We start from the raw sequence: 115,343 nt of genomic DNA, 5'->3' as shown, positions 1-115,343 counted from the left end.
AACTCACCCGCAACACCCACAGGAACGGGACGCATCATCGCATCGAGCACGACGACGGCAAAGCCGCGGACCGGTGAACCGATGTCGATGGCCACTCCAGGGGTCATCGGCGCACTCACCGAAGAGAACACGGTCGCCTCGGTAGGACCGTACGCGTTGAACATCGACCGACCGACAGCCCACCGCTCCACCAACTCCGAACCGGCAGCGTCACCACCGGTCACCACCACCCGAAGCGAATCAAGACCCGACGGGTCCACCGACGCCAACGCAGCAGGCGTCACGAACGCATGCGACACCGACTCCCGTGCCAACACCCCAGCCAACTCGACCCCACCGAACACATCCGTCGGCGCGATCACCATCGTCGCCCCACCACAGAACGCCAACACCAATTCCAACACCGACGCATCGAAACTCGTCGACGCGAACGACAGAACGCGCGAGTCGGTCGTGATGCCGAACCGAGTCCGTTCGTCCTCGGCGAAGTTCGCGATACCGCGATGAGTTACGACGACGCCCTTGGGCACACCGGTCGAACCCGAGGTGTAGATCAAGTAGGCCGCATCGTCGAGACTCGGAACCGGAAGTGTGACAACCTCTTCACGCGTCGAGACCAGGTCGACGCTGTCTAGTTCGACCCAATCGACCGACGGGCCTGCGTCCGCCAGAACCGACGCGTACTCCGACACCGTCACACCCACCACAGCACCTGAATCGGAGACCATGTGCGCGATTCGGTCCGACGGGTACGACGGATCGACGGGCAGGAACGCCGCACCGGCCTTCGCCACCGCCCACACCGCCACCACGTACTCCACCGAACGCCGCAGTCCTACTGCCACGTAGGAGCCGACGCCGACACCCCGGGAGATCAGCACAGTTGCCAGACCTGTCGATCGTGCATCGAGCTCGCCGTACGTCATCGAGACCGCACCGGATTCGGCGTGTGCCAATTCGGGCGCGACGAGCGCAATACCATCGGTGCCTGCGACGGACACAGCGGAGGCGAATATGTCCGACAACAACGAACCGTCCACCGATACGCCACCGCGCACCGGCATCAAGGCATTCCGCTCGGACTCCGAGAGTAGTTGCAGGCGAGCGACTTCGAGCTCAGGTCGAGTTGCAAATGCCTCGAGCACCCGAACGATCCGAGCCAGGATCCCATCTATCGTCTCGGCGTCGAACAGTTCGGGCAGGTACTTGGCCTCGAGATGCAGACGGTCGTCGACCATCGCGACAAGTGTCAGTGGGTACTGCGCGGTGTCGCTGCCGTCGACGATGCCGGACACGCGAAGCCCCGCAATGTCCGTCTCGTCGGACAATCCCGCCCGATCGACGGGATAGGACTCGAAGACCGTCAGCGTGTCGAACGCCACGACCGGGCCCACGGCCCGCTGTATTTCCGTCAGACCGAGGTAATGGTGGTCGAGAAGTCCCGCCTGCTCGGACTGAAGACGGCCGATGAACTCGCCCAGCGTCTCGTTCGGGTCCAGGGTCACCCGAACCGGCAACGTATTGATGAAGAGCCCGATCATCGACTCGATGTCGTTGATCTCAGGAGGGCGCCCCGATACCGTCGCGCCGAACAACACGTCGGTGCGGCCGGTCAGGGTGGCCAGGACCGTTCCCCATGCAGCCTGCACGAGCGTATTGACCGTGACTCCCCGGTCGCGCGCGACAGCCTTGAGACGGTCGGTGTCCCGTGCGTCGAGGAAGGTCAAGCCGCGACCAGCGCGCGTGGACTCCTGCCGACGGCTCTCGATCGGTGTCAGCAATGTCGGTTCGGACAACCCCGTCAGGGCTGCCGTCCATGCAGCACGCGCGCTCGCACCGTCGCGCCTGTTCATCCACGCGAGATAGTCGCGATACGCAGGAACACGCGGCAGAACCGAGTCGTCGGCGTCGGTCGCATACAAGGTCAACAGTTCGCGAATGATCAACGGCGTCGACCAGCCGTCGATCAGAATGTGATGATTTGTCAGCACGAGACGCCAGTGCGAGTCCCCCGTTCGGATGAACGTGAAGCGCAACAGCGGAGCCTCGGCCATGTTGAACCGCGTCGACCGGTCCGCCGCGAGGATCCGATCCAGCTCGGCCGCCCCGGCCGACTCGCCCCGGCCGCTGAGGTCGACATCGGTCCAGGGAACCTCGACGCCACGTGCGACTACCTGGATTGCTTCGCCTTCCAGATCGTGCACGAACGCCGTACGTAGATTCGAGTGTCGATTCAGCAGGACCTGGGCAGCACGTCGCAGCCGCTGTCCGTCCACCGTCCCGGTGAGTTCGAGAACCAATTGAACGATGTATGCATCGACTGTCTGATCCGACAGTTCCGCGTGAAAAAGCATGCCCGATTGCAGAGGCGACATGGACCAGATGTCGACCAGATTCGGGTACCGACGCTCGACGTCGGTAATCGACTTCTGATCGAGCGCAACAAGTTCCAGGTCCGACGGAGTGAAGCCGCCGGCATTGTCACTGCCCGAGTGACGGGCGAGCGCAGTCAAAGCCTTCACCCAGAGGGAAGCCAACAACTCGACGTCCGAGCGTTCCAGAACACCCGAGGGGTAAGCGAACGACGCCTCGAGCGAATCACCTTCGCGACCGCTGACGGTGACGGCATTGATGTCCAGGACAGCCGACACCGGCAGGTCCTGGTTCTGCACATCGCCGATGCCGTCGTCATCGACCGGCAACCAGCCGACGCCCCTGAGGTTTTCGGGCACGCCCGCGCTGTAGCGTCCGAGATAATTGAAACTGATCTGAGGGGAACCGTACTGCGACAGGCGATCACGTGAGTCATCGTCGAGGTACCGCAGCATTCCGAACCCGATGCCGTGGTCGGGCACCGCAAGCAGCCGCTCCTTGACCGACTTGATCAACTCGCCTGCTGCAGGGCCTCCGGCGAGCGCGTCGTCGAGATCGATTCCCAAGAGGTCGATCCGGACGGGATAGATCGTCGTGAACCATCCGATCGTCCGCGAGAGATCAGCGCCCGGAACCACATGGTCTTCACGGCCGTGAGCTTCGAGGCTGACGAGTGCATCCGTGCTGTCGATTCCGTTGGCACGTCGCCAGGCACCGACTGCAAGAGCGAGTCCTGCCATCAGGCCGTCGTTGACGCTCCCGTGGAATACCTCCGGGACGGTGGTGAGCAGCGCCTCGGTCACATCCGAGGGAAGCGCGATCTCGACCTTCGAGGTCGTCGAATAGACATCGATCGACGAATCGAGTCGACGTGTTCCTACCATGGGATCGGACCCGGCCAAGGTCTGCTCCCACAACGGCAGCTCAGCGCGGCGAGAATCGACCGTCTCGAGCAACCCGTGCGACCAACGACGCATCGAAGTTCCCACCGGAAGCAACGATGGCTGTTCGCCGGCGTTGATCTGTGACCACGCCGTAGCGAGGTCGGGAACGAGCACGCGCCAGGACACACCGTCGACGACGAGGTGGTGCGCGACGATCAACAGACGCCCAGAATCGGCGTCGGTTGCGAACCAGACGAATTGCATCATCGAACCCGTTGCGGGGTCGAGTCGTCCAGCTGCTCTGTCGAGCTCGGCGGCTGCCAGTGAGGAGAACTCTTCCCCGGTGGCGGCGTCGACGGTCACCCGGTGCAGCACGGCTGCCGCCGCGACGGATCCGACCGGCTGGACATCCATCGTCCACTCGTCGTGTTCGTGACGCAGGCGGGCGCGGAGCATGTCGTGGTGATCGAGGACCGTCTGGATCGTGCCTTCCAGAACGTTCCGTTCGATTCCGGTGGGAAGTGTCAACAGCGCTGTCTGCGTGTGCCGATCGAATACGTGAGTGCGCTCGATCATCCACCGAATGATGGGGGTCAACGGAACGTCACCCACTGCACCACCGGGCAATTCGTCGAGGACTGCCACCGACGCGCTGTCGGTCGCAAGTGCCACTTCGGCCAATGCGGCGACGGTCTTGCGTTCGAACACATCCCGTGGCGTCAGGACGAGACCCGCCGCCTTGGCCCGCGATACCAGCTGAATCGACATGATGCTGTCGCCGCCCAGCGCGAAGAACGAGTCGTCTATCCCGACGCTGTCGAGGCGGAGTACTTCTGCGAACAGGCCGGCCAGGAGCTTCTCCACCTGTGTATCGGCATCTCTCGACGTCTCCGAACGCAACTCGAAGGTCGGCTCGGGAAGTGCGCGACGGTCGAGCTTGCCCGCGGGCGTGAGAGGAATGGACGCCATGGGAACGAACGCAGTGGGAACCATGTGGGCGGGAAGCGATGCCGCGACATGCTCGCGCAGTGCATCCCCATCCACAGCTGATCCTGATTTGGGCACGAACCACGCGACCAGAATGGTGTTACCGGCCGGTCCCTTCACCCCCGCAGTCGTCACGAAGTCGATGGCGGGGTGTGCCGCGAGCACGCTGTCGATTTCACCCAGTTCGATTCGGAACCCTCGAACCTTGACCTGCGAGTCGCTACGACCGACGAATTCCAGTGCCCCCGAAGCGTTCCATCGCACCACGTCACCGGTGCGGTACATCCGCGACCCGGTGCTGCCGAACGGGTTCGCGACGAATCGCTCCGCTGTGAGGGAAAGTCGACCATGGTAACCGCGTGCCAGCGCCGGGCCGGCCAGGTACAGCTCACCAGGTACTCCGACCGGAACGGGCTTCATGCGGCTGTCGAGTACGACCTCGGCGAATCCGATTGTCGGAGCGCCGATGTCGACAGGCGTACCCGGCTTCAACTCGTCGCTGATCGAGGAGAAGATGGTCGCCTCGGTGGGTCCGTACGCGTTGAACATCTTTCGTCCGGGTGCCCACTTCGACACCAGATCCGGCGGGCATGCGTCGCCACCCGTCGCGATGATCCGGAGGGCTGAAAGCCCGGCGGGGTCGACCGACGCGAGGGCCGCAGGCGTCACGAACGCGTGAGTGACTTCCTGGTCTTTCAACAGACGAGCCAGGTCAGGGCCGCCGTACATCGCCGGCGGTGCGATGACCATCGTCGCGCCGGCACCGAACGCCAAGATGAATTCGAGAATGGAGGCGTCGAAGCTCGGCGAGGCGAACGCAAGGGTTCTCGAACCCGGCGAAACCTCGAATCGCTGCCGCTCTTCGGCGGCCAAGTTGGCCAAACCTCGGTGCGTGACGACGACGCCCTTCGGAACACCGGTGGACCCGGAGGTGTAAATCAGGTATGCCGCGTCGTCGGACCGCAACGGTTCCACTCGATCGGCGTCCGTGATCGGGTCCGCGGAGAACTCAGCGGTGACCGAGCAGAACCGGGGATCGTCGAGAACGACCCACACGATCGAATCCGACAGCGCAGCGAGCTGTGCGTTGTCGGCCATCGACGTAAGACCCAGTGCTGCACCCGAATCAGTGATCATGTGGGTGATTCGATCCGTGGGGTAGGTCGGGTCGACCGGTAGGAATGCTGCGCCGGCCTTCGCGGTCGCCCAGACTGCGACGATCGCGTCCGCTCCACGCGGAAGTGCAAGTGCCACGACGTCGCCCGGACCGACGCCGTGGTCGATGATCATGCGTGCCAGCTGAGACGAGCGAAAGTCGAGCTCGCCGTACGTCATGTCGCCGCCGTCGAATACCAACGCCAAGGCAGAAGGTCCCGCCGACTGGACCGCGTCGGCCAGTATCTCGGGCAGGAGCTGCTCCGCGCCCGGTTCGGGGCCTCGGACCGGCGTCAGCGCGGAGTATTCCTCGGGCGAAAGTAGATCGACGTCGCCGACAGCTCCGCTGGGATCGGCAGTAACGGTATCGAGAATCGATTGGAACCGCGCAGCGAACTGCTCGACGGTGGATCGATCGAAAAGGTCTGTCGCGTAACGGAACGAGGCGTCGATCCCTACGGGTGCGCCCTCGGCGTCGAACGATTCGGAGACGGTCAACTGCAGGTCGAAATTGGCGATGTCGTCGGCCAGCTCCATCGCCTGGACATTGAGACCGGGAAGCTCGATGTTCGGCCGATCGGTGTGCTGGAACTCGAGCATCACCTGGAACAGTGGTGTGTGCGCGGTGGACCGAACGGGATCGAGCGCGTCGACGATGCGCTCGAAGGGAATGTCCGCGTGGGTGAAGGCCGCCAGGTCCGCAGATCGAACTTGGGTGAGCAGATCCTCGAATGTGGCGGCTGGATCGACCTCGGTCCGAAGCACGAGCGTGTTGACGAACATGCCGACGAGGTCGTCGAGTGCTGCGTCGCCGCGACCGGAGATCGGAGTGCCGACGGAAATGTCGGTCGAAGCCGACAGCGTCGACAACAGAACGGTCAACGAGGCGTGCACGATCATGAAGACGCTGGAGTCGTGGCTCGACGCCACCGCTGCCATCCGCTGGTGGACATCGGCACCGATGTGGAACTCCACCACGGCGCCACTGAACGACGACTCGGTGGGACGTGGACGGTCCGCGGGCAGTTCGATGACCTCGGGTGCACCCGACAACGCCTCGACCCAGAACGCGAGCTGCGAAGACATAAGCGACGACGGATCCGATTCGGACCCGAGGAACGAACGCTGCCACAGGGAGTAGTCCGCGTACTGCACCGGGAGCGGAGCCGCGGTCGGAACTTCGCCAAGAGTTCGGGCGCTGTACGCCACGATCAGATCGCGGGCAAGCGGAGCCGTCGAGAAGCCGTCGGACGAGATGTGGTGGACCACGAACGCAAGGACGTGCTCGTTCTCGGCGACCTCGATGAGGCGGGCTCGAACAGGGACGCTGCTCGAGACATCGAAACCGGTGGTGACCACCTCGGCGACCAACTCGGCGACCTGCTCTTCGGACTCCGCCCGCACAGCCGTGAGATCGGGTAGCGCCTGGTGCGACTCGAGTATCGACTGGACCGGACCGTCGTCGGTGAGGGGGAAGACAGTACGCAGCGATTCATGCCGATCGATGACATCACCCACAGCACTCTGCAGTGCATCGAGGTCGAGTCGGCCGGTCATCCGCATCGCGAAGGCGACGTTGTACGCAGCGGAGGAGGTGTCGAACTGATTGATGAACCACATGCGCTGCTGTGCAAGTGACACCGGCACAGCCGAAGGGCGCTCGATCGGGACGAGCGCCGGTTTCGGGTCGGTTCGGTACCCCTGCGACTCGACGGTCGATGCCAGCGCGCGCACGGTCGGCGCATCGAACAGGTCACGCACAGTCAGTGTCGAACCGAGCGCGGAGTTGATTCTGGCGACCAACCTCATCGCAACGAGCGAGTTGCCGCCGACCGCGAAGAAGTTCTGGGTCACGCCGACCGGATCGCCACCGAGCAGGTCGACGAACTCCGAGGCAATGATCTCCTCGATGGGGTTCGACGGCGCGATGATCTCGTCGTCCGACAGTCCGAACACCGGTTCCGGCAGCAGCTTTCGGTCGAGCTTGCCGCTTGCATTGAGGGGAAACTCCGACAACTCCACCAGGAGCGAAGGCACCATGTAGGACGGGAGCGATGCTGCCACGGAGTCGATTACGGCGGCCGACTCGAACTCGACGTCCCTGGCCGGCACCACGTAGGCGACAAGGATCTCACCTGTCGAGACAGTGCGGTGCACGATCGCGACAGCCTGTCCGACGGACGGCTGCCGAAGGAGCGCAGCTTCGATCTCCGACAACTCGATCCGTAGCCCGCGCAGCTTGACCTGGAAATCGGTCCTACCGATGTATTCGATGTTGCCGTCCGCGCGCCATCGAACGAGGTCTCCCGTTCGATACATGCGGGAACCCGACTCGCCGTAAGGATCTGCGACGAACCGATCCGACGTGAGGTCGCCGCGTCCCACGTACCCGCGGGCCAGTTGCACGCCCGCTAGGTACAGCTCGCCCGGTGCCCCGATGGGTGCAGGCTTCAGTGACGCGTCCAGCACGAACACGCGCGTGTTCCATACCGGCGCACCGATGGGGATCGATGTCGAATCGGTTGTTGCGCAGTGGTAGTAAGTGACATCCACGGCGGCTTCGGTCGGCCCGTACAGGTTGTGCAGAGCCGCGTCGGAGAAGTTCGAGAAGGCATCGACGGCCGCAGGTGGCAATGCCTCACCGCTGCAGAAGACCAACCGCAACGATTCGCAGTCCTCCGGGTGCGCGCCGTCGACGAAGACCGACAGCATCGACGGCACGAAGTGCAGCGTCGTGATCCGCTCGCGAAGTATCAACCGCGACAGGTACTCCGGGTCACGATGACCGTCCGGTGCGGCGATGACCAGCTTCGCGCCGACCTGCAGTGCCCAGAAGAACTCCCACACCGACACGTCGAACGTGGCCGGAGTCTTCTGGAGGACATTGTCCGACGGTTCCAGCTTGTACTGGTCTTGCATCCACAGCAACCTGTTGACGATCGCCTCGTGCGTGACGGCGACCCCCTTCGGGCGCCCGGTCGATCCTGAGGTGTAGATGACGTACGCAGTGTTGCGCCCGGTGACGACTCCGAGACGATCGCGCGCACTCAGCGGCGCCGTCGGTCGATCCGAGACGTCGATCAGGTCGATCGCCAGTACGGGCGTCGCAACCGAGACGTCGATCCAGTCACGACTGGTGGTCAGGATGCACACGGGCTTGGCGCTGTCGAGGACGTACGAGGACCGGTCCACCGGATGGTCGGGATCGATCGGAACGTACGCGCCACCGGCCTTGACGATCGCGTACATACCGATCAGCAGGTCCGTCGAACGGCGGATTGCCAATCCGACGTGGGATTCAGGCCCCACTCCCAGGGAGACGAGGTGCCGTGCGAGTTGATTGGCCCGCTCGTCGAGTTCACGGTAGGTGACATGCTCGTCGTCGAAAACGAGTGCGATGGAGTACGGGCTTCGCGCTACCTGCAGGTCGAACAGCGAACCTAGTGTGGGATCGTCGCCGACCACCGACGGAAGCGCATGTTCAGTCGAGTTCCATTCCTGGAGAACGGTTTCACGCTCGGCTACCGACAGGATCTCGATGTCACGCAGCGGTGCTGCCGGCGACTCGGTGACCGACCTCAGCAACCGCAGGAACCGGCCGACGAAGTTGTCGATGGTCGACGCATCGAACAGCGCGGTCGAGTACGTGAATGCAGCCGTGGACGCGCCCGTGGCCGATACCTGCTCGTCGACACGGAGCTGCAAATCGAACTTGGTTGTCCCCGTGTCGAGTTCGCTGAAGTCGACCGCCAATCCGGCCAGTTCGAGATGTACGGTCTCGTTGTTCTGGAATTCGAGCAGAACCTGGAACAGAGGCGAGTGATCGGTCGAACGTGACGGCGCCAGTTCTTCGACGAGACGCTCGAACGGAACGTCGGTGTTGTCGAATGCCGCCAGATCGCGAGCGCGTGTCGCAGCGAGCAAGTCGGTGAAAGATACGTGGGGAGAAACCGTGGAACGCAGCACGATCGTCCCGACGAACATTCCTACGAGATTGTCCAAGCCTGCTTCGCCGCGGCCGGCGATCGGCGTGCCGACGACAATGTCCTCGGTACCGCTGAGCCGCGCGAGAAGTAGTGCCAGCGCCGAATGTACGACCATGAACAAAGTGGCGTCGTTGTCCGCGCCGAGGCGAGCGAGATCTGCACGCAGATCCGCGGGAATCTCGAAGTGTCGTGTACTTCCGGCGATCGACTGCTGCGGCGGGCGAGGCCGGTCGATCGGCAGCGGCAACACGTCAGGGACATCGGCGAGTGTCTGCGACCAAAATGCGAGCTGCCGCGACACCAGCGATTCCGGATCGGATTCATCGCCCATCAGCGAGTGCTGCCACACGGCATAGTCGGCGTACTGAACCGTGAGCGGCGCCCAGGTCGGCGCATTTCCGTCTACCCGTGCGGAGTAGGCCGTCATGACATCGACGGCCAGTGGAGCCATCGATGCGCCGTCGGCGGCGATGTGATGGACGACGATCGTCAGGACGAACCGATTCGATGTGCCGTCGTCGGTGATCAGGTTGTAGAGGCGGGCACGAAACGGTCGATCCACCGTGACGTCGAACCCATGCAATGCGTCTGCCGCTATCCGGGCAGACATGTCCCCTTCGGGGAGTGAAACAACGTCGAACGTGAATGCGGACCGATCGACGTCGTGGATGTTCTGGCGCGGCAACTCCCCCACCGTGGGGAACGTCGTGCGCAGACTCTCGTGGCGGGCGACGACATCGTCGACGGCAGCGCCCAACGCCGAGATGTCGAGCTCACCGGTCAGCTGTACCGCCAGGGGAATGTTGTAGGCGGGCGACGATGTGTCGAACTGGTTGATGAACCACATTCGCTGCTGCGCTTGCGACAGGGGCAGGACCTCTGGTCTCACCCCTGCAACCAGTGGAGGCCTCGTCGACGATCCCGCAGTCTGCTCCGCGCGGACGGACAGTGCCTCGACGGTCGGAGCCTCGAACAGATCCAGAACTCGAAGCCCGGTTCCGAGGTCGGCATTGACCCGAGCGATCAGACGCGTTGCCACGAGTGAGTTTCCGCCGAGATCGAAGAAGCTGTCGTCGATTCCGACCCTGGCATTGCCGAGGAGATCGGCGAACACCTCTGCGATTCGACGTTCACGATCGGTGCGAGGAGCACGGAACTCAGACGTACGTTCGAGGTCCGGTGCGGGCAGAGCTCTCCTGTCGAGCTTGCCTGCAGGCGTCAGCGGAATCGACTCGAGCACGACGAAGGCCGAGGGAATCATGTGAGACGGAAGTGCCGCGGTCGCATGCTCCCGCAGCGCCTCGACGTCGATGACACTGCCTGTCACCGGCAGCACGTATGCCACGAGAACCGTGTTGCCTGCAGGTCCGTCGACACCGAGCGTCGTGACGAAGTCGACCTCGGAACGCGCGGCGAGAACCGAATCGATCTCCCCCAACTCGATACGGAACCCACGCACCTTGACCTGGAAATCGCTACGACCCACGTACTCGAGGGCACCGGAGCCGTTCCACCGCACCACATCTCCAGTGCGGTACATACGCTCACCCACACCGAACGGTGCGGCAACGAAACGCTCCGCCGTCAACCCGAACCGCGCGTGATACCCACGAGCAACACCTGGACCCGACAGATACAACTCACCCGCAACACCCACAGGAACGGGCCGTAGTCGTGAGTCGAGGACCAGCTGCTGCGAACCGGTGATCGGTGAGCCGATGTCGATGGCCACTGCAGGGGTCATCGGTGCACTCACCGAAGAGAACACGGTCGCCTCGGTAGGACCGTACGCGTTGAACATCGACCGACCGACAGCCCACCGCTCCACCAACTCCGAACCAGCAGCGTCACCGCCGGTCACCACCACCCGAAGCGAATCGAGACCCGACGGGTCCACCGACGCCAACGCAGCAGGCGTCACGAACGCATGCGACACCGACTCCCGTGCCAACACCTCCGCCAACTCGACCCCACCGAACACATCCGTCGGCGCGATCACCATCGTCGCCCCACCACAGAACGCCAACACCAATTCCAACACCGACGCATCGAAACTCGTCGACGCGAACGACAGCGTTCTCGAACCGACCTCGACCCCGAACTTCGTTCGCTCCAGTTCCGCCATGTCGGCCAGACCCCGATGCGTGACGACGACGCCCTTGGGCACACCGGTCGAACCCGAGGTGTAGATCAAGTAGGCCGCATCGTCGAGACTCGGAACCGGAAGTGTGACAACCTCTTCACGCGTCGAGACCAGGTCGACGCTGTCTAGTTCGACCCAACCGACCGACGGGCCTGCGTCCGCCAGAACCGACGCGTACTCCGACACCGTCACACCCACCACAGCGCCCGAGTCCGACAACATGTGACTCACGCGGTCCACCGGATACGACGGATCGACGGGCAGGAACGCCGCACCGGCCTTCGCCACCGCCCACACCGCCACGACATATTCCACCGAACGCCTCAGGCCCAACGCAACGAACGAGCCGACACCGACCCCACGAGCCACCAGCAACTCGGCCAACATCGAGGATCGAGCGTCGAGTTCGCCGTACGACATCGATTGAGTTCCGCGCGCGGACCCGCCGCTCGCATCGGCGTCGGCGACAACGAGCGCCAGGGAATCCACGCCGGCCAGACCTACCGCATCGGCGAACACGTCCGACAACAACAGCCCACCCACCGACGCACCGCCGCGCACCGGCACCAGCACCTCGCGCTCGGACTCTGTGATGATATCGACGTCGCCGACGGTCACCGCTGCATCCGTGGCAACTGCTGTGAGTACGGCCGTCAGTCGATCGCTGTGAGCACGGACCGTGTGCTCGTCCGCGGACGACGAGTCGTAGGTGAATCCGACGGACAAGCCTGCCGGGACTCCGAGTGCGTCGAAGGTTTCCTCGACCTTCACCACGACATCGATGTCGTCCAGATCCGCCGAAGGAGATTCGACCCCGAACGACAACAGCACGCGGACGAGACCGGACCGAGTGGGGTAGACCTCGTTCACGCTGTCCGAAACCGACTCCAACGACGTACCCGCGTGCGCAAGCGCAATCGAGTCGACATCTCGCAGGCGTCCGACGAGACTTGTGAACGACTCCGCAGCATCCACCGATGCGCGGAGAACGACCACGTTTCCGCCCGTGGACCGCGTTCGGACGCCGATCGACACGTCCGATTCGCTCGACAAACGTGAGAGCAGAACAGCAAGCGCGGAGTGCACTGCCACCAACACGCTCGAATTTTGCCGATGCGCTGCTGTGAGCAGATCGCGGTGCACCGCACCGTCGATTGTGCTGACAACAGTGCGCAGGTCGCGCGCACGCGAGTTTTCGGGTTGCCTCGTGATTCCCGGAAACGCAACAGGGTCGGGAGCGTCGGCCAAAATGGACGTCCAGTAAGCCAATTCGGCACGCTCAGCGCGCCGCCTTACTCCCACCGCGGAACTGGGGCCATGAACTTCGTCGACTGCATCGTGCGGGCTCGCCTCGACGAAGGCCTGCACAACCTCGATGAAACTGCCATGGTGCGACGCGAGATCGTCGTTGGTGTAGCGATTCGGATTTCCCCGAAAGTCCACGAATGTCTTTGCGGGCGTACCGCTCTGGTAGATGTTTACCAGTAGATCCTCGACCGGGCCCGACGTGACAATGTTGAATTCGCCGGCAATCGGACCCAGGTTGATTTCCTGGTGGAACAACATGACGTTCACCATCGGGCCGATCAACGCACTACCGAGACCTCGGCTCGCCAGGTCTCGGCGAATGTCTTCGATACTGAATCGCTGGTGTCTCAGCGCCCCCATCAGCTCGAGCTGGACCTGCTGAATCAATTCCCCGACGGTGCCCTGCGGGTCGACTCGAATCGACAGCGGTGCGACGTTGACCAGCATGCCACCCGAGCGACGCAGTAGCGCGGTTGTCCGGGCCGACACCGGAATGTTGACCAGGACCTCGTCCTGACCTGTCATACGTGAGAGGTAACACGCGAACGCGGCGATGACGACGGCGGCGGCGGTCGCGCTCTTGGTGGCGTCCGAATCCTGCAACGCGTCGACTACATCGTCGGCGAGGGCTGCGCTTTCGAGCTTGCTCGCCGCGACCGTCGGTCCCGGGTTCGAAGCCAACGTGCCACCGCTGACTGCGTTGCCGACGTGCTCGGCCCAGTACTCGCGGTCGGTTTCGAATCGACTGGATGATCGATATTCCTGGTCCAGGTCGTACAGCTTCTTCAGATCCGCCGCTTTGGCGGGAAGCGCGTCGCGTCCCTCGAGCTCGGCCGTGTAGAGCTCGGCGGTGCGATTGACCATCGTCATGGCTCCGTAGCCGTCCAGCGCGACGTGGTGAATCTTGCTATACCACAGGTACCGATCGTCCTCGACGTGGATGATCCATACGCTGACCAGCCGGTCTTTTGTGAGATCTACTGGCAGAGTGTAGTTTTCATCGATCCATGCCTTTGCTGCAGCCATCGGCTCGGGCTCGGAGCGCAGATCCATGTAATCCACGGAGTCGTCGATGCTGTGATCGACGACCTGAACCGGTTCGCCGTCGACCTCGGACAGTCGGATGAACGCGGACTGGAATTCGTGACCCGCCTGCCGAGTCGACTTACGTAGAAGTTCGACATCCAGGTCGCCACGAAGGTCGACGTACTGAGCAATGCAGACCGGAACCTGCGGAGCCAATTGTTGTGCAAACCACATTCCGCGCTGTGCGGACGACAGCGGGAAACCTTCGGACGTGCTACCTCCTGGGGGAAGTGAACCTTGAGACTCGCCTGAAACCGCGGCTCGCATTCACAGCCCTTTCTGAGTGGTATTCGACGACACCGGATGCCGCTGCAGTGTGGTGGTCATGTCGCGAGCGGCGCCCGAGGCAGTGTCGATCAAAATGCAGTCCGTTCCCCGAGCATGAGTCGATGGCATCTGTGCTCTGATTCGCGTACAGGTCATTGGTTCGGCCGGTGGCCGCAACGAACCTCTGACGTAGGTTCGTTGCACTCCCCACGAGGGATTGGAGCCGCACGTCGTGTCGACTCGTTCTCCGACTCCGTTTCGGACGTCGAAGCCCTGCTCAGCGCGCACATTCTCGCTTTCGATACGATCGATTTTCGAGCCAGGACATCAATCATCGACGACCCCTCCCGTGCGTACACGCCACCGACCGCGCAGATCCCGACATCTGCGCGCTACTACTGTTCGCGATCCATAAACATACAATAGATTTCCGCAACTTTTGTCGTGGATCACTATTGAAGAATCGAGCCTACTTCACCGACCGTTACAGCTCGCACTCTGCGGAACCATCTGGACTGGAATACTTCGCTCGAATGACACGCGGCCACTCCGAAATCCAAAACCAACCCGGTAAGCAATAATTCGGTCGGTTATCGAGCCCTAGGACGGACTATAGGTTTGTTTTACGAGACGCCACCACGCGGAGTAGTACGAACAGTCCAGCGAAAACACACAGAACTGCTTCTGGGATTCCTCCGAGCTCGGTCGCGATGGTCGTGTCGGAACGGAGTGGGATCTGCTGAACAAGCGTCTCGGGGACGAAGAGATCGGACTGCTGGATTACCTGCCCTCGGACCGAAACGGTGGCGCTGATCCCGCTCGTCGCAGCGACCACGACCGACCGGCCGTGCTCGACGGCACGAACCCGTGACATGGCAAGCTGCTGATAGGTCATTTCGGTATCACCGAATGTCGCGTTGTTCGTCGGAATCGCGATGAATTGCGCACCCGACCGAACTGATTCGGAAAGCGCACGATCGAACGCCACCTCGTAGCACGTAGCAATTCCGATCGCGGTGCCGTCAGCGTGCACAACACCATTGCCAGTGCCCGGGACGAAATACCCGGCACGATCCGCGTACTCGGAGAACAACCTGAAAAAACTCCGATAAGGCAGGTACTCGCCGAACGGCTGGATGATCTTCTTGTCGTGGCGCTCCCCTGGTCCGGCTGCGCCGTTCCACACGATTACCGAGTTGGTCGTAGTCCTGTCGTCGTTGACCAGCACGGAACCGACAAGGATGGGAGCACCGACTGCGCTCGACGCCTCCGTGATCAGAGCTGCGGCGTCGGCATTTCTGAGCGGATCGATGTCCGAAGCATTTTCGGGCCAGACCACGACGTCGGGGACTGGTTGTCTCCCCGCCTCGATATCGTCGGCCAGTCTCAAAGTTTCGCGAACATGGTTGTCGAGTACTGCTCTGCGCTGTGAATTGAAGTCGAGCCCGAGCCTCGGGACGCTCCCCTGAATCGCAGCAACTGTGATAGTTCGCTCACCGTCCTCGGCATCGTTGGACGCGAGGGTAGGGAGAAGGGCTACCGCAACGACGGACGCGGCTGCCGTTGCTGCAACGGCCGATACGAGTGTTCCCGCACTGCGACGAACGAAGACGCAGTGCGCCAGCGCTGCCAAGCCACAGCCGGTCAACGCAGTTCCGAAACTGAGCAGGGGCGCTCCTCCGATGCTGGCGAGCGGCAGTAGCCAACCATCCGGTTGACCGAATGCCAGACGGCCCCAGGGAAATCCACCGAACGGAAACGAGGATCGCGCCCACTCGAGCAGGCTCCAGGCCAGAGCGATCGACAGCGGCCACCACCGTGATCGCGACAACATCACGGCAATTACACCGAACAGGCCGATGAACACCGATTCCGCGGCGGCGAGTGCGAGCCACGGAACCGGGCCGACGTACACACCGATCCATGGAAGAAGCGGAACGAAGAAGCCGAGTCCGGCGAGAAATCCGTATCCGAATCCGCCCTTCTTCGTTGCCGCATCCGGGTGCCCGAATCGTGTCAACGAGGCGACGAGAATCGCGACGCCCACCGGGGCCAGGAACCAGAGATGTCGCGGCGGAAAGCTTGCGAACAGAAGCAGGCCGGACAGAACAGCAGCGATGGAGGTCAGCGGTACCCGCACGAGCGCCCGAGGTTCACGCGTCATGGATCACACGCCCACGGTGCACCGTACGCACGCAACGAGGACTCGGCGCACCAGGTTCCATTGCCGGAAGCGCTGGGACACCCGCTCGCGGGTCCGTGGACCACCGAGCGACGGAGTCGGCAGGGGCGCGAACGACGAGGTCCTCGGCGTCCCATACCGCGTAGCTGGCAGGCGCACCGGGAACCAAAGTGCCGGCCAGTCCGTCGCGAATTCCGCCCGCTCGCCATGCGCCGCGGGTCGCCGCCGAGAACGCTGCCCGCGGTGACACAGCGCTGCCCGGGGTCCGGTGATTCACCGCTGCTCGCAGCATCGCCCAGGGGTCGATGCTCGTCACCGGGGCGTCCGAGCCGAATGCGAGCGACACTCCGGCCGAGGCCAGTAGGGCGAACGGGTTGAGTTCGCGCGCGCGGTCCGCACCCAGGCGGTGGGAGTACAGCGCGCCGTCTCCGCCCCACAGATCGTCGAAGACGGGTTGCATGCTTCCGATGACGCCCCACGACGCGAGCAGTTCCGCTTGGGGCCGAGTCACCATCTCGAGGTGTTCGATGCGATGCCCGAGCGACGCCACCGCCGGCCCACCGACGGAGTCGACGGTGCGTTTGAGACCGTCGACCACAGCACTCACGGCGCCGTCTCCGATGGCGTGGAAACCCGCCTGAATGCCGGCCTCTGTGCAGGCTGCCAGGTGGGCCGCGATCGCGTCGACAGTCTGAAACTTCAGGCCGGTGCCCCCGTGATCTGCGTACGGCTCGGTCAGCCACGCCGTGTGGGAGCCGATGGATCCATCGACGAACAGGTCACCGCCGAGTCCGTGCGCGCCGGTCTCGTCGAGCAACTCGCGAGCGCTCCCGGCGCTCGTCACAGCCTCTCCCCAATAGCCGCGCACCTCGACGCCGTGGTCGGTGGCCATCAGCTCGGCGAAATCGACGCGTCCGGAGATGTCGGGTCCGCCGCATTCGTGCACGGCACAGATACCCTTCGACGCCGCGTGATCGAGGGCGGTACGGCGAGCCGTCGACCGCGCACCGCTACTCAGCAGTGACCTGGCTGTCGATCGGACCGCATGGTGGGCGTCGGTCGTCAGCGCGTCCTGGGGATGAAAACCGGGTGTCGACTCGGTCAGCCCGCTCGCTCGCCGCAAGGCCGTCGTACACGCGGCCGAATGCGCATCGATCCGCGCGAGATACACGACGCGGCCACCGGCAACCTCGTCCAGTTCGTCCGTCCGCAAAGGGCCGCCGTCAGCCCAACTCGAGTCGTCCCAACCGTGGCCCCAGACGACGGCCTCGTCCGATCGCTGGACATAGGACCGGACACGTTCGAGACAATCGGCGCGGGAAGTGCTGCCGCTCAGATCCAAACCGACGAGCGAGAGCCCGAGCGCAGTGGTGTGTACGTGGGTGTCGACAAACGCCGGGGCAACGAAGGCGCCTGCGAGATCCACTTCCTCGGCACCTGGGTGAAGTGCGCGACCGGTGCGGTTCTCGCCCGTCCATGTCACGACACCGTCGGTGACCGCCATGGCCGTCGCGTCGGGAGCCGCCGGGCTGTAAATCCGTCCACCGAGCAGTAATTGGGTACGCACAACTGCCAAGTCTGCCCTCAGCGGGTGGGCTTCTCGAAATCCTGTGCGTCCAACTCGATGATCCGGTGGCCGTCTGGCGTTCCTGCGGACTCCGGCACCACTTCACCGTCGATGACCGTCGGCCGCATTCGGGACGTCGTCGCAGCCACCGTCGGCATCCACCGGGCGGCGGCGAGCAGCACCAACGGTCTGACTGCCCAGCGCGTGACAGGAAGCAGTAGCAGGATGCCCAGAACCGAGGTGACGAGTCCCGGTACGAACATGGCAACCGACCCTATGGCGAAGAGCACACCATCGGCGACGGCGACGCCGGGTGCGCGTTCGCCACGACTCGCGGCACGAAGCCCTTCCATCACCCGTTTGCCCTGGACACGCACGAGGACGAGGCCGACTGCAGAACCCGCCATCAAGAGGAGAACCGTCCACAACACGCCGATCGCGCTACCGACGGCTACCAGGGCCGCGACCTCGACGATCACGTAGATAATGAAGAGAGCAAACATTGCCGTTCCTTTCGTTGCCTGTGGTGACAACGGACGGCGAGCCAGGTTTGCTCCCGAGCTCGATACGCGATCTGTAACGATCAGGTTCCGGGCTTGACGAGACCGGTCTCGTACGCGAGAACGACGGCCTGCACTCGGTCGCGTAGACCCAGTTTGGTGAGCATGCGGCCGATGTGAGTCTTGACCGTCGCTTCGGACAGAACGAGGCTCGCTGCGATCTCTGCGTTGGACAGCCCGGTCGCCAGCAGACCCATCACTTCTCGCTCTCTGTCCGTCAACGCGTTCAGCAGGTCGGGGTCGCGAACAGGGGTCGACTCTTCGGCAATGAATCGTGTCAGCAGGCGTTTGGTGACCTTGGGCGAGACCACCGCATCACCTGCCGCAACACTGCGAACGGCCGAAATCAGGTCGTCGGGTGGAGTGTCCTTCAGCAGAAATCCACTTGCGCCCGCACGTAGAGCACCGAGTACGTGCTCGTCCAAGTCGAACGTGGTCATGACGAGTACCCGCGTGGCCGAGTCCGAGGCGGTGATCCTGGACGTCGCGGTCACCCCGTCGACGCCTGGCATCCGCACATCCATGAGCACGACGTCAGGTTTCAACTCGCTTACCGCCTCAACTGCGGAATTGCCGTCGGCGGCCTCGCCGACGACGGAGATGTCGTCCTGGGCGTCGAGAACCATCGTGAGGCCCATCCGCATCAGTTCCTGATCGTCGACGATGAGAACGGAGATGGGCACCGGGACAACCTACTGCCACTCGAGTGGCAACTCCGCACGAACCCGCCACAGGCCGTCCTCCGTGGGACCTGCTTCGAGCGAACCTTGCAGGACGGCAACCCGTTCACGCATGCCCAACAAGCCGTGTCCGGTTCCCACTACCGTGCTCGTGGCCGGTCCGACTCGACTGTTGACGATGTCGACCAGAACATCCTCATCCCGGCGAATCACCTTCACGCGTGCTCGCGGTGCGTGACCACCGTGCCTGAGCACATTGGTCAGCGACTCCTGAACCAGCCGGTGCACCCCCAGGCTGATGGCCGGGCTGATGTCGTCGAGGTTCCCGGTTTGTTCGAGTTCCACGTCGAGGCCCGCCTTCGACATCATCTCCACCACCTTCGCGAGACCCGCGGTCCCGTACAGCGGCATGTCGTCGGCGTGCGGTGTCGTTCTCAGCAGGGCGACTGTTCGGCGAAGCTCCGCGAGCGCTTGTCTGCCGGTTGCCGAAATGTTCGCGACAGCCTGCTCGGCGCGGTCCGGGTCCTTCCTAATTGCGTAGGACGCTCCGTCCGCCTGAACGACCATGACGCTCACGCCGTGCGCGATGACATCGTGCAGTTCGCGCGCGATGCGCGTTCTTTCTCGCGCCACTGCCTCGTCCGCGCGGCGATCGTGGTCGTACTCCGCAACCGCCAGCCGTGCCTCGACCGCCTCGTTGTACGCCCGTCTTGCTCCGAGGAATTCCGCGGCCACCCAGGCCAACGAGTACATCAGCAGCGTGAACAGAACCGTCGAGATCGGTTCCTGCCCAAAGGCGAGCAGACCTAGAACTCCGTCGACCACCAGAGCGACGAGGTAGAGCGCTCCGTCTCGTCGACCGACGTACGCGACCAGGGTGTACAGCATGATCGGTAGAGCGACCAGGGAAGGATGAAGATTGGCGGTCTCCCCCGCCGCGTACCCGGCCGAGGTCCCGAACAGGGACGCGCTCAATACTGAAGCTGCGACGATCCGGGGATGACGCCGCCTCCACGCGATCGGCGTCGATACAGCGACGGCAACGAGCACGAACAGCGGCCAGTTCTGCATCGTCGTGTTTCCGACGAACGCGATGGCGTCGAAGATGAACAGGGCGCACGCAAGGAGCGAATCCGCCACGAAGGGTTTGCCCCTGAGCCATAGGCTGAACCTGCGCATGTGATTGAGTTTGCCGCATGACGGCGGCGGACTGGGCATTGTTGATGGTCGCTGCAGGCGCTGCGGGGTGGGTCGACGCTGTCGTCGGCGGAGGCGGCCTCATTCTGCTTCCAGCGATCCTCGTCGTCGCCCCTGGGCTGAGTGCACAGGCGGCACTGGCAACCAACAAGATGACCGCGGTGTTCGGGACACTCGCAGCAGTGGTGACGTTCTCCCGGAGAATTGCGCTCGACTGGCGCGTCATGGCTCCGGCCGGTGTCGCTGCCGCGGTCACGTCGGCGTGCGGGGCCGCTGCCGTTTCGCTGATCGACCGCGACCTGTTCATTCCGATCATCATGGTCGTTCTGGTCGGCGTCGCGGTTCTGGTGACGGCGAGACCGACGATCGGCACGGTCGCAGGTGATCACCCACCGAGCCGAAGGAAAGTTCTGACGGTGGTTTTTCTCGCCGCGGGTGGCTTCGGCTTCTACGACGGCATTCTCGGCCCCGGAACCGGCACGTTCTTCATCATCGCGTTCGCGACACTTCTCGGTACGGAGTTCGTGCGCAGTGCGGCAATGGCGAAAGTACTCAACCTGGGTTCGAACGTCGGGGCGCTCACGTTCTTCGCGATCACAGGCCACGTGCTGTGGCAGCTGGGTGCCGCGATGGCCGTGTGCAATGTGATCGGCGCTCTCCTAGGATCGCGCACTGCGTTGTCCAGAGGTTCGGGGTTCGTCAGAATCGTCCTGCTCGTCGTGGTGATCGGCATGGTTGTACGGCTCGGATGGCAGCAGTTCGGCTAACCTCGGTCCCTGTGACTCAACCGTCGGAACGACACGTCGACACGGACTTTCTCGCGCTCCCGCTGAGGGAACTCGCCGATGCGGCACTCGACGCAGCGAAGCGCTCGGGTGCCTCGCACGCGGATTTCCGCGTACACCGACTCCTTACCCAGTCACTCAACCTCCGAGACGGTGTCGTTCAGTCCGCGATCGACAGCTCGGAGATCGGACTGGCAGTGCGGGTCGTCGTCGACGGCACCTGGGGATTCGCGTCTCAATCCGAGTTGTCGGTGGCCGCCGCCGTCGAGGCAGCTCGATCGGCGACTCACGTCGCGACCGCACTGCGCGCGCTCAATCGCGAGTCGGTCGAACTCGCCGCCGAGCCGGTCTACCTCGATGCCACATGGGTATCGAGTTACGACGTCGACCCGTTCTCGGTTCCGACGACCGAGAAAGTCGATCTTCTTGCCGCTTATTCCGATGCGCTCGCGTCTGCGGAGGGAATCGACCACGTCACCGCGTCGGTTCTGCAGGTGAAGGAGCAGAGTTTCTACGCGGATCTGGCGGGCAGCAACATCACTCAGCAACGAGTACGTTTGCACCCGCAGTTGGAGGCGACCACCGTCGATCACGAGGCGGGCGCGTTCGAAACCATGCGGACGCTCGCTCCGCCGGTCAGTCGCGGGTGGGAGTATCTCGGATCGGACAGTACCTGGGACTGGGCAGACGAACTGGAGCGAATCCCCTACTGGTTGTCGGAGAAGGTGAAATCACCGACCGTCGAACCCGGACGCAAGGACTTGGTCATCGATCCGACGAATTTGTGGCTGACCATCCATGAATCGATCGGCCACGCAACCGAATACGACCGTGCGATCGGTTACGAAGCGGCCTACGCAGGTACGTCGTTCGCCACTCCCGACAAACTCGGAACGCTGAAGTACGGAAGCGCCGCGATGCACGTCACCGCCGACCGCACCGAGGCGCACGGCCTCGCCAGTACGGGATTCGACGACGACGGGGTAGCTGCGCAGAAGTGGGATCTCGTCCGCGACGGCGTCCTCGTCGGATATCAGTTGGATCGTGTGTTCGCGCCCAGGCTCGGTCTCTCGCGTTCCAACGGATGCTCGTACGCCGATTCTCCGCACCACGTTCCGATCCAGCGAATGGCCAACGTGTCGCTGCAGCCCGACCCTGTCGTCGATCGCAGCATCGACGATCTTGTTGCTCAGGTCGAGGACGGAATCTATGTCGTCGGCGACAAGTCCTGGTCGATCGACATGCAGCGGTACAACTTTCAGTTCACCGGCCAACGGTTCTTCCGAATACGCAACGGGCGCCTGGACGGACAACTGCGAGATGTCGCCTATCAAGCGACTACTACCGAGTTCTGGGGATCGATGGAACTCGTCGGCGGCGTGTCTACACGGCGGCTCGGTGGTGCATTCAATTGCGGGAAAGCGCAACCGGGTCAGGTCGCCGCCGTCAGCCACGGTTGCCCCGCGGCTCTGTTCCGCGGCGTCAACGTCCTGAACACCCGATCGGAGGCCGGCCAGTGATCTCAGGACACGAGGTGGTGGAGCGCGTACTCGGCGCCGCGGCCGTCGACGAAACGATCGTGGTGGTGACCGATTCGAGTGAAGCGTCGCTGCGGTGGGCGGGAAATTCGATGACCACGAACGGTGTTTCCACTCTGCGCCGTTGGACCGTGGTGTCGATTGTTCGCGACGTTTCGGGGGCAAGAGTAGGGACTGTCTCTTCCACGTCGGTGGACCCGGCTGACATCAGGGCCGTGGTCGAGGACTCCGAAAGCGCAGCTCGCGCAGCGGGTCTCGCCGAGGACGCGGCACCGTTGCTCACAGGTGACGGCGCTCCCGGATCGTGGGAATCGGAGTCGCACAGAACGAGTATCGACGTCTTCGACTCTCTCACAGGAGGCCTGGCCTCGGGTTTCGACGGCGCCGACACTCTGTACGGATTCGCCCATCACCAGATCGAGACGGTGTGGCTCGGTACGTCGACAGGTGTGAGAAAGCGCTACACACAACCGACGGGTTCGATCGAGATCAACGGAAAGCGCGGTGACGCAAGCGCGTGGGTCGGTGCAGGAACGAACAGTTTCGACGACATCGCTGTCGACGGGCTTCTGGGCGACCTTTCGACCCGACTCGATTGGGCGTCGAAGAGCGTCGAGCTCCCGGCCGGGCGATACGAAACCATTCTTCCGCCGTCCGCGGTGGCCGACCTGATGATCTACCTCATGTGGACCATGGAGGGACGTGGCGCGCAGGAGGGCCACACGGCCCTGTCGCGTGCGGGCGGGACTCGGATCGGCGAGAAGCTGGGCGCACTTGCCCTCACATTGTTTTCGGACCCGTCCGCTCAGGGGCTCGAGTACTCACCGTTTCTCGCCACCGGATCCTCGAACGACTCCGTCTCCCTGTTCGACAACGGAATTTCCACAGCTCGGGTCGAGTGGATCAAGGACGGTGTGATCAACGCTCTTGCCTATCCGAGATTCGCTGCCGCACAGTACGGCGCGCAGGTAACCCTGCCCGGTGACAATCTGATCCTGACCGGTGGTAACGCGTCCATCGACGACATGATTGCGCGCACCGAGCGAGGGCTGCTGCTGACGACCCTGTGGTACATCCGAGAAGTGGACCCTTCGACTCTGCTGCTGACCGGGCTTACCCGCGACGGTGTGTACTTGGTGGAAGATGGACAAGTCACCGGCGCGGTCAACAACTTCCGATTCAACGAGAGTCCACTGGATCTTCTACGCCGTGTCACCGAGGCCGGGGCAACGAGTACAACGCTGCCCCGGGAGTGGAAGGATTGGTTCACACGTACAGCGATGCCGCCGTTGCGTGTTCCCGACTTCCACATGTCCTCGGTGAGTGCTGCGCAGTAGGTGTCGCGCCTACTCGCTTGGACCTGATACTTCGAGAGCGATATTGTCCGGGTCGCGGAACTCGAGAATCGCAAGTCCGGGCCCGCCACCCTTGATCGGCTCGTGGGCAATGCCCAACCGATCGAGCGTAGCGACCGCGTCCTGCAGATCCTGGTACGAATCGACCCCGAAGCTCAGGTGGTCGAGACCGGACCGGTCCGCGTCGAACGCGTCGTCCTCCGGCGCGACGGGCCGAAGACCGAACAGGCCACCGGGGAACTTGTAGATGACCCCGCCGAAGAGGAACCAGAGCGACTTCTTCGTCTCCTCGTCCGCATTCGGGTCGTACTCGAATGCCACCTCGAACCCGAACACGTCGTCGTAGAACTTCCGTGAGGTTTCGATGTCACTGACGGTCAGTCGGACATGATGAAAATCTGTTGCTGCGATCGGCACGATGGTGCGCTCCGTTCTGGTGGCAATCTGCCACGTTGCTGGAAACTGTGCCCCGACGGTGATCCGCACGGTCGCGCGAAACACCGTCACGTACGTACCCATTAATCGGTCGCGGAATCAGCCGTGAGTGAGTGTGTTCTCACGTCGAACGATCCACCAGCGGCCGTCCTTCCGTGCGAACACGTAGAGGGCAACCATTTCGGCCGGTTTCGACGCTTCGAAATCCGACCTCGACGACCACGCTCGTTTGTTCGCGAGCGCGACCTCCGGTGTGATCGCCGCGATCGCGAAGGGCTCGTAGAACGCGGTTGCCGTCGCGAGGTACCCCGTAAGAGCGTCGATTGTCGCCCGTCGAATCGCATCTCGGCCGTCGAGGACGACACCGCTCGCATTGACGACTACGGCGTCCTCGGCGAAGTGACGTAGGGACTTCTCGACATCGTTGTCGTTGAACGCATCCTCGGTGTCCGCGACGATGGCCCTGATGACGTGCTCGTCCTGCGGCGGCAACAGTGTTGTGGCTCTGGGCGGTGTAGTTGTCATGGATCGATCTTCGAACCTCGACATAGGTCGAGGTCAATACCTGGGGCCGAAGTCGCTGGTTCGAAACTGCCTGGACATCGTCGGCGTAAGGCGGCAGTATCGGACAGCTGTGACCGATTCCGTGACCTCATTCACCAACGACGTCCGTATCCTTGTCCGCGATCTGCTCGATGGAATCTACGAACTGCCACCGTCGAGCTGGGACGAGATGGCCGGAATTCTTGCCTGGTCACGTTGGGAAACCGCAGAACATCTTGCCGACGATCTCCTTACCTACGGAGCCAGACTGGCAGCTCCGGGGTACCCACACGACATCCCGTTCGCAACCTCACAACGCAGAGCCGGCGCGCCCGACGAGTTGGTTCACGCTGGGCGCGATTCCGGACCGGAAGGGCTCGCTGCCGTGATCGAGGCAGCAGCCAACTTGTTCGTCGCGGTCGCCGAAGCGGCGTCCCCTGACATCAACCCGGCCCACGTCTTCGGTCGAACAGGAGCCGAAGGTTTCGCCGCGATGTCTGTCGTCGAACTGATCGTGCATGGTCACGATCTGTTCGCCGGCACTGGAGTCGACTGGGCGCCTGCAGATGCAACCTGCGGCAGAGTGCTGGCCAGACTCTTCCCCGATGTCGATGTCGAGAACGTCGAGTTCGACACTCTCCTGTGGGCGACGGGGAGGCTCGAGCTGCCAGGCAGAGAGCGGCGCACCGATTGGCGTTGGTACAACCAGCGATCAGACGGACCCGTCGTAGACCTGTACACCACCTAGAAACGTTGCTCGAACGTGGAGATCGGCGATCGTCTCGGGCGGAACCTCACGCGGATCGGCCGACAGAACGACGAAGTCCGCGTACTTACCGACTTCGATCGAACCCACGATGTCGTCCGAGAACAGCTGCCACGCGGCGTCGATGGTCTGAGCCCTGATCGCTTGGTCGACTGTAAGTCGCTCCTCGGGCGCAGACACTCGTCCGCTCGGGGTGGTTCGGGTAACGGCCACCGCAATATTCCGCAGCGGTTCTTCCGGCGTAACTGGTGGATCGTTGTGAAGCGAGATGCGCATACCCGCCGCGACCGCGGATCCCGCCGGCATCCACCGCCCACCATGGTCAGGCCCGAAAAGCCCGTCCACCAGCACATCTCCCCAATAGTGGATCTGATCGACGAAGAGACTGCAAGTGACTCCCAACGCCACTGCTCGTTCGAGCTGGTCTTGACGAATCGCGCCGACGTGCTCCAACCGAAGTCGGTGATCCGGGCGCGGGTTCAGCTTCAGAGCGTCCTCGTACACATCGAGGATCGTGTCGATCCCTCTGTCTCCCATGACATGACACGCGATGGGCCATCCCTGCGGAAAGTACGCGTCGACGATGTCCGTGAGTTGCTCACGCGTGTAGTTCGCGTGCCCACACGAGCCTGGTTCGACTCCGATCGATCGGGTGGCGTCGGTGTCGAGATAGGGGAACGACAGATCGATGTTGCCGATCCACGGCGAACCGTCGACCCATACCTTGATTCCCGTGTGTCGAACCATGTCGTCACCGGCGGATGGCTCATCCACTGCTGTCATGGACGGGTTGGACATTTCGTACGTTCGCAGTCGGACCGTCAGCTCCCCGGACTTACTCAGAGCAGCCACGACGGGCCCGAACTTCGGGTCGTATGCCATCTCGGAACATGTGGTCAGTCCAACTCGGTTCAACCGGACGCATTCTGCAACAAGCATTGCCGGATATGCTCCAGCCGTCATCGCGCCGGCGACCAACGGGAACACAGCGCCCGTCTCCCGCGCCGTACCGTCCAACTCGCCGTCCACGTCGCGACCGTATGCAGCCCCTTTGGGGTCGGGCGTATGCCGATCCAGGCCCAGTGATCGGGCAGCAGTCGAGTTGAAGAAGGCCAGATGCCCGGAGTTGTGCAGAATCACGAGCGATGTGTCAGGGGCAATCGAATTCAGCCACGCGAGGGATGGTTCGGGAAGTCCGACTTGCAGAAGTGCGTCCCAGCCGCTGAGGAAGGCGCCCTCGTCGCCCCGGCGCTCCACTTCGGCGCGAACAGCGGCGACGACGTCCTCGGCATCGTCGATCGTGACGGGCCGAATATCCACCATCCGGTCCGACAGAACCAGTGCTTCCATGAGCGGATGGCCGTGCGCCTCGACCAGGCCCGGCATCACGCATCCGTCACCGAGCTCGACGACACGAGTAGTGGGTCCGATCAGAGGACGGACGTCGCCCTCCGAACCTACGGCGATGATTCGCCCGTCCCGTACGGCAACGCCGCCGGCAGTGGGAAGTCCGGGGTCGACGGTGAGGACCGTCCCGATCAGGACAAGGTCGGGATCCGCAGTGTTGGGCACAGAGAAAGTATGCGCGCCGAATCGGAACTACGGTGAGGTATCGCGCCCACGCGCCACGTCAGGCTTGCACGATCGAAATGCCGATCGTCCCGGACTTACCGCGCCGCAGCGAACTGCCCGTCACCGTCAGCCAACCCAGGATTCCGTATTTCGACGAGATCGCAGACCGTGCTTTCTCCGTGCCTGCGGAGTCCAAAATAGTGGCAACCGCATCCACTGCATCGCCCTCGACCTTGCCGCGGGCCGTGCAGGGAGCGACGGTGACTGCGCTGTTTCGCCTGATGCGCTTGACTTTCCACGACTCGGTGGTGGTCCAGACCAACAGGGTGTCCCCGTCGCGCGCACCCCACAGAGGCGTCGCGACGGGAGTGCCGTCCTTCTTGAACGTGGTCAGCGAAACGTACTTTCCGTCGGCAATCTCCCGAAATGTGGCCATAGGCCAAGGGTACGGCTACTCCCCTTCCAAGTCTCCCTCGGTTTCGAGGTAGACCTGACGAAGCCCATCGAGAATCTGCGCGTCGGGCTCGGCCCACATCTTTCGCTCGGCCGCCTCCAGCAGTCGTTCGGCGATGCCGTGCAGCGCCCACGGGTTGGACTTCTGCATGAACTTCTGATTCTGTTCGTCGAGAACGTATGTCTCGGCCAATTTTTCGTACATCCAGTCCGCGACCACATCGGTCGTGGCGTCGTAACCGAAGAGATAGTCGACGGTGGCTGCCATCTCGAATGCGCCCTTGTAGCCGTGCCGCCGCATTGCCTCCAGCCACCGAGGATTCACGACGCGGGCACGGAACACCCTGGCTGTCTCCTCGGACAGCGTACGAGTGCGAACCGATTCAGGCCGTGTGCTGTCGCCGATGTACGCCTCGGGTGACTTGCCGGTGAGGGCACGAACGGTGGCGACCATGCCTCCGTGGTACTGAAAGTAGTCGTCGGAGTCTGCGATGTCGTGCTCGCGGGTGTCGGTGTTCTTGGCTGCGACGGCAATTCGTTTGTACGCGGTGCGCATGTCGTCCGAAGCCGGAATTCCGTCGAGTCCCCGCCCGTACGCGAAGCCTCCCCATGTCGTGTACACCTGCGCGAGGTCCTCGTCGCTGCGCCAGGTCTTGCTGTCGATCAATTGCAGCAAGCCGGCGCCGTATGTGCCGGGCTTCGACCCGAAGATTCGCGTGGTGGAGCGTCGCTCGTCACCGTGCTCGGCCAGGTCCGCCTGAGCGTGCGCACGGACGAAGTTCAAGTCCTCGGGCTCGTCCAGCGCGGCGACGAGGCGGACCGCGTCGTCAAGCAGTGCAAGCACGTGCGGGAAGGCATCGCGGAAGAAGCCGCTGATGCGCACGGTCACGTCGATACGCGGCCTGCCAAGTTCGTCGAGATCGATGACGGCGAGCTTCGTGACGCGTCGTGAGGCCTCGTCCCACACGGGAGAGACTCCCAGCAGCGCAAATACCTCGGCCACGTCGTCACCCGACGTTCGCATCGCCGACGTTCCCCAGACCGAGAGGCCGACCGACTTCGGCCACTCGCCATGATCCTTGCGGTAGCGGTCCAGAAGCGATTCCGCCATTGCCTGTCCGGTCTCCCACGCCAACTTCGACGGAACGGCCTTCGGGTCTACCGAGTAGAAGTTCCGACCGGTCGGGAGCACGTTGATGAGGCCGCGAAGCGGCGACCCGCTCGGTCCCGCTGCGATGAACCCACCGTCGAGTGCGTGCAGAACCTGATCGATCTCGCGGGACGTCCCTCGCAAACGCGGAACCACCTCGACGGCGGCAAATCGCAGAATATCCGCGACGGTCGATCCGTGTTCGCCTGCGACTCGATCTGCCTCGGCCGGGTCCCACTGTGTGTGTTGCATCGCAGCGACCAGTCCGTGCGCGACGGCCTCGATCGCGTCGACTCGCACGCGTTCCTCGTCGCCGTCCTCGCTGAGTCCGAGCGCCTCACGCAGTCCTGGAACGGTCTGCTCTCCACCCCACATCTGTCGGGCACGCAGCATGGCCAGTACCAGTTCGACCTCGGCATCGCCGACTGGTTCCGAGCCGAGAATGTGCAGGCCGTCTCGGATCTGAACGTCCTTGATCTCGCACAGCCACCCGTCGACGTTCAGAAGCATGTCGTCGAACACTTCCTCGTCAGGGCGTTCCTCCAGACCGAGGTCGTGATGCATTTGCGCCGCGGTCATCAACGTCCAGATCTGCTGTCGTATCGCCGGAAGCTTCGCCGGGTCGAGAGCCGAGATGTTGGCGTGTTCGTCGAGGAGCTGCTCGAGCCGCGAGATGTCGCCGTAACTCTCGGCGCGGGCCATCGGCGGAATCAGGTGATCCACGAGCGTTGCGTGAGCGCGACGCTTGGCCTGCGTACCTTCACCCGGGTCGTTCACCAGGAACGGATAGATCAGCGGCAGATCCCCCAGTGCAGCATCGGTACCGCACGATGCCGACATGCCGAGCGTCTTGCCCGGCAACCACTCCAGATTGCCGTGTTTACCGAGGTGCACCATCGCATCGGCGCCGAAGCCGCCGTCTGCGACCGGTGCCTGAATCCATCGGTACGCAGCGAGGTAGTGATGGCTCGGTGGCAGGTCCGGATCATGGTAGATCGCGACCGGCTTTTCACCGAAGCCGCGCGGCGGTTGAACCATGATGACGACGTTGCCGAATTGCATTGCGGCAATGACTATCTCCCCCTCCGGGGCGGCCGACCGATCGACGTAGAGATCGCCGGGCGCTGGTCCCCAGTGCTCTTCGACCGCTGAGGTGAGCTCCTCGGGCAACTGGGAGAACCACGACTTGTACCGTGCGGCCGATATGCGCAGCGGATTGCCTTCGAGTTGCTCCGCCGTGAGCCAGTCGGGGTCCTGCCCGCCGCGTGCGATCAAGGCATGGATCAGGGCATCACCGTCGCGGGCGGCGAGACCTGGAATCGCTTCGGGGCCGTCCAACGGTCCGAGATCGTAACCAGCGCGGCGCATTTCGGACATCAGGGCGATAGCGCTGGCAGGTGTGTCCAGCCCGACCGCATTGCCGATCCGGGCATGCTTGGTCGGGTACGCCGAGAACATCAGAGCGATGCGGCGTTCCGACGCCGGGATGTGCCGAAGCTTGGCGTGACGCAGCGCAATTCCAGCGACCCGCGCCGCGCGCTCGTGGTCCGGGACGTAGGTCGTCAACCCGTCGCCGTCGATTTCCTTGAACGAGAACGGCACCGTGATGAGGCGGCCGTCGAACTCGGGTACGGCAACCTGCGTGGCGACATCGAGCGGGGACAGACCGTCGTCGTTGTCATCCCACGTTGCTCGACTGCTCGTCAGACAGAGGCCTTGCAGAATTGGCACGTCGAGGGCAGCGAGTTCGGCTACGTCCCACGCCTCGTCGTCGCCGCCGGCCGATGCGCCTGCGGGCTTCGTGCCCCCTGCCGCAAGCACTGTGACGATCAATGCGTCGGCGGACTTCAACGTGTCGAGGAGTCCGCGCTCTGCCGTGCGCAGGGACGCGCAGTAGATCGGCAAGGCGCGACCGCCTTTGGCCTCCACAGCCGCGGAAAGTGCATCGATGTACGCAGTGTTTCCCGCAAGATGTTGAGCCCGGTAGTACAGAATCGCCACGACAGGCCCGGATGCAGGCGCCCCTGACTGCCGTTCGAGGTCTGACTGTCGTTCGAGGACTCCCCAGGTGGGAAGGTGAGCGGGTGCGAGAAATCCATGGCCCGTCAGCAGAAGCGTGTCGGACAGGAAAGCGAACAGTTGCGCGAGGTTGCCGGCCCCACCCTCGGCCAAATAGTTATGGGCCTGTGCCGCGACATTGCCCGGCACCGTCGACAACTCCATGAGCTCTGCGTCCGGGGCTTGCTCGCCCCCCAGGACCACGACGGGCAGTCCGGTGGCCAGAACGGCATCGACTCCTGCTTCCCAGGACCTCTTGGATCCCAGGATTCGGAGAACGATCACGTCGGCTCCGTCGGCGAGCCCAGGTACGTCGTCGGCCAGTAGGCGTGACGGGTTCCCCCAGCGGTAGTCCGCGCCGCTGGCACGTGCGCTCAGAAGATCGGTGTCCGACGTGGACAGCAGCAGGATCACGGGTAACGCCCTCCTTACGGGGATTTCGCGCCCCGTGTGTAGCCGTACGTGGTGGCCGAGAGGGTCTGGCTGTGACAGTGGCGCGACCGCGCCGGAATTGCACCGGCTTCCTCTCGGCCGAAGCCTTCTTCCGCGGAATGCTACCGGGTGCACGTAACATCGATGAATGGATGCCAGGGACATTCGTAGCGCCTATCTGCAGTTCTACGCGGCACGAGGTCACCACCTCATCGATCGAGCCGACCTCGTTCCTCGAGACGACCCGACCACGCTGTTCAACGGCAGTGGGATGCAGCAGCTTCTCCCCTATCTGCTCGGCACCGAGCACCCCGCAGGAACGCGGCTGACCGACAGTCAGCCGTGCGTCCGAGTTCAGGACATCGAGGAAGTGGGCGACAACCGCCATACGACGTTCTTCGAGATGCTCGGTAACTGGAGTCTCGGCGACTATTTCAAGTCCGAGCAAATTCCGTGGTTCTGGGAATTCCTCACCGAAGTCGTCCATCTCGACCCTTCCCGCATCTACGTGTCCTGCTTCTCCGGTGACGAGACGAACCACATACCCAAGGACACCGAGAGCGCTGACATTTGGGCCGACCTGTTCGCCCGGGCGGGAATCGACAACGCTCGCGTCGATCTCGGCACCGAAGAGCACGGGGGCCACGTAGGCAACGGCGGCGCACGCATCGCGTTCTACGGCGGCAAGAACTGGTGGTGCAGGGCGGGCGCCGCCGAGGCGATGCCTGTCGGTGAGCCGGGTGGTCCCGATTCCGAAGTCTTCTACCTCTATCCCGACATTTCCCACGACCCTGCGTACGGCGAGCAGTGTCATCAGAACTGTGATTGCGGGCGATACATCGAACTCGGCAACTCGGTATTCATGCAATACGTTCGGACCGACGACGGATTCGGCCCGCTGCCGCGTCGAAACGTCGACTACGGCGGCGGCCTCGAACGGATCGCTGCCGCCGCGATCGACAGTCCCGACGTGTTCCGCAGCAGTCTGCTCTGGCCGATTGTGGAGCAGGTTCAAACCCTCACCGGCAAGTCCTACGACACCCACACACGGTCGATGAGAGTCGTGGTCGATCACCTTCGCGGAGCCGTATTTCTCGCCGTCGACGGGGTACGTCCGAGCAACAAGGAACAGGGCTACGTGATGCGCCGCTTGGTGCGTCGTGCGATCAGGTTTGCGTTCGACCTCGGTGTGCAAGAGAACTTCCTGCAGAAGATCGTGCCGACGATCGCGCACCTCTACTCGGACGCCTACCCCGAGGTGACGGAACGGTTGGACGACGTCGTTGCGGCACTGGTGAAAGAGGAAAAGGCCTTTCGGCAGACCTTACGTCGGGGGCTGCGTGAACTCATCCGAATGTCCGACCAGGTTGTGTCCGGAGACGAACTGTTCGTGCTGTACGACACCTACGGGTTTCCTGTGGAGCTCAGTGTCGAGGAGGCTCACGCCAACTCGATCTCGGTCAGTGAGCAATGGAGGACCGAGTTCGACGCCAGGATGCGAGCACAGCGTGAACGCTCGCGCGCTGCGAACAAGATGCACTTGTAGCCTTAGGGCTGTGAGTTCGACCGATCCCCGAGCTGTACCCGACCGGTGTCCGGGCGCGCTGTCGACGCATCAGGCTGCGGACGGCGCGTTGGCGAGGACCCGTCTGCCCGGTGGTCGCTGCACGCCTGCGCAAATGCATGCGCTGGCCGGTGCCGCGAGGGATCTCGGCAACGGATCCATGGAGCTGACCTCCCGCGGAAATATCCAATTTCGGTCGGTGTCCGACCCCGACGAGCTTGCCCGACGCCTCGCCGGCGCGGGTCTGCTTCCGTCGTCGACTCATGAGCGAGTGCGCAACATTCTTGCGTCACCGCTCAGTGGACGCGTCGGTGGAGTCTCCGACGTCAGGGACCTCGTGCCAGAACTGGACGAGGCCGTGCGAGCCACCGCTGAATTGGCCGACCTTCCCGGACGTACATTGTTCGCCCTCGACGACGGTCGCGGCGACGTCATCGTGGCGAGTCCTGACTTCGGAGTCCAGGCCGTGGGGCCTTCGAACTATGCGTTGGTACTAGCCGGAGGGGATACGGGCGTTCGGCTGGACGAAAGCGAGGTGGTAGATCGGTTGCTCGAGTCGGCGACGGCATTCGTCCGACTTCGCGCCGGCGAATGGCGGTTGAGCGAACTCGACGACGGCCCAGCGCGTGTCCTCGAGATGATGGGACTCTCCCCCTCCGAGGCGGCCCACCTCCCGGTCGCCGTCGAGGGCGTGCCGCCGATCGGGTGGCTCACACAGGTCGACGGCCGAGTCTCACTCGGCGGTGCCCTCGCGCTCGGCACACTCGATGCTCGGCTCGCAGAGTTCGTGGCGGCGATCGACCGACCTCTCGTGATCACCCCGTGGCGCAGCATCGTCGTATGCGACCTCGAGGAAGGCATGGCCGAGGAGGTTGTCCGAGTTCTCGCTCCGATGGGAATGATCTTCGACGAAAACTCCCCCTGGATCGATGCCAGTGCCTGCATCGGATCCCCCGGGTGCGACAAGTCGCATGCAGACGTGCGGACCGACCTCACCGACGCGATCGCCGAGGGGACCATCGAACGTGGAGTGAGACAACACTGGGCCGGCTGCGATCGCCGCTGCGGCAGGCCGAAGGGTGACGTAGTCGATGTCGTTGCCGGACCGACCGGCTACCGGGTGTTCTGACGCCTGAAGGACCTGACCTATCGTGATGGTCATGCACGACTACATCCGCGACGGTGCGGAGATCTACCGCCAATCCTTCGCCACGATCAGGGCAGAGGCGGATCTGTCGGCGTTCTCGGCGGACATTGCACAGGTAGTCGTGCGGATGATTCACGCGAGCGGAGAAGTCGATCTGACCGACGTTGTCGCGGCCACCCCCAACGTCGTTCGAGCTGCACGTGCTGCTCTCCGCGACGGCGCGCCTATTCTGTGCGACGCCAACATGGTCGCAGCGGGTGTCACTCGCGCACGCCTTCCCGCCGACAACGACGTGATCTGCACGCTGTCGGATCCGTCGGTACGTGCACTCGCCGAGAAACTCGGTACGACGCGTACCGCGGCCGCGCTCGAATTGTGGGGCGATCGTCTTGGTGGCGCCGTCGTCGCGATCGGCAACGCCCCGACTGCTCTGTTCCATCTGCTCGAATTGATCGCCTCGGGTGCGCCGAAACCCGCAGCGATCGTCGGCGGACCCGTCGGCTTCATCGGCGCCGCGGAATCCAAGGAGGATCTGATCGCGTCCGGTCTCGACCTCGAGTACCTCGTTGTCCGTGGCCGCCGCGGAGGAAGTGCAATCACCGCGGCCGCGGTCAATGCAATTGCGAGCGAACAAGAATGAGCATCGCACCAGGAAAGCTCTGGGGTGTCGGCATCGGCCCCGGCGATCCGGAACTCGTCACAGTCAAAGCCGCTCGCGTCATCGGCGAGGCCGACGTCGTCGCGTTCCATAGCGCGCAACACGGGCGAAGCATCTCCCGAGCGATCGCCTCGCACTATATGCGCGACGGTCAACTCGAAGAACACCTCGTGTATCCGGTCACGACCGAAGGCACCGACCATCCCGGCGGCTATCAGGGTGCAATCGACGAATTCTACGAACAGTCGGCGACTCGCCTGGCAGGCCACCTACAAGCAGGACGATCGGTAGTCCTTCTCGCAGAAGGCGACCCGCTGTTCTACAGCTCGTACATGCACATGCACAAGCGGCTGGTGGATCGTTTCGACGTCGAGGTCGTGCCGGGTGTGACCTCGGTCAGTGCGGCGTCGGCGGCGCTTGCGACCCCGCTCGTCGAACGGGACGAAGTCTTCACGGTGCTGCCGGGAACGTTGCCCGTCGACGAACTCGCAAGGCGGCTGCGCGGCACCGATGCCGCCGCGATCATGAAGCTCGGTCGGACATTTCCGAATGTGGTCGCTGCACTGAAGCTTTCGGGCCGCCTCGATGAGGCGAAGTACATCGAGCGCGCGAGCACGGAACGGCAGCGAGTTCTCGACGTCGCAGACGTCGAGAACTCGACTGTCCCGTATTTCTCGATCGCAGTGGTACCGAGCCCATCGAACAACCGTGCCGCGAACGCATGCACCGGTGAGGTCGTCGTGGTGGGTCTCGGCCCCGGCGCCGACGAATGGACGACGGACGAGGTCCGCGTCGAACTCGCTTCTGCGACCGACCTGGTCGGCTACGTGACCTATCTCGATCGAGTAAGGCTGCAGCCCGGCCAGATTCGACACGCGAGCGACAACAAGGTCGAATCCGAGCGAGCCGCGTTCGCACTCGACCTTGCGAAGAGAGGCAAGCGAGTCGTAGTGGTGTCCTCCGGCGACCCCGGAGTCTTCGCTATGGCGGCTGCGGTGATCGAAGTTGCCGCGGAGCCCGAATGGTGCGGTGTTCCGGTGCGTGTCGTACCCGGCATGACGGCTGCCAATGCTGTCGCAAGCAGGGTGGGAGCTCCTCTCGGCCACGATTACGCCGTGATCTCCCTGTCCGATCGGCTCAAGCCGTGGGACGTGGTAGCCACTCGGCTGTCCGCGGTCGCAGCAGCGGATATGGCAATCGCCGTGTACAACCCGGCGTCGAAGTCGCGCACGTGGCAGGTGGCCGCCATGCGCGACATCGTGCTCGAACACCGCGGACCGGATACACCGGTCGTCATCGGGCGTGCAGTCGGCAGTGATGAGGAGTCCGTCCGTACAGTTCGCCTGGCGGCCCTCGATCCCGAGGAGATCGACATGCGATGCCTACTCATCATCGGTTCGTCGCAGACCGAGATCGTCCGGACCGGAAGTGGCGACCGGGTGTACACCTCGCGTAGATACCCCTGACTCACAGGTGAGCACGTAGCCACGCGGTCGCGTCCTCGGCGGTGTTCACGACGACGTCGGCGACCGGAGTCGAGGGTCGCTCTACCATTACGACAGGAATCCGAAGAGACCGCGCTGCAATGAGTTTGGCCTCGGTCATGAGACCTCCGCTGTTCTTGGTGACCAGGCACTCGATCCCGTGTTCGGTCATCAGCGAGATCTCGTGCTGTACGTCGAAAGGCCCGCGTGCCAGGACGAGCCGGTGTCTGGGAGGCATGGACACAGACGGGGGATCGATACTGCGTACGAGGAACCATGTCGTCGAGCACTCCGCGAACGCGTTCACGCCCTGGCGGCCGATGGTCAGAAACGCTCGGCGCGCGGTGGATTCGACCACTTCTGCTGCTCGGTGGAGAGAGGAAACTTCGGTCCATCGATCGCCGACACCGCGGCGCCACGGGGGCCGCACGAGCTGAATCAACGGGATACGGGCAGCGCAAGCGGCAGAGCGAGCGTTCTTCGAGATGACGGTCGCGAAGGGGTGAGTCGCGTCGACCAGTACGTCGACGGATTGGCTGTCGAGCCACGCGGACAGGCCTTCCGGACCACCGAATCCTCCAGTCCTGGTGGAACCGAGCGGTAGCACGGGTTCGCGGACCCTGCCCGCCAAGGACGTCACGACATCCATACCTGCTTCGCCATCGAGTACGGCGGCGAGCTCACGCGCTTCCGAGGTACCACCGAGAAGAAGGACCTTCACGGCTTGACTACGGCCCACTGCGCGACGGGAAGTTGTGGGCGCCAACTCGTGAACGAGCCGAGTGGTTCGGCACGGTAGATCTGGAATTTACGTAGAACACCACCGAAACGTGAAACGCATTCGAGCAGAAAGGCTTCGGATTCAGCCGTCACCGCGTTGGCCACAAGTCGACCACCGGGCGGAAGGCAGGACCAGCACACGTCGAGCATGCCGTCCTGTGTGAGCCCGCCTCCGATGAATACGGCGTCGGGAGTCTCGGAATCGAAGGATTCCGGTGCACCGCCCACTACCCGTGCTCCCGGCACCCCGAGCGCCCTGGCGTTCGTCTCGATCTGCCTGCGGCGATGGCCCATCGACTCGTACACCGTTGCTCGACAGGTCGGATGTGTACGCATCCATTCGATGGCAATCGAGCCCGAGCCGCCGCCGACGTCCCACAGCAGCTCGCCGGGCGACGGGGCGAGCGCTGACAGTGTGAGTGCTCGCACCTCGGACTTGGTCAGTTGACCGTCACCGGTGTACGCACGGTCCGGGAGGCCCGGCACCCTGGTGAGCCTCGTGTGCGTCCGATCCTCGACGCAGTCGACGGCGACGACATTCAGCGGATCTCCCGGCTCATGTGTCCAGGTAGCCGCCGTGCCGGTCGACGACCGTTCGTCGGGTCCACCCAAATTTTCGAGGACCGTCACCGTCGATTGACCGAACCCCGCGTCGCGCAGAATCGACAGAACCTCGGAGGGCGTCTCGCTTCCGCGCGACAGCACGACGACGCGGGACCCGTCGGACAGCGCCGGAATCAACGTGGCCGCAGGCTCGTTCACCAAGCTGACGCACGCGGTGGTGTGAACGGCCCACCCCAGTCGCGCGCACGCCAACGACAGCGACGACGGGGACGAAATCACACGCAATCGAGGGGCGCCGAATTCCCGGGCAAGGGTGACGCCGATCCCGTGGAACATGGGATCTCCGCTTGCGAGAACGCAGATGCGGTTGCCGTCGAACTCCTCGATCGTCGATCGGAGGTTCGGGAGCAAAGGACTGGGCCACGGTCGCAGGCGATCCTGGGCCACCGGAATTGTCTGGAGCTGTCTGCGCGAGCCGAACACGACGTCGGCTGCCTCGACGATCGACCTGGTCGATGCAGACAGACCGCCCCACCCGTCGGCTCCGATTCCGACGACATCGATTGGAATTGGGCTCACCGAGGCATCTTTCGCCACAACCACGCGGGCGCCATCTTCAGCAGGAAGTAGATGGGTGCGGCGACTCCCGGAATCCATACCGTCGACTTCCCCCGACCAAGTGCTCGGACCACCGCGTCGGCCACCTGATCGGGCGTACTCGAGAACGGTGCGGGCTTCATCCCTTCGGTCATCGATCCGATGACGAACCCTGGACGAACCAGCAACAGCGTCACACCGGATCCACGGAGTGCGTCCGTCAGGCCGCTGGCGAACCCGTCGAGACCAGCCTTGGCTGATCCGTACACGTAGTTGGTCTTGCGTACCCGAACCCCGGCGACCGAGGAGAAGACTACGAGCTCGCCGCTCCCCTGGTGTCGCAGGAGTTCGGCCGCGTGCGTCAGAACCGACACCTGAGCCACGAAGTCGGTATGCAGAATTGCTGCCGCATGATCGGCATCGGCCTCGGCGCGCTTCTGATTACCGAGAATTCCGAAGGCGAGCACGACGGTCGACAAATGCCCGTGATCAGCCACCACGGACGCCAGCAGGTCACCGTGCGAAGACAAGTCGTCCGCATCGAACTCGACAGTTGCGACCGTGCGTGCCCCCGACGCCGTCAGTGACGCGACCTGGGTAGCCAGGTCCTCGCTCCTACGAGCCGCCAGAACGACGGTCCGCCCGCGTGCGAGTCTGGTGGCGAGTTCCATTCCGATCTCGCTGCGTCCGCCGAGGATCAGCAGCGTGCCTTTTTCCCGAGTCGTTGTCACAATCGACAGTCTTGCCGATTAGCGTCTATGGCATGGCTACCACCCCCGTCGACCCGGCGTCCCTCACTGCGGACGCAACCGAGTTTCTGACCGAACGTCACCTTGCGACGCTGACCACTGTGCGAAAGGACGGCACGCCTCACGTCGTCGCGGTCGGTTTCACCTGGGATGCCGACGGCTCGTACGCCCGCATAATTACCAGCCGCAAGAGCCAGAAGGCGATCAACGCCGCGCGCGGCGGCTATGCGGCGGTCAGCCAGGTCGACGGCGCTCGCTGGCTGACCTTGGAAGGTCCGTCCGAGGTCCTCGACGACAAATCGGACGTCACCGACGCCGAACACCGCTACGCGAAGCGCTATCGGGTGCCGCGCGAGAACCCCGAACGAGTGGTCGTTCGAATTTCCGTGCAGCGCATCCTCGGGTCCAGGTCGCTTCTCATCCGACCGGAAGCACCGTAAGGCCGTGCGGGCGTAGGTTGACGGACTCGCAGCCGTCGGCGGTGACAACCACGATGTCCTCGATCCGAGCGCCCCACTGCCCACGGAAGTAGATGCCCGGTTCGATGCTGAACGCCATCCTTTCGGCAAGTTCTATGTCGTTGCCCGACACGATGTACGGCTCCTCGTGGACGGACAGCCCGATCCCGTGCCCGGTCCTGTGCAGGAACACCTCACCCAGTCCTTCGGCGACAAGGATGTCGCGTGCCGCTGCGTCGATCGACTCCGCGGTGACACCGGGTTTCACCGCGTCCACTGCGGCCTGCTGCGCACGCTCGAGGACCGCGTAGTGCGCAGCGACCTCGGAGGAAGGCTCACCGAGCACGTAGGTTCTCGTCGAGTCGGAGTTGTAGCCCGGTGCGACCGGACCGCCGATGTCGATCACCACGACGTCGCCGGCTTCGATGATCCGCTCGGAGACCTCGTGATGCGGGTCGGCGCCATGGGGACCCGACCCGACGATGATGAATGCTGCCTCGGTGTGGCCCTCCTCGACGATGGCGGCGGCAATGTCCGCGGCAACCGCCGCCTCCGTCCTACCGACCGTGAGGAATTCGGCCATTCGGCCGTGCACGCGGTCGATCGCCTGTCCTGCACGCCGTAGGGCCTCGATCTCGGCGTCGTCTTTGAGCATCCGCAACCGACGGAGAACGTCCGTAGCCAAGATCGGCGTGCGTCCGAGTGTGTCGGCCAGCGGCAGGAGGTGTAGCGCAGGCATGGCGTCGTCAACCGCCGTCGCGGCTCCGGCGGGAAGAGCCTTGGCGACGATGTCGTACGGGCTGACGCCATCGACCCAATCCGCCACCGTGAGGCCGAGCTCGTCCACAGCCGAGTCCGCCAACGCGGCCAGTTCCAGCCTCGGCACGACCACGCTCGGGGTGGTCCCGTCGGCGGGGACCACGAGGCAGATCAACCGCTCGAACGAGCTCGCCTTGGAGCCCACGAGATACTGCAGATCAGGTCCTGGAGTGATCAGCAGGGCGGCAACGCCTGCCTCACCCGCGTACTCGGCTGCTTTCGCGAGCCGAGACGCATAGATCTGCGAGGAGAATCTGGCTGCTGTCTTCGTCGAATCGGAACTCATGTCGTCAGGTTATCGGCGTTTGGCAAGATGATCCTCATGACAGCCCCGGGAACGTCGCCTCTGCTCCTCCTCGACGGAGCCAGCCTGTGGTTTCGCGCTTTCTACGCGCTGCCCGAATCCATCGCGGCCCCGGACGGCCGGCCGGTCAACGCAGTGCGCGGTTTCCTCGACATGGTGTCCGCGTTGATGGCTCGAACCGAGCCGAGCCGGCTCGCAGTGTGCCTCGACTTGAATTGGCGCCCGCAGTTCCGTGTCGATGCTGTTCCGTCGTACAAGGCACACCGGGTGGCCGAGGCAGCGCCGGGGACGCCCGAGAGCGAAGAGGTGCCGGACACCCTGTCACCACAGGTCGACATGATCATGGAGGTTCTCGCCGCGGCAGGTATCGCCACTGCGGGAGCCGATGGGTTGGAAGCGGACGACGTGCTTGGCACCTTGGCGTTCGTCGAGCGACACGATCCCGTCGTGGTGGTCAGCGGCGACCGCGACCTGCTGCAGGTTGCAGCGGACGAGCCCAACCAGGTCAAGGTGCTGTACGTGGGTCGAGGGCTCGCCAAAGCTGAACTGTTCGGCCCGGCCGAGGTAGCCGAGAAGTACGGAGTTCCGCTCGATCGCGCGGGCGACGCCTACGCCGAGCTCGCGCTCCTGCGCGGCGACGCATCGGACGGTCTCCCGGGCGTCAAGGGAGTCGGAGAGAAGACGGCATCGACCTTGATGCTCCGCTACGGTTCGGTGGCCGCGCTCAGAGACGCAGTTCTGGATCCGAGTTCGGATATGGCGCAGGGTGTTCGGGCCAAACTGGCTGCTGCGTCGGACTACCTGGACGCGGCACTTCCAGTGGTGCGCGTGGTGCGAGACGCCGACGTCCACCTGTCGAAGTCGGACGTCATTCCCGCGGTACCTGCGGATGCCGAGCGTCTTGCCGAGCTCGCTGAACAGTTGGGGATCTCGGGTGCCGTGGACCGACTGGTCTCCGCTCTCGCGGCCCACGGCTCCTGACCTGAGTCGAGTTCACAACTCAACGAGGACGCGATACCTCGTACGTTCCGTCGTCGTCGGTGAACGTGAGCGTCACCGTTCGTGCGATGCCGTCGACCTGCAACGAGCAGTCGAACGATGCGCCCTTCTCGATCGACTTGCCGCTAGGGCACGAGACGTCGGACACCGAGGAAGCGCCGTAGGTGCCGGTGACGATCTCCTCGACACCGGCCTCCGCCGCGGCCTGATCCAGGTTCGTGGAACGACCGAGTCCGAAACCGAACACGACGACGAGAACCACCACGACCACCGCGAGTGCGGCGCCGCCGATGATGAACGGAGTCTTCGACTTGCCCCCCGTCGGTGAATCCTGCCCTTGTCCCCATTGATTTCCGGGCGCAGACCCCTGAGGATATTGGCCTGTCTGGTTCCACGGAGGCTGTTGGCCGGGAGCTGCGTACTGCCCGGGCTGACCCGGGTATTGGCCCTGCGGGAATTGTCCCTGGGTTGGGTACTGCCCCGCAGCCCCCGGGTACTGACCCTGGGGATACTGCCCTTGCGGGTACTGACCCTGGGGATACTGCCCTTGCGGGTACTGACCCTGGGGATACTGACCCTGACCGTACTGCTGCTGGGGGTATTGGCCCTGCCCCTGCTGCCCCTGCGGGCCGGGGTACTGCCCCTGCGCGGGATACGGGCCGGGCTGCCCCTGCTGACCGGGGTACTGGCCCTGCGGGTACTGGCCCTGACCGTACTGCTGCTGGGGGTACTGACCCTGGGCCGGATACTCGCCGGACGAGCTGGGCTGACCTGCGCTGCCCGGTTGACCCCACTGCTCGGTCTCCGCAGCGTTGCCTTCCGGCTTGCCCTGATCGCGAGACCATTGATCGTCAGGGTTGTTCGGACCGTAAGGGCCGCTCATCTCGCCTCCACTGAATTTCGATTGATCGGCCGCAACCATAACGGACACCGTCATGCAGCGTCGACTGCTACAACTCCTCGTCGAAGCGCGGCCACGGCCCGCGACGCCGTCTTGGACAACTGCGGATCGGGCGATGCCAGACGTATCTGATCGAGCAGGTCTATGACCTGACGGCACCACCGAACGAAATCTCCGCCGGACAAGGCCTTGCCGTTGTCCCCGGCGACGACCAGCGCCTCGGCAAGCGTGTGGTTGCTCGCCCAGCGATACACAGCCTTGACGAACCCCATGTCCGGTTCCCGTGTGGGAGGAAGCTTGTGCCGAACTTCGTCGGCTTGCAATTCTTGCCAGACGCGAACGGTCTCGGCCAGTGCGTGACGAATCGGCCCGGTCGGTCCCTGCGGTGTCGAGTCTCCTTCCTGCCTCGACTCGAACACCACTGCGGATACGACGGCGGCGAGCTCGGCAGGCGCGAGACCACGCCACAGCCCCTGGCGAAGGCACTCGGCGACGAGAAGGTCGGATTCGGAGTAGATCCGGCTCAACCTGGCGCCGTTCTCGGTCACCGACGGTGTACGTCCGGAGCTGATGTAATCACGTTCGGCCAGCAACGACAGGATCCGATCGAATGTGCGGGCGAGCGAGTTCGTGGTCGCGGATACCTTCTGCCGCATCGTCTCGGTGTCGCGGGCGAGCTTGTTGTATCGCTCCCCCACGCGCCCCAGTTCGTCGCGGTCCGGACGTGCGTGCACTGGGTGTGACTTGATGCTGCGACGCAGGGTCGCCAGTTCTCGGTCGTCGGCCGCCGTGGACTTGCGTCGTTTCCGATCGGAGGGCATCGACATACCGGTGGATCGCAAGGCTGCCGACAGGTCGCGGCGCGTGCGTGCAGTCCTGTGGTCGACGAACCGAGGCAATCGCATGCGCCCCAACGGATCAGCAGCAGATGGGAAATCGGCGGCGGACAGCCGGCCTGCCCACGCATCTTCGGTCAGCACGAGGGGACGTGGATCCACTCGGTCGTCGTCGGGTTCGAGAACGACGGCGAGGCCGCTCCTTCTGCCACTGGGGACGGACACGACATCACCGCGCGAGAGGCCACGAAGCGACTCCACGGCTCGGTCGCGTCGATCCTGCCTTCCTTGGCGTTCCAGCGTCTTCTCACGGTCCTTGAGGCGTTCACGCAGCTTGGCGTACTCGAAGTATTCGCCGTCGACGCCGCCCAGACGGGCCATCAGCTGTGTGAGCGTCTGGCTGTTTCGTTCGATTCCTCGCACGAGACCGACCACCGATCGGTCTGCCTGGAATTGCGCGAACGACCGCTCCAGCAGGGCTCGCGATTCGGCCGCCCCGAACTGTTCGACGAGATTGATCGACATGTTGTACCCGGGGCGGAACGAGCTTCGCAGTGGAAATGTACGCGTGGACGCGAGGCCAGCGACCTCGGTCGGCTCGGTTCCCGGCTGCCACAGCACGACGGCGTGACCTTCGACGTCGATTCCTCGTCGACCTGCCCGCCCGGTCAACTGTGTGTATTCGCCCGGCGTCAGCTCGGCGTGGGTCTCGCCGTTGTACTTGACCAGTTTTTCCAAGACCACAGTTCGAGCGGGCATGTTGATACCGAGCGCAAGTGTCTCCGTCGCGAACACCGCACGCACCAAACCCTTGACGAAGAGTTCTTCGACGGTGTGACGGAAGACCGGCAACATGCCGGCGTGGTGTGCGGCGAGACCGCGTTCGAGAGCTTCGCGCCATTCCCAGTAGCCGAGAACTTCCAGGTCCTCTCGTGGCAACTCGGAGGTGTGCTTGTCCACGATGTAGCGAATCTCTTCGGTCTGTTCCGGAGTCGTCAGAACCAGACGAGACCGCAGGCATTGCGTGAGAGCACCGTCGCACCCGGCGCGGCTGAAGATGAACGTGATTGCCGGGAGCAAGCCTTCCTCGTCGAGTTTGGCGATGACTTCCGGCCTGGGCAGGGGCCTGTTCGCCACACTCGTTCCGTGTCCGCCCCGACTACGGCCTCGCCCGTGCGGTGGTTGCCATCGGTCGGCGTAGTCCAGCGATTGCCGCTGTTTGACGTGACGCACCAGGTCCTTGTCGACCACGAGTTTCGCAGCGCCGCTCCCTGTCTGGGCGCGGCTGTCGAAGAGGTCGAACAGTCTGCGGCCGACCATGATGTGCTGGGAAAGGGGCACTGGACGATTTTCGTCGACCACCACGGTGGTGTCACCGCGGACAGTCTCCATCCAGGCGCCGAATTCCTCGGCGTTGCTGACCGTCGCCGACAGGCTGACGAGTCGAACATCCTGCGAGAGATGAAGAATGACTTCTTCCCACACTGCGCCGCGGAATCGGTCCGCGAGGTAGTGGACCTCGTCCATCACGACATGGGACAGGCCACGTAGAGCATCCGACGACGCATAGAGCATGTTGCGCAGAACCTCGGTCGTCATGATGACGATGGGGGCGTCGGGGTTGATGCTCGAGTCGCCGGTGAGCAACCCGACCGTCTCGCGACCGTACCGAGCAGTGAGTTCCGCGAATTTCTGATTGCTCAGCGCTTTGATCGGTGTGGTGTAAAAGCATTTTCGTCCAGCAGCCAACGCAAGGTGCACTGCGAACTCGCCGATGATCGTTTTGCCTGCGCCGGTCGGAGCGCACACCAGGACGCCATGGCCGGCCTCCAACGCGGTACAGGCATCGACCTGAAATCTGTCGAGCGGAAAACTGAGCTCTCCGGCAAATCGCTGTAATTGCGATGTGGACACAGTCACGCGACCGCGTCAGATCGTGTCGGTGAAGTCTCGACTCGGCTGGGTTGGCGGTGAGACGGGGTTCGGGGTTGCAAGTGGACTCGCGGAATCGATGGACGTGGCTTCGTCATCGGATACATCACCCCATTCGTCGGTTCTCTTGCGCAATTTACGCTTGTCGTGGATCCGAGCGACCTGCACTGCCATTTCGAACAGAAGCGTCAGCGCCAACGCGAGGGCGAGCATGGAGAAAGGGTCCTGGCCAGGTGTGGCGATCGCCGCAAAGACGAACAGCCCCATGATCAATCCACGCCGCCATGCCTTGAGGCGCTCGTAGGTGAGAACGCCGACGAAGTTGAGCGCCACCACCAGCAGTGGAATCTCGAAGCTGACGCCGAAGATGATCAGCAGATTGATGACGAACCCGAAGTACTGGTCGCCACTGAGCGCAGTGATCTGCACGTTGTCGCCGATGGACAACAAGAAATGCAGGCCCTTGGCGACGATGTAGTACGCGAGCACGGCTCCCGCGACGAACAGCACCGCTGCCGAGGTCACGAACGAGACCGCGTAACGGCGTTCCTGCTTGTACAACCCTGGGGTGACGAAGGCCCAAATCTGGTAGAGCCACACCGGGCAGGCCAGAATCACGCCTGCGGTGAACGCAACCTTGAAGCGAAGCAAGAATTGGTCGAACGGGCCCGTTGCCAGCAAGCGGCATTGGTCGTCATTGCTCAAATTTGCCCGCAAACTGGGGTCGAGCGAGCAGTAGGGGCCCCGCAGGAGATCTCCGAGACTGTCGATGCCCACGATTGTGTGGGAGTACCAGAAGAAACCGAACACGGTGGTGACCGCCATGGCCAGCAATGCCCACATCAGGCGAGTACGCAGCTCGTACAGATGATCGACCAACGACATCGTGCCGTCGGGATTCAAACGGCGCTTGCTACGCCGTGGATCGAACGGAATTCGCATGTGAGATTCTGTGTCTTCGCTCAGCAGACAACCGGGGTGCTGGTCAGCACCCCGGTTCGCCGCAGATCAGCTGTCAGGCGGACTTGGAGTCCGGGTGCACGTTCACACCGTTGGTGGCGCGAATGTCGCTTGCCTGCACGGGGGCCTGCGAATCGAGCTGGGTGGGCGTTGCCTGCTGAGTCGGCTGCGCCTCGGTCTTCCCGTCGTTCTGCATCTCCTTGACTTCGCTCTTGAAGATTCGAAGAGAGCGACCCAGTCCGCGAGCTGCATCGGGCAGCTTCTTCGAACCGAACAGAATGACGACCACCAAAGCAACGATGGCCCAATGCCACGGGCTCATGGCTCCCATGTGTACCTCCCAAGATCAGATGATTCGAGCCTACCCGACATATCACCACGTCGACTGCGTAGTAATCATCCGTTTGCTGTCCGTTAACCGGTGGACGCCTCGAGCTGCGCATACGCAGCCAGCGCACCTCGGGCACGGTCGGCCACACTGCGTCGGAGTTCCTCCGGGCCGAGAACCTCGATGCCGCCGCCGAAACCGAGCGTGAGGCGAGTCATCCACGCAGGCGTCGCGAATCGCATCGTGACGGTGATGTATCCGTCGTCGTCCGCGCTCACCTGCGTCATCGGGTAGTAGTCCAACACCCACGCATAACCGGGCGCGATGCGTAGGACAGCCTGGGGCAGCGACGCGTCGTCGTTGAAGATCTCGAAGCTGTCGTCCTGCGGCGCATCCTCGGGTGGAGTCGAAAGCTCGTCCAACTCGACTGCTCGATCGATCCGATCGAACCGGAACAGCCGAACGCCTTCCGCCCGCCTGCACCACGCCTGAACATAGCTGTGGTCGTCGATCAGGACGGTGCGTATGGGATCGACGACTCGCACCGAGACAGCGTCTCGGGACGCGGAATAGTACGTCAGTTCCAGAGCGTGTCGATGACGCAGCGCCGACCTCACTGCTGCGGCGGCGGCACTTTCCGAACTCTGCTCTCCCGACTCGGTCGACGACGAGCGAGGAACGTGAGTCGCTGCCGATCCTGCAGCATCCTCGATCTTGGCGATCGCGCTCTGCGCCGCGCTCGGATCGACCATCCCCGGCATCGACGTGAGCGATCGGAGAGCGACCAGCAACGCGGTCGCTTCCGTCGAGGTCAACCTCAAGGGCCGGTCCATCCCGGCCGAAAACGTCACCTCGATGCTGTCCTCCGAGAACGAGAGGTCGATCAGGTCGCCCGGGCCGTATCCGGGCAGACCACACATCCACAGCTGGTTCAGGTCCGTCATCAGCGTCGCAGTCGACACGCCCAGCTCGCGGGCGGCTTCCGCCGCGCTCATTCCCGGGTTCGCGAGAAAGAACGGGACCATGTTGAGCAGCCGGGCGAGCCGGACCGAGAGTTTCGCGCTCATCGAACGCCCTCCGACACGGCCGCACCGAGTGTCGCAACGACGTCGGCCCGCAGTTCGGGCGGATCGAGCACCAGCGCATCGGAACCGTGACCGGCGATCAAGCGCGTCACCCACTCCCAGGATCGCACCGGCATCCGCACGACCGACCCTCGGCGCCCGCCGACGACTCGTTCCTCCACGACGGACCCCATTCGCCTGATCTCGGTCGCGCCGTCGGATGCGACCCATACCGTCGCGCTTCCGTTGACCTCGGCTGTACCAGCGACCCGCTCGACGATTGCCTGCAGATCGATCTCGTCTGGCTTGCGCACGCTCCCTGCCGGGCCGAAGGCGGCGACATCGTCCCCGATTCGGGACAGCCGGAACGTCCTCGTGTCCTCGCGGTCGACGTCGTGTCCCACGAGGTACCACCGGCCGCGAAACGTGACCACACCCCATGGCTCGACTGTGCGGGTGGTGAACGGATCGGTCGTCGAGCCGCGGTGCTGGAACCGCACCGAGCGACCGGCGTCGATCGCCGCGAGCAAAGCACCGAGAGCGGGCTCCGAACCTCTGGTCCTCGCTGGAACGGCAGTGACCGATGCCGCCGATTCGTCCTGATCCACCTGAATTCCCGCTGCGCGCAACTTCACCAACGCACTCTGCGCCGCCGAGGTGAGTTCCGGCGATTCCCACAACTGCACGGCAACGGCGACGGCAGCGGACTCCTCGCGTGTCAGGTCGATGTCCGGCAATTCGTAGGCGTCTCGATTGATGCGATACCCCTCGACGCCGCCGTTCCCGACGGAGATGCCGGTCTCGAGAGGAACACCGAGATCACGAAGCTCGTTCTTGTCGCGCTCGAACATTCGACTGAAAGCCTCGACGCTCCCGGAGTCGCCGTATCCGGCCACACTGTCCTTGATCCGTTCCGCCGTCACGAACTGACGCGTCGACAGCAGACAGATGACAAGGTTCATCAACCGCTCGACTTTGGTGATCGCCACCCTGTGAACCCTATCGGTCCGACGCGGGTCGGCTACATCGACGCGATGAGGCGTTCGACCCGTTCGTCGACGGACCGGAACGGGTCTTTGCACAGAACGGTGCGCTGGGCCTGGTCATTGAGCTTGAGATGGACCCAGTCGACGGTGAAATCGCGACCTGCCTCCTGCGCGGCCGTGATGAATTCGCCTCTCAACTTGGCGCGTGTCGTCTGTGGGGGAAGCTCTACGGCTTCGTCGATCTGTTCATCCTCGGTGACTCGCTTGGCCAACCCTTTGCGCTGCAGCAGATCGAACACTCCGCGGCCTCGTTTGATGTCGTGGTACGCGAGATCGAGTTGTGCGATCTTGGGATCGGACAGTTCCATCGAGTAGCGGTCCTGATAACGCTGGAACAACTTCCGCTTGATAACCCAGTCGATCTCCGTGTCGACCTTCGCGAAATCCTGGGCCTCGACGGCGTCGAGCGTCCTACCCCACAGGTCTACGACCTGCTCGACCTGAGTATTGGGTTCGCGCGTCCGGAGGTGCTCGACGGCGCGGGCGTAGTACTCACGCTGAATCTCCAGTGCGCTCGCCTGTCGCCCTCCGGCGAGCCGGACCGGCCGGCGACCGGTCAGATCGTGACTGACTTCGCGGATCGCGCGAATCGGATTGTCGAGAGCGAAGTCTCGGAACGACACACCAGCCTCGATCATCTCCAACACGAGAGCAGCTGTGCCGACCTTGAGCATCGTGGTCGTCTCGGCCATGTTGGAATCGCCGACGATGACGTGCAGACGACGGTACTTCTCCGCGTCCGCATGGGGCTCGTCACGGGTGTTGATAATGGGCCTGGACCGCGTGGTTGCAGACGACACACCCTCCCAGATGTGCTCGGCGCGTTGAGAGAGGCAGAACGTCGCAGCCTTCGGTGTCTGCAGAATCTTGCCCGCGCCGCAGATCAGCTGTCGTGTGACGAGGAACGGCAGGAGAACGTCCGAGATGCGTGAGAACTCGCCTGCACGCTGCACCAGATAGTTCTCGTGGCAGCCGTACGAATTGCCTGCGGAATCGGTGTTGTTCTTGAACAGATAGATGTCGCCGCCGATACCCTCCTCGGCCAGACGCTGTTCGGCGTCGACGAGGAGATCCTCCAGCACCCGCTCCCCAGCCCGGTCGTGGGTGACCAGCTGCAGGAGACTGTCGCATTCGGCGGTCGCGTACTCCGGATGGGAACCGACGTCGAGATAGAGCCGTGCACCGTTGCGCAGGAACACGTTGGAGCTGCGCCCCCACGACACGACTCTTCTGAACAGGTAGCGCGCCACCTCGTCCGGACTCAGCCGCCTGTGCCCGTGAAAGGTACACGTGACACCGAACTCGGTCTCGATGCCCATAATTCGTCGCTGCACGCTTCGACAGTACAACGCACACTCCCCCAACGAGCGCCGTAGCGAGGCGACGCCGGCTGTGTCGGTTCTCTGCGACGCCTAGGGTGAATCGTGTGACCGAGACACCCTTGCCATTGCCCGACCGAATCCATGCGTGGGACGTCCGACTCTTCGACGCTGCGGCAGCGAGTCGAGCCTCCACTGCCGACTCGGGATTGCGCTCGCTCAGCAAGTCGGCGGATCACTCTCGGTTGTGGGTCGCGGCTGCGGGAGCGCTGGCGATGCGTCCCGGCCCGACAAGGAGAGGTGCTGTGCGCGGTCTGCTTGCCGTGGCGGGGGGCAAGCGCACTCGCGAATGGAGTGCTCAAGCCACTCTTTCCCCGAAGCCGACCAGAGTTCGAGCGAACTCCATTGGTCCGCAGGCTGCTGTCGCCACCGGTGTCCTCGTCCTTCCCGTCGGGACATTCGGCATCGGCCGCCGCATTCGTGACCGGCGTTGCTCTCGAAAGTCCACTCGCAGGAGCGATCCTGGCGCCTGTGGCTGCCGCAGTCTGCTATTCGAGGGTGCATACCGGTGTTCACTGGCCGTCCGACGTGGTGGCGGGCGCAGCTTTGGGTAGCGCCATCGCGCTGTCGACACGTCGATGGTGGGCCGTTCGTACCGAGGAGCCGGCGGTGCTCGGCGAAGAAGTCGAGGTCGCCGCACTACCCGGAGGACGGGGCCTGCTCGTTCTTCTCAATCCGGGGTCCGGTTCGGATGACACCACCGAGAAATCGATTCGCGAGCTTCTCCCCGACGCAGAGATCTTCGAGCCGGATGCAGAGGGCGACTTCACCGACCAACTCGAGGACCGGATCACCGCGCTCGGACCACGAGCTCTCGGCGTCTGCGGCGGTGACGGAACGATTGTGAGCGTCGCAGAATCTGCCGTTCGACACAGGCTTCCGCTGGCGGTGTTCCCCGGCGGCACGCTCAACCACTTCGCCCGTGATGCCGGCGTCGCGGACGTGGAATCCACGGCCTCGGCGGTACAGCGCGGCACGGCCGCGCATGTGGATCTCGCCCGAGTCGTCGTAGACGGCAAGGACGGTGTCCCGTTCGTCAACACCGCGACGTTCGGCGGCTATCCCGATTCCGTACGGTTGCGAGGGAAGCTGCAGTCGCGCATCGGTAAATGGCCCGCTGCCGCAGTGGCCATGACTCGAGTTCTGGCCAAAGCGCAGCCGTTGGAGATCACGCTGGACGGCAGACCGCAATCGGTGTGGATGCTGTTCGTCGGCAACGGCCAGTACTCGCCGAGCGACCAGGTGCCCATGTCACGTCCGTCGATCGGATCCGGCACACTCGACATCCGCTACCTACCCTCGACACCGTTCTTGTCGAGAACCCGGCTGATCATCGCAGCCCTGACGGGAACGCTCGGTTCGTCGGCCACGTACGTTCACTCGTCCGCACGCACCCTCGAGGTCGATGTGATCGGCCCCGAGGTCGCACTCGCGACGGACGGAGAGGTGACTGCGGACGGACGGACGTTCGCCTTCGGCGTCGATGACAGCGGTCTCGTTCTCTACCGAGACAGATGACAACGGTCTCGTTCGCTACCGAGACAGATGACAACGGCCTCGTTCGCTACCGAGAAAGGTAGGGAACGAGGCCGCTTCGAGAAGATCCAACCGGTCGCGACGAGATCGGCTAGCTACTCGACATCGGTGGTTTTCACTCGTCGACAGACGGTTCCGGCGTCACTGCTTCGGGCTCTGCCGGAAGCATCTCCTGCAGCGCTGCGCCGGCGATACGTCTGAACGCACGCCGAGGGCGAGCCTGGTCCAGTACTGCGACCTCGAGCGAGCTCACCTCCAAGGGCTTCTTCTCCGTCTCACCGCCGTTCGGCGGCGGTGTGGCTCCAGCGGCGAGCGCTGCCACCGAAATCGCCACCGCGGTCGCAAGATCCAGGCCGGGACGGTACGACTCGCGCAGAGCCGTCACGATCGGTTCGGTCGTGCCACCCATGACGACGAAATCCTGCTCGTCGACGATCGAGCCGTCGTAGGTGATGCGGTACAGCTGGCTCGCTACCGGCTCGTCCGAATGCGAGACCTCGGCAACACAGATCTCCACCTCGTACGGTTTGAGTTGCTCGGTGAAGATAGTGCCGAGCGCCTGCGCATACGTCTTGGCCAGGGAGCGTCCTGTGACGTCGCGTCTGTCGTAGGTGTACCCCTTGGTATCTGCGTGCAGAATGCCCGCCTTACGAAGGTTCTCGAACTCGTTGTACTTTCCTACCGCGGCGAAGCCGAGGCGGTCGTACAGCTCGCTGACCTTGTGAAGCGCCGACGACCGGTTCTCGGCTACGAAGAGGACGCCGTCGGCGAACGACAACACGATGACGCTTCGTCCGCGGCCGATTCCCTTGCGCGCCAACTCCGAACGGTCGCGCATGATCTGTTCGGCCGACGCGTAATACGGCATGGTCATGAGGCAGTCCCCCCGTTCTGTGCCTGCGCGGCAAGCGCAGCACGCTCGGCAACGACGCCGCGGGCTGCCTCGGATATGCGCGCTTCGGCGACCTCGGTCGCCCCCACACTGGTGATGGTCACGGCGGTCGGATAGATCCCACGGGTGATGTCGGGACCACCGGTGGCCGAATCGTCGTCTGCGGCGTCGAACAGCGATTCGACGACCGCCCGGAGCGCGTCGTCTTCGCTCAGACCTGGTGCGTACAACTTCTTCAGGGCCGATTTCGCAAACAACGATCCGGATCCCACCGCGTGATACCCGGATCTCTCCTCGTATCGTCCACCGACCACGTCGTAGGACACGATCCGCCCGGCACGCTCCGGATCGGAGATGTCGACGTCGAACCCGGCGAGAAGAGGGACGGCGGCCAGACCCTGCATTGCCGCACCCAGGTTGCTGCGCACCATCGACGACAGCTTGTTCGCCTTGCCGTTGAAGGTGAGCGGAACTCCCTCGATCTTTTCGTAATGTTCGAGTTCGACCGCGAACAACCGCACCAGTTCGATAGCGATTCCCGCGGTGCCGGCGATGCCTGCCGCCGAGTACTCATCGGTGACGAACACCTTCTGCATGTCCCGGTTGGCAATCAGATTGCCCTGGGTTGCGCGACGATCACCGGCAAGCAGAACCCCACCCGCGAAGGTCACCGCCACGATGGTCGTGCCATGCGGGGCCACATCGGACATGGAACTGTTGGGTGGAGTCATCCGATTCTCCGGAAGGAGGTGCGGTGCGTGATCGCGAAGGTGATCGATGAACGAAGAATGATGCGAACCGAATTGCGGCAGTAGGTCGGCTGATGCCGAATTGGCCGTACGATCCACCGTCACTGGCCGCCCTTCTGGACGTAGGCACGCACGAAGTCTTCTGCGTTCTCCTCGAGCACGTCGTCGATCTCGTCGAGGAGGTCGTCGGTTTCTTCCGCAAGCTTCTCGCGTCGTTCCTGACCACCACCGGCCTCGCCGGGGACCTCGTCGTCGCCGTCGCCACCGCCAGAGCGCCGTGTCTGCTCTTGTGCCATAGTCGCCGACCTCCTTACGTATTCGCCATACCTGCTCGGACCTTCACCCTACCGATTCGGACCCCTCCAGGGGCGACAAGACACCGCGGATCTCGTCAGGTGGTCAGTTGCTCGACGAGTTCAGCCGCGGTCTCGGCCGACTCGAGCAGATCGCCGACATGCGCTTTGCTGCCGCGAAGGGGTTCGAGGGTCGGGATCCGCACAAGCGAGTCCCCACCGAGATCGAAGATGACCGAATCCCAACTCGCGGCCGCGATATCGGCGCCGAACTTGCGAAGCACCTCCCCGCGGAAGTACGCGCGGGTGTCCGACGGAGGTGTCGAGATGGCGTCGAGCACCTGCTGTTCGGTGACCAGACGCTTCATCGAACCTCTGGCGACGAGTCGGTTGTACAGCCCTTTGTCCAGTCGAACGTCGGAGTACTGCAGGTCGACGAGATGTAGCCGGGGCGCCGACCACCCCAGGCCTTCGCGTTGGCGAAAACCCTCGAGCAGCCGCAACTTGGCCGGCCAGTCGAGCAAGTCCGCGCACTCCATCGGGTCGCGCTCGAGCAGATCCAGAACCATCGCCCATTTGTCGAGGATGTCCGCGACGCGCGGGTCGTCGTTGCCCTCACTCGCCACGAACTTGGCTACGCGTTGGTGGTAAATGCGCTGCAGCGCAAGTGCAGTCAACTCGCGACCGTCAGCCAGGGCAACTGCCTGCCGCAGTGTGGGGTCGTGACTGATCTGGTGAACAGCGGTGACGGGTCTGGCCAGCTGTAGGTCGGACAGATCGACCCCGGCTTCGATGATGTCCAGAACGAGCGCGGTCGTACCGACCTTGAGATACGTGGCCATCTCGGCGAGGTTGGCGTCGCCGATAATGCAGTGCAGTCGGCGGTACTTGTCGGCGTCTGCGTGCGGTTCGTCGCGAGTGTTGATGATCCCGCGCTTGAGCGTGGTCTCGAGCCCCACCTCGACCTCGATGTAGTCCGCGCGCTGCGACAGCTGGAACCCCGACTCGTCGCCCGACTGGCCGATCCCGACGCGTCCGGAGCCGGTGAAGACCTGGCGTGAGGCGAAGAACGGCGACAGGCCGGCGATGACCGCCGAGAACGGCGTCGCCCGAGACATCAGGTAGTTCTCGTGGGTGCCGTACGACGCACCTTTACCGTCGACGTTGTTCTTGTAGAGCTGCAGTCGAGGGGCTCCGGGAACACTCGAGGCGTGCCTCGCGGCCGCTTCCATCACGCGCTCGCCGGCTTTGTCCCAGATGACGGCGTCGAGCGGGTCGCGGACCTCGGGGGCGGAGTACTCGGGGTGAGCGTGGTCGACGTAGAGCCGCGCCCCATTCGTGAGGATCATGTTCGCGGCGCCGACCTCGTCGGCGTCGATGACCGGTGCCGGTCCGCTGAAGCGCCCTAGATCGAATCCGCGAGCATCCCGCAGCGGTGATTCGACCTCGTAGTCCCACCTCGTGCGCTTCGCGCGTGGGACACCCGCAGCAGCCGCGTAGGCGAGAACGGCCTGAGTGGACGTGAGAATCGGATTGGCCGTCGGTTCGGTGGGAGAGGATATTCCGTACTCGACCTCGATGCCGATGATGCGCTCCATACCGCCGAGCCTAGGTGATCGTCGACGGTGGGAGCGCACCGAGCGTCACCGTCGACGGAGCAGGAAACCGAAGAAACGCTGTTCGGCGCCCGTGCACGGGCGACGAACAGCGTTCTCGGTGATGCTCCTACAGGTGATGCTTCTACAGGTATTGCCCGGTGTTGGACTCGGTGTCGATCGCCCGCGATGCGCTCGCGGTCTTCCCGGTGACCAACGTGCGGATGTAGACGATCCTCTCGCCCTTCTTGCCCGAGATCCGCGCCCAGTCGTCGGGGTTGGTGGTGTTGGGCAGATCCTCGTTCTCGGCGAACTCGTCGACGATGGAGTCGAAAAGGTGCTGAACACGAAGACCTGGGGTACCCGATTCCAGGACCGACTTGATCGCGTATTTTTTCGACCTGTCGACGATGTTCTGAATCATTGCGCCCGAGTTGAAGTCCTTGAAGTACAGAACTTCCTTGTCTCCGTTGGCGTAGGTGACCTCGAGGAACCGGTTGTCCTCGCTCTCGGCGTACATCCGCTCGACGACACGTTCGATCATCGCGCGGATGCACGCAGCACGATCGCCACCGAATTCGGCAAGATCGTCTGCGTTGACCGGGAGTGAATCGGTCAGGTACTTCGAGAAGATGTCCTGAGCCGATTCTGCGTCGGGCCGCTCGATCTTGATCTTCACATCGAGCCTGCCGGGTCGCAGGATCGCCGGATCGATCATGTCCTCGCGGTTGGATGCACCGATGACGATGACGTTTTCCAGCCCCTCGACGCCGTCGATCTCGGCGAGAAGCTGCGGAACAACGGTCGTCTCGACGTCCGAGGACACCCCCGAGCCGCGAGTACGGAAGATCGAGTCCATCTCGTCGAAGAACACGATGACAGGCGTGCCCTCCGATGCCTTCTCGCGTGCACGTTGGAAAATGAGTCTGATGTGCCGTTCGGTTTCACCGACGAACTTGTTGAGCAGTTCGGGGCCTTTGATGTTGAGGAAGAAGGACTTCGCCTCTTTCGCATCCTGTCCGCGTGCCTCTGCGATCTTCTTGGCGAGCGAGTTCGCGACCGCCTTCGCAATCAGCGTCTTGCCGCACCCGGGAGGTCCGTAGAGCAGCACGCCCTTCGGTGGCCGCAACGAATACTCGCGAAACAGATCCTTGTGCAGGAACGGGAGTTCCACTGCGTCCCGGATCTGTTCGATCTGGCGACCCAGGCCGCCGATGTCCTCGTATCCGACGTCGGGAACCTCTTCCAGCACCAGGTCCTCGACCTCGGCTTTGGGAACGCGCTCGAACGCGTAGCCGGCCTTGGTGTCCACCAACAGCGAGTCGCCGGGGCGCAGTTTGCGTGACGGCTCGTCGGGGTCATCCGGTGAATCGTCGTTTGCCATCTCGTACAGAGGTTTGGCCAACCACACAACACGCTCCTCGTCGGCGTGCCCGACGACCAACGCGCGGGTGCCGTCACCGAGAAGCTCGCGGAGAGTGCTTATTTCACCCACCTGCTCGAACGATCCGGCCTCCACGATCGTGAGTGCTTCGTTGAGTCGAACCGTCTGGCCCGGTGCGAGCGTGCCGGCCTCGATGTTGGGCGAGCATGCCAGTCGCATCTTGCGACCGGATGTGAAGACGTCGACGGTGTCGTCCTCGTGGACGGACATGAGAATTCCGTAGCCGCTCGGCGGTTGCCCGAGACGATCGACCTCCTCCCGCAAGGCGATCAACTGTTGACGGGCTTCCTTGAGCGTGTCCATCAACTTGGAGTTGCGCAGCGACAGAGAGTCGATGCGTGTCTCCAGTTCGCGTACGTGCTCCGGTGACTCTCCGAGTTGACCGAGTTGGCGTCTGAGCGACGCCGCCTCGATACGCAAGTCTTCCAGTTCCGCTCTGGCCGCAGCCGAATCCGGATTGTCTGTTGAGCTCATGAGCGACTCCTCCCAGTGAAGATCTGTCAACGCTACCGGCACGAGCGCAAAAGTGCGTGTGGACACGTCCCGGTGGTGTTGCTTACCTGGCAAGGCAGCAACGACGAAGCCGAGTTCGGCCATGTTAGCCTCGCCTGACAAAGCCGCGCCTGCGCTTTACGAGAAGGAGCCTTCACCAGTGAAAATGCAGAAATCGGTAGCAGTGTTGGCGGCCGCCTCAGCCGCGATTCTCATCGCTGGATGCAGCTCCGGCGATGATTCCGATCACGCCGATCACATTTCGGATTCCTCGGCCCCGACGATCTCGGAGACGACCGAAGCTGCGGCCGCGCCTGCCCCGACAACGGCAGAGCTGACCCAGTCACTGGCTCTCCTCGTCGACCCGAACGTCGATGCGGCTACCAAGGCGGACACGATCGAGAACGGTCGCACCCGTCTCGCAAATCTCGAACAGATGACAGCGGCGTTGGCGAACTACGGCGCCATCACGTTCGAGGTGGACACCCCGAGCGTCGAAGGCGAGACCGCAACCGCGCCCGTGACCATCGCGACCACTCGCGGTGCCACCGCACCTACCCCGAACACCTGGGTTCTGGTCGACGGCAGATGGAAAGTGTCCGACGCGAGCGCGTGCCAAATCCTCGCGATGGGTCAAGCCCCCTGCGTCTGATCCTCGATCGGTAAGTTCCTCAGCGCGGACGTGCCGACCAGAATCGCTCGCCGCCGCGCCCCGAATGGGCGCGGCGGATCATTGCCCGCAACTGCCGGTCGCCACCCAGTTCCGCCGTCTGCGTCTGGTACTTCTCGACTGCCGCGAGTTTGGTTGTTTCCTGTTCGTCGACGCTCTCGGAGTGCATCGTCCACACGAGATCGCCGTCGAACAGCTCGGTGCTCGCCGGTCCCCGACCGAACAGGGCGATGCATTCCGTTCGTAGGCCTGCAATCGGGCTCGCCCATCCCGCGGCGCTCCTGACATCGAGGGGCGCCTGCGCCGTCACCGGATGACGCCGACGCGCCAACTCCGACAGCGCATAGAAGTCCTCGTAGAACCACACGCGGTCGAAGGCATCGCACGCCCGAGCGGCGTGAAGCGCAGCGACGGCTACCTCGACGTGGTCGACGTGATTCCCGACGCCGAGGGGTGCCAGCAGCTCGACATCCTCGTCGGCGAGAATCTCGAGGACAACCTCGCGAACGGAGTCCAATTTGCCGAATTCGTTTGCGCTTGCCGGGGTCCGGAACACCTGGATCAATCGCGACAGCGGCGGATCTCTGAAAATCCGCTCGTGAAACCCGATTCGTCGGGCTTGAACCCCCAACACGCCCATCGCCTCGTCGTCCTCGCGGATTCGAGTGGAATAGTCGCCGAACACCCGCAGCTTCGGTGCAAGCGTCGGCAGCTCGGGTCCCGCGGTGAAGAACGACACGACCGATGCAGGCGCGCCCTCGGCGATACGCCCAGCCAGATAACCTCCCGCGGACAGCGCCGCGTCGTCGAGATGCGGGGATAGTGCAACAGTCCTGCTACGCGCGCCGAGGCTTCGAGTTTCCGGCACCGCGTCAATGCCCGGAGCGTGCGCGATCGATTGCGTCATGTACGACGGACGCGAGTTTGAACATCTGTGACTTTTCGGACGATCGTTCGGCCAGTTCACGCGCTCGCAGCCCGAAAGACCGGCGAACGTCCGCATCGGTCATCGTTTCGATGGCTCCAGCCCACTGTTCCGCGTCGTCTTCGATCACGATTCCGGACTGGCCGTCGACCAGCACCGCGTTGACGTGCGGGTCGCATCCGATCATTGGAAGTCCCTCGAGCGCAGCCTCGTTCAGCGCCATCGCCTGCGAATCCGCCCTCGACGGAAACACGAACACGTCCGCGCTCGAATAGACCGCCTGGAGCTCGTCATGGGGGAACGGACCGATCAGATCGACGCGGTCGTCGAGACCCAGCTCGGTAACCAACGCACGAAGTCGGCGGACCATGTGTCCTTCGCCGCACAATGCAAGGTGGACATCGACACCTCGATCAGTTGCGTGCCGCACAGCGTGGATCAGCAGTTCGACATTCTTCTCACGAGAGAAGCGGCCGACATACAGCAACCGCAATCGCCCCTCCGGCCACTTCACCGTGACGGGCGAGTCTCGAACCGGAAGCCTGTCGACGCCGAGTGGAATGGTGTGCACCGGAACGGTCATGTTCCAGGAGTCCACCTCCCGCCGCATCTTCTCCCCCAACACGACTATCGCAGCCGCCTCCGAGTAGATGGCGCGGATGCCGTGCACAGTGATCACGCCCGCGTGGCGACGTGTGCGGAATGCTGCCGCCATCGCCTCACGCCGCCAGAAGGCACTACGTACCGGCGCGCTGAGCAGATGTAGGCCGAGGAGCTTCGATGCAGCGGACGCCATCGCTCGAAACGAACCGAAGTATTCGGCGATCGAAGACATGTCGCTCGAGTGCACGACCACGAGCGGAATGCCATGGATGGACGCAGTGGCGAGTCCCAACGTCCCCACCCGAAGCGGGGTGGCGACGATGATGGCGTCCGGCCTGTCGGGACCCACCCGGCGCAACTCCGCCAGTAGGGAGAAGCGGGCGTGCCAATCACCGGGGTACCCCACATTCCGCATAGTCCTGAAGGTGACCGAGTCGGAATCGTGGGTCCTTCTCGCCGATCCCGAGGGGGCGAACAACCGAGGCGTCAATCCGAAGGCGGGTAGTGCACGCTGCCAGTTGTCGGCCATCAGTGACGCCCCTGCGACGACACCCGGCGGCAGGTCGTTGTAGATCCACACCGTTCGATTGCTGTGATTCGACGACATCGTCGACCCCCTCCGGCCAAACCTGCATTTCTATAGAACAGGTAAATACTAGACCGGATGCTGGTTTTCAGGCACCGAAACGGGCGCGTGGGTCGTTTAATCTTGAAGTAGAGCCCTGATCGTCGATCAGCCTTTACCGGAACGGCGTTGAGGTTTCGGAGTGACGGTGCCCTCCGCCAACTTACGTGCGGAGATCAGAAATGCAGTGTGCCCCTGCATGCGGTGCTCGGGACGCACTGCGAGTCCCACGACGTGCCAACCTCGCACTATCGACTCCCATGACCGAGGCTCGGTCCAGCATTCCTGTGCGCGCAGCGCTTCCACCACGCGTGAGAGCTGGGTAACCGTGGCGACGTAGACGATGAGCACACCACCGGGCACCAGCGCATCGGCGACCGCAGGCAATGCGTCCCACGGTGCGAGCATGTCCAGCACGACCCGATCGACGGTTTCGCCTGGGTGGTCGACCCCGAACTGGTCGATGTCCGCCACCGTCAGATCCCAGTTCGCCGGACGATCACCGAAGAACGTCTCGACGTTCTTCACCGCGTAATCCGCGTGATCCTGCCGGATTTCGTAGGAGATGACCGTCCCTGTCGTGCCGACCGCCCTGAGCAACGAACACGTCAGCGCGCCCGAACCGGCGCCTGCTTCCAGCACGCGTGCACCGGGAAACACGTCCCCCTCGTGCACTATCTGTGCGGCATCCTTGGGATAGATGACCTGCGCACCGCGGGGCATCGACAGGATGTAATCCGTCAGCAATGGACGAAGCGCGAGATACGGCGTGCCGTTGACCGACGTGACGACACTCCCCTCGTCCGCGCCGATCAACTTGTCGTGAGTGATGCCGCCGCGGTGGGTGTGGAACTCCTTGCCGGCATCGAGCACGACCGTGTAGTGCCTGCCCTTGCCGTCCGTCAACTGAACCCGATCACCGACACGGAACGGTCCGCTCCGTGCGGGGCCGGTCGGAAGAGCATCGAGCGTCTCGACGGTCGGGGTTTCGACTGCTGGGGTCTCGGCGGCAGAAGCCTCGACGTCGGGGGTCTCGTCCGAAGACACGCTTTCGTCCGAAGACACAGCCGACTACCTCTTTCGATGAACGGAACGGGTGAAGCCGGACCGGGGCGGACCGACACTCGGCTGTTCAGACTACGGCCTTCCGCGACGGTGTCGGTCCACGGGCTTAGTCTGCAAGGCGTGAGTATCACCGATTCTGCTGCACCGCCCGTCCCGAGGAGTCCGGTCAGGCGAAGCAAGCCTGCACTGTCTCCGTCTCGTGCAGGCGACTTCAAGCAGTGCCCGTTGCTGTACCGCTTCCGGGCTATCGATCGGATTCCGGAGAAGTCGACTCTCGCTCAGGTCAAGGGAACCGTCGTGCACGCAGCCCTGGAGGCCTTGTACGCGATGCCTTCGGAGACAAGGAATTCCGACGTAGCCGTAGGCCTGGTCGACAGCGCCTGGGAACGAGTGTGCGGAGAGTCACCCGACATCGCGGAGTTGATCACCGGAGACGAACTGACCACACTCTTGGACCAGGCTCGCATGCTGGTGACGGGGTACTACGAGATGGAAGACCCCACCCGATTCGATCCCGAATCGTGTGAGCAACGGGTCGAAATCGATCTCGCCGATGGCACTCCGCTGCGCGGATTCATCGACCGTATCGACGTCGCGCCGAACGGGATGATCCGGGTCGTGGACTACAAGACAGGTAAGGCGCCTCGTGAATTCACCGAGGCCAAAGCCTTGTTCCAGATGAAGTTCTACGCATTGGTCGTCATGCGAATGCGCGGCATCGTTCCAGCCCAGCTCAAGCTCATGTACCTCGCGGACAAGCAGTCGCTGACCTACACACCTGACGAAGGCGAACTACTTCGTTTCGAGCGGATGCTCTCGGCGATCTGGAAGGCCATTCTCGTGGCCGGCGCATCCGGCGATTTCCAGGCCAAGCGCGGAAAGCTGTGCAGCTGGTGCGATCACCAGGCTCTGTGCCCCGAGTTCGGCGGCACTCCCCCGATCTACCCAGGCTGGCCGGAGGTGTCTGCGTGACCCCGGACGCTTTCTTCGTCCCAGCCGGCTTCAGCACGGCCGGGAACGAAGTTTTCACGACTACCGAACGCACGGTGAGCCTGTGGGCGCCGACCATGCAGCACGGTGCGCCGCCGTCGGCGCTTCTGGTGCGGGCGCTCGAGCGAGTCGCGGCCCGTGACGAGGTGCGCATCAGCCGTGTCGTCGTCGAACTGCTCGGTCCCGTGCCCATCGCGGACGTCGAAGTCCGCGCGTGGGTCGAACGCCCCGGCAGGAACGTCGAACTCGTGGTGGCCGAGCTGTGGGCATCGAACACCGACAGCGGTGTGCCGCGAGCGGTAGCGCGCGCAACCGCATGGCGGTTGACGACTGCGGACACAGCTGCGGTTGCTCATGCTGCCGACGCGCACCTCGAACCCGTGTCGAAGGCAACGACCCATGTCTGGGATGGCTCTTGGAAGTCGGGCTACCTCGACAACATCGAAGTCCGCGCCCTGTCCACTATCGGCGGTTCGGGCCCGGGCGCAGTGTGGGCGCGCCCGCTCACGAGGTTGGTGCTCGGTGAAACCATGACGCCCATGGAGCGGCTGTTCTCCATCGCGGACATCGCGAACGGTATCGGCGCGAAACTCGATCTAGACCGATGGACGTTCCTGAACACCGATCTCACTGTGCATGTATTCCGTGAGCCTGTCGGCGAGTGGGTCGGCCTGTCAGCCGAAACGTCCACGGGCCCGGATGGATTCGCGATGTCGGCAGGAGTACTGCACGACGAGCGTGGCCCGCTGGGGCGCATCGCACAAACTGTCCTGGTGCGAGCGCGCCCCAGCTGACCGGGCTCGAGGTCTCTAGAACGCCCGGCAGGACCGGATATCGGATGCCAGAATAGCTTTCGCGCCGAGGTCTGCGAGATCATCCATCACGGTATTGTGAGCCTTGCGAGAGACCATGGCGCGCACCGCGATCCAGTTCTCGTCTGCCATCGGCGACAGAGTCGGCGACTCGATTCCCGGCGTGATCTTGACAGCCTCGTCGAGAATGGCTTTGGGGCAGTCGTAATCGAGCATGAGGTATTGCTGCGCGAACACGACACCTTGCACTCGCGCTATCAACTGCTTACGAGTCTTGTCGCTCTTGTCTCCTCCGGCGCGCTCGATCAATACGCCTTCCGAATCGCACAACGATTCGCCGAACGCGACCAAATTGTTCTGGCGCAGCGATCGACCCGATTCGACTACGTCGGCGATGGCGTCTGCGACGCCGAGCTGGATGGAGATCTCCACTGCGCCGTCGAGGCGGATGACCGTCGCTTCGAGTCCGCGCGCCTTCAGGTCGGCTTTGACCAAGTTCGGGTACGACGTCGCGATCCTGAGCCCACCGAGATCACCCGTCGACCATTCTTTGCCCTGCGGGGCTGCGTAGCGGAAGGTCGAACGACCGAAGCCGAGACCGAGGAGCTCCTCGACCGGTGCTCCTGAATCGATTGCGAGGTCGCGGCCGGTGATGCCTAGGTCGAGCTGGCCCGAACCGACGTAGATTGCGATGTCTTTGGGGCGGAGAAAGAAGAACTCGACACCGTTCGCTGGATCGAGAACGGTGAGATCTTTCGAATCGCTGCGGCGTCGATAACCCGCCTCGCGAAGAATTTCGGCGGCGGATTCGGAGAGCGCACCCTTGTTGGGAACTGCTACACGCAACATTGCGAGGTCCTTTGGTCGGAAAAGTCAGATGCCGGGGCAGAGCTCACAGATGTCGGTAGACATCGTCGAGCGTCAGGCCACGTCCCACCATCAACACCTGAACCCAGTACAGCAGCTGGGAGATCTCCTCGGCCAGCGCGTCGTCACCTTCGTGCTCGGCGGCAATCCAGACCTCGCCCGCTTCCTCGATGATCTTCTTACCCTGCGCATGTACGCCTGCATCCAACGCAGCGACGGTGCCAGAGCCTTCGGGGCGTGTGGCAGCGCGGTCGGTCAGCTCGGCGAACAGGGAGTCGAAGGTTTTCACAGTGGGAGATTCTGTCATGACGAGGCCGTTCGACGCGCATCGCACCACACCGACCGGAACCCTTCCGCATCGAGACCGACCAGAGTGTCGCGAACCACGTAACCCGGCTGCGCTGCAACAGCGATCTCGGAGGGAACGAGCAGCACCGAGCATCCGGCGCGATGAGCAGACAGCGAACCCGTCGGTGAATCCTCGACTGCGAGGCAATCCCCCGTGTTCAGGCCGAGCAGCGACGCACCACGAAGGTACGGCGCCGGGTGCGGCTTGCCCTCGTCGACCTCGTCTCCGCTGACGGTGGCGTCGAAGTACTCGCGCCCGATCGTTTCGAGCGCATTCTCGACGAGACCGCGTTCGGTGTTGGTGACCAGTGCAGTCTTCAGTCCCATGTCGCGAGCGAGCTGAAGTGCGTCCTTGGCGCCCGGACGCCATGGAATACCCTCCGAGAACAGTTCTGCCACCCGTTCGGTGAGCCAGTCGCGACCCTTGCGCAACGTCTCGGCGGTCTCCTCGGTGCCGGTGTGCGCGTAGATCTTGCGCAGCGCGCCCTGCATCGAGTTCCCGAGAGTGCTGGAGCGCACCTCCGCGGTGAGCTCGCGTCCGAGGTCCAAGGACAGTTCGGCAACGGCGACGTCCCAGATCTTCTCCGAGTCGAGCAGTGTGCCGTCCATGTCCCACAGGATGCCCTGCAGACTGAGCGCAGATGTGTCAGACATTGAAATACTTGGCCTCCGGGTGGTGAAGAACGAATGCGTCGGTGGACTGCTCGGGATGCAGCTGTAGCTCCTCCGACAATTTGACGCCGATACGCTCGGGCTCCAAAAGGGCGGCGAGTTTGATGCGGTCTTCCAGATCCGGGCATGCGCCGTAGCCGAACGAGTACCGCGCTCCGCGGTATTCGAGTTTGAAGAACCCCTCTGCCTCCTTGGGGTCCTCCTCGGCCACACTACGACCGTCGGTCAGCCTCAGTTCTTCGCGCACACGGCGATGCCAGTACTCGGCGAGCGCCTCGGTCAACTGCACTCCGATTCCGTGGACTTCGAGATAGTCACGGTACGAATCGGCTGCGAACAGCTCGTTGGCGAAGTCTGCGATCGGCTGTCCCATGGTGACGAGATTCATCGGCAGAACGTCCACCTGGCCGGTGTCACGTGCGGATTCACGCGACCGGACGAAGTCCGCGATGCAGAGGAATCGATCGCGCTGCTGCCGGGGAAAAGTGAACCGGAAACGCTCGGCTGCCTCGGGATTCGGCTCGGTGAGCACCACGACGTCGTCTCCTTCGGAGACCGCCGGAAAGTACCCGTACACCAGCGCCGCGTGCGCGAGGATTCCGTCTGTGCTGAGCCGGTCGAGCCAGTACCGCAGGCGCGGCTTGCCCTCGGTCTCCACGAGATCCTCGTACGTCGCGCCCTCGCCTTTGCGAGCACCACGTAGTCCCCACTGTCCCAAGAACAACGCGCGCTCGTCGAGGAGACCCGAGTAGTCCGACAACGACACGCCCTTGACGATCCGGGTACCCCAGAACGGAGGTGTGGGCGTCTCGACGTCGGTGGCGACGTCCGACCTCGCCGGCACGACGACCGGGGCCGCGGCTGCTTTTCGTTGTTCCGCGATTCGCCTGGAGCGCTCATGGCGAACCTTGCGTTCCTCGGTTTTGGCCTTGGCTTTCAGAGCTTCCGGACTGTCCGGCGCCGGTCCCCCGCCGCGTTTGGTCGTCATGATCGTGTCCATCAGAGCCAGGCCCTCGAACGCGTCACGGGCGTAGTGGACATCACCCTGGTAGACGTCCTGAAGATCGTTCTCGACGTAGGACCGAGTCAGTGCCGCACCGCCCAGCAGGACCGGGAATTGCTCGGCGACGCCCTTGTTGTTGAGCTCGATGAGGTTGTCCTTCATCACCACGGTCGACTTCACCAGCAAACCGGACATTCCGATGACATCTGCGCGCTTGTCGATAGCCGCTTCCAGGATGGTTGCGATCGGCTGTTTGATCCCGAGGTTCACCACCTCGTACCCGTTGTTGCTCAGGATGATGTCGACGAGGTTCTTGCCGATGTCGTGTACGTCGCCCTTGACGGTGCCGAGCACGATGCGACCTTTTCCGTCGTCGTCGGATGCCTCCATGTGCGGTTCGAGATATGCCACAGCCGCTTTCATGACCTCTGCCGACGCCAACACGAACGGCAGCTGCATCTGACCGGAGCCGAACAACTCACCGACGGTCTTCATCCCCGACAGCAACGTGTCGTTGATGATCTCGAGCGGCGGCTTCTCGTCCATGGCCGAGTCGAGGTCGGCGTCGAGACCGTTTCGCTCGCCGTCCACGATCCGTCGCTCGAGTCGTTCGAACAAAGGAAGCCGACCGAGCTCCTCGGCGCGTGATTCTCGCGCCGAGGCCGCCGAGACGCCCTCGAACAACTGCATGAGTTTCTGCAGGGGGTCGTATCCTTCGGAGCGGCGGTCGTAGACCAGGTCGAGTGCGGTCTCGCGTTGCTCGTCCGGAATCTTGTTCATCGGCAGGATCTTCGATGCATGCACGATGGCGGTGTCGAGGCCGGCCTCGGTGCATTCGTGCAGGAACACCGAGTTCAGCACTTGGCGTGCCGCAGGATTGAGCCCGAACGAGATGTTCGAGAGTCCGAGTGTGGTGTGCACTTTCGGGAACTTGGACTTGAGTTGACGGATGGCTTCGATGGTTTCGATACCGTCGCGTCGAACCTCCTCCTGACCGGTCGAGATGGGGAAGGTCAGGGTGTCGACGATGATGTCCTCGTGCCTCAGCCCCCAATTCTCGGTGATATCGGTGATGAGACGCTCGGCTACCCGGACCTTCCACTCCGCAGTACGCGCTTGGCCTTCCTCGTCGATCGTCAGAGCCACGACGGCAGCGCCGTGCTCCTTGACCAGCTTCATGATCTTCTGAAAGCGCGAATCGGGTCCGTCGCCGTCCTCGTAGTTGACCGAGTTGACGGCACTACGGCCGCCTAGATGCTCCAGCCCCGCTTCGAGGACGGCAGGTTCGGTCGAATCGAGCATGATCGGCAACGTCGACGCGGTCGCCAGCCGGCTGGCCAGTGCCGACATGTCGGCTGCCCCGTCTCGGCCCACGTAGTCGACGTTGAGGTCGAGCATGTGCGCGCCGTCGCGCGTCTGGTCCTTGGCGATGTCGAGGCACTTCTGATAGTCCTCCGCGAGCATGGCGTCGCGGAAAGCCTTGGAGCCGTTGGAGTTCGTGCGTTCCCCGATCATCAGGATACTGGCGTCCTGTTCGAACGGTACAGCCGAATACAGCGACGCCACGCCCGGCTCGGGAACCGGAGCCCGTTGCGCCTTCTGCGCCCCGTGCACCAAATCCGCGACCTGACGGATGTGCTCGGGGGTGGTGCCGCAGCAGCCACCGACGAGGGACAATCCGTATTCCGAGACGAAGCCGCCGAGTGCAGTTGCGAGTTCGGGGGCAGTCAGAGGGTATTCCGCGCCGTTCGCGCCGAGCGTCGGCAATCCGGCGTTGGGCATCACCGACACCGGCAACGTCGAATGCTTCGACAGGTGGCGAAGGTGCTCGCTCATCTCGGCGGGACCAGTCGCGCAGTTCAGGCCGATCATGTCGATACCGAGCGGTTCGAGAGCCGTCAGCGCCGCGCCGATCTCGCTACCGAGCAGCATCGCACCCGTCGTCTCGACGGTCACGTGCGTGATGATCGGAATGCGTACGCCGAGACGATCCATAGCGTGCTGGCTGCCGATGATGGCGGCTTTGACCTGAAGCAGATCCTGGCAGGTCTCGACGAGGATGGCGTCGGCACCGCCGTCGATCATCCCGAGGGCTGCCTCGACGTAAGCGTCGCGAAGCACCGCGAACGGCGCGTGACCGAGTGTGGGCAGCTTGGTTCCGGGTCCCATGGATCCGAGAACGAAGCGATCCATCCCGTCGCGTCCCTTGCCCATCTCGTCGGCGGCCTCGCGCGCGAGCTTGGTCCCCTTCTCGGACAGCTCTCGGATGCGGTCGGAGATGTCGTAATCGGCGAGGTTCGGCAGATTGCAGCCGAACGTGTTGGTCTCGACAGCGTCCGCGCCTGCGTCGAAGTACGCGCGATGGATCTCGCGCAGCACGTCGGGACGAGTGTCGTTGAGGATCTCGTTACAGCCCTCGAGGCCGAGGAAGTCGTCGAGCGTCAGGTTCGCGTCCTGCAGCATCGTTCCCATCGCCCCGTCGCCGATGACAACGCGAGTAGCTATCGCATCGAGCAGGCTCGTCTTGTGTGGCGCAGGCATCCCTACAGACTAATGGGCGTGCCACCGTGACCACGACAGCGCGGGCTGGTCGTACGCTGTCGTGGTGAGTCCCCGAAACCGAGACGGCAACCTCCCCGCCGACAATGACGGCATCGACCCCGACAATTCGGGCAGTCCTGCTGAAGCGTTGCTGGAAGCAGTGTCCACGGCTGTGTCGAACGCAACACCGATTCCAGGGGTTTCCGAGTTCGTCGACGAGGACGATCTCGAGGAATTGGAACTCCCCACACTTCGCAGCCCCATCCTCGTGGCTGCCTTCGAGGGCTGGAACGACGCGGGAGACGCTGCCAGCGGAGCCGTCGAGCACCTTGAACTGATCTGGGACGCGACACCACTCGCCGAACTGGATTCCGAGGATTACTACGACTACCAGGTCAACCGTCCGACGATCCGGCAAGTCGACGGCGTAACCCGCGAAATACAGTGGCCGTCGACCAGGCTGTCGGTGTGCTCACCCCCCGGAAGTGCACGCGACGTGGTGCTTCTTCGCGGGATCGAACCGAACATGCGGTGGCGCAGTTTCTGCGATGATCTACTCGAATTCGTGGAGCAGCTCGGCGTGGACACCGTCGTGATCCTCGGCGCACTGCTGGCCGACACACCGCACACTCGTCCGGTTCCTGTGACAGGAAGTGCCTACAGCATCGAGGCCGCGGAACGCTTCAACCTCGAACAGACCAGGTACGAGGGTCCTACCGGCATCACCGGCGTTCTCCAAGACGAATGCGTCAAGGCCGGCGTTCCCGCCGTGTCGTTCTGGGCCGCCGTGCCGCACTACGTCTCGCAGCCGCCGAACCCGAAGGCAACGGTAGCTCTGCTTCAACGTGTCGAGGACGTTCTCGACATCGAGGTACCGCTGGGTGAACTCCCGACGCAAGCCGAGGAGTGGGAAGAAGCCGTGACCGAGATGACGAAGGAAGACGACGAGATCAGCGAGTACGTGCGGACGCTCGAGGAGCGGGGCGACGCCGAAGTCGATATCTCCGAAGCAATCTCGAAGATCGACGGCGACGCTATCGCGGCCGAGTTCGAGCGTTATTTGCGACGCCGCGGCCCTGGCAACTTCGGCTTGTGACCGGTGCTCCCCGGCGACACCTTGCTGGGCGCGTCATGCACGCTGACATCGGACCGCTGCGTCCTGTGAGTTCTTCCTGACTCCGCTGTAACCCGCCCGCATCGACCACGTCACCGGACGACGCGACAGTCGTGCAATGGCCAGTACACCGCGTTTCCTTCAGGGCGTATTTCCTTTCACCGGACATGGGTTGGACAAGCCGGAGTCGGTGGACTCGTCGACTACGTTCGTCGTCCCGTCGGGGTCGATTGCACAGCCGCTGTACTTCCGAGGCGGGAACTCGAGCGCCGAACTCGTGGTCGTCACCTTGCTCAAGGACGGCCAGCCGATGCGAATGTTCCCCATGGGCGCCAAGAGCGGGGTCAACATCCCACTGCGGGTCGTGGAGGACGTAGATCCGGACAGTGTGCTCGAACTCGTGGTCGCGGCTCCTCAAGGGACGACGGGCGAGGTCGTTGTCGATTTCGGTCTGGTGTTGATCTGATGGCGACCAGGCTGCTCGTCGTCGGGAACGGAATGGCGGGCGCACGGACCGTCGAGGAGATCCTGAAACGGGGCGCCCACCGGTTCGACGTCACGATGATCGGCGACGAACCCTACGGCAACTACAACCGAATCATGCTCTCGCACGTGCTCGCCGGGGAAACCGGCGTCGACGACGAGGACCTCCTGCTCAACCCGATGAGCTGGTACCGAGAGAACGGGGTGCGACTGTTCGCGGGAGATCGGGCGGTATCACTGGATCGGTTCGCGAAATCGGTCCGATGCGAAAGCGGCCGCACGGTCGACTACGACATCTTGATCATCGCGACGGGCAGCAACACCTTCTTTCCGAACATGGACGGACTGCGCGAGAAGGACGGGAGGCTGGCTCGCGGGGTGTTCGGATTCCGGACCATCGAGGACACCAACGGGATGCTTCAGATGGCCGCGTCGCAGGACGACTTACGCGCTGTCGTCATCGGCGGCGGTCTTCTCGGTCTCGAAGCGGCGTACGGCCTCCGCACCCAGGGACTCGACGTCGATGTGGTGCACTCGCCCGGACACCTGATGAACCAGCAACTCGACGAGCGCGGTGGTCGGCTGCTGCGCAACAAGATCGAATCGCTCGGGGTCGGTGTCCACACCTCGAAGCGAACGACGTCGGTCCTTCGCGGCGACGACGGTTACGTCGCCGGCGTCGGGTTCGGCGACGGCACGTCGCTGCCTGCGGACATGATCGTCGTCACGGCAGGCATCCGCCCGAATGTCGACTTCGCACGAGGGGGTGGCCTCGTCATCGAGCGCGGGATCGTCGTCGACGATCAGTTGCGTTGCGAGGACGAAGGATCGATCTTCGCGGTCGGGGAATGCTGCCAGCATCGCGGTGAGGTGTACGGCCTCGTTGCACCACTGTGGGAGCAGGCGGTCGTGTTGGCCGAGCATCTGTCCGGGTCGAATCCGTCTGCGGCTTATCACGGTTCGAGGTTGACCACCAAGCTGAAGGTCGCGGGCGTCGACGTCGCAGCGATGGGCGTCAAGGGCCCCGAACGGGACGACGACGAGTTCGTCCAGTTCTACGAGCCGCGCAGTGGAACCTACAAGAGTGTCGTCGTCCGCGACGGAAAGCTGATCGGCGCAACTCTGCTGGGAGATATCAGCAAGGCGAACTTCCTCACTCAGGCGTTCGACGAGAAGGTACCGCTGCCCGACGAGCGCATCAGCATGCTCTTCGACATGGGCACGCCGACGGCTGCCACGGGTGCGGCCGAACTCGCGGACGACGTGCAGGTCTGCAACTGCAACGGCGTGACGAAAGGTGCGATCGTCGCCTGCGTGCACGCAGGCGCGAAGTCGATGGGCGACATCACCGCCGCTACACGCGCAGGCAAAGGCTGCGGATCGTGCAAGGGACTCGTCGCCGACATCCTGGCCTGTGCAGCGGGCGGCGCCGTCGAAGCGGATCCCGCTGCCGACTGGTACGTACCGAGCATCCCGTTGTCCAAGACTGCGCTGATCGACGTGATCCGCACGCGAGATCTGCGTTCGGTCTCGCAGGTTTTCTCCGAGCTCGCTACTGCAGGACGCGAGGATGCGCCGTCGAAGATGCCCCTAGCATCGTTGCTGAGAACCATCTGGGGTCCGGACTGGGTCGACGAGCGAGGTGCACTGTTCATCAACGACCGGGTGCACGCGAACATCCAGCGCGACGGAACCTTCTCGGTCGTGCCGCAGATGAAGGGCGGAGTCACGACACCCGATCAGTTGCGCAAGATCGCCGACGTCGCGGACAAGTACAACGTTCCGCTGGTCAAGGTCACGGGCGGTCAGCGGATCGACCTGCTCGGCATCAAGAAGGAAGACCTGCCGAAGGTGTGGGGCGATCTCGACATGCCGTCCGGGTTCGCCTACGGCAAAAGCATGCGAACCGTGAAGACCTGTGTCGGTAGCGATTTCTGCCGGTTCGGCCTCGGCGATTCCACGGCACTGGGAATTGCGCTCGAAGAACGATTTCAGGGTTTGGAGACTCCGGCGAAGCTCAAACTTGCGGTCGCCGGATGTCCGCGAAACTGTTCCGAGGCTTTGTGCAAGGACTTCGGCGTCGTCTCGGTCGGAGACGATCGCTGGGAGATATACGTCGGCGGCGCAGCCGGGGCACACATTCGAAAGGGCGATCTCCTCGCAACCGTCGTCGGCGGTGACGAGGTACTTCGGGTCGCAGGCATCTTCATTCAGCACTATCGGGAGAGTGCCCAGTGGCTCGAACGTACCTACGCATGGGTTCCGCGCGTCGGTCTCGACGAGCTACGGAGCACGTTGATCGACGACGCCGAAGGGATCGTCGAAGGATTGGAGGAGCGGATGCAAACGTCCGTCGATGGATACAGGGATCCGTGGCAGGACCGCGTCGAGCAGAAGTCGCCGGCTCAGTTCACCCCGTCCCTGCCTTTGCTCCCGCTTCCTCAGGTGCCGGTCCGATGAGCGTCCCCGTCGGTGCCGTGGAGGATCTGACTCCAGGCGAGGGTCGCGCCTACGTGGTCGACGGCAAGCAGGTGGCCGTCTTCCTGCTCGGCGACGGTTCGGTACGAGCGATGGACGCGGTATGTCCACACAAGGGCGGTCCACTTGCGGACGGTCAGATCGATGGGACCGTCGTGGTTTGCCCGCTGCATCAGTATGCGTTCTCCCTCGATTCCGGAACCTGCCCCAGCGGCATCGACTCGGTGCGGACGTACCCCGCAACCATCGTGGACGGGAAGGTGACGGTCGAGGTCTGAATCCTCGACGAGTTTCACTGATCCGTGCCCGACGCCTACCCTGTTGCAGTGAGCGAATCGGGTGAGAACGCACGGTTGGGTGCGGCGGCTGCGTTTCTGCAGGAAGATCGCCTCAAGCTGTTCGCATTCACCGTGGCCGAGAAGCACGCCGAGTACCTGTGGGTGCTACGCGCGTTCGACATTGCCCGAGCGAACTACGTAGTCCTTCTCCATGCTGCGGACATCGCGGAGGTGCTGTCGAAGAACGCACCGGACGAGATCCGACCGAGCGCGGCCGAGATCGGTCCACTGCTCGAGCAGCTGCACTCGTGGGAATTACTCGAACGCAGTTACGACGGCTCCCGGGCCGCGACGCTCGCGGAGTACCGCAACCGCCACTTCGTGTATCAGTTCAGTCAGGCGGGGTACAAGGCGTTTCGCGCTGTCGAGGACGTTCTCGGCGCCCGGCTCGACGACGCGTCGCTCTCACGTCTTGTGCTGCCGGAACTACTGGCGGACATGGCCGAGCTCGCCGAGGCGAACCGTCAGGGCGACGGCGACCGGATCTATCGCAAGCTGAGCCGACTCGACTCCACGCTGTCCGAAATGGCGACGCGTGCAGCCCACTTCTACCTCGTACTCGGCGATCTCGTGCGCACGACGGAGATCACGCCCGAGACCTTTCTCGTCCACAAGGACGCACTACTGACGCACATGCGCGAATTCAGCTCGGATCTGGCGCGTTATGCGCCCAAGCTTGCCGAGGCAATCGCCGTCGTGGAGGCGACGGGTATCGATGAACTGATCACCCGTGCTGCCATCAGTGACGAACGTGTTTTCCTCACCACCGACGAACGTCGAGCGGACTGGAACGCCCGGTGGTCCGGTCTGTCGCACTGGTTCGTCGCCGCCGAAGCCGAGCTCAGCGAATCGGAACGGCTCCGCGAAGGGACAATGAGCGCGATCGCTGCGGTGTTGTCCCTGCTTCGACGTGTCACCGAGACCCGCAAGGGCGGGGTGAGCCGCGAGAGTCAGCTCAGGCACCTCGCCGGATGGTTCGCACACACGCCGACCGAGGACAGCGCACATGCCCTGTTCCACGCAGTGTTCGGACTCGGTCGCCCGCGCCACCTGTCGATGGTGCACCCCGACGCCGACATCATCCCGACATCGCGGTCGTGGTGGGAAGCTCCGCCCGTCGAGATCTCACGGACACTCGCCGAAACGGGCCGAAGTCCGTCGCCCGGTCTGCCGGGGCGGGTGCAACGCAACGACGGAGGCATCAGACGTCTACGCGAACAGCAGCTCGAAGCTCAACGCGTTCGGAGCGCCGCGGCACAATCCCTCGCCTCTACCGGGGTGTACGACCGCACGCTGGACGAGGAAGAGACCGAGGTGCTGCTGAGCCTGCTCAACGCAGCACTCACCGCCCGCGTCCGAGTGAGCGGTCGAACGGCAGGCTCCACCGGTTCCGACAGCGGCGTGAAACTGACGCTCAGCGAGAGCGCCACGTCCACAGTCGTCCGCACGAGTCGAGGCCGGTTGCATCTGGACCGTCTGCAGCTGGAGGTAGCTGAGGTGAGTCGCCGATGAGGGCTCGCGAAATACCCTCTCTTGCACTGGATTCCTATCAGCGTGCCGCAAGAATTGCGCTCTCGAATCACCTCGTGACTTCCACCTACCCGGACCGAATTGCGCTCCCCCTTCTGCGAAGGTGGGCAACCGAGCTCCGTGAGGACCTGCTCGAGCTGTTCGGGTACCGACTCGAAGTCACCGAGACGACAGCACGGCTTTTCCCTGTCCTCGACCAGCTCGACGCGACACAACCAGCACGGACCAGTTCTGACCGCATCTTCGACCGACGGCGTTACTCGTACCTGGCGCTCGCGCTGGCGTCACTCGGTCGCGCCGGAAACCAGATCACGCTGTCGGAACTGGCCGATCACGTGGCAGCCGAAGCAGGACAGGTCGAGGGAGTCGAACTCGAAGCCGATCGAGCGGCGGACCGAGACGCATTCGTCGACGCGGTCGGCTGGCTCGCGGCGCGAGGGGCCATAACGCTGGCCGACGGCGACGCGGGCGGGTGGGCCAGCAATCCATCCTCGGGTGAAGCGTTGTACGACATCGAGCGCTCCGTCGTCGTCGCGATGTTCCGGCCGCCACGGGCGGTGCAGCATCTGCGCTCGGTCACCGGTCTCCTCGCTGGGTCCGACGCTCCAATCGACGAGGACGACGGCACGGTGTCACCGACGGATCCGAAGGAGACGCTCCGCAAGGTGAGGCGCGCATTGATCGAGCGACCCGTGGTGCTGTTCGACGATCTGGATCACGACGGCCGTACCGCACTCGCGGCACAGCGCACCGTCGCCGACGTCGAGCTGCTTACTGGCTTGGTGTCCGAGCGACGTGCCGAAGGGGTGACCTTGATCGACACGTCGGGTCGGATGTCGGACATACGTTTTCCTAGCACGGGAACCATCGCGCAGGTCGCGCTGTTGCTTGCGGGTGAGATCTCGGACCGTATCGTCGACCCGGATGCCGCCGAACTCCCGCGACACCCGATACCGGACGACGACGGTCTGATCCAGCACCTCGACGACGCGATTCCGGGCGGAGGAATTTTCGACGCACTGGCCGAGTTCGGTACCGAGCCCGGCCGCGTCGACGACGGAATCGCATCGGAGACCTATCCGTTCGTGGAGAACAGTTGGATCGCAGCCACCATCTCCGACCTGGTCGAACGATTCGGTCGTACGTTCGCAGCTCAGTGGCAGGCCGACCCGACCGGACTTCGCGAACGCGCTGTGACGATGCTTCATCGACTTCGGTTGGTACACATCGTTTCCGGCGGAGTTCTCGTGTTGCCCGTCATCGCTCGCTACCGCGACGTAATGGTGAGCGTGCGCGACCGAACCCCTCAGGACTCCTTGTTCGACAACACCGTATCCACAGAAGCCGAGGCCACGTAGATGACCGCACACTCGCAGCGTTTCCGACCGACGCGAGCAGGGATCATCAACCTCTGGGATTACCGCGATCAAGAGTTCTCGTTCGCCGACGGCCGTCTGGTGCTGCGCGGCCCCAATGGATCGGGCAAGACCAAAGCGCTCGAGGTGCTGTTCCCGTTCGTGTTGGACGGCCGAATCGAACCGCGTCGCCTCAATCCGTTCGCAGGCGAGGAACGCACGATGAAGTCCAACCTGCTCTATCGCGGGCAGGAGAGCGCTCACTCGTACGTGTGGATGGAGTTCGGGCGTGGCACACGGGAGAACCCGGAATCGGTCACCGTGGGAATCGGAATGCGCGCGAGTCGCCAGAACGACAAGGTCACACGTTGGTACTTCGTTGCCGAAGGCCGTGCTGGGGTCGATTTCTCGCTCCTGGGGTCCGATGACCGCCCGCTCACCAAGAAGCAACTGGCCGAACAGCTCGGGACCGACGCGCTGACCGATCGCCCCGTCGACTACCGAGCCGCGATCGACGCCCGCATGTTCGGACTCGGCGTGCAGCGATACGACCAGCTCATCAATCTCATCCTGACGCTTCGTCGTCCACAACTGGCCAAGAATCTCGATCCGAAAGGTCTGTCGCAGGCACTGACGGACGGGCTACGTCCGCTCGACGATCAACTCGTTCTCGAGGCCGCACGGTCCTTCAGCGACATGGAAGAAGTCGGCCGCGCGCTCGAAGGGCTCGCGCAGGCCGATCTCGCGGCCAAGAATTTCGTCGGCGTCTACTCCAAGTACCTTCGAGTTCAGGCGCGTTCGGACGTCGAACAGGTCTCCCGTCGACTCGAGGCAGTCACTCACGCCACCACCGCCCATTTCGCCGCTGCCGCACTGAAAGAACGTCGGCTGCAGGAGCGGTTGGCAGCGGAGAAGCGCTTCGACGATGCCGAGCGCGCTCTGGATCAGGCGCTGGCCGATCGAGAGACCCTGCAGCGCTCGAGCGCGTACGAGGGTAAACAGCAACTCGATGACTTGGCCGAATCGGCAGGCAAACTGAAGATTTCAGCGGCTCAGCAATCCGAACGAGCACGCAAGGCGCAGTCCGACCTCGAGCAGCGTACGACCGAATCGGCACGCGCCGAGGCCGCGGTGAAAGACGCGGTGAGCGCGCTGGCTCGCGCCGAGGACGATCTCCAGTCCGCCGCAGACGACGCAGGAATCGCCTGGGCATCGATGCCGACGTCCTCACGCAGCGATCAGTTCAGCACCGCTCTCCGAGGTCATGCAGAGGAACGGGACGGCGATGTGCGCGCCGTTCGTGAGGCACTGGGCACCGTCGAGAAAGCGGCGACCGAGAGAGCCCGCGCAGACAAGAGCGCCGCACGTTCACGTGAGCTGCTCGAAGCCGCACGAGCCTCGGTCATCGAAGCCGAAGCAGCAGTCGAGCTGGCACGGGCACAGTACTCGTCCGCACTCCGGTCGTGGTGGTCGGAGCATTCCTCGATCTACCAGGACGCGGGAATTTCCGTCTCGGCGTTCGAGCTGCTCGATGCGGCGGTTCCCCACATCGGTGAGGACGACGCACCCAGCTCGGACACGGTCTTGGCCGAGGCCTCCACGGAAGGCCTCGAGTTGGTCCGCGCCAAGAAGGCGCAGGCTTCGGTGCGCGCAGCGGCACTGTCCGAAGAATTGTCCACGCTCCGCGCCGAACGCAGGGTGATCGAGGCTCAACACGACGACGCTCCCCCGCCGTTCGCCGCGCGAACATCGTCGCGCGACGGCCTCGCCGGTGCGCCCCTGTGGCAACTGGTCCGATTCCTCGACGGAATCGAGCCTGCCGAGGCAGCCGGAGTCGAAGCGGCGCTTCACGCCGCGAACATCCTCGACGGCTGGATTTCGCCGACGTCCGTGCCTGCGGCAATCGAGTCCGAGCACTACCTCGTGCCTGCCGCACCGAGCGAGCGACCCGCCGGGCGCACACTCGCCGATGTCCTCACCCCGGAGCCGGGGACCGATGTGGCCGAAGATGTCGTCCACGACATTCTGTCCTCCATTGCGCTCGGACACGGCGACCACGGGGTGACGGTCATCGGCGTCGACGGTCGTTTCCGCCAAGGTGTGCAACAGGGCCGCCACGTCAAACCCGACGCCGAATACATCGGGGCCACCGCACGAGCCCGACGGCGTGCCGCCCGAATCGAAGAACTCGACGCATCGATCGACGCGACGTCCGGCACCCTCGATGCCACCCAGCACGAGGAGCGCGCAGCGACCGAGCTGCTTCGTAGTCTGGCCGCAGCTGCGAAGAGATTGCCGAAGGCGTCGGGAATCATCAAGGCGCAGAAGGCAGTGACCGAGGCGGCGGGTGCACTTCGTACGTCTCAGGCAGGCGCGAGAACAGCCGACAGCGAACTCGATCAGGCCATCGCAGAATTGTCTGCCAAGGAGAAGCACCTAAGGACAACTGCAGTCGCACACCGGACTCCGCACATTGCTCGGGACATCGACTCGCTCGCCGCATCGATCCGTCACTTCGAGAACCAGGGTGAGCTCGTGCTGCGCAGGCGCGGAGAGCACGTGCGGGAAACCGAGCGCGGACGGGAAGCACTGAACCGACTCGAGGAGTCGACCGGTCTCGCCGAGGAATTGGCAGAAGAAGCGGCTATCGCCGAGGAAAACTACCTCCAGCAGGTCCAGCGTCTCGAGATACTCAGCGAGAAGCTCGGTTCGACCGCAGACCAGATCACCGCAGACCTCGACAAGGCCCGAGACAGGATCGAGGCATGCAAGGTCGAGCAGCGCGCAGCGCGCAAGTCGGACAAGGAAGCCGGAGAAGCGATCGGTAAGGCGGAAGGCGCATGCAACACTGCGCAGGAGGGTCTGCGTGCCGCGCTGACCGAAGCCCTGGGGGATGCCGCCAGATTGGCCCCATATGCACGGGTCGACCTTCTCGCCATACTTGGCGTACAGACCGTGTATTCCTGGCCCTCCAGCGAATCCGCTTGGCTCAGTGTCGAACAGATCCTCTATCGGATTCAGAACGCGCGCTCACCGGAGGAGGAGATCGCCGTCCTACCCACCGCCGTGTCCGGCCTTCACAGCGCTCTCGACGAAGCGACCAGCTCGGTCAAGGCGAGTGACACTTATCGCAAGAGCACACGCACTGCACTGACCGGTGCGCTCCAGGAGTTCGACTCGCAGCTGGCGTCGTCCGGCCAGGACTATCGGCTGCAGTGGGACGCGCCCGACGGACTCACGGTGGTGAGAATCCAGGACGAACAGGGTTATTCGTCGGTCGGCGACTTCGCGAACCGCATCGGTGACGCCCGCTCCAACCAGGAGACACTGCTCACCGAACACGAACGACGCATTCTGGAGGATGCTCTGCTCACCGGGCTCGCGCAGCAGATCCACGAGCGAACCGTCGACGCCCGCGAGCTCATCGCCCAGATGGCCGCGGAGATGAAGCAGCGAAAGATGTCCTCGGGCAACACGATCGGAGTGCATTGGGTACTCGCGGACAACCTCGACGACGGTGCTCGCGAAATCTCCAAGCTGCTCGATCGCGACGCCTCCGCCCTCGGCGCCGACGATCTCGCGAAGATGCGTGCGCACTTCGCATCCGAAATCAGAATCGCACGCGCCGCCAATCCCGAGCGTTCGTACCCGGAGATCCTGGCCACGACTCTCGACTACCGTCGATGGCGAGTGTTCGCATTCAGCCTCATTCGCGGTGACGGCACCGAGGATCGGCTCACCGTCGCACGGCACAGCGCACTGTCCGGCGGCGAACAATCGGTGTCACTCCACCTTCCATTGTTCGCTGCGGCGCACGTGATGCTGTCCTCGGCCGACCCACACTCCCCTCGTTTGCTCGCGCTCGACGAGGCGTTCGCGGGTGTCGACGACAACGGCAGAAGCGAATTGCTCGGGTTGAGCGTGCAGTTCGATCTCGATCTGTTCATGACGGGGTACGACCTCTGGATCACCTATTCCGATGTGCCCGGCTGTGCGCACTACGATCTCGCACATTCGACCGCGGAGAACACCGTCAGCGCCGCATTGCTGGTGTGGGAGAACGGGGAACTTCTGGCCGAACACGACGGGACGGATTTGGCGGCCGCGCTGGGGTCACCGTTGACGAGGAGAGTACCGACGCGTACCGAAGGTGGTCTCGAGTTTGTCCGATGACAGAGCCTCCGGCTGGCGGGGTACACCCGAACTCGACTCTCTACTCTCCGCTGCGCGAAAGAAACTCGAATCCAATTGGCTGAGAATCGGTGGCAACATCACCGTTCATCTCGGCGATCCGCCGGATCTGTGGCGCCTGTGCAGTGCGATCTCGCGATCCAACGCAGGTCTGCACAGCAGGGCGAAGACCAGCAGGCTCGATCTGGCGAGGCTCGACGAGTGGCTCGCACATCCGCTCAACGGCGGCCTCGGCTTGATCGACACGCTGAACGCACAGGCTCCCCTGCAGGACAAGAAGCGACTCGCTGCGGACAAGGCCGAGATGAAAGCCACGGCACTCGCAGATGCGCGCAGTCTGCTGAACGCGTCGGTTCACGGGGACTGGATCGACCACTGGCTCTCCTCGTTGCTCAACCAGGATGGAACTCTCGGCGGCAGAGTCGCCGTCGATGCGCTGAGAACCGCAGCGCACGTGCTCTCATTGCTGCCGGTCGACGGTTTGTCGCTGACCGAACTGGCTGAAAATGCCTGCGGCGACACCAAGGCGCTGTCCTCGGGCGGCGCACCGAAACTCGTTCTCGACGCACTGTCGCTTCGCGAAGGTATCCCGCGGCCGGTGGATCCCGTCGGTATTCGATTGCTGTGGGAGACAGCGGGTGTCTCGGTCGACGCATTGTCGAGCAGGGTCGTTCTACTCGGGTTCCGAGTCGAGGAGGACCACGTTGTCGCACGGTGGTTGAACGAGGCAGCGGATGTGGGCATACCGTTTCCGCTCACACTCGACATGATCGGGCGCGCCGCGCTCACCAATACTGCCGATCGAGTGTTCGTGTGCGAGAACATCGCCGTGGTGGCCGCCGCAGCTCGAACACTCGGCAAGGATTCGGCAGCCATCGTATGCACCGACGGTCAGCCGTCCGCCGCCGTGCACAGACTTCTGGGCGGTCTACGCCCTGGTACGGCCCTGCACTGGCGGAACGATTTCGACTGGCCGGGGCTGCAGATGACGTCGCGCGCCGTCGCCCGGTACGGAGCAACCCCGTGGCGGATGGACGAGGGCGCATACCGCCGTGCCCTCGATACCCGTAACTCGGAGCCTCTCAAGGGTTTTCCGGCCACCAGCGCATGGGACCCCGAACTCGCCTCCGCAATGCACGAGTCCGGCCGCGCTGTCATGGAAGAACGACTCATCCCGGACTTACTTGCGGACTTGGCCTGAATTCTCGCGCCGGCGACGATCGGTGCCGATTTTCAGCGCAGTGGAATTCCCAGTAGCGCGTCCACCGCGGCGGCGAATTCACCGGGCGCAGATGCGTCCGACCCGCCGCGCTCGACTGCGAAGCTCGCCCATGCGTCGAGCGCGTCGAGCGCCTTGGGTGTGTCCAGGTCGTCCGCGAGATGCTGACGCACACGGACGATGACATCATCGGCGCTGGTTGCGGACTCTAATGCGGCCGCGCGTCGCCACGTTGCGAGCCTGGTGTGTGCACGTTCCAGAACCTCGTCCGTCCACGCGCGGTCCTGACGGTAATGCCCCGACAGAAGCCCGAGGCGTACCGCGGCGGGATCGACCCCTGCGGCGCGGAGTTTCGACACGAACACCAGGTTGCCCCGGCTTTTCGACATCTTCTCGCCGTCGAGTCCGATCATGCCCGTGTGCACGTAGTGACGAGCGAATCGATCACCGCTCGTCGCAGCCTCAGCGTGCGCTGCGGAGAACTCGTGATGCGGGAAGATCAGGTCGCTACCGCCGCCCTGGATGTCGAATCCGGCGCCGATGCGGTTCAGCGCGATCGCCGCACATTCGATGTGCCACCCCGGCCGGCCCGGTCCGAACGGCGACGGCCACGAGGGCTCGCCTTGCCGTGCAGCACGCCACAGAAGTGCATCCAGCGGATTGTGCTTTCCTGCTCGGTCCGGATCGCCACCACGTTCGGCGAAGAATTTGTCCATCGTCGCTCGGTCGTACCCGGACTCGTATCCGAACTGGGTGTTGGCGTCAGCGCGAAAATAGACGTCGGGGAACTCCGCGTCGTCGACGACGTACGCGGCGCCGGAGGCGAGAAGCTTCTCGACCAACTGGATCACCTCGTCGATCGACTCGACCGCTCCGATGTAGTCGCGCGGCGGCAGTACCCGCAGCGCTTCCATGTCTTCGCGGAACAGCTGAATCTCACGCTGGCCCAGATCGACCCAGTTCTCCCCGTCTCGATCGGCCCGCTCGAACAGAGGGTCGTCGACGTCGGTGACGTTCTGCACGTAGTGCACGGAATGACCCGCATCACGCCACAAGCGGTTGACCAGATCGAACGTGAGATAGGTGGCAGCATGGCCGAGGTGAGTGGCGTCGTACGGTGTGATTCCGCAGACGTACATCTTCGCTTCCGTACCAGGTGTGACCGGCCTGACCTGACGATCCGCTGTGTCGTACAACCGAAGCGGCGGGCCCTGACCCGGGATCGACGGTACAGCTGTGTCGGACCAAGAATGCATGCGGTCGAGCCTATCCGAATCCCTACCCGGTCATTCCGCAGGCTCCACTCCACAGCTCAGAACGCGGGCCACGGTATCGGCCTACTGGACATCGGTTGCGGCATCACCGGGTTCGCGACGAGTGCGCACGCACGCCCCAGCAACGCCTCGATTTCGGATTCGGTGATGTGCCCCCGCACACGAGGCTCGACGCGATCGGCGAAACCATCGACGAATTCGACCACGTCGGCCATGAGGACATCGTCGACGGCAGTGCCTGCCCACCCCCACAGCACGGTGCGAAGTTTGTCCTCGCGGTGCAAGCAGATTCCGTGATCGACCCCGTAGACATATCCGTCGAGACCTTCCAACGCATGACCGCCCTTGCGATCGGCATTGTTGAGCAAAAGATCGAGTACGGCCATTCGGTTGAGGCGAGGATCGTCGGCGTGAATGAGGGAGACCTCTTCGCCGTCCCCGTCGTAGGCCTGCAGGACAGGGATCCACCCTGCAGGAACCAGGTCGGGTGGGCACAGATCCACCAATTCGACGCGATCGCCGTGCTCGCCGTGACGTTCCGGCGTGTCGATCCACCGCTGGACCATGCCGGGACCGAACGGACCGTCACGAAGAACCGTCGGCGGAATGACATCCCACCCGAGTGCGTCGGAAATCTCGAACGACGCCACCTCGCGGCCGGCAAGGGTTCCATCCGGGAAGTCCCAGAGTGGTACCTCCCCACGAACCGGCTTGTACACGCACCGGACGGGCGTTGGGTCGCTGTCTGTGGCGGCTTCGCACACGAGGGTCGCATTGCTCGCCGACACGACACGTCCAACGACCGTCAGCTCGCCCTGTTCCATCACCCGGCGCCCGTCGACCGGCGGTCGGCCTTCGGTCAAAGCTCTTCTCCGAGTTCGGATGCGGAGCCGAATGTCGCGTCCCGCCGATATCCGTTCGTTCGGATGCAGATATGACCGTCTTGGGTGAGCGGTTGGCCGCACAGCGGACACGGTGCACGTCCCGCCGCGATGACACGTTCGGAGCGCAAAGCGAATTCGCGCGCCTGAACGGGCGTCAGGAAAACGCGGACCGCGTCTGGGCCCTCCTCGGTGTCGTCGAGAACGACGGATTCGTCGATCTCGGACTCCGATACGGCGAGGAGTTCGACGACGACCGCACCCGCATCCGCGTCCCAGCCGAGCCCCATGGTGCCCACTCTGAACTCGGTGTCGATCGGCGTCAGCAGTGGACTTGTATCGCCCACCTCGGTCTCCTCCGGAGGTACGTCGGCTCCGAACCGCCGGTGGACCTCTTCCAGTAACAGACCCATCCGGTCCGCAAGGACCTGGACCTGTTGCTTCTCCAGCGCCACCGAGACCACACGAGCGTCGTGAACGGCCTGAAGAAAGAACGATCGGTCGCCCGGCTCACCCACGGTTCCCGCGACAAATCGATCAGGGGTGCGGAAAACATGTATTGCGCGTGGCATTGCACCTCCTGCAAATGTAGTTCCTGCTGTGGTTCCGAGCATCCGGAGCGTCGGACCCCGGTGTTCATTATCCGCTATATCGGCCCTAGGTCCCGGAACCGCCACCGGGAACGGCGTCGGATTCGGAATCCGTCGGAACATTCGCAGACTCGTCCACCGGTTTCGGTGGCGGTACGAGGGACGAAAGGTCCAGCCCCGTGTCGTTGGTGCGCAGGACGAACGATCTGGTGTTCGTGTATTTGACCACGCTTATCGACGCCGGATCGGCCACGATCCGCTGGAAGGCATCGAGGTGGCACCCGACGGCATCGGCGATGATCGACTTGATGACGTCGCCGTGCGAGCAGGCAACCCACAGTACGTCGCGGCCGTATTCCTGGGCGAGTCGCGCATCGTGCTCGCGGACCGCTGCCACGGCACGTGCCTGAACCTGCGCGAGTCCCTCACCGCCGGGGAACACTGCCGCCGACGGATGCTGTTGGACGACTTTCCACAGAGGCTCCGCCAAGAGTTCCTTGATCGTTCGTCCGGTCCACGTCCCGTAGTCGACTTCGACGAGCCTGTCCTCCACGACAGGCGTGAGCCCGCGTCTCTCCGACAGTGGCCCGACAGTCTGCTCACACCTCTGCATGGGCGACCTCACGATTTCCTCGATCGGCAGCGATCCCAAGCGCTCTGCAACCAGCGCGGCCTGTTCTCTGCCCTTGTCGTCGAGGTCGACTCCCGGCGATCGTCCCGCGAGTGTTCCTGCTGTGTTCGAGGTCGAGCGGCCGTGCCGCAGCAAGATCACCGTCATGACACCACCCTAATAGCGGTCAGGAGTCGGTCGAGCTCGAGAGTCGGTCGAGCTCGAGAGTCACCGGCGGAGCCGGAGATCAGGTTGCCGAGACGACGCCTGCCGACAACAGGGCCATGACGCCGATTCCGAGCACGATGCGATATCCGACGAACCAGTACAGCGAGTGGTTGGCGACGAACTTCAGAAGCCACGCGATGGACGCATAGCCGAGTGCGAACGCAATGACGGTCGCAACCACCAGCTGCGGCGCCGACGCGTTCAATCCTTCCCCTGCCGGTTCGAACGCGTCGGGAAGCGAGAACAAACCCGATGCGGTGACGGCGGGGATGGCGAGCAGGAACGAGAACCGGACGGCCGCTTCGCGTTCGAGACCCATGAACAGGCCGGCACTGGTCGTGGCGCCGGATCGAGATACACCCGGAATCAAGGCCAGACACTGAGCGGCACCCATTATGAGCCCGTCCTTCGTCGTGATCTTCTCGATCGGCCGCTGCTTCGAACCCACGAATTCGGCAACGGCGATGACGATCGCGAACACGATGAGCATCGTCGCGATGAGCCACAGATTGCGAGCGCCCGTCCGAATTTGCTCTTTGAAGGCAAGGCCGAGCACGCCGATGGGAATAGTGGCAATGATCACATACCAGCCCAGTCGGTAGTCGAGATCGCGTTTCGCCTTGTCCAGCAGCCCTGCGAACCACGCGCGCACGATCCGAACGATGTCGCGCCAGAAGAACAGCAACACTGCGGCTTCGGTGCCGAGCTGGCTGACCGCGGTGAAGGACGCACCGGCGTCGTCACCGAAGAACACCTCCGACACGATGCGCAGGTGGCCTGAGGACGAAATCGGGAGAAACTCGGTCAGGCCCTGCACCGCCCCGAGGACAATTGCCTGCAACCAGGTCATCGATTCGCCGATCACGAACTGGCCTTCGCTGCTCCGAGTACACGTTTCACGGGCCTGACCGTACCCGGCAGCCGCATCGCGGTCAGCTCGGACATACGTGTTCGGCGCGGCAGGCTCGCACCCGGCTGCCCACCGCACTACTCTGCTCACCTGGCGCCGCACGCGTCCGAGACAACGTGAGGAACCCTCGACACCATGAAGCAGAGATCAGTCGGCTCCAGCGGACTACGAGTGTCCCGTCTCGGCTTGGGAACCCTCGGCTGGGGCAGTGGAACGGACGGCGACGACGCGGCGGCGCAGCTGTCGGCGTTCGCCGAAGCAGGTGGCACTCTCGTCGACACATCTCCGTCGTACGGCGAGGGACGGGCGCAGCGTGTGCTCGCCGAGGTTCTCGACGACGTCGTACCGCGACGTGAACTGGTCGTCAGTGGATCGGCCGGAGTCACGACCTGGGCGGGCCGCTACCGCATCGATTGCTCGAGGCGGTCCCTTCTGAACCAGCTCGAGACCACGCTGCGTGAGCTGGGAACCGACTATCTCGACCTGTGGCAAGTCGGCGCGTGGGACGAGCACACTCCCGTCGATGAGATCGCGGCAACACTCGACTACGCGGTCACCAGCGGCAAGGTTCGATACGTCGGGGCTCGCGGCTACCTCGGATGGCAGTTGGCGACGGCCGCTGGGTCCGCAGGCGTCGGCCGGATCGTCGCCACCCAGGCCGAGTACTCGCTTCTCGCGCGTGGTGTCGAGGACGAGTTGCTGCCTGCTGCCAGGCACCACGGCGCGGGCGTCCTTGCTGCGGTCCCTCTTGCCGGTGGCGTTCTGACCGGCAAGTACACCTCGGGAACACCCGCGGACTCCCGCGGAGCCGACGACGCTCACGCGCAGTCGATCGCGTCGTACCTGACCGACTCGGCCATGGGCGTCGTCGACGCCGTCGTGACTGCTGCAAGCGGGCTGGCGACGTCGCCGTTGACCGTTGCGATCGCGTGGGCGAGAGATCGTCCAGGTGTTGCGGCGGCGATCGTCGGTGCTCGCGACCTGGCGCAGCTGACCGGCATCCTGGTTGCCGAGGAACTCGAGCTACCGCCCGCGATCGCTGCCGCACTCGACGACGTCAGCAGCTGACCCTGCACAGGCTAACCTCGTCTTCGTGAAGTTGTGTTCGCGAATCGTGGTGTTCGGGGTATCCGGGGCTCTTGCCATGACGCTCGTCTCCTGTTCCGGTCCGGAAGAGTCCGGTAGCGATGCCGGTTCGGTAGTCGGGCCGCGCACGGCCGTGATCTCCGATCCCGACCCCGACCCGATCCAGTCGGCGCCTGTTCCGGCTCTGCCAGCGACCGTCCGGAGTTTCGACGGAGTCGACGTGACGGTGTCCGACGCCAGCCGCATCGTCACGGCCGACCAGTACGGCACGTTGACCACGACGGTCTATGCCCTCGGTCTCGGCGACAACCTCGTCGGTCGCGACACCTCCGCGGAGTTTCCTGCCGTGGCAGGCGTTCCGGATGTGACACCGGGCGGCCATTCATTGAGCGCCGAGGGGATTCTCGCCCTGAACCCGACCGTGGTGCTCACGGACACGAGCATCGGACCTCGCGCAGTCCAGGACCAGCTTCGCGCAGCAGGCATTCCCGTCGTCTTCTTCGATCCGACCCGTACGATGAACGGCGTCACCGATCAGATCAACGCTGTCGCAGCGGCTCTCGGTGTGGCCGAGCAAGGCGCGCGGCTGGCCGAGCGAACAACCCAGGAGATCGCCGAGGCCCGTGATCTTGCGCCGACCGACGGCCCACCGCTGAAAATTGCCTTCCTGTACATGCGAGGACCCGCAGTCAAGATGCTCGCCGGACCGGGATCCGGAGCCGACGAGCTAGTCGAGGCCCTCGGAGCCGAGGACGCAGGAACCGTGTCCGGGTTGTCCGAGCAGTTCGTTCCGATCACCAGCGAAGCTCTCATCGCCGCGTCGCCCGATGTCATCCTGATGATGACCGGTGGCCTGGAATCGATCGGCGGAATCGACGGTCTCGAAGAGGTACCGGGTATCGCTCAGACGCCCGCCGGGCGAGACGAGCGCGTCGTGGACATGGCCGACGGTGTCGTACTGAGTTTCGGGCCCAACACCGGGAAAGTGCTGACGGCGCTGGCGAAAGCCGTCTACGAACCCCAGCAATGACGAAGACCGACGCCACGCCTCCCGGTGCGACACCGTCCGGGGCGACACCGTCTGCTCCGGAAAGGTCGGGCACGACAACGAAGCGGCGGTCTCGCGTACGGCCGGTATCGGTGTTCGCCGCACTCGTCGTACTGACGTGTGCACTTGCTGTGTTCTCGGCCTGTGTCGGCCAGGTCCCGACCACTCCGTTCGAGGTGCTCGGCAGTGTGTTCCATCGACTCGGACTCGATGTGGGGCCCATGCCTGCTCATCCGAGCGGCGACGTCACGCTGTGGCAAGTTCGATTTCCCCGCATAGCCCTCGGCGCCGTTGTCGGCGCGAGTCTGGGATGCGCGGGTGCGCTGCTACAGGGCGTGTTCGCCAATCCCCTCGCCGAGCCCGGGGTGATCGGGGTGTCGTCGGGAGCAGCGGTCGGCGCATCCTCGATGATCGTTCTCGGCGGAGCGTTCGCGGGCGTGTGGTGGGTAGCGGCGGCAGCGTTCGTCGGCGGGTTGATCACGACTGTTGCCGTCTACGTGCTGGCGCGCGGAGGCGGCCGAACCGAAGTGGTGACCCTGATCCTGACGGGCGTGGCTGTCAACGCGTTCGCGGGAGGCCTGATCGCCTTCTTCACCTTCGTCGCCTCGCCGGCTGCCCGCGATCAGATCGTGTTCTGGCAACTCGGTTCGCTGGCAGGCGCCACGTGGCAGGCCGTGTCGGTGGTCGCGCCTCTCGCTCTGGTGGGAATATGCGCCTCGATGGTCATCGCCACACGGCTCGACCTGCTCGCCCTCGGCGAGAACGTCGCGCGACACCTCGGCGTCGATGTAGAACGACTACGCCAGACTGCGATCGTGATCGTCGCTGTTCTCGTTGCATCGGGAGTGGCCTTCACCGGCATCATTTTGTTCGTCGGCTTGGTTGTTCCCCACCTGATGCGCATGATGCTCGGACCTGCGCACCGGACCTTGGTCCCCGCGAGCGCGCTCTGCGGTGCGGTGGTCCTGCTCGCTTCGGATCTCGTTGCTCGAAGCCTCGTCGACAATGTCGACATGCCGCTCGGAATGATCACCTCGCTCGTCGGTGCGCCCTTTTTCTTCTGGATGTTGAGAAGGACGCGCGCGAGGCAGGGCGGGTGGGCGTGAGTCTTTTCGCGCGGCGGCCCGATCCGGTCGAGAGACCCGATCGCGGTCAGGCAACGATGCGCGCCCGCGGTGTCGATGTGGTCCGCTCGGGCCGAACAATTCTCAGTGGCATCGACCTCGACGTGATCTCGGGTGAGGTCCTGGCTCTGGTCGGCCCCAACGGCGCAGGCAAGTCGACCCTGCTCGCTGCGCTCGCCGGCGAACTCCCAGCTCGTTCCGGGACCGTCGAGCTGCACGGCAGACCGCTCGAGGACTGGTCGCGCAGCAAGATTGCGCGCAGGCGCGCCGTGTTGCCGCAGGAGCACACCGTCGGGTTCGCGTTCACCGCCGAGCAGGTCGTCCGGATGGGCCGCTCCCCGTGGCACGGCACCCCGCAGGCCGACGAAGACGAGGTCGCAGTCTCGTCCGCGATGTCCGAGTGCGATGTGACCGGGTTCGGACATCGTCCGTTCGCCAGCTTGTCCGGTGGCGAACGCGCACGGGTCTCGCTCGCGCGCGTACTCGCTCAGCGGGCGTCGACAGTGCTCCTGGACGAACCGACTGCAGCGCTCGACATCGGTCACCAGGAGTCGGTGATGGCGGTGGCCGCCGGACGAGCCATGCGTGCGGACGCGGTCGTCGTCGTGCTTCACGACCTGGCTCTCGCCGCCGCGTATGCAGACCGAGTCGCGATAATGTCGCAGGGACAGATCGTGTCGGTCGGCCCGCCGCGCCTGGTATTGAACGCCGACGTACTGACCAGGGTGTACAACCATCCCGTGGAAGTGTTCGACCACCCACGGACCGGAGCGCAAGTGGTGCTGCCGTGTCGCGGGGACTAGATGCTCTCGATGACCGACCCGACTCGACCCAAGAACGACCGAACCGCCGACGAGTCTCTCGTGCCCGTGCTGAGATCGCCGGCATGAGTGACCGCGTCGCGGACCGCCGCTACGATGCTTCGTTCGTCGGTCAGATCGATTTCCGTCACCGATTGTTCGGATACCGCTGTTACATCGGACTTGTCCGGCACGGGAGTCGGAAGGTTTCTCCGATAGATTTCCAGATACAGCGTGGATTTGTGAACGCGGAACGCGAAAGGCCGGTTGTCCTCGGTCGTCCCGAACCCGCTGGCCTGCGCTCCGGTGGTGACCTGCTCGATGGCGAATCCGCGCTCTACACCTGCGTGGAAGACACTGTCGTCGGTGATCAACTGAAAAACTCCTCGTCGTTTCCCCTCGAACACGGTACCGCCGCGGCGGCGGTCAGCCGATCAGGAGGTCCGGCGCGCTCCTCGCCGAACCCATCAGGCAGGCTGGGCGCAAACGAAGTCGCACCGGAAAACTCGAAACACAGAACTGGCGGATCCATGAACGACCGACGTACCCCGTGGCGAACAGTCGTCGCGGTCGCCTCTGCATCGGCATGTCTGCTCGTGTCGGGATGCTCCGACAACAGCTCTCCCGAGGACGCCAACTCGGTCAACGTCGAGCCGCTGTCTTCGGTCTCGTCTCCCGAAACCTCCACTCCCCCGAGCGGTTCGGTTGCGCCGTCCCCCTCCGGCTTGCATTCCATCACATTCGAAGCCTCGACGCGCTCGGTCGTGGCACTCGACGACGCCTCGACCTCTGCGCTCGTCTTCGATACGGACGCTTTCGAGACTGCGCCGCGCAGTGTGCCGCTTCCCGCCGCGGCCGCCGACATCGTCAGCGCAGGCGACGGAACACTCCTGCTGCCCATGGATGGACAGCTCGCACTCCTCGATGTTCGCAGCTCGGAGGTCAGGACCCTTCCGGTCGACGGGACACTGCTCAGTGCTGCCCCGCTGGACGGTGGTCGAATTGCCGTGGGAGACAGCAGTGGCACCATTCACATCCTCGACGCAGACGCGAACGAGTCACAAAGAATCGATGGGCTGTCCTCCGTGGACGCTTTGGCCGAAACCGAACACGGGCTCGCAGCATTGGATCGCCACCAGACGTCGCTGACCAAGATCGACGCCGACGGGGGATCTCTCGGGGTGGCACTGCGAGCGGGTACGGGGGCCGCACGGCTGGACACCGACGAATACGGTCGAATTCTCGTCACCGACGCTGCCGGCGGCGAGCTGCTCGTCTACTCGTCCGACGACCTACTTCTACGGCAACGATTTCCGGTCGGTGCACAGCCGTGGGCAGTCACCTACGATGACAAGTCCGACATCGTGTGGGTAAGCACTCCGGGAGACAACGGGGTGGTCGGGTACACGCTCGACACAGGAATTCCTGTCGAAGCCGCGAGGTTCACCTCGGTGAAGCAACCGGATTCGATCGCCGTCGACCCCGGCACGGGCGATGTCTACGTCGGATCGGCCGCCGGCGATGGTCTGCAGCGGATACCGGCACGGCCCTGAAGTCGGCGCCGAGGCGGTGAACATCACCACGCGAGAAAGGCCCCTGTGTCGAAGAACAACAGCGCACGGAGTCGGATGCCGTCGGAGTGGGAGTCCACTTCCGATGACTGGGAGTACGTACCGCTCCGGTTGCCACCGGACGTAACCAGAGTGACCGCCTCCATGCGCCTGGCCATTCAGGCCGAATTCGGCGGTTGGGAATTGTCCCGCGTCCGGCTCTACACGGACGGGAGCAGAAAGGTACTGCTCAAACGCAAGAAGTCCGCGCACCATATTCCCGAGCCAGGTATCTAGTTCGAAAGAGAGACCGTGTACCACGCACTGCTTCGCCTGATGTTCCTCGTTCGGCCTGAACGCATTCACCACCTTGCGTTCTTCGCAATGCGAGCAGTGACGGCCTTTCCTCCTTTTCGAGGTCTTGCACAACGTCTTCTCGTTGTCGACGATCCGGTGTTGCGGAGTCGGGTGTTCGGAGTCGAGTTTCCAGCTCCCCTCGGCCTCGCTGCGGGTTTCGACAAGAACGCCGACGGTGTCGACACGTGGGGTCCGCTCGGATTCGGCTTCGCCGAGATCGGCACGGTAACCGCTCAGGCTCAGCCCGGGAATCCGCAGCCTCGACTCTTCCGACTCCCCCAGGACCGCGCCCTGGTCAACCGGATGGGCTTCAACAATCACGGTGCCGGCAGTGCCGCCAACGCGCTCCGCGGTCGTCGGCCCGGAATACCCATCGGTGCGAACATCGGCAAAACGAAGGTCACTCCGGTGGAGGATGCCGCGGCCGACTACACCGCGAGTGCCACTCTGCTCGGTCCACTCGCGGACTTCCTGGTAGTGAACGTCAGCTCTCCCAACACCCCTGGACTGCGGGATCTACAGGCGGTCGAGTCCCTCCGACCGATCCTGGTCGCGGTCCAGAGCGTGGTGACAGTCCCAGTGTTGGTCAAGATCGCACCGGATCTTCTCGATGAAGATGTCGACGCGGTAGCCGATCTGGCCGTCGAGTTGGGTCTCGACGGCATCGTCGCGACCAACACCACGATCTCGCGGTCCGGCCTGGCCACAGCCGGCGCCGTCGTGGAGAGCGCCGGAGCGGGTGGTCTGTCCGGTGCCCCGCTGGCAGACCGCTCACTCGAGGTTCTGCGACGGTTGTACGCGCGGGTGGGGACCCGCGTCGCCTTGGTATCGGTGGGCGGAATCGAGACTGCCGATCAAGCCTGGGAACGAATCACGGCCGGCGCGTCGCTGGTGCAGGGCTACACCGGGTTCATCTACGGTGGCCCGTTCTGGATGCGTTCGATCAACAGGGGCATCGCGCAGCGTGCCCGAGCAGCAGGCTTCGAATCACTGTCGGACGCCGTGGGCTCGGAGAACCGATGAAGGGCCGCACGGGCCGGCGCCGATCCCTGCGTGGGGTCGGCGCCGACGTCGGTATCAGGCTTCGTACACGCCGGTGAGGAGCGCGCGACCGATCGCGTGCGTGAAGAGGTTGAACCCGAGATAGGCCGGTGTCGCCGTCTCGTCCACCTCGAGGCGTTCGGTGTCCACCGCGTGCACCGCGACGATGTATCGATGTGGTCCGTGTCCTGCGGGCGGGGCGGCTCCGATGTAGCGAAACAGCCCGGCGTCGTTTTTCAACGTCACCGCGGTGCTCGGGATGCCGGTGCCGCCGTCGTCGCCTGCTCCGGACACCAGCGACGTGGTCGAGACGGGGATGTTCGCCACCGCCCAGTGCCAGAAACCGGATGCCGTAGGAGCGTCGGGGTCGTACATCGTGACAGCGAAGCTTTTCGTGCCCTCCGGGAATCCCGACCACGAGAGTTGCGGCGAGTTGTCGTGCCCACCTGCGCCCATGATTCCGCTGACCTGTTGATTTCCGAGCGTGGCACCCTCCGTCAGATCCTCGGAGGACAGCGTGAAGGTCGGAAGTTCGGGAAGTGCGGTGTACGGGTCGTAAGTCACCAAGAAGCCCTTTCTAGTCAGCTGTGAAGCAAGAAGTGTTCCAACACCTGTGTACCGAACTCGAGCGAACTGACCGGTACGCGCTCGTCGACGCCGTGGAAGAGCGCGGCGAAGTCGAGCTCGGGTGGGAGCTTGAGCGGTGCGAAGCCGAAGCAACGGATACCCAGTTTCGCGAAAGCTTTCGCGTCGGTACCACCGGACAGCATGTAGGGCACGGTCCTGCCGTTCTCGTCGTGCGCAAGGACGGCGTCGTTCATGGCGTCCACGAGATCCCCGTCGAAGGTGGTCTCGTAGGAATCGAGCTTCGTGATCCACTCGCGTTGGACGTTGGGACCGATGAGTTCGTCGACCTCACGTTCGAATTCGGCCTGACGGCCCGGAACGACGCGGCAGTCGATGACCGCCTCTGCGGTCTGCGGGATCACGTTCGCCTTGTAGCCTGCCTTGAGCATCGTGGGATTGGCTGTGTCACGCAGGGTCGCTCCGACGATCCTGGCGATGCTCCCGAGCTTGGCCAGTGTCCCCTCCAAGTCCGGCGACTTCGGGTCGAAGTCGAGTCCGGTCTCCTCAGCCACCGCCGAGAGGAATTCCGCGACCGAATCCGAGATCACCAACGGGAACGTGTGGTTTCCCAGCCGCGCAACCGCTTCGGCCAGATACGTCACCGCGTTCTCGTCGTGCAGGAACGATCCGTGCCCCGCACGGGCCTTTGCGGTGAGCCTCATCCAGCCGAGACCCTTCTCGGCTGTCTCCACCATGTAGAGCCGCTTCTCCGTACCGTCCGGCCGCGCGACGGTGAGCGAGAACCCGCCGACTTCACCGACTGCCTCGGTGACGCCCTCGAACAGATCGGGACGGTGTTCGACGAGCCACTGCGATCCGTACTTCCCGCCGGCTTCCTCGTCGGCGAGAAAGGCGAACATGATGTTTCGCGGCGGCACGGTCCCGTTCGACTTGAACTGACGTGCCAGCGCGAGTGCCATCCCGACCATGTCCTTCATGTCGATGGCCCCGCGGCCCCACACGTAACCGTCCTCGACGGCGCCGGAGAAGGGATGCACGCTCCAATCGGCGGGCTCGGCCGGGACGACGTCGAGGTGTCCGTGAATCAACAGCGTGCCGCGCTGCGGGTCCGCTCCGGGGAGGGTGGCGAAGACGTTTCCTCGTCCGGGAGCACCCGATTCGACGTAGACGGTCTCGTATCCAACCTCCTGGAGTTTGCTCGCGACCCATTCGGCGCATTCCTTCTCGCCCTTGGTGGTCTCGAGCTCACCGGTGTTCGAGGTGTCGAATCGGATCAACGCGCTGACGAGGTCGACGACCTCGGCCAGAGCGGTCGTGCGGGCAGGGTCGTTCGTGGAGCTTTTCACTGAGGACACACCACTTTCCTACCATTCGTTCCGGCCTGTCGGCCGAACTGACGTGCGGATTTGGGCGATCCGGTGCACGTCGTATATCTTTGTCCAGCACGCAGCGAGCAGGTGTGCGAACAACAGAAGAACACTGTGCGGCGCCAGGTGCGTCGCAACTGGTCCGAGTGGCGGAATGGCAGACGCGCTAGCTTGAGGTGCTAGTGTCCTATTAACGGACGTGGGGGTTCAAGTCCCCCCTCGGACACCAGAGATCGGCAGTAGGAAAAGTACCTACCCAAGATCCACCGTTTCTGAGTTGAGACAGACGACATAGACCCCGATTCCCTTTGGAATCGGGGTCTATGTCGTTGTGGCAGCGATTGAGTGAGCCAGGCCGAAAGGACGAGACCGATGACCGACCCCGAGTACGACGTGACCGCGGAGGGCATCGATTCGGCAGACCTGGAGACGGCCCTTCGGGTGTTGAGAATCGCCGGATCGCTCGACAAGAATCATCCTGATTCGATTGTCGTGCAGCGAGCATCCGGACAGTTGTTCAAGGATCTCAAGCGGTCGCGACGCATCGCGGCACGCAATTTGAAATCCGAGGCGGACCGCGCCGTCGTCGAGTCCACCGCTACGGGATCTCCCGACCGTATCGACGACGAGACCGCAGGCCTCGCACTGATGACTCGTGCAGCGGGTGAGTACGCAGGAACCTTGATTCGAGCCAGGCCCTGTTACATCTGCAAGCAGCGGTACACGCTCGTCGATGCGTTCTACCACCAGCTGTGCCCGGACTGCGCCCAACTCAATCGGAGCAAGCGAGATGCTCGCACCGACCTGTCGGGGCGTCGTGCACTGCTCACCGGTGGTCGAGCGAAGATCGGCATGTACATCGCGCTCAGGTTGCTGCGAGACGGTGCTCATACGACGATCACGACACGATTTCCGAACGATGCGATTCGTCGCTTCTCCGCGATGGACGACAGCGACGAGTGGCTGCATCGACTTCGTGTCGTGGGAATCGACCTGCGTGACCCTGCCCAGGTGGTGGCCCTCGCCGATTCCGTCGCTGCAGAAGGACCACTGGACATTCTGATCAACAATGCTGCGCAGACGGTCAAGCGTTCGGCCGGTTCCTACGCCGCGCTGGTCGATGCCGAGGCTGAGGCTTTGCCGTCCGGTGATCAGGTGGACGTGATCACGTTCGGAAAAACGAGCGAGGCACACCCGGCGTCGCTCACGAGTGCACTCCCCCGCACCGACGAAGGCGCGGTGACGGGAGATGTCCTGTCGGCCGAAGCGGTGAGTTCGCTCGCGCTGATCGCAGGTTCGGCCACGGCGGAACGAATCGAGAAGGGCATCGCAATCGACGCAGGCGGACTGGTTCCCGACCTTGCGGACACGAACAGTTGGATTCACACCGTCGAGCAAGTCGATCCCGTCGAATTGCTCGAAGTGCAACTGTGCAACTCGGTCGCGCCTTTCATCCTCGTCTCACGCTTGCGTTCGGCGATGGAGGCCTCCGCTGCCCGGCGCAAGTACGTCGTCAATGTCTCGGCGATGGAGGGTCAGTTCAGCAGGGCCTACAAGGGGCCGGGACATCCCCACACCAACATGGCAAAGGCTGCGTTGAACATGTTGACTCGCACCAGCGCGAAGGAAATGCTGGGCAGCGGCATCCTCATGACTGCAGTCGACACCGGATGGATCACCGACGAACGACCGCACCCGACCAAGATGCGTCTTGCGGACGAGGGTTTTCACGCGCCGCTCGACCTCGTGGACGGAGCAGCGCGCGTCTACGACCCCATCGTGCAGGGCGAGCAGGGTGTCGATCTGCACGGACAGTTCCTCAAGGACTTCGCGCCTTCTCCTTGGTAGGGGTGCGGCGACGTTTGTGCTGCAATACTCACGGATATACAAGATCACTCCGGGGTGAGCAGCAGTCGAGAACGGTGGTCACAGATGGGCGACGACGTCGAACAACGCAAGTTCACTCGGCAGGATCGACATCGGTTCAGGCAGAAAGTGCAGGACTGTCTGGACGCCCTCGCGATCATGCTTGCCGATGAGACGTTCGACGTCGGTGAGCCGAAGATCGGCATGGAAGTCGAGCTCAACCTCGTCGACGACAGCATGGCACCGTCGATGGCGAACGCCGCCGTGCTCGACGCCATCGCTGATCCCGACTATCAAACCGAACTCGGCCAATTCAACATCGAGATCAACGTTGCTCCCCGTCCCCTCCACGGCAACAATGTTCGGGACCTCGAGGACGACCTCCGTCGGTCGCTGAATGCCGCCGACGAACGGGCACGTTCGTCCGGGAGCCGCCTCGTCATGATCGGCATGCTTCCGACGTTGGAGGAAAAGCACTTCGAGCACCGGTGGCTGTCGGCCAACCCCCGATACGACCTGTTGAATCAGCAGATCTTCGCCGCGCGCGGCGAAGACATCGAATTGCAGATCACCGGAGTTCGCCTCCCCGGTGCCGATGCGGCAGAGGAACTGTCGACGATCACCGACACCATCCTTCCCGAGGCCGCGTGCACCTCCGTGCAACTGCACCTGCAGGTGGCTCCCGACGAGTTCGCGTCGTACTGGAACGCAGCGCAGGCTCTGGCGGGTGTGCAAGTGGCGCTCGCCGCGAATTCGCCGTTCCTTGCGGGACGCGCCCTCTGGCACGAAACACGCATCCCGCTCTTCGAACAAGCTACCGACACACGTCCCCTGGAGCTCAAGAACCAGGGAGTCCGGCCGCGGGTCTGGTTCGGCGAGCGGTGGATCACCTCGATCTTCGACCTGTTCGAGGAAAACTCGCGATACTTTCCCGCACTGCTTCCCGTGTGCAGCGAGGAGGATCCGAAAGCTGTTCTCGCAGAGGGCGGAACGCCGGACCTGTCGGAGCTGAGAATGCACAACGGAACGGTCTACCGGTGGAACCGACCGATCTACGACCGCTCCGGCGGTGGACACCACATTCGGTTGGAGAACCGCGTACTTCCCGCCGGCCCGTCGATCGTGGACACACTGGCCGACGCTGCCTTCTACTACGGAACTGTCCGCTCGCTAGCCGACGCCGATCGACCGCTCTGGAGCCAGATGTCCTACGACGCAGCGGTCGAGAACCTCCATTCCGCGGCGCGCGGGGGTTTCGATTCCCGCCTGTACTGGCCGGAGGTGGGCTGGGTGAGCCCACAGGAGTTGGTACTTCGCCGACTACTGCCGATGGCGGACGCGGGACTGGCTGCCTACGGCGTGGATTCAGCCGTCCGCGATCGATACCTGGGTGTCATCGAGGGACGGTGCTTGAGCAAGAGGTCCGGGTCGGTGTGGCAACGCGACGCCGTCGTCGCACGGCAGCGAGCCGGAGAAGACCGCGAGGCGGCCCTGGCAGGCATGTTGTCCGACTACGTGACCCTGATGGACGAGGGCCGACCGGTGCACACCTGGCCGTTCTGAGGCTTACGATTCACGCATGCTGTATCGAGCGCTCGCAGATGTAACCGTCGTGGTGCATCTCGCCTTCATCGTCTACGTGGTGGTGGGCGGGTTCGTGGCCTGGCGGTGGCCGGGAACGATCTGGCTGCACGCGTGCGCTGCGGCGTGGGGATTCGCATCGATCGTGGTTGGCATCGACTGCCCACTGACCGCGCTGGAAAATTGGGCACGCAGCGGTAGCGGTGGGGCCGCGTTGCCGTCCACCGGATTCATCGATCATTACCTGACCGGAGTGATCTATCCGGACAGCGCGCTCGGCGTCGTCCGGCTCGCTGCAGCCAGCGCAGTGGTGATCTCCTGGGCCGGTTTCGTACTGATTCGTGTCCGCTCACGGGCGGTTCTTCGACTCACACACTGATACGCGTTACTGTCCAGTACATGACCTCTACCGACCCGACCGAGCGCGCCTCCTCATCGCGAACCTACGACATCGTGGTCTACGGGGCCACTGGATTCGTCGGTCGACTCACGGCTGCCTACCTGGCCGAACACGCGCCGGCCGGAACCAAGATCGCGCTCGCAGGCCGCACCCGTTCTCGGCTCGAATCCACGAGGCGGGCATTGCCTGCCGCGGCGGCGGAGTGGCCGCTCCTCGAAGCCGACGCAGCCGATGTGGACGCGCTCCGCGCCCTCGCCGAGGCGACACGCGTGGTGATCACCACGGTCGGTCCGTACGCGAAGTACGGACTACCCCTTGCGTCGGTGTGCGCGGAAGCAGGAACCGACTATGTCGATCTCACCGGTGAGGTGCTGTTCGCACGTAAGAGCATCGACGCCAATCACGATGTCGCGCAGCGCACCGGAGCTCGGATCATCCACTCGTGCGGATTCGACTCGATCCCGTCGGACATCGGGGTGCACGTGTTGCATTCGGCAGTCGCCGCCGACGATGCGGGCGAACTGACCGACACCACGCTCGTCGTCAGTTCCATGCGCGGCGGAGTCAGCGGGGGCACCGTCGACTCACTGCGTACGCAGATCGAAGAGGTCAAGAAGGACGGCGCTCTACGTAGGCTCGCTGCCCGCCCGTATTCGCTCAGCCCGGATCGCTCGCTCGAACCGAATCTCGGACGGCAGTCCGACGTAGCACTGGTCAAGGGATCGGACATTGCTCCCGGTGTGCGTGGATGGAAAGCACCGTTCGTGATGGCGTCGTACAACACGCGAGTCGTTCGGCGCTCGAACTCGCTCCGAGACTGGGCGTACGGGAAGGAATTCCGATACCGAGAGGTGATGTCGGTCGGCTCCTCGGTGGCATCGCCGCTCATCGCCGGAGCGGTGTCGGCGGGACTGGGTGCGCTGGTACTCGGAATGACCGTATTGCCGAAGAGGGTGCTCGATCGGGTGTTACCCAAGCCGGGCGATGGACCCAGCCCGAAGGCGCAGGAAAGTGGTCACTTCACGATGGACCTCTACACCACGACGACCTCGGGTGCGCACTACCGGTCGCGGGTGAAGGCCTCGGGAGATCCCGGCTACAAAGCGACTTCGGTCATGCTGGGCGAATCGGCTCTTGCTCTGGTCCACAACCGCAGCGAATTGCCGGACGCGGCGGGCGTCCTCACCCCGGCAACCGGACTCGGCGACGCCCTCGTCACGCGACTCCGGCACGCAGGCTTCGACATCTGGGCGAAGAAGGCCTGACCAGCGACCAGGACTTCCGATCGGATTTCAGGGTTTGGCCGGAGCTCCCAGGGAGGACACCTCGGCGTACAACGCCGAGGCCTCCTTGGGTGAATCCACCTGCGGCGGTGAGCCTTCCAGCGGCTGAGTTGCCGATTCCCGCAAGAATCCGACGGCAACCAACCCGATGATGCCTGTGATGATCAGGTAGTACGCAGGGATCATCGCACTGCCGGTGGAACTCACCAATGCCGAGGTCACCAGCGGCGTAGTACCGCCGAAGAGCGACACCGACAAGTTGAATCCGATGGACAGCGCGGCGTACCGCACTCGCGTCGGGAACAGCGCAGGGAGCGTCGACGCACTCGGCGCAGCGAAGCACGCCAGGACGACGCCGAGAATCAGGCATCCGAAGAGTGGACCGACCCACCCGGTCTGGCGAATCAGCAGGAAGCACGGAATCGCCAGGACGATCTGAGCGATGGCGCCGAACACGAAGACGGGTTTACGCCCGATCCAGTCGGTCAGCCGGCCGACCCCGACGATGATCGACACCACGATGACCATTGCCGAGAGCACCAAGAGGTCCGCGCTGAGCTGACTGCGGCCGAGGACCTCGGTGAAGTACGTGGGCAGATAGCTCGTCACCATGTAGTTGGTCACGTTGTACAGCAACACGATTCCCATGCAGATCAACAGCGCCCGCCAGTGCTGGGTGAAGATTTTGCCGATCTGCCTCGCGCCGCTCTCCTGCTCCTTGACCTTGTTGTCGTGTTCGTCGAGTTGCTTGCGGAACGCGGGGGTGTCCTCGAGTTTGAGCCTGAGATACAACCCGATGATGCCCATCGGTCCGGCAATGAAAAACGGTATCCGCCAGCCCCATTCGACCATGGTCGCATCTCCGAGTACCGCGTTGAGGATCGTGACGAGACCGGATCCCATCGCGTACCCGACGAACGTTCCGAAATCCAACCAACTTCCGAGAAAGCCCCGCCTCTTGTCGGGCGAGTACTCAGCGATGAAGGTCGTCGCGCCTCCGTACTCGCCGCCCGTCGAGAATCCCTGGACGAGCCTCGCGACCAGGAGCAGAATCGGTGCCCAGATCCCGATGGACGCATAACTCGGAATGAGACCGACAGCCAGCGTTCCTGCGGCCATCATGATCATCGTCGCCGCCAGCACCTTCTGCCGTCCGATCCGGTCACCCAGCGGCCCGAAGAACAATCCACCGAGCGGCCGTACGACAAATGCTGCAGCGAACGTGGCAAACGTGCTGATCAACTGGACCGCAGGCGAGGCGTCGGGATAGAACACCTTGCCGAGCGTCGCAGCCAGGTAGCCGTAGACGCCGAAGTCGAACCACTCCATCGTGTTGCCCAACGCTGCAGCGGACACCGCGCGCTTCAACATCGGTTGGTCGACGACTGTGATGCCGTCTTCGGTCAATTTCGGCTTCCGATGCATCAGTCGCGCGAACGCACCGCGCCTGAGGTGCTGGACGTGGTCGTGTCCCCACCGCTGATCGTTCGGTGGCGTCTGAGGTGATTCCGAGTCGTGCGCAACCGTCATTTCCCCAACGTTAGCCAGCGAAACGATCGACTATCAAATGCACCAGTCGCGCAGTCGGGAGTTCGGAAGCCGTTTCCGCAGGCCATGCGACCTGAGAACGAATTATGCTTCGCCTGTTCACATTTCGGTCAATAAACCCAAATCGGACAGCGGTGGAACAGGGCGTGCAAGCACCGAGCACGGCGTTGCTGGCACGATGGACGGGTGCCGAACCACAATTACGGGCTGACGGTCAGTTGGACGGGAAACCGTGGAACCGGAACTTCGAGCCCCCGTGACTACGACCGAGACCACACTGTCTCCGCCCCCGACAAGCCGGACCTTCTGGCGAGTTCGGATCCCAGTTTTCGCGGCGACCGTGCGCGATGGAATCCCGAGGAGATGTTGGTGGCGTCTCTGTCGAGCTGCCACATGCTCTGGTTTCTGGGACTAGCGGCCGCGGCAGGGGTGGTGGTGACGGCGTACGTCGACTCGCCGAGCGGAGTCATGACCGAGCTGACCGATGGCTCGGGGCAGTTCGTCGAGGTGACGCTGTCGCCTGCGGTCACCGTCGCCGAATCGAACATGATCGGACTGGCCGAAAAACTGCACGGGCCGGCCTCGGCGAAGTGCTTCATCGCGCGCTCGGTGAACTTTCCTGTTCGCCACTGCCCGACCACCGTGGTGGCGTCGTGACGGTCACTCTGATCGTCGATGTCGACACCGGTATCGACGATTCCCTCGCGCTTCTGTACCTGCTGGCAAGTCCTGAGGCCGAAATCCTGTCGATCGCGTCGACTGCAGGCAACGTGCCGGTGAACCAGGTAGCCGCCAACAACCTCGCGTGGCTCGACCTGTGTGACGCCGGGGACATCGAGGTCACCCTCGGTGCCAGCGCGCCGCTTGTCGCGCCTCTGATGACCACCGAGGACACGCACGGACCTCAGGGAATCGGCTACGCCGAACTACCGATCTCGAGCAGACAACTGTCCGATCGCGATGCGGCCACCGCATGGGTCGAACTCGTCCGCGAGCGCCCCGGCGCGATCACTGGGTTGGTCACCGGACCGTTGACGAATCTAGCCACCGCCATACGCATCGAACCCGAACTACCGCGGTTACTGAAGCGGCTGGTCTTGATGGGCGGCGCATTTCAGCACCCTGGAAATACGACACCGACCAGTGAGTGGAATGTCGCCGTCGACCCCGAGGCAGCCTCGGAAGTATTCGCAGCGTTCTCCGGACTTCCGGAGGACCGGCTGCCGATCGTATGCGCACTCGACATCACCGAAACGATCGAGATGTATCCGGATCACATCGCACGATTGGCCGAGCGCGCAGGAAGTGTCCCGCCCGAGCTCATCTCGGAGTCGGACCTGTCGACGACTAGATCAAACGCATCCAACCCCCTCGTCCGCCATTTCTCCGACGCGGTGCGCTTCTACATGGAGTTCCATCGCGACCATGACCAGGGATTTCTCGCGCACATGCATGACCCGTTCGCCGCGGCCGTCGCACTGGATCCGACCATTGCGACCTATCGGGCGGCGACTGTCGACGTCGAACTCGACGGAACCCTCACTCGTGGAACGACAGTCGCAGACTGGCGCGGAATGTGGGCACGTCCGCACAACGCTGCCGTCGCCGCCACCACCGATCCGGCCGCATTCTTCGACGATCTGATAGACCGAGTGGGGTCGCTTGCGGCGCGGCTCTACCCACCCCACACCCGGAGTTGACGCCCACCGGGGGCAGCTACTCGGGTAGGTCTCGCGAGTGACCGTCGAAGGCGTCGAGGAGTTGCTGCGCCGCCAATGCTGCAGTCGAGGATCCGTCTCGAACTCGGCGTTCGACGTCTGCCCTTATCTGCTTGACCGACGCATTCTGAGCGAGGCGTCGGAGCAGTTGATCGTTGACCATGGTCCACGTCCAGTCGACCTGCTGCCTTCGACGCTTCTCGGCGAACTCCCCTGCGTCGGAAAGCACTTGCCGGTGCCGCAGGACGGTGTTCCAGAACTCCTCGAGGCCGACCTTCTCCAGCGCACTCATCGTCAACACGGGCGGCTGCCAGATCGCGTCGTGCGGATAGATCATCCGTAGCGCTCCTGCCAGCTCTCGCGCAGCAGATTTCGCTTCGATCGCGTGCTTGCCGTCAGCCTTGTTGACGGCCACGAGATCGGCAAGTTCCAGGACGCCCTTCTTGATGCCCTGCAGCTGGTCTCCAGTTCGTGCCAGAGTCAGGAAAGCGAAACAATCGACCATGTTGGCCACGGTCACCTCGGACTGCCCGACCCCGACTGTTTCGACGAGGATGACGTCGAACCCCGCGGCCTCGAGCAGCACGATCGTTTCCCTGGTTGCACGCGCCACTCCCCCGAGCGTCCCCGACGTCGGCGACGGTCTGATGTAGGCCTCAGGCTGCACTGCCAGGTTCGCCATGCGCGTCTTGTCCCCGAGGATCGAACCGCCCGTTCGCGTCGACGACGGGTCGACGGCGAGAACCGCGACGCGATGTCCCTTCTCGATCAGATACATCCCGAGGGCATCGATGAACGTCGATTTTCCGACACCGGGGACGCCGGTGATTCCGACTCGGTGTGACCCTCCGGCCTTCGGCAGCAGCTGCAGAAGCAATTCCTGTGCAAGGTTGCGATGGTCGGTCCTCGTCGACTCCACAAGTGTGATCGCGCGAGCCAGACCGGAGCGTTCGTTCGCGAGCACCGACTGTGCGACGGCGTCGATATCGATCGTGCGCGTTCTGTTCGGAGAACTCATGCTCAGGCGGATGCCTCGCGCGGTGCGTGACCGAGCTGCTCGGACAGCTTTTCGACCAGACCGATCGCCGCGTCGGCAATGACAGTTCCCGGTGGGAAGATCGCCGCGGCCCCCGCAGCGTAGAGCTCGTCGAAATCACCCGGAGGGATGACACCGCCGACGACGATCATGATGTCGGGCCGATCCACCGCAGCGAGAGCCTCTCGCAACGCAGGCACAAGCGTCAGGTGACCCGCGGCCAGTGAGGACACTCCGACGACGTGAACGTCGTTGTCAGCCGCCTGACGCGCGACCTCCTCCGGGGTTTGGAACAACGGGCCGACGTCGACGTCGAATCCGATATCCGCGAACGCGGTAGCAATGACCTTCTGGCCGCGGTCGTGCCCATCCTGGCCCATCTTGCACACCAGCACACGTGGACGTCTGCCCTCGTCTTCGGCGAACCGCTCGACCAGCTCGGTCGCGCGGGTCAAGTTCTTGGCTTTTCCTGCTTCGTCGCGGTACACGCCACTGATTGTCCGGATTTCTGCCTGATGGCGCCCGTACACCTTCTCCAGCGCGTCGGAGATTTCCCCGACGGTTGCCATCTTGCGCGCGGCGTCGATTGCGAGATTGAGCAGGTTGTTCTCCATGCCGGTCTCGGTCGATGCGGCTGCGCGCGTCAGGTTTGCCAGCGCTGCCTCGACCTCCTCGGAATTGCGTTCCGCGCGCAGACGCTCGAGTTTCTCGATCTGCTCCTTACGCACCTTGGAGTTCTCGACCTTGAGAACCTCGATGGTGTCCGGCTCGTCGGGCACATACTTGTTCACTCCGACGAGCGGCTGACGCCCAGAGTCGATTCGCGCCTGGGTCCGCGCCGCGGCTTCCTCGATGCGCAGTTTGGGAATTCCCTCGCCGATGGCCTGGGCCATACCGCCCGCGGCTTCGACTTCGGCGATGTGTGCACGGGCGCGGTTCGCCAGCTGATGGGTGAGCCACTCGACGTAGTGAGAACCGCCCCACGGGTCGATAGGTCGTACGGTGTTCGACTCCTGCTGGATCAACAGCTGCGTGTTACGCGCGATGCGCGCCGAGAAGTCCGTCGGCAGCGCGAGTGCCTCGTCGAGTGCGTTGGTGTGCAACGACTGCGTGTGTCCCTGCGTCGCGGCCATCGCCTCCACACAGGTACGGGCAACGTTGTTGAACACGTCCTGCGCGGTCAACGACCACCCGGATGTCTGCGAGTGTGTGCGCAGTGAGCGAGATTTGGCGCTCTTGGGCTCGAACTGCTGTACCAGCTCGGACCAGAGAAGTCGTCCGGCGCGCAGCTTTGCGACCTCCATGAAGAAGTTCATCCCGATCGCCCAGAAGAACGACAGACGGGGCGCGAACGTATCGATGTCCATGCCTGCGTCCAAGCCTGCTCGAATGTATTCGACCCCGTCCGCCAGGGTGTATGCGAGCTCCAGATCTGCTGTAGCCCCGGCCTCCTGAATGTGATACCCGGAGATGGAGATCGAGTTGTACTTGGGCATCTTCTCGCTCGTGTACGCGAAGATGTCCGAGATGATCCGCATGGAGGGTTTGGGCGGATAGATGTAGGTGTTGCGGACCATGAACTCTTTGAGAATGTCGTTCTGGATGGTTCCGGCCAGTTTCTCGGGGCCGACTCCCTGCTCCTCCGCCGCGGCGACGTACAACGCGAGAATCGGCAACACCGCGCCGTTCATCGTCATCGACACCGACACACTGCCGAGGTCGATTCCGTCGAAGAGCTGACGCATGTCGTAGATCGAATCGATTGCCACACCGGCCATTCCGACATCACCCTGAACTCGCGGATGATCGGAGTCGTAGCCGCGGTGCGTCGCGAGGTCGAACGCGACGGACAGTCCCTTCTGGCCTGCCGCGAGATTGCGACGATAGAACGCGTTCGATTCCGCCGCAGTCGAAAATCCGGCGTACTGACGAATAGTCCACGGCTGGTTGACATACATCGTCGGGTACGGGCCGCGGATGAACGGCGGAGTTCCCGGGTAGCTGTCCAGCGGGTATCCCTCAGCCTGGGCTGCGTCGCGGTCGGCCTTGGTGAACACCGGCTTGACGTCTATTCCTTCGGGCGTCGACCAGACGACCTGATCGGCCGTGTAATTGTTCGCAGCCGCAGCCGCGTCGATGTGGGCGGCCACATCCTCGGGGGTAGGCGCCTTGGGTGCTGGTTCGTGTGGATCCTTCAGCGGTACATCGGCGAAGCTGCCGATGACGTGTGACGTACGCGAGTCATGAGTGGTCATCGTCAGGCTCCAAGAAATTCTAGAAGGTCGTCCAGAACGGTCACGGCGTCGACCTTGGCGGTGAGGAAGTCGTCGGGACGCATCTCACCCGTGACCCCGGCGAAGATCTTGTCCGGGCCCGCCAGCAAGACTCTCTCGACTCCCGCGGCACGCAGAGCCGCTACTGCGGCCGCTGCCTCGTCGCCGTACCGCTTGTCTGTGCCGCACAGCACCGCGATGCGGGCGCCGGACGTACGCACTGCATCGGCCATCGTGTCCGCGGTCAACGGACCCGGATTTTCAGAGTGAATCCCGCCTGATGCAAGAAGATTCGCGGCGAACGTGGTCCTGACGTTGTGCTCGGCCACCGAACCGATCGGAGCGAGTAGGGCCAGAGGGCGTGCATCGTTCTCGGCGAGGTAGGCGTCGGATCGATCACGCAGGGCCTCGAATGCGGCGCCGTACCGATCCACTTTCGGTGACGAAGTCGGAGGAGGAAGAGGTGCTTCGGCAAGATTGGGGAACTCGTTCACACCGGTCAGCGGTGTACGACGGTGCGCGATGTCGGAATCACGTGCAGCCTTGACTGCAGCGATCGCGTCGGCGAGCGCACCGGACTCCAGCGCGGCCGAATAACCTCCCTCGGCTTCGATCTTCTGCGTGAACTGCCATGCCTTCTCGGCAAGTTCGTCCGTGAGCTGCTCGATGTACCACGACCCTGAACCGGGGTCGAGAACACGTCCCAGGTGCGATTCCTCCAGCAGCAACAACTGTGTGTTGCGAGCGATACGCGAGGAGAAGGTCTTCGACACCCCTGCTGCACCGCCGTCGAGTGCCACATCGAAGGGTAGGACGGTGACCGCGTCTGCACCACCGATTCCCGCTCCGAACGCGGCGAGTGTCGTGCGAAGCATGTTCACCCACGGATCACGCTGCGCCATCATTGCTTCCGACGTCACACCATGTTGCGGTGCACCGCCGGAGGACGGTGCACCGACGACCTGTGCCACCCGTGCCCACAGTGTGCGTGCGGCACGGAATTTGGCGATGGTCTGGAATTGATCGTCGGTGGCCGCGAAACGGAACTCCAACTGGCCCAGCGCCTGCGCGGCGGTCAGCCCCGCTGATGTCAGTTCGCGGAGATATTCGAGTCCCGCAGCAACTGCGGCACCCACCTCCTGCGAATCGCTCGCTCCGCGATTGTGGAAGACGGTGCCGTCGACGGTGATTGCGCGTACGCGCTCGGTTCGTTCGGCCGACGTTCTCGCGAGCGTTACGACTGCGTTCAGTGGAGGGGCCTCGTCACCGGCGAATCGGGCGGTGAGTGTGGCTGCGCCGAGCCGAATATCGATCGCGGAGCGATCGCCGACTTCGGCGGAATCGACCGCCGAGAGCAGCGCCTCGGCCGCATCCACCGTGTCGGCTCGTGCGTCGAGGACGACCGGAGCCAGATCGAACAGCACCCCGTTCAACGCCGGGGAGATCCCGGCTACGGGAAGGGAGTGTTCACCTACTACGAGCCAGAGTGCGCTGACGCCGTTGTTCAAACCATCGAGGATGGATCGGTTGACGGCTTCGGGATCGGTTTGTCCGAAGCCGAAGCGCGCGCTGACCTTCCATCCTGCGTTCACGTCGCGCGTTGCATCACGTCCCCGGACGAACGGAAAGCTACCGGGGAGTGAATTCTCGGGTGTTTCGTCGAGGGCGCCGTAGAGCGGCGCAATGGTCACGCCGTCGTACGTGGTGGCGTCGAGCAAATGCTCCGGGTCCTCGGGAAGATCCGCGATGTCGACCCTGCGAGACTTCGCGAGAACCCCGGCGACAGCCTTCTGCCACGCGGTATACGCGCGTCGTGAGGCATCCTCTTGTGAAGCAATGGACACGGTGACTGCTCCCTCGATTCAATCGACTCACGAGCCGATCGACATTTTGCGACTTTTGTGATGTTAACCGCGATTGCTCCGACACTATCGTGAGGATCACCTCATGTTCACATGGGAGGCGGTTTCGCGCCGTTCTACACCGGTCGGGCAACGGTAATGTCGGTGGACGTGATGAGGCGCGTTCGAGATCCACGACTGATCGTCCTCGTTCTGCTGTTGATTGCTCTCGGAGTAGCTGCTGCTGTCGCACCACATCCGTCGATCGAACAAATGCGGCAATGGTCACTGTCGGTGGGCCCGGCGTTCCCGCTCGTGTTCTTCGCAGTTCATGCCGTCGTCACGATCGCACCCATTCCTCGTACGATTTTCACACTCGCAGCGGGCGTGCTGTTCGGCCCGGTCACCGGGATCGCCGTAACGGTCGGCGCGTCCACCGTGAGTGCTGTTCTGGCGCTTTTGATGGTGCGGGTCGTCGGGCGTGAATGGTTCGCCACCAGAATGACCCATCCTGCTGTTCGGTCGATAGACGACAGCTTGGTGCGACGTGGGTGGCTGGCAGTGGGATCGCTTCGGCTGATCGCGCCCGTCCCCTTCTCGGTCGTCAACTACTCCTGCGGAATCTCTTCCATCCGAGTGGCACCGTTTGCCCTTGCCACCGCGGTCGGTGTCGTGCCCGGCACCGTCGGCATCGTCGTGCTGGGCGATGCGATCGGCGGGCACGCGAATCCGTGGATGCTCGCTCTTTCGGGGTTCTGCATCGCTCTCGGTGTCGTAGGCCTCGTGGTCGACTGGCGCCTGTCCACCCGCAGTGCGCGACGTCAACCCGCGAAACTTGATTCCTAGAAGTCAAGTCAAATTCATTGACTATGGCTGATCAACGCAATAACCTTGTCGCATGTTCGTGATGACCGTCGACCAGCGGCGAAGCCGACGCGACATCGACCGGGTGGACGCACTGCTCGATTCGATGCGAGGTGCACCCCTGCTCAGACCGTTCGAACGAACAGCAGGCGACGAAGTACAAGCTGTGGTCGAGACGTCGGACCTAGGTGCACACACGGTCATCGATATTGCCCTCGCACTGGTCAGGCAAGGAACCTGGAGCGTCGGGATCGGCATAGGTTCCGTCGAAGAACCGCTACCGACCAGCACGCGCGCGGGACGCGGACCGGCGTTCGAGGCAGCGCGCGACGCCGTGACACGCGCCAAGAACGCACCGGGCAACGTTGCCGTGAGTGTGGCGGACGACACGATGACGGACCGATGCCGAGACGCAGAGACAGCTCTCGCGCTCGTCTGCCTCCTCGTCACCGATCGGACCGAGCAAGGGCACGCCGCCGTCGACCTGATGACCGCGGGCCACACCCAGACCAGTGCCGCCGAGCACCTCGGCATCAGCAAGCAGGCAATGTCGCAAAGACTGTCGGTGGCACGGTGGACCATCGAGACAGACGGCCGAAGACTGGCCACCCATCTCCTCGCCGACGTCGGGGAGAACGCACGCACGCGAAGGAATCCATGACAGTCACGACACTTCTTCTGCTCGCGGCATCCGCTGCGGTGTCGGTCACGCCATCGGCGGCACCGCTGCCTCGATGGACCACAGCCGTCCTCGCCGCAGCCCTACTCGGTCTCGCCGCTGTCACAGCAACGCAGACTGGCCCCGCGCACGGAGTCTCCCTCGCAGCCACATACGTGGTGACGGTTCTCGCAGCAGCGGCAGGTGGTTCGACGATAGTGACCGCGGTGTTCCGCTTGGCTCGTCGCCGCGGAACAACGGATCCCGATAGCTCGGCTGGACCGCTTCACGGCGGCAAGACCATCGGGGTCCTCGAGCGCACAGCAGTGGCTGCCGCGATCCTGGCCGGCTGGCCCGAGGGCATAGCAATCGTGCTGGCAGTCAAAGGCCTGGCGCGCTACCCCGAACTACGTGCAGCCGAACCGGTCACGTCGTCGACCACACCCACTTCGCCTGCCACACCTACAGCCACGTCGGCATCGGAACAGTTCATCATCGGAACCTTCACCAGCGTCGTCTGGGCCGTAGCCGTGTGCGGCGTCGGTTACGCACTGGTGAGCTGATCAAAGCGAACGACCGTTGGTGACGCCTACTCCGTCTCGTGCGGAGCAGAGGACAACTGACCGGCATCGGTGCCTTTGGTCAGACTGGGATCGGGCGCAAGCGACGTGTCGACGGGAGTCCGCGCGACCGCCTCCGCGGCCGCCACTGCCTCGGCAACAGCCGGGTCCGTCCTCGTTTCGAACCATTCGGCGACCTCGGCCGAATCGTCCGCGGACTCGGGTCCTTCGCTGTTCGCACTTGGCTCGAACCGGAAGACACCGTCTTCTCCCGGCGCGCCGAGTGTTTTCGCGAAGCCCTTGAGCGCGTCGCCGAAGTCGCTCGGGATCATCCACACCTTGTTGGCGTCACCCTGTGCCATCTGCGGCAGTGTCTGCATGTACTGGTAGGCCAGCAGTTCCGGCGTCGGCTTACCGTTCTTGATCGCCGCGAACACCTTCTCGATTGCCTTGGCCTGCCCCTGCGCCTGCAGGTACTTGGCGGCGCGGTCACCCTCCGCACGAAGAATGCGCGACTGACGTTCACCCTCGGCGGTCAGGATGGCGGCTTGCTTACCGCCCTCCGCGGCCAGAATCCGGCTCTGCTTGTCGCCTTCCGCGGTTTTGATCGCAGACTCGCGATGACCCTCGGCAGTCAGAATGGTGGCGCGCTTCTCACGGTCCGCCTTCATCTGCTTCTCCATCGACTCCTGAATCGACGGCGGCGGATCGATGCTCTTGAGCTCTACTCGGGCGACTCGCAGACCCCATCGACCTGTCGCTTCGTCGAGCACGACGCGCAACTGCCCGTTGATCGAATCACGAGAGGTGAGCGTCTCCTCCAGCGTCATTCCGCCGACGACGTTGCGCAGTGTCGTGGTGGTCAGCTGCTCCACGCCGACGATGTAGTTGTTGATCTCGTAGACGGCGGACTGTGGGTTGGTCACCTGGAAGTACACGACGGTGTCGATCGACACCGTCAGGTTGTCCTTGGTGATCACCGGCTGGGGCGGAAACGACACGACGCGTTCACGCAGATCCACCTTGGCCCTGATGCGGTCCACGAACGGGACCAGAAAGGTGAGCTGACCCGACACGGTCCGGACATAGCGGCCGAGCCGTTCGATCACCGCGGCTTCCGCTTGCGGGACGATCGAGACGGACTTGGCTACGAGAACGACCACGAGTAGAACGATTACGCCTAGAACTATCAGAGCTGCCATGAAACTAAGGTCCCCTCCACACGACGGCTGTAGCGCCGTCTATTTCCATCACGGTCACGGTGGTTCCTGGTGCATAGACCTCGGATTCGTCGAGGGGACGCGCAGTCCACACCTCGCCGCCGAGTTTGACTTGCCCTTCGTGGGCCGAAACCTGTTCGAGCACAACAGCGCTCTTACCCGTCAATGCAGCAGCGTTGGTCGCCAACGCGGGTGGGGCAGCGAAGCGACGCAGCAAGATCGGCCGGACGCCCAAGATCAGAACGAGCGACACGACGCCGAACACGATTGCGTCGGCCCACACCGGGAAGTCGGTGACAGAGGCAATGCCAGCCGTCGCCAGCGCTCCGCCTGCGAGCATGAGCAGGAAGAAATCCCCCGTCAGCGCTTCGGCTGCTGCGAGTCCAATTCCTGCGATGAGCCAGATGATCGCCGCCACATCATCCATACAACCACAATTCGGACATCAGCCGGTGGCGCCGGCGCCGAGTTACCTACTGCTCAGTGACGAAATCGACCAACTGTTCCACCGCGCCGATGAGGGGGGCCTCCAAATCTCTGAAGGACGACACCGACGAATACACACGTCGCCAGCCCTCTTTGGGCGTGCCCCAGCCGAGTTCACGGCAAATACCGGTCTTCCAATCCTCGCCGCGCGGAATCTTCGGCCATGCCGTGATCCCAACTGCCTTCGGCCGCACCGCTTCCCACACGTCGATGTACGGGTGACCGGTCACCAACACGTGGGGTCCAAGCGATGCCGTCAACTTGGATTCCTTGGATCCCGTCACCAGGTGGTCGACGAGAACTCCCACCCGTCGATTCGGACCCGGCTCGAATTCGGCCAGACGTTCGCCGAGGTTGTCGAGACCCTCCAGGTGTTCCACGACCACGCCTTCGACCCGTAGATCGTGACCCCACACACTCTCCACCAGAGCTGCGTCATGGACGCCTTCCACCCAAATCCTGCTGGCGCGGGCCGTCCTGGCGCGCAGACCCACCACTGCGGTGGATCCGGATGCAGAACGAGTGGCGTTCTGCGCTTTGGGTGCGGCCACCGGCCGGATCAGAGTCACACGCTTGCCGTCGATGAGGAACGCAGCTTCGCGCAGGGCGAACAAACGTGTTGTGCGCGCCGAATCCTCCAGCCGCACGAAGTCGCCGTCGTACGTTCGCTCGAACCCGACTACAGCGCCACAGAACCCGCTCCCAGCGTCCTCGACCACCAAGCCACGCTCCGCTGGAACCTGAGGCGCAGGGACCTTACGCATTCTGCTGTGCCCCGAAAGAATGTCTCCGCCGTACATATCAGCCACGGCCGACAACGGTAGCGATGACGGTCCCCGAGCACACGTCGCCACGCCGACCTAAACTCTTGAGTCGTGAGTTCTCCAAGTGCAAGCCTCGCGGTGTGGACCAGTTCGTGGCTGGCAGGCATCAGCGCGCCCGACGACGTCATCGACGCGATGGCCGAATGGGCGCCGATGCATCTCGTCGTCGCCGCCGATGAGACGACAGCCCTTCTCACGGGCTTGTCGTGGCCGGACCCGCGGGCCGACGGTATTGCGGCCGTGCTCACCTCGATCAGAGCGCAGATCCCAGGTCCGAGTGTCGATGCCGTCATCGAGCTTCTCCTTCCGACGGCCGGTGCCGTCGAGGACCTACCTCCGCGTACCGAATTCGCACGGGCAGCCATCGGTGCCGGCCAGGCCGTGGTTCTCGGCCGAGCAGGAACGAGCGGCCTGGCATTCGTGCCGACAGTCGAAGGCCCCGACGTCATGCGCTGGACAGCTTTCTCCACCCCGGTCAAAGACCACTACACCCGCGACTTCACACTCGGCGAGGCGGAGTACGCCATGCGCGACGCGGTCCGCGGCGCTGCCGAGGCACTCGGCTCCATGCAATCGTTGCCCACCAGGGCCGAACACGGCGATGCTCGTACTCGTATCGGCGAGGAACTCGCCGAGCTCATGCGTCACCGCTACCCGGTCGACACCCCTGAACGCGCATTGAGGGTCCTGGAGTCCGCCGACCGGGTCTCGGCGATTCTGTCCGTAGCACGCAGCTCGGCTCCGACCGAAGCGCCCACGGCCGGCGCGGCTCTGGCGCGGGAAGAGCTGATCCGGCCTCTGTGGGCGGCGGTCCGAGCAGCCAGGTTGAGCGCGATCGCAGCAGGCGTGGCGTCGAGCGTTCCACGACGCTGACCCAGGGCTCCTGGCTAGCTGCGAACGGGCCGAGCCGGGGTCTCACAGCACCCGAGCGCGCACCGCTGACCGTTGAGCGTCTCCCCGTAGCTCCTCACGGCGCCGATCCGCCGTGCGCTCACGCCCGCGATGTGTTCGCGAACCAGCTCGACGACCATCTTCGCGAAACGCACGTCTGCTCCCGGCGTCGACGCCCGAGCGAACGAGATCGAGAGCTCCTCGGCCTTCTCCTCCGCCTCGGTATCGAGGTCCCACACCACTTCGAGGTGGTCGGAGACAAATCCGATGGGACACACGACGACAGCATCGACGCCCTTGGCCGCCAACACCTCGAGGTGGTCGCAGATGTCGGGCTCCAACCACGGCACCTGCGGCGGGCCGGACCGTGACTGCCACACCACGTCGTACTCGTCGATCCCGGCGGCGGCCGCAGCCAACCGCGACGCATCCTCGACCTGACGGCTGTAGAGGTGACCACCGTCGGTGGGAGGGCCCGCGTTCGCATCGGCGGCCGAAGGTATCGAATGCGCGGTGAACACCAGTCGCGCGCCTGACCGTCGATCGGGTGGGAGTTGGCCGAGCGCGGACGTGATCGCGTCGGCGAAGGCCGAGACCATCAAGGGGTGGTCGTAGTACTGACGAATTTTGGTCAGGTCCGGCGCCCCGGCGCCGACCGACTCGCGCGCACGGGCAATGTCCTCGTGGTACTGCCTGCACCCCGAATACCCGCCCCACGCCGAGGTAGGAAACACGAGGGCGCGTTCGACGCCGTCGGACTGCATGGCCGCGACGGTGTCCTCGACCATGGGATGCCAGTTTCGATTCCCGAAGTACACCGGCAAATCGATTCCAGCGGAATCGAACTCGGTCTCGATGGCGGCGATGATATTGCGGTTGAGAGCGTTGATCGGCGATACACCACCGAAATGCATGTAGTGCTCGACCACGGCGTCCAGCCTCTCGGGAGGTACGCCGCGACCGCGAGTGACGTTTTCGAGGAACGGTCTGACGTGTGCTGGCTCCTCAGGGCCGCCGAACGAGAGCAGGAGTAGGGCATCGAACCCGGTGGACGTCGTCATCTCTCCATTGTGCGCTCACGCTTGATGTGACCGACAACGCACCGGCCCTGACAGACGGTACGAGACCGTCGATCAGGGCCGGTGTGTAGCTGGAAGATTGGTAGCGATTACATGTTGTCCGGCAAATACGTGTTGTGGCTTGCACCGCCGTCGACGTAGATGATCGATCCGGTCGTGCCGGGCAGCCAATCGGACAGCAACGCGACGACCGACTTCGCGACAACGGTGGGGTCGTTGACATCCCACCCGATCGGAGCCGCGCCGTCCCAGTACACGTTGAGCTGATTCATCTTGGCAGCATCGTCGGTAGCCGTTCCGGCGATGGCCTTCGCCGCGAGCGTCTTGATCGGTCCGGCTGCAACGAGATTGGAACGGATCTTCTTCGCGGCGCCCACCTCGCGGGCGACGTACCTGTTGACGGACTCGAGTGCAGCCTTGGCCACACCCATCCAGTTGTAGTACGGCATCGAGGTACGGGGATCGAAGTCCATGCCCACGATCGATCCACCCTCGTTCATGACGGGCAGGACTGCGCGGGCCAGCGAAGCGTAGCTCCATGCCGAGATCTCGAACGCCTTGGCAGCGTCGGGCCCCGGTCCTTCGAGGAACGGCTTGGCGTCCGGACCCATCAGGGTGCGCGGCGCGAAAGCGATCGAGTGCAGCACACCGTCGACACCCTCGGGAGCTATCTCGCGAACACGGTCCGCGAGCGCCGCGAGGTGTTCCTCGTTGGTTGCGTCGAGTTCGATGGCCGGCGGCACCGGCTGCGGCAGTCGCTGCGCGATACGGTCGATCAGGCGAAGCCGATCGAAGCCGGTGATGATGACCTTGGCGCCTTGGTTCTGCGCCATCGCAGCCGCGTGAAAAGCGATCGAGGCATCGGTGATGATGCCCGTCACGAGAATTGTCTTGCCTTCG

The 115,343-nt window shown here is 63.7% G+C and carries 89 protein-coding genes, 1 tRNA gene and 1 pseudogene (2 of these 91 cut by a window edge); 40 read left to right on the top strand and 51 right to left on the bottom strand.

The annotated features are described in order from the left end of the window. The 6 genes from D8W71_RS17235 to D8W71_RS17205 all read right to left on the bottom strand — a co-directional run. Positions 1 to 14,189 carry the 5' portion of a non-ribosomal peptide synthase/polyketide synthase gene (locus D8W71_RS17235; protein ID WP_121115063.1) on the bottom strand. The gene continues 12,574 nt to the left of window position 1, outside the view, so 14,189 of the gene's 26,763 nt are visible here — the first part of the coding sequence; it begins with the start codon at positions 14,187 to 14,189; its stop codon lies beyond the left edge, outside the window. 610 nt (positions 14,190 to 14,799) lie between these two features. Further along, positions 14,800 to 16,353, bottom strand: coding sequence for an apolipoprotein N-acyltransferase (gene lnt / locus D8W71_RS17225; protein WP_121115059.1), 1,554 nt, complete (start codon positions 16,351 to 16,353; stop codon positions 14,800 to 14,802). Continuing rightward, complete coding sequence (locus D8W71_RS17220) at positions 16,343 to 17,938, bottom strand: amidohydrolase (RefSeq protein WP_121115057.1); 1,596 nt, start codon at positions 17,936 to 17,938, stop codon at positions 16,343 to 16,345. The genes lnt and D8W71_RS17220 overlap by 11 nt, the downstream gene beginning before the upstream one ends. A 17-nt stretch (positions 17,939 to 17,955) precedes the next feature. Then, entirely contained in the window at positions 17,956 to 18,441 is a 486-nt protein-coding gene (locus D8W71_RS17215) for an FxsA family protein (RefSeq protein WP_201265114.1), read from the bottom strand. Positions 18,442 to 18,521: 80 nt separating this feature from the next. Next, positions 18,522 to 19,181: a response regulator gene (locus D8W71_RS17210; protein ID WP_121115055.1), complete on the bottom strand. Its 660-nt coding sequence runs from the start codon at positions 19,179 to 19,181 to the stop codon at positions 18,522 to 18,524. Between the two features lie 9 nt (positions 19,182 to 19,190). Further along, positions 19,191 to 20,357, bottom strand: a complete 1,167-nt coding sequence (locus tag D8W71_RS17205) for a sensor histidine kinase (RefSeq protein WP_121119422.1) — start codon at positions 20,355 to 20,357, stop codon at positions 19,191 to 19,193. Between the two features lie 17 nt (positions 20,358 to 20,374). Here D8W71_RS17205 and D8W71_RS17200 point away from each other — a divergent pair, with 17 nt between their 5' ends. The 3 genes from D8W71_RS17200 to D8W71_RS17190 are packed head-to-tail and all read left to right on the top strand — an operon-like array spanning position 20,375 to position 24,035. Further along, on the top strand, positions 20,375 to 21,142 hold the full coding sequence (locus D8W71_RS17200) for a TSUP family transporter (protein WP_121115053.1): 768 nt from the start codon (positions 20,375 to 20,377) through the stop codon (positions 21,140 to 21,142). After that, positions 21,124 to 22,680: a TldD/PmbA family protein gene (locus tag D8W71_RS17195; RefSeq protein WP_121115051.1), complete on the top strand. Its 1,557-nt coding sequence runs from the start codon at positions 21,124 to 21,126 to the stop codon at positions 22,678 to 22,680. The genes D8W71_RS17200 and D8W71_RS17195 overlap by 19 nt, the downstream gene beginning before the upstream one ends. Continuing rightward, the gene (locus D8W71_RS17190; protein WP_121115049.1) at positions 22,677 to 24,035 is read left to right on the top strand and encodes a metallopeptidase TldD-related protein; all 1,359 of its coding nucleotides are present in this window, start codon (positions 22,677 to 22,679) and stop codon (positions 24,033 to 24,035) included. The genes D8W71_RS17195 and D8W71_RS17190 overlap by 4 nt, the downstream gene beginning before the upstream one ends. 9 nt (positions 24,036 to 24,044) lie before the next feature. On the opposite strand, the gene D8W71_RS17185 is transcribed toward D8W71_RS17190, so the two are convergent. Together D8W71_RS17185 and D8W71_RS17180 are read right to left on the bottom strand one after the other, a co-directional pair. Then, positions 24,045 to 24,470, bottom strand: a complete 426-nt coding sequence (locus D8W71_RS17185) for a VOC family protein (RefSeq protein ID WP_121119420.1) — start codon at positions 24,468 to 24,470, stop codon at positions 24,045 to 24,047. 117 nt (positions 24,471 to 24,587) lie between these two features. Continuing rightward, positions 24,588 to 25,013 carry an SgcJ/EcaC family oxidoreductase gene (locus D8W71_RS17180; protein WP_121119418.1) on the bottom strand — a complete coding sequence of 142 codons (426 nt, stop codon included), beginning with the start codon at positions 25,011 to 25,013 and terminating at the stop codon, positions 24,588 to 24,590. 109 nt (positions 25,014 to 25,122) lie between these two features. Between D8W71_RS17180 and D8W71_RS17175 the strand changes: the two genes are divergently transcribed. Next, positions 25,123 to 25,779, top strand: a complete 657-nt coding sequence (locus tag D8W71_RS17175; RefSeq protein WP_161965466.1) for a maleylpyruvate isomerase N-terminal domain-containing protein — start codon at positions 25,123 to 25,125, stop codon at positions 25,777 to 25,779. Here D8W71_RS17175 and D8W71_RS17170 read toward each other — a convergent pair. Genes D8W71_RS17170 through cobN form a run of 3 tightly spaced genes read right to left on the bottom strand, consistent with a single transcriptional unit; the run spans position 25,744 to position 31,444 of the window. Continuing rightward, positions 25,744 to 27,369 (bottom strand): amidohydrolase, encoded by a 1,626-nt coding sequence (locus tag D8W71_RS17170; protein ID WP_121115045.1) that lies wholly within the window; start codon positions 27,367 to 27,369, stop codon positions 25,744 to 25,746. The genes D8W71_RS17175 and D8W71_RS17170 overlap by 36 nt on opposite strands. Before the next feature lie 58 nt (positions 27,370 to 27,427). Continuing rightward, positions 27,428 to 27,805 carry a PPOX class F420-dependent oxidoreductase gene (locus D8W71_RS17165; protein ID WP_121115043.1) on the bottom strand — a complete coding sequence of 126 codons (378 nt, stop codon included), beginning with the start codon at positions 27,803 to 27,805 and terminating at the stop codon, positions 27,428 to 27,430. Between the two features lie 15 nt (positions 27,806 to 27,820). Beyond that, complete coding sequence (cobN, locus tag D8W71_RS17160) at positions 27,821 to 31,444, bottom strand: cobaltochelatase subunit CobN (protein ID WP_121115041.1); 3,624 nt, start codon at positions 31,442 to 31,444, stop codon at positions 27,821 to 27,823. A 166-nt stretch (positions 31,445 to 31,610) separates the two neighbouring features. Here cobN and D8W71_RS17155 point away from each other — a divergent pair, with 166 nt between their 5' ends. From D8W71_RS17155 to cobJ, 4 genes are read left to right on the top strand one after another with little or no spacing between them, the layout of a single operon-like run. Next, positions 31,611 to 33,008, top strand: a complete 1,398-nt coding sequence (locus D8W71_RS17155; protein WP_121115039.1) for an alanine--tRNA ligase-related protein — start codon at positions 31,611 to 31,613, stop codon at positions 33,006 to 33,008. Between the two features lie 10 nt (positions 33,009 to 33,018). Next, positions 33,019 to 34,155 carry a precorrin-3B synthase gene (gene cobG / locus D8W71_RS17150; RefSeq protein WP_121115037.1) on the top strand — a complete coding sequence of 379 codons (1,137 nt, stop codon included), beginning with the start codon at positions 33,019 to 33,021 and terminating at the stop codon, positions 34,153 to 34,155. Positions 34,156 to 34,186: 31 nt separating this feature from the next. Continuing rightward, on the top strand, positions 34,187 to 34,813 hold the full coding sequence (locus D8W71_RS17145; protein WP_121119416.1) for a precorrin-8X methylmutase: 627 nt from the start codon (positions 34,187 to 34,189) through the stop codon (positions 34,811 to 34,813). After that, positions 34,810 to 36,297 (top strand): precorrin-3B C(17)-methyltransferase, encoded by a 1,488-nt coding sequence (cobJ, locus tag D8W71_RS17140; RefSeq protein ID WP_121115035.1) that lies wholly within the window; start codon positions 34,810 to 34,812, stop codon positions 36,295 to 36,297. Before D8W71_RS17145 ends, cobJ begins: the two co-directional genes overlap by 4 nt. Position 36,298: 1 nt before the next feature. On the opposite strand, the gene D8W71_RS17135 is transcribed toward cobJ, so the two are convergent. From D8W71_RS17135 to D8W71_RS17125, 3 genes are read right to left on the bottom strand one after another with little or no spacing between them, the layout of a single operon-like run. Continuing rightward, positions 36,299 to 37,036 (bottom strand): cobalt-precorrin-6A reductase, encoded by a 738-nt coding sequence (locus tag D8W71_RS17135; RefSeq protein ID WP_236077474.1) that lies wholly within the window; start codon positions 37,034 to 37,036, stop codon positions 36,299 to 36,301. Further along, positions 37,033 to 38,238 carry a precorrin-6y C5,15-methyltransferase (decarboxylating) subunit CbiE gene (gene cbiE / locus D8W71_RS17130; protein ID WP_442971980.1) on the bottom strand — a complete coding sequence of 402 codons (1,206 nt, stop codon included), beginning with the start codon at positions 38,236 to 38,238 and terminating at the stop codon, positions 37,033 to 37,035. Before cbiE ends, D8W71_RS17135 begins: the two co-directional genes overlap by 4 nt. Beyond that, positions 38,235 to 38,996: an SDR family NAD(P)-dependent oxidoreductase gene (locus D8W71_RS17125; RefSeq protein WP_121115031.1), complete on the bottom strand. Its 762-nt coding sequence runs from the start codon at positions 38,994 to 38,996 to the stop codon at positions 38,235 to 38,237. Before D8W71_RS17125 ends, cbiE begins: the two co-directional genes overlap by 4 nt. A 23-nt stretch (positions 38,997 to 39,019) precedes the next feature. On the opposite strand from D8W71_RS17125, the gene D8W71_RS17120 reads away from it, so the two are divergent. Further along, entirely contained in the window at positions 39,020 to 39,445 is a 426-nt protein-coding gene (locus tag D8W71_RS17120) for a PPOX class F420-dependent oxidoreductase (protein ID WP_121115029.1), read from the top strand. On the opposite strand, the gene D8W71_RS17115 is transcribed toward D8W71_RS17120, so the two are convergent. Further along, entirely contained in the window at positions 39,423 to 40,568 is a 1,146-nt protein-coding gene (locus D8W71_RS17115; RefSeq protein WP_121115027.1) for a M24 family metallopeptidase, read from the bottom strand. The genes D8W71_RS17120 and D8W71_RS17115 overlap by 23 nt on opposite strands. A gap of 27 nt (positions 40,569 to 40,595) precedes the next feature. Here D8W71_RS17115 and D8W71_RS17110 point away from each other — a divergent pair, with 27 nt between their 5' ends. Further along, complete coding sequence (locus D8W71_RS17110) at positions 40,596 to 41,567, top strand: 5'-3' exonuclease (RefSeq protein WP_121115025.1); 972 nt, start codon at positions 40,596 to 40,598, stop codon at positions 41,565 to 41,567. A gap of 19 nt (positions 41,568 to 41,586) precedes the next feature. Here D8W71_RS17110 and D8W71_RS17105 read toward each other — a convergent pair whose 3' ends face one another. From D8W71_RS17105 to pafA, 7 genes are all read right to left on the bottom strand, one after another. Next, positions 41,587 to 42,468: a DUF4333 domain-containing protein gene (locus tag D8W71_RS17105; RefSeq protein ID WP_121119412.1), complete on the bottom strand. Its 882-nt coding sequence runs from the start codon at positions 42,466 to 42,468 to the stop codon at positions 41,587 to 41,589. A gap of 50 nt (positions 42,469 to 42,518) precedes the next feature. After that, positions 42,519 to 45,242, bottom strand: a complete 2,724-nt coding sequence (locus tag D8W71_RS17100; protein WP_121115023.1) for a DEAD/DEAH box helicase — start codon at positions 45,240 to 45,242, stop codon at positions 42,519 to 42,521. 9 nt (positions 45,243 to 45,251) lie between these two features. Next, positions 45,252 to 46,196 (bottom strand): twin-arginine translocase subunit TatC, encoded by a 945-nt coding sequence (gene tatC, locus D8W71_RS17095; RefSeq protein WP_121115021.1) that lies wholly within the window; start codon positions 46,194 to 46,196, stop codon positions 45,252 to 45,254. A gap of 73 nt (positions 46,197 to 46,269) precedes the next feature. Further along, a complete protein-coding gene (tatA, locus tag D8W71_RS17090; RefSeq protein WP_121115019.1) occupies positions 46,270 to 46,545 on the bottom strand; it encodes a Sec-independent protein translocase subunit TatA in 276 nt (91 codons plus the stop codon). An 83-nt stretch (positions 46,546 to 46,628) separates the two neighbouring features. Beyond that, positions 46,629 to 47,609, bottom strand: a complete 981-nt coding sequence (locus tag D8W71_RS17085; RefSeq protein WP_121115017.1) for a helix-turn-helix transcriptional regulator — start codon at positions 47,607 to 47,609, stop codon at positions 46,629 to 46,631. Next, positions 47,606 to 48,595, bottom strand: a complete 990-nt coding sequence (locus D8W71_RS17080; RefSeq protein WP_121115015.1) for a helix-turn-helix transcriptional regulator — start codon at positions 48,593 to 48,595, stop codon at positions 47,606 to 47,608. The genes D8W71_RS17085 and D8W71_RS17080 overlap by 4 nt, the downstream gene beginning before the upstream one ends. Before the next feature lie 32 nt (positions 48,596 to 48,627). Beyond that, on the bottom strand, positions 48,628 to 49,986 hold the full coding sequence (pafA, locus tag D8W71_RS17075) for a Pup--protein ligase (protein ID WP_201265112.1): 1,359 nt from the start codon (positions 49,984 to 49,986) through the stop codon (positions 48,628 to 48,630). 125 nt (positions 49,987 to 50,111) lie between these two features. On the opposite strand from pafA, the pseudogene D8W71_RS17070 reads away from it, so the two are divergent. Next, positions 50,112 to 51,549 (top strand): annotated as a pseudogene (locus D8W71_RS17070) (bifunctional phosphatase PAP2/diacylglycerol kinase family protein). A 133-nt stretch (positions 51,550 to 51,682) separates the two neighbouring features. On the opposite strand, the gene prcA reads toward D8W71_RS17070, so the two are convergent. The 5 genes from prcA to arc form a co-directional block, all read right to left on the bottom strand. Then, a complete protein-coding gene (prcA, locus tag D8W71_RS17065; protein ID WP_121115009.1) occupies positions 51,683 to 52,441 on the bottom strand; it encodes a proteasome subunit alpha in 759 nt (252 codons plus the stop codon). Beyond that, the gene (gene prcB / locus D8W71_RS17060; protein ID WP_121115007.1) at positions 52,438 to 53,313 is read right to left on the bottom strand and encodes a proteasome subunit beta; all 876 of its coding nucleotides are present in this window, start codon (positions 53,311 to 53,313) and stop codon (positions 52,438 to 52,440) included. Before prcB ends, prcA begins: the two co-directional genes overlap by 4 nt. Then, positions 53,310 to 53,504 carry a ubiquitin-like protein Pup gene (locus D8W71_RS17055; RefSeq protein WP_019666269.1) on the bottom strand — a complete coding sequence of 65 codons (195 nt, stop codon included), beginning with the start codon at positions 53,502 to 53,504 and terminating at the stop codon, positions 53,310 to 53,312. Before D8W71_RS17055 ends, prcB begins: the two co-directional genes overlap by 4 nt. Positions 53,505 to 53,599: 95 nt before the next feature. Beyond that, entirely contained in the window at positions 53,600 to 55,099 is a 1,500-nt protein-coding gene (gene dop / locus D8W71_RS17050) for a depupylase/deamidase Dop (protein WP_121115005.1), read from the bottom strand. 142 nt (positions 55,100 to 55,241) lie between these two features. Next, entirely contained in the window at positions 55,242 to 57,014 is a 1,773-nt protein-coding gene (gene arc / locus D8W71_RS17045) for a proteasome ATPase (protein WP_121119410.1), read from the bottom strand. A gap of 184 nt (positions 57,015 to 57,198) precedes the next feature. Between arc and D8W71_RS17040 the strand changes: the two genes are divergently transcribed. After that, positions 57,199 to 57,684, top strand: coding sequence for a hypothetical protein (locus D8W71_RS17040; RefSeq protein WP_121115003.1), 486 nt, complete (start codon positions 57,199 to 57,201; stop codon positions 57,682 to 57,684). Between the two features lie 19 nt (positions 57,685 to 57,703). Here the strand turns inward: D8W71_RS17040 and D8W71_RS17035 are convergent, their stop codons facing one another. From D8W71_RS17035 to D8W71_RS17025, 3 genes are all read right to left on the bottom strand, one after another. Next, positions 57,704 to 58,609, bottom strand: a complete 906-nt coding sequence (locus D8W71_RS17035; protein WP_161965465.1) for a PIG-L deacetylase family protein — start codon at positions 58,607 to 58,609, stop codon at positions 57,704 to 57,706. Continuing rightward, positions 58,575 to 59,837 carry a glycosyltransferase gene (locus tag D8W71_RS17030; protein ID WP_121115001.1) on the bottom strand — a complete coding sequence of 421 codons (1,263 nt, stop codon included), beginning with the start codon at positions 59,835 to 59,837 and terminating at the stop codon, positions 58,575 to 58,577. The genes D8W71_RS17035 and D8W71_RS17030 overlap by 35 nt, the downstream gene beginning before the upstream one ends. A gap of 126 nt (positions 59,838 to 59,963) precedes the next feature. Beyond that, complete coding sequence (locus D8W71_RS17025) at positions 59,964 to 60,920, bottom strand: tRNA (adenine-N1)-methyltransferase (protein WP_121114999.1); 957 nt, start codon at positions 60,918 to 60,920, stop codon at positions 59,964 to 59,966. A 120-nt stretch (positions 60,921 to 61,040) separates the two neighbouring features. On the opposite strand from D8W71_RS17025, the gene D8W71_RS17020 reads away from it, so the two are divergent. After that, positions 61,041 to 61,892 carry a RecB family exonuclease gene (locus D8W71_RS17020; RefSeq protein ID WP_236077473.1) on the top strand — a complete coding sequence of 284 codons (852 nt, stop codon included), beginning with the start codon at positions 61,041 to 61,043 and terminating at the stop codon, positions 61,890 to 61,892. Then, complete coding sequence (locus D8W71_RS17015; protein ID WP_236077472.1) at positions 61,889 to 62,704, top strand: thioesterase family protein; 816 nt, start codon at positions 61,889 to 61,891, stop codon at positions 62,702 to 62,704. Before D8W71_RS17020 ends, D8W71_RS17015 begins: the two co-directional genes overlap by 4 nt. Before the next feature lie 15 nt (positions 62,705 to 62,719). On the opposite strand, the gene hisG is transcribed toward D8W71_RS17015, so the two are convergent. From hisG to metH, 4 genes are read right to left on the bottom strand one after another with little or no spacing between them, the layout of a single operon-like run. Beyond that, a complete protein-coding gene (gene hisG, locus D8W71_RS17010) occupies positions 62,720 to 63,571 on the bottom strand; it encodes an ATP phosphoribosyltransferase (protein ID WP_121114995.1) in 852 nt (283 codons plus the stop codon). A 43-nt stretch (positions 63,572 to 63,614) separates the two neighbouring features. Further along, positions 63,615 to 63,896 carry a phosphoribosyl-ATP diphosphatase gene (locus D8W71_RS17005; protein ID WP_201265111.1) on the bottom strand — a complete coding sequence of 94 codons (282 nt, stop codon included), beginning with the start codon at positions 63,894 to 63,896 and terminating at the stop codon, positions 63,615 to 63,617. Continuing rightward, a complete protein-coding gene (locus tag D8W71_RS17000) occupies positions 63,893 to 64,591 on the bottom strand; it encodes an HAD family hydrolase (protein ID WP_121114994.1) in 699 nt (232 codons plus the stop codon). Before D8W71_RS17000 ends, D8W71_RS17005 begins: the two co-directional genes overlap by 4 nt. Next, positions 64,584 to 68,153: a methionine synthase gene (gene metH / locus D8W71_RS16995; protein WP_121114992.1), complete on the bottom strand. Its 3,570-nt coding sequence runs from the start codon at positions 68,151 to 68,153 to the stop codon at positions 64,584 to 64,586. The genes D8W71_RS17000 and metH overlap by 8 nt, the downstream gene beginning before the upstream one ends. Positions 68,154 to 68,343: 190 nt before the next feature. Between metH and D8W71_RS16990 the strand changes: the two genes are divergently transcribed. The 8 genes from D8W71_RS16990 (at position 68,344) to D8W71_RS16955 (ending at position 80,843) form a co-directional block, all read left to right on the top strand. Beyond that, positions 68,344 to 69,249, top strand: coding sequence for a PAC2 family protein (locus D8W71_RS16990; RefSeq protein ID WP_121119402.1), 906 nt, complete (start codon positions 68,344 to 68,346; stop codon positions 69,247 to 69,249). A 136-nt stretch (positions 69,250 to 69,385) separates the two neighbouring features. Beyond that, complete coding sequence (locus tag D8W71_RS16985) at positions 69,386 to 69,733, top strand: molybdopterin oxidoreductase (RefSeq protein WP_121114990.1); 348 nt, start codon at positions 69,386 to 69,388, stop codon at positions 69,731 to 69,733. After that, positions 69,733 to 72,210: a nitrite reductase large subunit NirB gene (nirB, locus tag D8W71_RS16980; protein ID WP_121114988.1), complete on the top strand. Its 2,478-nt coding sequence runs from the start codon at positions 69,733 to 69,735 to the stop codon at positions 72,208 to 72,210. Before D8W71_RS16985 ends, nirB begins: the two co-directional genes overlap by 1 nt. Then, positions 72,207 to 72,506: a Rieske (2Fe-2S) protein gene (locus tag D8W71_RS16975; RefSeq protein WP_121114986.1), complete on the top strand. Its 300-nt coding sequence runs from the start codon at positions 72,207 to 72,209 to the stop codon at positions 72,504 to 72,506. The genes nirB and D8W71_RS16975 overlap by 4 nt, the downstream gene beginning before the upstream one ends. A 75-nt stretch (positions 72,507 to 72,581) precedes the next feature. Further along, positions 72,582 to 74,078, top strand: a complete 1,497-nt coding sequence (locus tag D8W71_RS16970; RefSeq protein ID WP_201265419.1) for a TIGR02677 family protein — start codon at positions 72,582 to 72,584, stop codon at positions 74,076 to 74,078. Beyond that, positions 74,075 to 75,454: a DUF2398 family protein gene (locus D8W71_RS16965; RefSeq protein ID WP_121114981.1), complete on the top strand. Its 1,380-nt coding sequence runs from the start codon at positions 74,075 to 74,077 to the stop codon at positions 75,452 to 75,454. Before D8W71_RS16970 ends, D8W71_RS16965 begins: the two co-directional genes overlap by 4 nt. Continuing rightward, positions 75,455 to 79,624 carry a TIGR02680 family protein gene (locus D8W71_RS16960; protein ID WP_121114979.1) on the top strand — a complete coding sequence of 1,390 codons (4,170 nt, stop codon included), beginning with the start codon at positions 75,455 to 75,457 and terminating at the stop codon, positions 79,622 to 79,624. Next, positions 79,614 to 80,843, top strand: coding sequence for a DUF2399 domain-containing protein (locus D8W71_RS16955; RefSeq protein ID WP_236077470.1), 1,230 nt, complete (start codon positions 79,614 to 79,616; stop codon positions 80,841 to 80,843). The genes D8W71_RS16960 and D8W71_RS16955 overlap by 11 nt, the downstream gene beginning before the upstream one ends. A gap of 32 nt (positions 80,844 to 80,875) precedes the next feature. Here D8W71_RS16955 and mshC read toward each other — a convergent pair whose 3' ends face one another. From mshC to D8W71_RS16930, 5 genes are all read right to left on the bottom strand, one after another. Further along, on the bottom strand, positions 80,876 to 82,117 hold the full coding sequence (gene mshC / locus D8W71_RS16950) for a cysteine--1-D-myo-inosityl 2-amino-2-deoxy-alpha-D-glucopyranoside ligase (RefSeq protein WP_121114975.1): 1,242 nt from the start codon (positions 82,115 to 82,117) through the stop codon (positions 80,876 to 80,878). Positions 82,118 to 82,173: 56 nt separating this feature from the next. After that, entirely contained in the window at positions 82,174 to 82,959 is a 786-nt protein-coding gene (locus tag D8W71_RS16945) for an SCO1664 family protein (RefSeq protein WP_201265418.1), read from the bottom strand. Between the two features lie 35 nt (positions 82,960 to 82,994). Next, complete coding sequence (locus D8W71_RS16940; RefSeq protein ID WP_121119400.1) at positions 82,995 to 83,588, bottom strand: DUF3090 domain-containing protein; 594 nt, start codon at positions 83,586 to 83,588, stop codon at positions 82,995 to 82,997. Positions 83,589 to 83,673: 85 nt separating this feature from the next. Further along, positions 83,674 to 84,384: a histidine phosphatase family protein gene (locus tag D8W71_RS16935; protein WP_121114971.1), complete on the bottom strand. Its 711-nt coding sequence runs from the start codon at positions 84,382 to 84,384 to the stop codon at positions 83,674 to 83,676. Positions 84,385 to 84,463: 79 nt separating this feature from the next. Continuing rightward, positions 84,464 to 85,306: an undecaprenyl-diphosphate phosphatase gene (locus D8W71_RS16930; RefSeq protein WP_201265417.1), complete on the bottom strand. Its 843-nt coding sequence runs from the start codon at positions 85,304 to 85,306 to the stop codon at positions 84,464 to 84,466. A gap of 183 nt (positions 85,307 to 85,489) precedes the next feature. On the opposite strand from D8W71_RS16930, the gene D8W71_RS16925 reads away from it, so the two are divergent. The 4 genes from D8W71_RS16925 (at position 85,490) to D8W71_RS16910 (ending at position 89,415) form a co-directional block, all read left to right on the top strand. After that, positions 85,490 to 86,422 carry an aldo/keto reductase gene (locus tag D8W71_RS16925; RefSeq protein ID WP_121114969.1) on the top strand — a complete coding sequence of 311 codons (933 nt, stop codon included), beginning with the start codon at positions 85,490 to 85,492 and terminating at the stop codon, positions 86,420 to 86,422. A 76-nt stretch (positions 86,423 to 86,498) separates the two neighbouring features. After that, positions 86,499 to 87,470, top strand: coding sequence for a heme/hemin ABC transporter substrate-binding protein (locus D8W71_RS16920; RefSeq protein WP_121119396.1), 972 nt, complete (start codon positions 86,499 to 86,501; stop codon positions 87,468 to 87,470). Next, positions 87,467 to 88,594 (top strand): FecCD family ABC transporter permease, encoded by a 1,128-nt coding sequence (locus D8W71_RS16915; protein WP_121114967.1) that lies wholly within the window; start codon positions 87,467 to 87,469, stop codon positions 88,592 to 88,594. Before D8W71_RS16920 ends, D8W71_RS16915 begins: the two co-directional genes overlap by 4 nt. After that, on the top strand, positions 88,585 to 89,415 hold the full coding sequence (locus D8W71_RS16910; RefSeq protein WP_442971979.1) for a heme ABC transporter ATP-binding protein: 831 nt from the start codon (positions 88,585 to 88,587) through the stop codon (positions 89,413 to 89,415). The genes D8W71_RS16915 and D8W71_RS16910 overlap by 10 nt, the downstream gene beginning before the upstream one ends. Here the strand turns inward: D8W71_RS16910 and D8W71_RS16905 are convergent. Beyond that, the gene (locus D8W71_RS16905; protein WP_121114965.1) at positions 89,412 to 89,786 is read right to left on the bottom strand and encodes a hypothetical protein; all 375 of its coding nucleotides are present in this window, start codon (positions 89,784 to 89,786) and stop codon (positions 89,412 to 89,414) included. The genes D8W71_RS16910 and D8W71_RS16905 overlap by 4 nt on opposite strands. A gap of 156 nt (positions 89,787 to 89,942) precedes the next feature. Between D8W71_RS16905 and D8W71_RS16900 the strand changes: the two genes are divergently transcribed. The 3 genes from D8W71_RS16900 (at position 89,943) to D8W71_RS16890 (ending at position 92,342) form a co-directional block, all read left to right on the top strand. Beyond that, positions 89,943 to 90,965, top strand: a complete 1,023-nt coding sequence (locus tag D8W71_RS16900; protein ID WP_121119392.1) for a hypothetical protein — start codon at positions 89,943 to 89,945, stop codon at positions 90,963 to 90,965. A 75-nt stretch (positions 90,966 to 91,040) separates the two neighbouring features. Further along, positions 91,041 to 91,259, top strand: a complete 219-nt coding sequence (locus tag D8W71_RS16895; protein WP_121114962.1) for a DUF5703 family protein — start codon at positions 91,041 to 91,043, stop codon at positions 91,257 to 91,259. Between the two features lie 15 nt (positions 91,260 to 91,274). Beyond that, positions 91,275 to 92,342 carry a quinone-dependent dihydroorotate dehydrogenase gene (locus D8W71_RS16890; RefSeq protein WP_121114960.1) on the top strand — a complete coding sequence of 356 codons (1,068 nt, stop codon included), beginning with the start codon at positions 91,275 to 91,277 and terminating at the stop codon, positions 92,340 to 92,342. 54 nt (positions 92,343 to 92,396) lie between these two features. On the opposite strand, the gene D8W71_RS16885 is transcribed toward D8W71_RS16890, so the two are convergent. Both D8W71_RS16885 and D8W71_RS16880 read right to left on the bottom strand, forming a co-directional pair. Then, positions 92,397 to 92,927 carry a YbhB/YbcL family Raf kinase inhibitor-like protein gene (locus D8W71_RS16885; RefSeq protein ID WP_236077469.1) on the bottom strand — a complete coding sequence of 177 codons (531 nt, stop codon included), beginning with the start codon at positions 92,925 to 92,927 and terminating at the stop codon, positions 92,397 to 92,399. 14 nt (positions 92,928 to 92,941) lie between these two features. Continuing rightward, the gene (locus D8W71_RS16880; protein WP_121114956.1) at positions 92,942 to 94,294 is read right to left on the bottom strand and encodes a M20/M25/M40 family metallo-hydrolase; all 1,353 of its coding nucleotides are present in this window, start codon (positions 94,292 to 94,294) and stop codon (positions 92,942 to 92,944) included. A gap of 161 nt (positions 94,295 to 94,455) precedes the next feature. Between D8W71_RS16880 and D8W71_RS16875 the strand changes: the two genes are divergently transcribed. The 5 genes from D8W71_RS16875 to D8W71_RS16855 all read left to right on the top strand — a co-directional run bounded on the left by D8W71_RS16875 (position 94,456) and on the right by D8W71_RS16855 (position 99,427). Next, a tRNA-Leu gene (locus tag D8W71_RS16875) sits at positions 94,456 to 94,544 on the top strand. 143 nt (positions 94,545 to 94,687) lie between these two features. Then, positions 94,688 to 96,163: an SDR family oxidoreductase gene (locus D8W71_RS16870; protein WP_121114954.1), complete on the top strand. Its 1,476-nt coding sequence runs from the start codon at positions 94,688 to 94,690 to the stop codon at positions 96,161 to 96,163. Between the two features lie 84 nt (positions 96,164 to 96,247). Then, on the top strand, positions 96,248 to 97,744 hold the full coding sequence (locus tag D8W71_RS16865; protein WP_121114952.1) for a glutamate-cysteine ligase family protein: 1,497 nt from the start codon (positions 96,248 to 96,250) through the stop codon (positions 97,742 to 97,744). 16 nt (positions 97,745 to 97,760) lie between these two features. Further along, positions 97,761 to 98,141, top strand: coding sequence for a DUF2784 domain-containing protein (locus tag D8W71_RS16860; protein WP_121114950.1), 381 nt, complete (start codon positions 97,761 to 97,763; stop codon positions 98,139 to 98,141). Positions 98,142 to 98,161: 20 nt separating this feature from the next. Beyond that, the gene (locus D8W71_RS16855; RefSeq protein ID WP_121114948.1) at positions 98,162 to 99,427 is read left to right on the top strand and encodes a saccharopine dehydrogenase family protein; all 1,266 of its coding nucleotides are present in this window, start codon (positions 98,162 to 98,164) and stop codon (positions 99,425 to 99,427) included. Between the two features lie 27 nt (positions 99,428 to 99,454). On the opposite strand, the gene proP is transcribed toward D8W71_RS16855, so the two are convergent. After that, a complete protein-coding gene (gene proP, locus D8W71_RS16850) occupies positions 99,455 to 100,975 on the bottom strand; it encodes a glycine betaine/L-proline transporter ProP (RefSeq protein WP_121114946.1) in 1,521 nt (506 codons plus the stop codon). Positions 100,976 to 101,179: 204 nt separating this feature from the next. Between proP and D8W71_RS16845 the strand changes: the two genes are divergently transcribed. Further along, the gene (locus D8W71_RS16845; protein WP_121114944.1) at positions 101,180 to 101,650 is read left to right on the top strand and encodes an OsmC family protein; all 471 of its coding nucleotides are present in this window, start codon (positions 101,180 to 101,182) and stop codon (positions 101,648 to 101,650) included. After that, the gene (locus D8W71_RS16840) at positions 101,647 to 102,693 is read left to right on the top strand and encodes a nucleoside hydrolase (protein WP_121114942.1); all 1,047 of its coding nucleotides are present in this window, start codon (positions 101,647 to 101,649) and stop codon (positions 102,691 to 102,693) included. Before D8W71_RS16845 ends, D8W71_RS16840 begins: the two co-directional genes overlap by 4 nt. Before the next feature lie 16 nt (positions 102,694 to 102,709). Here D8W71_RS16840 and meaB read toward each other — a convergent pair whose 3' ends face one another. The 3 genes from meaB to mutA are packed head-to-tail and all read right to left on the bottom strand — an operon-like array spanning position 102,710 to position 107,864. Further along, positions 102,710 to 103,729, bottom strand: a complete 1,020-nt coding sequence (gene meaB / locus D8W71_RS16835; protein ID WP_121114940.1) for a methylmalonyl Co-A mutase-associated GTPase MeaB — start codon at positions 103,727 to 103,729, stop codon at positions 102,710 to 102,712. 2 nt (positions 103,730 to 103,731) lie between these two features. Next, positions 103,732 to 106,002 (bottom strand): methylmalonyl-CoA mutase, encoded by a 2,271-nt coding sequence (gene scpA, locus D8W71_RS16830; RefSeq protein WP_121114938.1) that lies wholly within the window; start codon positions 106,000 to 106,002, stop codon positions 103,732 to 103,734. Positions 106,003 to 106,004: 2 nt separating this feature from the next. Next, positions 106,005 to 107,864, bottom strand: a complete 1,860-nt coding sequence (gene mutA / locus D8W71_RS16825; protein ID WP_121114936.1) for a methylmalonyl-CoA mutase small subunit — start codon at positions 107,862 to 107,864, stop codon at positions 106,005 to 106,007. Between the two features lie 111 nt (positions 107,865 to 107,975). Here mutA and D8W71_RS16820 point away from each other — a divergent pair, with 111 nt between their 5' ends. From D8W71_RS16820 to D8W71_RS16810, 3 genes are read left to right on the top strand one after another with little or no spacing between them, the layout of a single operon-like run. Beyond that, positions 107,976 to 108,707, top strand: coding sequence for a TVP38/TMEM64 family protein (locus tag D8W71_RS16820; RefSeq protein ID WP_236077468.1), 732 nt, complete (start codon positions 107,976 to 107,978; stop codon positions 108,705 to 108,707). Between the two features lie 52 nt (positions 108,708 to 108,759). After that, positions 108,760 to 109,386, top strand: coding sequence for a hypothetical protein (locus D8W71_RS16815; protein ID WP_121114934.1), 627 nt, complete (start codon positions 108,760 to 108,762; stop codon positions 109,384 to 109,386). Continuing rightward, positions 109,383 to 109,946, top strand: a complete 564-nt coding sequence (locus tag D8W71_RS16810) for a hypothetical protein (RefSeq protein WP_121114932.1) — start codon at positions 109,383 to 109,385, stop codon at positions 109,944 to 109,946. Before D8W71_RS16815 ends, D8W71_RS16810 begins: the two co-directional genes overlap by 4 nt. A 26-nt stretch (positions 109,947 to 109,972) precedes the next feature. Here the strand turns inward: D8W71_RS16810 and D8W71_RS16805 are convergent, their stop codons facing one another. Genes D8W71_RS16805 through D8W71_RS16795 form a run of 3 tightly spaced genes read right to left on the bottom strand, consistent with a single transcriptional unit; the run spans position 109,973 to position 112,449 of the window. After that, a complete protein-coding gene (locus D8W71_RS16805) occupies positions 109,973 to 111,145 on the bottom strand; it encodes an SPFH domain-containing protein (RefSeq protein WP_121114930.1) in 1,173 nt (390 codons plus the stop codon). Between the two features lie 4 nt (positions 111,146 to 111,149). Continuing rightward, complete coding sequence (locus D8W71_RS16800) at positions 111,150 to 111,581, bottom strand: NfeD family protein (RefSeq protein ID WP_121119388.1); 432 nt, start codon at positions 111,579 to 111,581, stop codon at positions 111,150 to 111,152. Between the two features lie 55 nt (positions 111,582 to 111,636). After that, positions 111,637 to 112,449 carry a DUF3097 domain-containing protein gene (locus D8W71_RS16795; RefSeq protein ID WP_121114929.1) on the bottom strand — a complete coding sequence of 271 codons (813 nt, stop codon included), beginning with the start codon at positions 112,447 to 112,449 and terminating at the stop codon, positions 111,637 to 111,639. 75 nt (positions 112,450 to 112,524) lie between these two features. On the opposite strand from D8W71_RS16795, the gene D8W71_RS16790 reads away from it, so the two are divergent. Next, positions 112,525 to 113,346: a hypothetical protein gene (locus D8W71_RS16790; RefSeq protein WP_201265110.1), complete on the top strand. Its 822-nt coding sequence runs from the start codon at positions 112,525 to 112,527 to the stop codon at positions 113,344 to 113,346. Between the two features lie 14 nt (positions 113,347 to 113,360). Here the strand turns inward: D8W71_RS16790 and D8W71_RS16785 are convergent, their stop codons facing one another. Both D8W71_RS16785 and inhA read right to left on the bottom strand, forming a co-directional pair. Further along, positions 113,361 to 114,425, bottom strand: coding sequence for a ferrochelatase (locus tag D8W71_RS16785; RefSeq protein WP_121114927.1), 1,065 nt, complete (start codon positions 114,423 to 114,425; stop codon positions 113,361 to 113,363). Between the two features lie 107 nt (positions 114,426 to 114,532). After that, positions 114,533 to 115,343: the 3' portion of an NADH-dependent enoyl-ACP reductase InhA gene (gene inhA, locus D8W71_RS16780; RefSeq protein WP_121114925.1), read on the bottom strand. It continues 14 nt past the right edge of the window; only the last 811 of its 825 coding nucleotides appear in the window; its start codon lies off the right edge, out of view; the stop codon is at positions 114,533 to 114,535.

The organism is Rhodococcus sp. P1Y, from assembly GCF_003641205.1.
In the GTDB taxonomy this organism is placed as follows: Bacteria; Actinomycetota; Actinomycetes; order Mycobacteriales; family Mycobacteriaceae; genus Rhodococcoides.
This window is presented reverse-complemented; position numbering and strand designations above follow the sequence as displayed.

What these genes read in the sequence shown, in the direction of transcription:
- lnt (WP_121115059.1), bottom strand. Translation starts at nt 16,353, where the DNA reads ATGACGCGTGAACCTCGGGCGCTCGTGCGGGTACCGCTGACCTCCATC.
- D8W71_RS17215 (WP_201265114.1), bottom strand. Translation starts at nt 18,441, where the DNA reads ATGTTTGCTCTCTTCATTATCTACGTGATCGTCGAGGTCGCGGCCCTG.
- D8W71_RS17205 (WP_121119422.1), bottom strand. Translation starts at nt 20,357, where the DNA reads ATGCGCAGGTTCAGCCTATGGCTCAGGGGCAAACCCTTCGTGGCGGAT.
- D8W71_RS17200 (WP_121115053.1), top strand. Translation starts at nt 20,375, where the DNA reads ATGACGGCGGCGGACTGGGCATTGTTGATGGTCGCTGCAGGCGCTGCG.
- D8W71_RS17195 (WP_121115051.1), top strand. Translation starts at nt 21,124, where the DNA reads ATGGCAGCAGTTCGGCTAACCTCGGTCCCTGTGACTCAACCGTCGGAA.
- D8W71_RS17180 (WP_121119418.1), bottom strand. Translation starts at nt 25,013, where the DNA reads ATGACAACTACACCGCCCAGAGCCACAACACTGTTGCCGCCGCAGGAC.
- D8W71_RS17165 (WP_121115043.1), bottom strand. Translation starts at nt 27,805, where the DNA reads ATGGCCACATTTCGGGAGATTGCCGACGGAAAGTACGTTTCGCTGACC.
- D8W71_RS17155 (WP_121115039.1), top strand. Translation starts at nt 31,611, where the DNA reads ATGGATGCCAGGGACATTCGTAGCGCCTATCTGCAGTTCTACGCGGCA.
- D8W71_RS17145 (WP_121119416.1), top strand. Translation starts at nt 34,187, where the DNA reads ATGCACGACTACATCCGCGACGGTGCGGAGATCTACCGCCAATCCTTC.
- cobJ (WP_121115035.1), top strand. Translation starts at nt 34,810, where the DNA reads ATGAGCATCGCACCAGGAAAGCTCTGGGGTGTCGGCATCGGCCCCGGC.
- D8W71_RS17120 (WP_121115029.1), top strand. Translation starts at nt 39,020, where the DNA reads ATGGCTACCACCCCCGTCGACCCGGCGTCCCTCACTGCGGACGCAACC.
- D8W71_RS17115 (WP_121115027.1), bottom strand. Translation starts at nt 40,568, where the DNA reads ATGAGTTCCGATTCGACGAAGACAGCAGCCAGATTCTCCTCGCAGATC.
- D8W71_RS17110 (WP_121115025.1), top strand. Translation starts at nt 40,596, where the DNA reads ATGATCCTCATGACAGCCCCGGGAACGTCGCCTCTGCTCCTCCTCGAC.
- D8W71_RS17105 (WP_121119412.1), bottom strand. Translation starts at nt 42,468, where the DNA reads ATGAGCGGCCCTTACGGTCCGAACAACCCTGACGATCAATGGTCTCGC.
- tatC (WP_121115021.1), bottom strand. Translation starts at nt 46,196, where the DNA reads ATGCGAATTCCGTTCGATCCACGGCGTAGCAAGCGCCGTTTGAATCCC.
- tatA (WP_121115019.1), bottom strand. Translation starts at nt 46,545, where the DNA reads ATGGGAGCCATGAGCCCGTGGCATTGGGCCATCGTTGCTTTGGTGGTC.
- D8W71_RS17085 (WP_121115017.1), bottom strand. Translation starts at nt 47,609, where the DNA reads ATGAGCGCGAAACTCTCGGTCCGGCTCGCCCGGCTGCTCAACATGGTC.
- prcA (WP_121115009.1), bottom strand. Translation starts at nt 52,441, where the DNA reads ATGACCATGCCGTATTACGCGTCGGCCGAACAGATCATGCGCGACCGT.
- D8W71_RS17055 (WP_019666269.1), bottom strand. Translation starts at nt 53,504, where the DNA reads ATGGCACAAGAGCAGACACGGCGCTCTGGCGGTGGCGACGGCGACGAC.
- dop (WP_121115005.1), bottom strand. Translation starts at nt 55,099, where the DNA reads ATGGAGCGCATCATCGGCATCGAGGTCGAGTACGGAATATCCTCTCCC.
- arc (WP_121119410.1), bottom strand. Translation starts at nt 57,014, where the DNA reads ATGAGCTCAACAGACAATCCGGATTCGGCTGCGGCCAGAGCGGAACTG.
- D8W71_RS17040 (WP_121115003.1), top strand. Translation starts at nt 57,199, where the DNA reads ATGCAGAAATCGGTAGCAGTGTTGGCGGCCGCCTCAGCCGCGATTCTC.
- D8W71_RS17035 (WP_161965465.1), bottom strand. Translation starts at nt 58,609, where the DNA reads ATGACGCAATCGATCGCGCACGCTCCGGGCATTGACGCGGTGCCGGAA.
- D8W71_RS17030 (WP_121115001.1), bottom strand. Translation starts at nt 59,837, where the DNA reads ATGTCGTCGAATCACAGCAATCGAACGGTGTGGATCTACAACGACCTG.
- hisG (WP_121114995.1), bottom strand. Translation starts at nt 63,571, where the DNA reads ATGTTGCGTGTAGCAGTTCCCAACAAGGGTGCGCTCTCCGAATCCGCC.
- D8W71_RS17005 (WP_201265111.1), bottom strand. Translation starts at nt 63,896, where the DNA reads ATGACAGAATCTCCCACTGTGAAAACCTTCGACTCCCTGTTCGCCGAG.
- D8W71_RS17000 (WP_121114994.1), bottom strand. Translation starts at nt 64,591, where the DNA reads ATGTCTGACACATCTGCGCTCAGTCTGCAGGGCATCCTGTGGGACATG.
- metH (WP_121114992.1), bottom strand. Translation starts at nt 68,153, where the DNA reads ATGCCTGCGCCACACAAGACGAGCCTGCTCGATGCGATAGCTACTCGC.
- D8W71_RS16985 (WP_121114990.1), top strand. Translation starts at nt 69,386, where the DNA reads ATGGCCAGTACACCGCGTTTCCTTCAGGGCGTATTTCCTTTCACCGGA.
- nirB (WP_121114988.1), top strand. Translation starts at nt 69,733, where the DNA reads ATGGCGACCAGGCTGCTCGTCGTCGGGAACGGAATGGCGGGCGCACGG.
- D8W71_RS16975 (WP_121114986.1), top strand. Translation starts at nt 72,207, where the DNA reads ATGAGCGTCCCCGTCGGTGCCGTGGAGGATCTGACTCCAGGCGAGGGT.
- D8W71_RS16965 (WP_121114981.1), top strand. Translation starts at nt 74,075, where the DNA reads ATGAGGGCTCGCGAAATACCCTCTCTTGCACTGGATTCCTATCAGCGT.
- D8W71_RS16960 (WP_121114979.1), top strand. Translation starts at nt 75,455, where the DNA reads ATGACCGCACACTCGCAGCGTTTCCGACCGACGCGAGCAGGGATCATC.
- mshC (WP_121114975.1), bottom strand. Translation starts at nt 82,117, where the DNA reads ATGCATTCTTGGTCCGACACAGCTGTACCGTCGATCCCGGGTCAGGGC.
- D8W71_RS16945 (WP_201265418.1), bottom strand. Translation starts at nt 82,959, where the DNA reads ATGGAACAGGGCGAGCTGACGGTCGTTGGACGTGTCGTGTCGGCGAGC.
- D8W71_RS16940 (WP_121119400.1), bottom strand. Translation starts at nt 83,588, where the DNA reads ATGCCACGCGCAATACATGTTTTCCGCACCCCTGATCGATTTGTCGCG.
- D8W71_RS16935 (WP_121114971.1), bottom strand. Translation starts at nt 84,384, where the DNA reads ATGACGGTGATCTTGCTGCGGCACGGCCGCTCGACCTCGAACACAGCA.
- D8W71_RS16925 (WP_121114969.1), top strand. Translation starts at nt 85,490, where the DNA reads ATGAAGCAGAGATCAGTCGGCTCCAGCGGACTACGAGTGTCCCGTCTC.
- D8W71_RS16920 (WP_121119396.1), top strand. Translation starts at nt 86,499, where the DNA reads ATGACGCTCGTCTCCTGTTCCGGTCCGGAAGAGTCCGGTAGCGATGCC.
- D8W71_RS16915 (WP_121114967.1), top strand. Translation starts at nt 87,467, where the DNA reads ATGACGAAGACCGACGCCACGCCTCCCGGTGCGACACCGTCCGGGGCG.
- D8W71_RS16900 (WP_121119392.1), top strand. Translation starts at nt 89,943, where the DNA reads ATGAACGACCGACGTACCCCGTGGCGAACAGTCGTCGCGGTCGCCTCT.
- D8W71_RS16895 (WP_121114962.1), top strand. Translation starts at nt 91,041, where the DNA reads ATGCCGTCGGAGTGGGAGTCCACTTCCGATGACTGGGAGTACGTACCG.
- D8W71_RS16870 (WP_121114954.1), top strand. Translation starts at nt 94,688, where the DNA reads ATGACCGACCCCGAGTACGACGTGACCGCGGAGGGCATCGATTCGGCA.
- D8W71_RS16865 (WP_121114952.1), top strand. Translation starts at nt 96,248, where the DNA reads ATGGGCGACGACGTCGAACAACGCAAGTTCACTCGGCAGGATCGACAT.
- D8W71_RS16860 (WP_121114950.1), top strand. Translation starts at nt 97,761, where the DNA reads ATGCTGTATCGAGCGCTCGCAGATGTAACCGTCGTGGTGCATCTCGCC.
- D8W71_RS16855 (WP_121114948.1), top strand. Translation starts at nt 98,162, where the DNA reads ATGACCTCTACCGACCCGACCGAGCGCGCCTCCTCATCGCGAACCTAC.
- proP (WP_121114946.1), bottom strand. Translation starts at nt 100,975, where the DNA reads ATGACGGTTGCGCACGACTCGGAATCACCTCAGACGCCACCGAACGAT.
- meaB (WP_121114940.1), bottom strand. Translation starts at nt 103,729, where the DNA reads ATGAGTTCTCCGAACAGAACGCGCACGATCGATATCGACGCCGTCGCA.
- scpA (WP_121114938.1), bottom strand. Translation starts at nt 106,002, where the DNA reads ATGACCACTCATGACTCGCGTACGTCACACGTCATCGGCAGCTTCGCC.
- D8W71_RS16820 (WP_236077468.1), top strand. Translation starts at nt 107,976, where the DNA reads ATGGGAGGCGGTTTCGCGCCGTTCTACACCGGTCGGGCAACGGTAATG.
- D8W71_RS16815 (WP_121114934.1), top strand. Translation starts at nt 108,760, where the DNA reads ATGTTCGTGATGACCGTCGACCAGCGGCGAAGCCGACGCGACATCGAC.
- D8W71_RS16810 (WP_121114932.1), top strand. Translation starts at nt 109,383, where the DNA reads ATGACAGTCACGACACTTCTTCTGCTCGCGGCATCCGCTGCGGTGTCG.
- D8W71_RS16805 (WP_121114930.1), bottom strand. Translation starts at nt 111,145, where the DNA reads ATGGCAGCTCTGATAGTTCTAGGCGTAATCGTTCTACTCGTGGTCGTT.
- D8W71_RS16795 (WP_121114929.1), bottom strand. Translation starts at nt 112,449, where the DNA reads ATGTACGGCGGAGACATTCTTTCGGGGCACAGCAGAATGCGTAAGGTC.
- D8W71_RS16785 (WP_121114927.1), bottom strand. Translation starts at nt 114,425, where the DNA reads ATGACGACGTCCACCGGGTTCGATGCCCTACTCCTGCTCTCGTTCGGC.